Genomic DNA, 98,707 nt, shown 5'->3' on the forward strand with positions numbered 1-98,707 from the left:
TTTCCAATAAATGGGGGAGTTCACGATTATGAAAAAATTCATTACAGGGGTGCTGGTCGGAGCCTGTCTGACACTGGGCACTACGGCACTCGCGGCCACGGTAAAGCAATACATCCTGACAGAGCCTTCTTATCCGCTCTTCGTCAATGGAATCGAGTATAGAGATTCCGATAATCCCATCCTGAACTATGAAGGCAGCACCTATATTCCTCTGGCTAAAATCGGCGATCTGACCGGTGTCGATTATCACTGGAACAATGAATTAAGCCGGGTGGAAATTAACACGGACGGCCAAGGGAGAATCGAGGGAGATAACGCTGCTTCGTCCGGGCCATCCAACGCTTCCAGTCCCGGGAACCGTGAACTTGCCGAGAGAGAAGCGATTGAGAATTTAAATATAAATAACCAGGTGAAGTACGGACCGCCTAAAGGTTTGGTGGAGCAAGGCGGAATGGTTTTTTTCTATGCGTATGATGCTGATGGAAATTTCAAAGGGCAGTTTACCGATGAAGATGATATCGTGCTTGTCATGTCCAGGTTAGAGAAAAGAAGCGAGCTTCCGCCCACTTTATCCGAAGGCTGGATTTCATCTGGCTTGCTTGCCAAAATCTACGATAGCCAAGTTGAATTCAAAAACGATGTGATGGTATTTAAAACAAATCCTTTCGTGCTAAACGAGAAGGAATACTTCCGCTTCGTTCTTGCGCCGGATTGGAAGACGAAAGAGATTAGCAAAACAAGCAATGACATTCGGGTGAAAACCTTCAGCTATGAACAAGGGATCACGGACGAATGGGTGAGGGAAGAGACTCTGGAGAAATATACGAATGTCGAAATCTTGGGCGGGGTCGGGCCTGAAGTCAGTCCCGGAATCTATAAAGCGGTCAGTTATTTTTATACAAAGGATGAAAAGGGAGACCGGAAGCTGCTGTATGAAATCACTTGGCCCAGAAGAGAGACGAAAGATGACGAAGAAATACAGAATGTGGACGGAATAAGGGTGAAATATAGCGGCTCTCGCGTTTATTATAATACCGACGATTTGAAGAAGCTGGGCATTCTTCAATCCGAGCGAGGCTACAGCCCCTACTACAACATAGAAGATTTGCAGAAGGCGGGCATTCTGCAATAAACATCTCTCAGTGCACTTATAAATGCAAACAGGCCCGGTCCTCTCAAAGAGGCCGGGCTTATCATGTCCAACTCTCTATTCTTACTCTGGGATGAGCTTCAGAGCGTTTTGATAATAAATCTTGTCGAGCACCGGTTTAGGCAAGTCCAGCGAGTTCAGCAGCGGCTGGTGCACATTATCGAAATAATCTCGTCCGTACATAATCCGATCCTGGAACTCGATCAAAAATTGCTTGGCAAATTCTCTGTCTCTTGCCAGCGCGTTGCAGCCCGAGCCTGCGGAAATATCGCAATACAGGTTCGGATATTTGCGCAGCATCTCGGACACCCGGCCTCCCGGCAGGACAGGGCCTGTCGGATAGGCGGTCTTATTATACTGATCATCGCCCGAAATATGTGCCCAGAAACCAGGGGCATGCCCGATAAAGATCGTTTCCGGACAAGCCTCGACCGCGCGCTCAAAGGCACCGATTCCGCCGCCGTACCACCAATTGGGACGAGGATAAGTGGAGCCCGTATCCAGCTCGTAGTCGATATGGACGAGGATGGGCAGCCCCTTCTCACCACAAAAACGATACAGCCGAATGGCATCCGGATTGTCGTACATCATCCGCAGCTTAAGCTCGCCATACAGCTTGACGTCATAGAGCTGAATCGCATGATTGAGCTTATCGATGGCATTGGGAAGACGCGGATCGGGTGCGTACCCGAGCACGAACTTGTCCGGGGCTTGTTCCTTGTAGGCGACGCATCGCTCGAATGGAATCGGCCCGTTAGGCTTATCCGGGTCGGGAATGACCTTAATATAATCCGGATTGTATTCACTCTCCGGGCATTCCCAACTGAGCAGCCAGGTTTTATCAATATTGTATTGCTTCATGTTATCCAGAAATCGTTCCAGATTGTAGCCATACCAGTCCGGGTGATTATGTATGTCAATAATCACAATGAATCGCCCCTATCTCCTGCAATAATTAAAAACAAGTATAATACATGTCTTTATTGTAGACTGGATAGCGAGCGCTGGCAATACGTTTATTTATTAATTTGAACGTAATAGTCCACAGCAGCTTTTTCAGCTTGCTCCGCAGATGGCTGAGGAAACGATAAAAATATGAGTTCCTCGTTTGCTTCTGCCGGTTGTTCTGCACCCTCGGAGAGACTCTGCCCCTGTCGCTTTATTATTTTGCCGATATAGCTGTTATTTTCGTTCTCCTGATCCACAAGGAGCAAGTATTGAGGATTGTTGAGTGTTCGGGTCACTAGGTTCGTAGTCATAATCCTGATCGTCCTTTCGTAAATTACTGCGTATGTCATCATTGTATCATAAATAACGGTTGAAAAAAGACACGCCGCTATGCAAGCGAACGTGCCCTTAATCGGTAATTTTTCGATTAGAAGAATCCCGGACCGCCGAAGCCACCGAATGGGCCAAAGCCGCCAAATGGGCCGAATCCGCCGAATGGACCGAATCCTCCGAAGGCGAAAGGAGAGGTTCCGATAGCCAACAAATCAAACAGAACGAGAGGAATGACCGCTTTTGTCTGAACGGATTTTCCTTTGGGCTGTTCAAAGATTAGCTGGTTGCCTCTCACTGCCGCTAGCTTTCCGCTAACTTGAGAGCCGTCTTTTTTGACTGCATAAACATATTTGCCAACAAGCTTTTGCACTTCTTGTCTGGAAATCGTCTGGTTCACGCTTACACCCCCTTTATGGCACGGAAATCATGGACTTTGGGGACAAGCCTAGTCTATGCCGTCTAAACAAATCTGGAAGACACGAGACACCCCATGTCGTAATCTTATTCTATGACGGAATAGGGGAGGGGGTTTGGATGGATGCCGAGGGCATGTACCCGATGTCAGTCAGGAAACGTCCGGTGAAAAAGGAGAGAGCGAGAGAAAGTTTGCCGAAAGGTAGTTTTTATACATAATAGAATTTATAAGTTCGGGGCTCCCCGCAAAGTATCCGGAATAGACTTCGAAGGCATACGTCACTTTGTGGAGTTATTTTATCCCGGACTTCGTGGCAAACCTTCCGGTATAAAGTATAATAGATGGAGAATGGAGTGAGGAACTGACCCCATAGGCATGACTCTGAAACTATATGGAGGGTAGGCAACAGATGGAACAGGTTATTATCATCGGAGCGGGACCTTGCGGTTTATCCGCCGCCTCCGAATTAAAGGAGCAGGGTCTCGATCCTCTTATTATTGAAAAAGGGTCGATTGTCGACTCGATCTATCGTTATCCGACGTTTTTGCAATTTCACAGCACGCCTGAATTATTGGAAATCGGCGGGATTCCATTTATTACGCCGAATGAGAAGCCGACCCGCCTGGAAGGGCTGACCTATTATAGAACGGTTGCTGAGCGCAATCAATTGCGAATCCGACTATATGAGAAGGTGTTGTCCATTCATTCCGCAGAGGAAGGATTTGAATTGGAAACAGAGGATCGGCTCGGCCACGTTCATTCCTATAGAGCGAAGCATGTGATCGTCGCCACCGGTTATTTTGACCAGCCTAACAGGCTGGGTGTACCCGGAGAGGACCTGCCTCATGTTTCCCATTATTATCGCGAGGCGCATCCATATGCCGCTATGAAAGTGGCCATCGTTGGCGGGAACAATTCAGCGGTGGACGCTGCTTTGGAGCTGGTGCGGGTGGGCGCCGAAGTAACGGTTATTTATCGGGGAGCGGAGCTGTCCCCGTATGTGAAGGCATGGGTGCGGCCGCTCTTCGAGAGCATGGTGAACAAAGGAAAGATCCGGATGCTGTTCTCTTCCCGGATTACGGAAATCGCGACAAGGTATGTAACCGTCGAGACAGAAGGGACAACCTCGCGGCTCGACAATGATTTTGTACTGGCGTTGACCGGGTTCCGACCCGACCGCCAGCTTCTTCAGGCATCTGGAGTAGAGGTGGATGAAGAGACCGGGGCTCCGCAGCATAACCCGGAGACGATGGAGACGAATGTGCCTAACTTATACATCGCCGGAGTCATTGCGGCCGGAAGCCGGGCGAATGAAATTTTTATTGAGAATGGACGTTTTCATGGCAAAAGCATCGCGCGATCGATTGTGGAGCGCGCAGGTATTGCATTCGATTCTCAGCGATAGCTTCTGCGCGTATGATTACGAAGATCCATCCGCGAAGGACGCCGATAGGCGTTTTTTTCGAGACCTATTTAGAAAGTAACCGTTTTTTCAGGGGAGGCAAAGGGCCATCCCCTTTTTGTTTTTATGAAGGCCCCTCCCTTAACGACCGGGGAGGGACGTTTATCTGCCCATCTGTAAAGGTACCGAATCAGAGCTGCAGCAAAGAGTCATGAAAGTGCTGTAAAAAGTAATGAGCTTCCCCTATTTTCATGTAAACGCTGTCAAATATAATGAAGAAGGACCGGTCCATATTATGTAATAGTCATGGGAGGTGCAATAATGTTAAAAAAGCTGAATCTGCTGCTTCTTTGCTGTCTTGTCCTTTCTCTATGGTCCGCATCGGGAATAGGGCAGGCCGCACAGACGGAAGCCGGCCTTTCGGCTAACGGCCTGGCGGCTGGGCTCTCCGCGGCCTTGGAGCTTTCGAATGAGAGTGATCTTTCCTTCTTAAATGCATCGGGGCCTAACCTGTTGGATCCAAAGCTGCCGGATGATGAGGATGTTTTCACTGATGGAGATACGGTAACCGAATCGGTCTATTCCCCTGATATCCGTGCAGGTATGGCCGAAGAGGGAGACTACATAGAGGTGGAGGCAGCCCCGGAGGATATTACGGTTATTGTCGAGGGACCACGCAAGCAAATCAATTATATTGATGAGCCTTTGGACGGAATTACCGATTATATTGCTCTCTATACGAATGATTTCGGAGAGCAAATTACCGTTCCGCGGACCGCTGTAGCTGTGCAAACGGACAGTAATAACCAGGTGCTGCAGGTGATTAACCGATCTTTTAACGGAGAGGCTCCGAATTGGACGGGTCCGACCGATCTGGCGATTCCGCCGGGCGGATATGTGCTGTTGGCGAATGATGACAGCTGGGCTAACAAGACATACAAGCAGTATTTGGCGAAAAATTTCAAGCCCGGCGATATCATCAAGCTGCGCAAGAACGGAGAAGTGGTGCCGGTAACGGAGCTGATGACGGGTCAGGGACCAAGAGCAAGGCTCACGCTCGACAATGCCCAGATCTATACGGTTACCGGGCCGCAAACGGAAATTGGCGGGTTGGTCACCAATCGAAGTGATGACGCGAGTTATACGCTGACTGTTAACGGTCAAACGGTAGCGATAGCAGCGGACGGTACGTTCCGCCATGTCTATTCGCTGGTTAGCGGGGTTAATTATATAGACATCGCGCTTAGCAAGAACGGCATTCTGCAGGATGAACAATCACTCATTGTTTATTATCATCCGCCGCAAAGTCTTCCGAAGAAAGTGTTCCTGTGGGTGGATCAAGGATCGAATGCGGTCAGCTTCCAGACGAGCCAAAGTGTGCGCGATATGCTGGATAAAGCCAAGGACGCTGGCGTTACCGACGTTCTCCTTGATGTTAAAGGAGTCGAAGGCTTCGCTTCGTACCAGCGGAATGATTTAACCGGACGTCCCTATGTCAGTGAAATGACCGCTCCGACCAGAGCTGGAGCCAATCCCGATCTTGATTTGCTGGAGGAATTCATCCGTCATGGGCATGAGCTTGGCCTGAAGGTCCATGCCGCGTTTAATGTATTCGCAGAAGGATCGTTCGCCCATAACGAATTTGCGGTGCTCAATGATCATTTGGATTGGGAGGAGTACATTTATCGTCCGGAGGACAACGGAGAAATCAAGAGACTCCGCGAGAGCGCATACGGTAAGAAAGACGCTCTGGTCGCCTTCGTCAATCCGGCTAATGATGATGTTCGGCATTATCAACTGCTGGGCTTCGAGGAAGTCATGAAGAACTATGATGTGGACGGAATCCTATTGGATCGCGGCAGATACGATAATTTCTTCGCCGACTTCGGGGAGGTTTCGCGAGCCAAGTTCGAGGCGTTTCTCGCTGAGAGAGGAAAGAGCGTCAATCAGTGGCCGCATGATGTGTTCCACTACGCTCCGGACGGATCCCGTGTCAACGGTCCGCTCATTGCGGATTGGTGGGAATTCCGGTCCGCGACCATCCAATCTTTTACCGAAGAAGTCAAGGAGCTTGCCGAACGTTATGAAGCGCTGACGGGAAGAGAGATTCAAACGTCCGCATATGTCGGTTCGTGGTATGAGTCTTATTATCTGAACGGGGTGAACTGGGCGAGCCCGCAATTCCGCTACGATTCGCGGCTTGGTTTTCCCGAAGATTACCTATATACGGACACTTACTACAACACCGGATATACGGATAATCTGGATTTTCTAATTATCGGAACGTATCAGACGACGGCTAGACAAATAGAGAAGTATATTACGCTCGGCAATATTTTGACTAACGGAGATTTGCCGCTTTATGCCGGTATGGCGCTTTCCAACCTTCAGGACCCCGCCCTGCAGCGGGAGGTGTTCCAGGCTGGACTGACGAAGACGAACGGCTTGATGCTGTTCGATTACTCACAAGTAAACTGGCCGATCATTAAAGCGTCCATCGAAGACCGGGAGTATGTGAAGGATTACCAACTCGGCGTCAGCATTCCCGGGGAGCCGAATCAATTTATCGAGGCCGACTTCTACAATGTGAACCGGAATGAGAACGATCTGAATGTGTATACGAGCCAATTCGGTCTATCGACCGGGACGAATACGTGGGGAGTGGAGGCCATTGTCGATGCGCAGGGCCAAGTGACCCGCGTCGTGAACAAGACTCAGGCGATGACTTGGAACTGGACGAACAAGGAACCGAATAACAGTCTCATTCCTGACGGCGGTTTCGTCATCTCCGCTCTCGATGCTTCCGGGCTGCGGACAAAAAGACAGCTGGTCGCCAACACTTATTCGGCAGGAGACCACGTCAGATCCGCGATATTGAGCGGAGTCCAGCAATATGATAATACAGTCGTTAACGGGCCGCTCGCGGTCATGGAAGGAAGTGTGGAAGTGCTTGGTCCCGGAACGCCACTCGTTCAATTGAATGGGATTCCCGCGGTAGTGAAGCCCAACGGAGATTTTAGCGCCAGCCTACCTCTGGAGCCTGGTGAGAATCAGGTTGTCATTACCGTCTCCGTGGATGGGATGAAGACGAATGAGGCACATATTCGGGTGACTCGGGAAGAGCCTGCGCTGCCGATCATCCGGCTGGAGCTCGATTCCTACAGATATAATCTTGTAGTCGGAGAAACTCACGACACCGAAGTGACGGCGGTTTATTCGGATGGAAGCCGGGAACGAATTACCGGGGCCACTTTCAAATCATCGCACACCAAAGTGGCCGAAGTGTCCGATAGCGGCCAAGTGACCGCGCTCAAACCAGGAAACGCGTTCATCACCGTCGAATATGAAGGACAAAAAGCCCAAGCTCAGGTAAAGGTATTCCATCATGACGTTCCCGGTCGGGGGAAAGGCAAGGGGAACTAACCGCTAAAAAGTGATATCCAAGGAGGAATTATGAAAAAACGATTATTGTTTTTACTAACCGCCTTCGTGATGTTGTTTAATGTTCCCATGCTGGCCTCTGCTTACTTCGTGGGAGAGGAGGTTCCGATTACCTACCAGAAACGTTTTCTACCCTTCGATACGCCTTACGTCAACTATATTGCCGAAGGCGGTCAGGTGTTTGTCTCCAACGCTCCCGAGTCCATTTATAGCGATGGAGCGGAGCGTGCGGATGGCAGTCTTATTGCCGGGCAAGTCAACGCTACCTTGTACAGGGATACTGTAGGCGGATCTTTCCGATTCTGGGGATCTCATTATAATAGAAGCTCTACCGCTCTTAAGTTCTGGATCCACATCACAAATACCGAAAATGAGCCGGTTCGCCTCTACAGATCATTGGAAGGATTTGCGGTTGGAGAAGTCACTGCAGCGGCAAGCAAGGCAACGCTTGAATTTATGAATAGTGAATCTCAGCCAACTTTGCTTCATACGATCCCCGCCGGTAGCTCTTATTATTTTGAATACACAGCGGATCAGCCCGTTGATCTGTCAAGCGCGGTCGTTTATTTCGCAGAGTTTCGTGCGGAGAAAGAGAACGGAGGGGAAGAGGCTTCCATCCTGCTCTCTCATGTCGTCACGGATGATTCTGTAACCGACCCGACCTCTTATGCGGAAACCCCGACCATTGCCCGAACGAATGCGACAGCAACCCGCTCGGACGATTACCGCGGCTTGTTGGAGCATTGGGGGAGGAAAGGGACGATTGAACTGGAATTAGACGACCAGGCTCTGTCGGCAGGAGTTAAAATAGCTGATTTGGGATATTCCGGAGAGCAGGAAAAGCTGATGACCCGCTGGAATACGATGGGGGAGCCAATCGAGCAGAGCGAAGTCCGGTTTGTGGTTCCACCTAATATTGACAAGATAAGGCTCGCTTATTGGTATACGGATTATGTGCTGGATGTCCGTCTTGTCAATAACACTTCCTATTCTAAAATCCATACGATGCATGGCAGCGCAGGCTTTAACCCGGGCTTTATTAATTATCAGCTTAACGATTCCACTGCATACAACTTTCATTTTAGCCGCGAAACGGCCGTACCGGTTACAACGGATATGAATTACAGGCTGCGCTTGATGGTTATGCCTTCCGCTTATTTGCCCTTTGGGATTTACTTTGTGGCAGGGGATGAAGAAATACCCCTTGATCTGGCGGTAGTCCAAGCCGAGAATACATTCGATGAGAATGATTGGACCGAGGCTCAAACGATTGTTAATGCTATGCCCGATGGAGAAATAAAAACCGCACTGCTTATTCGCCTGCAACAATTGGAGCAGAAGAGAAAAGCTGCTCTGCAAGCAGTGGCTCAAGCCGAGAGTGAAGTTGCCGGAATCGAGCAAGAACTGTCCCAGCTTAATGATAAGCTGCAGAATACCGACTTTGCAGTGGATAAAAAGGAACGGGAGCGCCTGATTCAGCTATTGGAAGCGGAGCGCAGCGAGCTTCAAGAATGGGCTAAGAATACAGGCCAAGCGATTCAATTGATTCCAGATAAGGATAAGCCGGGCCTGTCCGGGATAATCGTGCGACTGACCGAAAGAATGGATCGGACATTAGGATGGTTGGATTCGATTTCGATTATTTTGGAGGAAGCAAAGGATAATGACCGCAAAGGAAACGGAAATACAGAATTTCGTCTCTCCATCTCCCGGGGCGACACAGTCAATCTATTCGATCCATTAGAGGATCGGCTGATTCAGCTTCTGGGATCTGTCGATGAGTTGCAATGGTTGTCCATGAATCCATTCAAAGTGACGGTGGATGGATTGGGCCATGTGACCGCTAATGAGAATGGAGTCTATAAAGTTATCGTTTATAATGATAAAGGGAAAGCGGACATATTTCTGGTGGTGAATAGCAAGTCGCATTAATTATAGTTAAACGGAAAACAGAGAAATCAACAGACTGATAATCTGCAGATAGAGAAGGCTATGCCAGAGCTGGCAGAAGACAGAGACCATCCTTCTCCTGAGAATTCCGAAATAGAGAACTGGTCGCGGGGAAACCCGCGGCCTCTATTGCGCTAGAGACCATGTAATTACGAAGCTTCGATGCATTAGGATAGGAGGCGCAAGAAGATGAATCTGATGATCGTCGAGGATGAAGCCCGTCTACGCAACAGCCTGGCCAACAATATTCCATGGGAAGAGCATGGCATCGACGTAGTCGGCTTGGCGGCTAATGGCAAAGAAGCCTTGGAACTGATTGACCGCAAAAAACCGGATATTCTGCTCGTAGATATCCAAATGCCGGAAATGGATGGACTGACCTTGGCCAGGCTTGTTCATGACAAGGATCCCTACACTCAGTTTGTAATTTTGAGCGGTCATGACAATTTTGCTTTTGCCCAGTCCGCTTTGGAGCTCGGGGTCTGCAAATATTTACTCAAGCCTGCAGGGGATACCGAAATATTGGAGGCGATTCTTGAAGCGGCAGAGAAGGTTCGGAGAGAAATGGAAAAGCGCCACAATCAGCAGCAGCTTCAATTGAAATGGAGTCAACACCTTCCATACGCCAGAGAGATGTTCCTTCAATACTGGCTGACCGGGAAATATGTGGAATGGGAAATTAAGGAAAAGGGTCGCGATCTGCTGCCCGGCTTGCAGATGAATCAGCAATATATCGTTGCGGTAGTGGACATGGATCCGCTGCCCGAAGAAGAGAAGCGCTTCAAGGATAGCGATAGCCAACTGCTGGATTTTTCGGTCAAAAGTGTCGCGTTGGAATTTTTGGAACGGACCCCATGCTGGATTTGCTCAGACTCCGCAGGGGCTACGGCCATTATTTTTACCTCCTCTCCAGCAGAGGACGGGTCAGATTTTCTGTTGAATGTCAATACGCTGGTCGTCAAGCTGCTGTTTGTTATTAAAGAATGTCTCAAGCTTACGGCGAGCGCGGGAATCAGTAAGCCGACGCTGGATAAGGAGTCCGTCAGCAAGCTGTACGAACAAGCGCGCAAAGCGCTGCAGGAAAGGATTGTCTACGGCAACGATCTTGCTGTGCCTTATCGCGGGGAGAGCTTGAAGGAGCCTGTTTTGCCGGCAGAGCCGAATATCGAGAAGGAACTGGAGATCGCCTTGGAGATTTCGGACTCTAATAAGGCAATGATGGCGCTGGATCTTATTTGGCAGCAAGGGATGTTTAAGGCCGGCTCCGTGGAGGAGATGCAGGAGAATGTCCTCTATTTGAGCAGCCTGTTTATCCGCTTCGTCCACAAGCAAGGCTGGTTGCTGCAGGAGGTCGTGGGCAATGATTTTGCCTATTATCGCAATACCCAGGGGCTGACCTCCAAGGATCAGATTTACGAATGGATGCGCCGATTTGTTAAAAGCTTTATTTCTTATCAGCAGACCCAAAGAAAAACAACGAGCCATAAAATGGTGAGGGAAATCTTAACGATTGTCGAGAATGAAATGGATCAGGAGCTGACTCTGCATACCGTCGCTGACCGGCTGTTTGTCAATTCCTCTTACTTGAGCAGGCTGTTCAAGCAGGAGACGGGGAAATCTTTCTCCGCTCATGTGCTGGAACGCAAAATGGAGTCCGCCAAAGGCTATTTGCTGGAAGGGGCCAAGGTATACGATGCGGCCCGCATGGTGGGCTACCGCGATGTCAGCTATTTCACGCGGGTATTCCGCAAGTACTGGGGCGTCACGCCGGGAGAAGTCAAAGGAGGCTGATCTTGGGAGAGGCTCGCCCTTTTCGTAGAGTCTTACCCGTTCGGAAAGTATACTTAGGCTTCCTCGGCAGCGGTAAATTAAGGTGCATTTCTGCTCTTTAAATTAGCCGTTACCGATTATTGTCTTTATAGAGCGCAAAACTAATTGCAATGATTTGGATCGGCAGCCGGCCGAAACTGCAGCAGAGGCAAGGGAATCCTTTTCCTTTGCCTCTTTGCGATGCTTATTCAGTAAGATGTTGGACAAGGTGGGCAGAAATAGGATTAAAACAACAGAGACAGCAGCGATTCATTGTCCAGATTTCCAATATATTTGCTGGCATCCGCTTCATTCAGCGCCTCCTGCACGGTCGCTTTGTCATAGCGCAGCCCGACCAGCCGGTTCTCCAATTCCGATACGTCCTGGAGACCGAAGAAATCGCCGTAGATTTTCGCCGTCTGGATCTTGCCCTTGTCAATATCTAGTCGGACGTCGACCGTTCCTACGTTGTCAAAGCGTCGGGACTGACGGAAATTCGACTTGGGAGATTTGCCGTAGTTCCAGTCCCAGGAACGATAACGAGAATCGGCCAACGCCTCAATTCGCTTCCAGTCTTCCTCCGTCCATTTATATTCAGGGATGTCCGTACTTCCGAAGATCGAATGCAGCACAGACTGTCTGAATTGCTCAATCGTCATTTTTTGCGGCAGAAATTCCGAGATATTCGCCACACGGCTGCGGATTGACTTGATCCCTTTGGATTGGATTTTGGCGCTGTTTACTTTAAGGGCCGACACGACGTTCTCCATCTCGGAGTCGAACAGCAGCGTTCCGTGGCTGAACATTCTCCCTTTGGTGGCGTACTGGGCATTGCCGGATATTTTTCGCTCGCCGACCTGGATGTCGTTGCGCCCGGTCAGCTCAGCCTCCACTCCCAGCTTCCGTAGAGCTTGAACGACCGGCTCGGTAAATTTGCGGAAATTGTGAAACGAGCGGCCGTCGTCGTTCATAATAAAGCTGAAATTCAAATTGCCCAAATCGTGATAAACCGCTCCTCCTCCAGACAGTCTGCGGACGACGTGGATGGAATGAGCATTGACGTAATCGGCGTTGATTTCTTCCGATGTATTTTGATTCTTGCCGATAATGATCGATGGTTCATTAATGTAAAAAAGCAAGTAGTCTTCGTCACGAGGCAGTTCTTTAAGAGCATATTCCTCTATAGCCAAATTGAGGCGCGGGTCGGTAATCCCCCGGTTATCTATAAACAGCATCTCTATCTCCTCCGGAATCCATCAGCATTGTCCTTCTACAAGAGGACAACCTCATTGTAGCCTAAAAAAGACCTGGAGACAAAAAAATTAGCTCTCCGGCGAGAGCTAATTTGTCGTATGGCACCAGAGGCCATCTATATTATTATAAAATCTGCATAAATCCAAAGGCTACACGTAATTCAACCCCGCATCATAAGGGAACGGGATCGGGAACAGGGAAGCGAGCCGTCCTTTGAGCGGTTCGGGAGCGTCGATCTCCGGGTCCGGATCGAAGAAGAGGGAGATCGTTTCCTGAACGGATAACGTTGCGGCTGAACCATCCAAAGAGACATGGGTCCCGCCATTCTCCAGCCTCTTGATTTGCAGCGCCGCTGCCGTCTTGGCATCGACAGACATGAGGTAGGGGCGGAGTTCATCCAGCAGTCTTTCCGGATCGGTAATACAGATCGTTCCATTGGCTTTGCCGGTCTTCCGGGGAAGTCCCTCGAGTGCGGCGACCAACTGCTCTTCATGCCAAGGAACCGGGATCGTTAATTGCTTCATTCCGTAAGCCTGAGCCGCGTAATTCAGCAGCGCAGGTATGGCATCGGCTGCGCCTCCCCATTCAAACAGGTGCGGTCCGCGTTTCGGATTATCCAGATACGGAATTCCGACTACCGCAAAGGCAAGCAGATCGCCGTCAGCCTTCTGAGCGACGACGACTTTATGAGTAAGCTTGAAGCAGCTGCTTAGCGCATTCGCATGAATCAGTCCGGCTAAATCCCAGAGGCTCTGTTCATAACGGCTGAAGCGGCCTCTGGCCAGCTTGTGCAACCGGAACCAGTCGGTCGGGGCAAGCTCACGTACGATGGCCCCTTCCGGAAGTGAACTGGAGGGGAAAGGCTGTCCTTCCTCCCATTGGTAATGATGGACTTGACCGAAAGTATGGCAGCCTGCACGGGTGTATAGCGATCGCCCTCCCGAGACAAGAAGGAGCGGGGCGCCTGCCTTGTTCATATGATCGAAGATGAGCGCCAATATTTCACTGGCCGTTCCTCTTCCCCGGTAATCCGGGTGGGTGCATACGGAACCGAGAGAATAGGCGGGCAGTTTTGCCTCGCCGATGCGCAGCACAACGGGAACGAGACCCATGAACGATACGAGCTTGCCATCGTCAAAAGCGCCGTACGATTGTCCGAGCGGCTCCGAGAATACGTGGGAAAAAGCGGTTTGCATCGAACCTTGCTCGGAATCGCGAAAGATGGAATCGGAAAGCTTCGCCGCTTCATCTAATTCCTTCTGGGTTAATAAACAACGAATTTCCATAAATACGCCTCCTAAATGACTATTGCCGCAAACGCTTTCGTCTCCCCAAGATGCAGCTTCCGGCCCTGCCCGCGAATTGGTAACCGTCTCGTTTTGCCCGTTAACGTGTAAGGCCAGGATAAGACTAGAAATTAACGAGGACGATGAAGATTAACGAAGGATCAACAGTACCTCGTAGGCTAAGCGTCCTATTGCGGTGAGGCACAATAACGTCAAATACAAAAACAAAACGCTGGAATGAGGGCCGTCCGTGGAAAGATTGGAATATCACGACCGATTTGACGATTTGCGGAGTCTCATTCCAGATTGTAACATATTTATGGCCTGTCATGGATCAATACAGGCTTAATATTTCTTCGGTCAGCTAGCTGTGTCACCGAACTGTACGCATGGACGCCTATACAGCCCGGATCGTTGGCCAAGCCAGTTCGATTCCCTCTGCCGTCAGCAGCCGTTGATAATCCTCGAGCAGTGCGGAGTCGCTGCGGACCTGGCGCGGGCGGACCTGGCGGTCCAGGCTGAATGCCGCCAAATAACCGGCAGCTTCCCCGATATTCCATTCGACCGGATGCAGTCGGTAGCAGCCGTTCGTAATATGGGTCACCCCCAGATTCTTGCAGGCGGGCAGCAAGTTGTTGACCCGGATCGGCAGGAGACTGCCGAGTGGAATCTGGAACGGCAGGCTGGAAATGTCGATATAGTGCCGCAGCGCCGTACTCGGATGGAGATCGATCCGATAGCATCCGATTCCGACGGAATCGGCGAATTCGGCTGCCCGGCCGTTGTCGCTGCAAGCGGCGCTGACGTGCTGTTCGAGCACGGTAAACTCCGCTTTAATTCGCCGTGATTCACGAATGTAAGGATATAAGGCGAGACCGTCCTCGCTGTTAGTTACGTCTCCGCGAAGCCTCAGCCCGGGATAGCCCTGCTTGCCATCTGGACGGGGAGCTTCTGTCTGCAGCCAGTACAGCAAAGACAGACTGAGCTGTTTCGCGGCTTCCAAATGCTTTTGCTTCTCCTCCGGGCTGACATCGATGATCGGTCCGAGCCAATAATCGTTGGCCGGCCAGTTAACCAACGAGATATCCCCGGGGAAGGTTCCCGGTACGAAATGGTTCTTGTCAATAATTCTCCGGTAAACCCAAAGCGGGAATTTGTTGCCGTCCCCAGGAAACAGAGCGTAGGTGACCGGCTCGAGAGTATGGGGTCGGACTCCGGCAAAGCTGAGCTGCTTATCCGGCCAGAAGTCGGCTTTATATTGATTCCAGAAATCATAATCTCGGGGCTTTTCTATCGTATGATCTTCCCCTTCCACATAATCCATCGCAAAGCAGTGCGTGAACGACTGCATATCCATAGGATCCGCCGGTCCGTCCAGGGCGTGAGGCTCGCCGGTGTCCTGCTTCGATTCCGAGCCGGTCACATACTCGACTCCGGCCAAGGGCAGGACATCTCCACATTCCGTTGCGTCGAGAAAATATTGGGCCGTCAGTTCCATTCGCGATCCCGTATCGAGATGGCGGACAGTCACAGAGACTACCTCATCGCCATCGGTCCGGGCGCTTTCCGGCTGCATCCGGGTCAGCACCTTCAACCGGCCGCTGTGAATATAGGGAGCCAGCATCTGCTCGATAACGGCCCAGGCGGCCCGGGGTTCATGGCTGATCCGGCTGACGTTGGCGCTGCCCGGATTCCAATGACGGATGGCTCGAGCCTCGGCCGTAAGCGGAAAATGGTCGCGATAATATTGACGGACCCCGTCGCGGAACCGGCGGTAGCTTCTCGTACAGCCGAAGCTTTCGATCCACGGATGCTCATCGGGCGGTACAGCCTGGCTCGTTAATTGCCCGCCAATCCAAATCGTTTCCTCCGTCATAATGACGTTCTTTCCCATCCTCGCAGCGGCCAAAGCTGCGGCGCATCCACCTGTGCTTCCGCCGATAATGACAATGTCTGCATTCATTTCCTTATTCAAATCGGCACCCTCCCTTAGTTTAAATACGATTTACTCTATTGTAATGATAAAGCGAACAAGCTGAAAGTGAGGTTCATGACTTTTTGTGGTACTCTGATAGCTTAGTGCGTTCCCGGCAGATGCCGGGGCCTGTGCTTTTCACGGTATTGCCCCGGCGTCATTCCGGTATGCTTCTTAAAAACACGTACAAAGTAAGGGGACTTGTTCTACAGCATGCTTCATCCACAAATCGCAGCCTCCTGAAATCATCTGGATAAAAGGGGCAATGACCCGGTGAAATCTGTATCCATAGTGACATTATCTCAGAAAAGTTATGGGATGACCTTATCACAGCCCAGCCCAATAACATCACTTTAAAAAGAACTATTGACACTGCTATAGGGATATACTAAAATCTTAAACATCATGATGTTATTATCTTTTGATGAGAAAAATAGCTTTAGTCTTTTTTGGAGAAAAGAAGGATGAGATGAAGAGGCATTTGAAATTTATCCTTATAGGCAAACAATGTCCGTCTGGATAAAAGAAAAAATCTCTGTAAGCGGTTTGAAAAAAGTGGAGCAGGGGGTAGCAAGCATGGGTTTTCAGGTTCGCGATCATGAGGGACGGCTGACGGTGGAACTGGATGGTCGGGAAATCATCCGGCATTCCCGGACAGAGCCTTGGATTTATGCAGGGCATGGAGAAGGTCAGTACGATATGTACCGGGGGAACTTCAGCATTAGCGACCGGCTTGGGGAAAAGCTGGCTTTGATCGACTACATTGTAGAGTCATCCGGGAGCGAGGGAGCGCGCGTTACATTTTCCAGATCCGGGCTAAATTCTCTCACTGTTCTCTTTGGGCAGGAAAACGGCCGGGCTGTTATTCGTTTTACAGGGAATACGGATAGAATGAATCGCCTTTGGCTGAGGCTCGCGGCGGAGGAAAGAGAGCATGTCTATGGCTGCGGAGAGCAGTTCTCCCATTTTGACTTGCGCGGCAAAAATTTTCCGCTATGGACGTCGGAGCAAGGAGTCGGCCGGAATAAAGATACGTACGTCACCTTTCTGGCCGATAAGGAAGACCGGGCGGGCGGCGATTATTACTGGACTTTTTTTCCACAGCCGACCTTCGTGTCCAGCCGCAAATATTATTGTCATGTCGATGATAGCGCCTACATGGACTTTGATTTCCGGAATGCAAATTATCACGAGCTGCATATCTGGAATATTCCCGAGAAGCTTGTGCTGGAGACGGCGGATACCTATGTCGGCCTTCTCCGGAAGCTGACGGCATATTTCGGGCGCCAGCCCGAGCTGCCCGATTGGGTCTATGAAGGGGTATGGATTGGCGTGCAGGGCGGCACGGAGGTCGTGCTGAGCAAGCTGGACCACGCCCTGTCCAAAGGTTTGAAGGTAAGCGGAATATGGGCACAGGATTGGCAAGGAGTCCGCTATACTTCGTTCGGCAAACGGCTGATGTGGAATTGGATCTGGAATCGCGAGCTTTATCCCGGTCTGGATGAAGAGATTGTCAAGCTTCGTGAGAAGGGCATCAAGTTTCTTGGCTATATTAACCCTTACGTCGCTGTGGAAGGGCATTTATTCAAGGAAGCGAGCGAGGGAGGATTTCTGGCGAAAGATACTCAGGGAGAAGATTATTTGGTCGATTTCGGCGAATTCTATGCCGGCATCGTCGACTTCACAAACCCGAAGGCGTGTGAATGGTATAAAAAGGTCATTAAAGAAAACATGATCCAGTTTGGCTTGTCCGGCTGGATGGCTGATTTCGGGGAATATTTGCCTACCGATGTCGTGCTTCATAATGGGGCTCCGGCGGAATGGATGCATAATGCCTGGCCCGCCATTTGGGCCGGATTGAATCGCGAGGCCATTGAGGAAGCCGGCAAGCTGGACGAAGTGACTTTCTTCATGAGGGCCGGATATACGGGCAGCCAGAAATATTGCACGATGATGTGGGCTGGAGACCAGAATGTCGACTGGAGTCTCGACGATGGCCTCGCTTCCGTCATCCCGGCGGCATTGTCGCTCGCCATGACCGGCTGCGGACTGCATCACAGCGATATCGGCGGATACACGACCTTGTTCGGCATGAAGCGGACGAAGGAGCTGTTCATGCGTTGGGCCGAACATAGCGCTTTCACTCCGCTGATGCGCACGCATGAGGGCAACCGCCCCGACGATAATTGGCAGTTCGATTCGGATGACGAGACTCTTTTGCATTTTGCGCGGATGAGCCGAGTCTATGTCGCTTTGCGATCGTACCTGAAGGCGGCGGTGAAAGAAAACGCCGAATCCGGAGTGCCCGTCATGCGTCCATTGTTCCTTCATTATGAAGCGGACGAGCGCGTCTATTCGATCCAATATCAATATTTGCTGGGGCGGGATTTGCTCGTCGCTCCGGTCATTGAGGAAGAAAAGTCGGCCTGGGCCGTATATTTGCCCGAGGATCATTGGATCCATCTGTGGACCGGCAAATCTTATTGGGGCGGCGATGTCGAAGTGGAAGCTCCGGTCGGACAACCCCCGGTATTTTACCGCGCGGACTCCAGCTATGCAGCGCTGTTTGAAGCTTTGCGCTCGTTGGAATAAGCCCGGGATGCGTCGAGCTTCTGAGATAGGGTGCATAACTGCGCTTTATTGGTGGGAGGGCAAATGGACGGAATTATGCGCTCTCCCGGTACGCCGGCGCGCGTTGCGGACTGACGGTATGCGCAATGGTCAGTCAGGCGAGCCTCAGAGCTTCATTGGCTCAAAAGGGCTAAAGGATGCAATAGTGCTTTCTCCCGGTGCGCGTTGCAGCACTGGCGCCATGGGAATGGTCAGCCGGGTAAACATCTGTGCTGCATTGACCCAAAAGGGCGAAAGAATGAAATTAGGGTTACGCACTCCATTGGCTTATTAGGGTGAAGGGATGGAATAAGGTGCAAAAATGCACTCCGTTTTCGGCGATTATTAGTTTAGATCGGATGGGGTGCAAAAATGCTCTTTAATCTTGTATTTTTTGCAAAAATGCGAATTTCTTCAGAATTAAGGTGCACAAACGCGCTCTATTGGCTCAAAAGCGAAAAAGGACGAAATTAGGGTGTACAAATGCACTCTAATGATCTGAAGGGAAAGATGAATTAAAAGTCCATTGTACTCTATTGGCCGGATCAGGTGATGTGAAATCTGGCAAGAGATATTAGAAGATGCGAGCTCAGATGACGAGATGCAACCTGATGATAGACCAAGTAATCATAGCCAAGTAATGCCAGGCCAGCGATGCCAGGCCAGTGATGCCAGGCCAGTGATGATAAGCCAAGTGATGAGGCCACGTGATGAAAGCCAGCACTTATGCTAGACGATAACGCTACGCCCGCAGACGAGATGGGGGAAAACTTCTTATGATGAACCAACAATATAATGACGAATTCAGCGAACGAGTAGCCGCTCTGCGCTCGGCAATGGAGGAAGAAGGCGTCGAGGCGGTCCAGATAGCATTGCAAAAAAACGTATCCTGGCTTACCGGAGGGAGAAGCCACGTCAATACGGCATCAGAGGCCGCCTGCAGCCTGCTGCTCGTCACAAGCCGGACGTGTCATCTGCTCGTCAATAACATCGAGGCCAGGAGATTGCTTGATGAGGAAACTGCCGCCCCGGACTTCGAGCAGAAGGTGGAGCTGCAGATTTGGCCCTGGAGCTCGCCGCAACAGCGAGGAAGCCTCGTGAAAGAGCTGACGGAAGGGATGACGTGCGTCCGTACCGATGCCGAGCTGGAGGCTATTTTCCTCCGGTTGAGAACAGCGGTTCGACCGGAGGAGCTGAAGGCGTGGCGGACGCTGGGCCGCCTTACGGGGGAAGCCATCGAGCAGGCCGCGCAGAAGCTCAGGAGAGGGCAATCGGAGTTCGCCATCGCCGGTTTGCTTGCCAGCGAATGCTGGGAGCGCGGCCTGGAGCCGATTGTGAATCTGATCGCGGTGGACGAGCGCATCTTCACGCGAAGGCACCCGCTGCCGACGGCCAAGACACTGGACGCTTACGCGATGCTGGTCGTCTGCGCCCGGCAGAACGGGCGAATCGCCTCGGCTACCCGGCTGGTCCACTTCGGGGAGCCCTCCGCCAGGCTGAAGCGCAAGCATAACGCCGTAGTCGAAATCGATGCGCGTATCATCGATGCGACCCGGGGCGGCCGTACTCTGGGAGAGCTGTACGGCGAATTGGAGGGCTATTATCGCGAGGCCGGTTTTGCCGAGGAAATCGCCTTTCATCATCAGGGCGGCTTGACGGGTTACGCCAGCCGGGAACGGATCGCGACTCCGGGGGATGCCTATCCGGTAGCATCGTCCTCGATTTACGCCTGGAATCCGTCTATTGCCGGAGTCAAGTCGGAGGATACGATCTTCGTAGGTGAGGATGGAAATGAAATATTGACAGGAACGGGGCTCTTTCCGCAAATGGAAGTGGTCGTCGGAGGCCGTGTCTGGAGCCGTCCGGGTATCCTTATCCGATGAAAGTGAGTGCATTGGCGGCGACCAACCGGCTGTTGGAGCGCTGGATTATTGTCATCCTGCCAGTCGTGTTATTCGCCGGATTTCAAGCCTCCGGCGCTTTAGAGCGCTACGTCCCGGCAGTGCCGTTCCTGTTCATGTACCTGACGTTCGTTTCGTCGATCAACGTGACCAAAGAGCAGTTCGCCGAGCTGCGCAGCAAGCCTTGGACCATTGTGATTCTGCTTGCTTTAGTGCATGCGGCTACGCCCTGGCTCAGCTATGGCGTGCTGAGTGTGCTGTACGGCCGCGATAATGAACTGATGCTGGGCGCACTGCTCGCTATGATCCTGCCGATCGGTGTCACCGCGATCGTCTGGGTAACGATGAGCCGGGGCAGCACGGGGATTGCGATAGGAATGGTGACCCTGGATACTCTGCTCAGTCCTTTGCTGCTTCCGCTCACGCTGTGGCTGCTGCTCGGCACTTCCGTCTCGATAGATGCGGCAGGGCTGATTTGGGGAGTTGTCAAGCTGGTCGTCCTGCCATGTTTGGCGGGGATGCTCGTCGGCATATGGCTGCGCCGGAAGGACAGGCAGACTCTGCGCCTTAGCCTGGGCTTGTCCTCGAAGTTGACGCTTTATGTCATCGTCTTGCTCAATGCGGCGGCGATGGCGGCATCCATAACACAATTGGCCGGCGAAGTGGTGAAGCTGGTCCTGACCGTTGGCGGCCTCATGGTGATGGGCTACGCGCTTAGCTGGGCCGCGATGCGGGCGATGAAGCTTGGCAGCGGGGCGGAAATCGCGCTGACCTATTCGGGCGGGGTCCGCAATTATACGGCGGGGATCGTTATTGCCCAACTGTATTTCACTCCGCAAGCCGCTATTCCGGTCATGATTGCGATGCTGCTTCAGCATCCGCTCGCCCTCTTTGTGCACTTTTTGTTCTCACGCTTGAAGCAGGCGGGAACACGCTCCGCGTCGTCGGCCTCCTCGACAGCCTGACAGAAGCCGGCATCTCTACTGAAACGTGCGCCTTTCCGAAGGCGCGCCTTGACGGGCACGCGTTTAAGATCCGGGCAAAGGAAGAGGCCGGGCCCTCCATTTAAAATTAATTTGCAAAAATGCATTGACAACAATCGGGTAACGTCTCTATACTGTAAGCGTAAACATCATGATGTTATTATGAATGTCAAAATGGCTAAAAGCAGCTTGATGGCTTTGCGGCCGGTTTTTAACCGCATTCCTGGCATCGGATGGTTGTTATAAAGATCATAGGGAGGGTTTCAGAATGACAAGAAACAGAAAATCAGCATTCGCCTTAACGTTGGCAGGCGTCATGCTTCTGGGCACCGCTTGCGGCAGCGGCGGCGGAAGCGGAACAGATGGCGGCTCCAAGGACGGCTCGAAGGGCGGCTCGAAGGGCGGGCAGAAGGATGTATCGATCAGCTTCATCCACTGGCGTGGAGAGGACGCGAAAGTATTCGCCACGCTGATCGAGAAGTTCGAGAGTGAAAATCCGGGAATTAAAGTGAAGATGGATATTTATCCATCCGAGCAATACCAGTCTACAGCGCAAGCCAAGCTGCTGGACGGAACGACGGGAGATGTGTTTGCCGCTTTCCCAGGCGCTCAGTTCGAAGCGATTGCCAAAGCGGGGCTGTTCACGGATTTGACCAACGAGCCATTCGTCAGCAACTATAACGAGAACCTGATTCAAGTCGGGGTCAAAGATGGCAAGCAGCTGGCTATTCCGCTGCAGCTCGTCTACAACATGCCTATCTATAACGTCGGTATTTTCGAAAAATACAATCTCGAGCCGCCTAAAGATTGGGAAGGTTTTCTGGAGGTTAGTGAAAAGCTGAAAGAAAACGGAATCACTCCGATTGCGTTCCCTGGATCGGATATCGGGCCGGGTCAGTTTATGAATCCGATGATGATGAATAATGCGCCGGACGAAGACATTTTCCAGAAGCTGGAGGCCGGGGAGGCCAAGCTGACAGAGGATTGGTGGCTCAAGACTCTGGAGCAATTCAAGGAATTGAATGATAGAGGCTATTTCCAGAAAGACTCGCTAGGTACGAAGAAAGACGCTGCCGGCGCTTTGTTTGCCCAAGAGAAAGCCGCCATGCTGGCAACCGGTTCGTACATGCTGGCTACCAACAAGGAGCAGAATCCGAATCTGAAACAGCAATTGCTCGCGCCGATCACGGTACCCGCAGATGAGGCTCAGTACGAAGGAATTCACACCACGACGTTCATGCTGGCTTTGAACAGCAAATCCAAGCATGCGGAGGAAGCCAAGAAATTCATTGAATTTTTGAGCCGCAAAGACATTGCCGGGGAGTACGCCAACGAAACCGGGCAGCACGTGACGGTTGAGGGCGTCGAATACACATCGCAGGAATTGCAGGATACTGCGGTATGGATGGATAAGAAAACGCGTTTCCAGCCCCGTTATTTTATAATGAACGGCGAAATTCAGAAAGCCGTCACCAACTCGATCCAGGCGGTGCTCGCCGGAATTGATCCGGAAAAAGCCGCCCAGGAAGCCCAGGCTGTCGTCGATCAGCAGTTGAAACTGGCCAATAAGTAACTGGCAGCACCCGACTTGGAAGGGGGCGGTTTCCGGCATTCGCCGGACCGCTGTCCTTCTGTCGCGGACGATTTATCGCTTCGTATGCACCCGGAAGTGATAAAAAAGGGGGGAGCTGCAAACCCGCAGGAGGTCACCGATGAAAACTAGCAAAGCGATTTATTTGTTTCTTTTACCAGGCATGCTGCTGTATTTGATTTTCTTTGTTTATCCGACGCTTAGCGGCTTGTACTATTCTTTTACCGATTGGGACGGTCTGTCCCCGGAGTACAGCTTTGTCGGGATCGATAATTATACGAATATGATTTCTAATGATCTAGTTTTTACGAAAGCGCTGGGCAACAATCTGAAGTTTATGTTTAGCGTAGTTATCGTTCAAACCGCTTTATCGCTCCTCTTGGCCGTTTTGCTGGTGAAGAACTCCAAAGGCAGCGTGTTTTTGCGGGCACTGTATTTCTTCCCTACGATTATCGCGTCGATTTCCGTCGCTTTTATCTGGTCGTTTATGTACGATCCGAACATGGGACTGATCAACCGCACGCTCAGCGCCATCGGTCTGGATGCCCTGGCCATGAACTGGATTGGCAACATGGACATTGCCATTTACTCCATCGCCTTCGTGCAGGTATGGGCGCATACCGGGCAAATGATGGTCGTCTTTATCGCCGGACTTCAAGCCATACCGGAGGATCTGTACGAAGTAGCCCGGATTGAAGGGGCTACCCGCCTGCAAACCTTCAAGAGAATCACCTGGCCGCTGATCGCGCCTTCTGCGACGATCGTTGTCGCTTATACGACCATCCAATCTTTCAAGGCGTTCGATCTTATCTTTGCCATGACCGGCGGCGGTCCCGCTTATTCTACGGAAATATTGTCGACGTTCCTATATCATACGGCGTTCCAAAATTATAAATTTGGCTATGCCTCGGCCGGTTCCGTCATTTTCATGTTTATTATTGCCCTCATTACGCTGCTGCAGTTCCGTATTTTGAGAGGCAGCAAGGTTTCTTACTAGGAGGGGTGTCTGATGGTGCTTAAATGGGGAAAACGATTGATCCTGCTACTATTTGCTGTCCTGATTATTATACCGGTATCTCTGGTATTCATCACATCGTTTAAGCAATCGACGGAATTTTATTCCAATCCGGTCGGCTTGCCCAAGCAGTTCACATGGGACAGCTATCTGGAAATGTTTCAACAGCAATCGATGGGCCTGTATTTTATGAACAGTGTGGTGGTGACGGTCTCCACTGTGTTCTTCATTCTGTTCTTCTCCACCATGATCGCTTATGCCATCATGCGAATCGGAGGCAAAAAAGGCTTTATCGTTTACGGTTTGTTCGCCTTGGGCATGATGGTTCCGTCCCAGGTCAACATGATTCCGCTCTATGCGCTCGTCTACAAGCTGAAGATGACCAATAGCCTGACCGGACTCATTATCGTCTCTATTGCGGTCTATCTTCCTGTCGCCGTCTTCATCATTTCCGGCTTTATGAGCTCCATGTCGAAGGAATTGCTGGAAGCGAGCAATCTGGACGGGGCCAACGAGTGGGTCATGTACCGCAAGGTGGTTTTACCCATATCGATGCCATCTGTAGCAGCGACCGCTATATTCTTGTTCGTGATGGTCTGGAACGACCTGCTGTACCCACTGCTGTTCATTACAGAAAAAACGAAAAAGACGATTCCGCTGGCATTATTGCAATTTCAGGGGGAATATGTAACCAACTTCCCCGCCATTTTCGCCGGTGTCGTCATCGCTTCCGGGCCGATGGTTCTGGCTTATGTGCTCTTGCAGCGCTATTTTGTAGCCGGAATGACTGCCGGAGCGGTCAAAGGATAACCGTTTGCCGCAGGGCAAGGTCACACAGAAGGAGGACAATAACGATGCTGACAATGAATTTGGCTTTTCTCCCCTTGGCTAGGCCAACATTTGATATAGAAACGGCCAATACTTATTTTGCTCAATCGTGCGAGCTGCTTAAGCAGCAGGTGGATGGCTGTCGTTTGCCGGAGGGATTGCTGATGTCTCCGGAGGAGGCAGGCGCCTTCCTGCGTCAAGCAGCAGCTGAGACAGAGCTGGATGCGGTCCTTGTTCAGGCCACTACATTCATCGACGCCAGATTCATTCTGGAGATTATGGATGCGACAGAGGCGCCGATCTTGCTGTGGGGCGTTCGCGAGCCTCGCGTTAACGGTACCCGTCTATCGTTGAACTCGATGACAGGAATTAATAATTTGGCGAATTCATTAGTGGCCAAGGGCCGCAAATTCGCGCTGCTGTTCGGCAATCCGGCAGAGGAAGCACTGGCTCGCGAGCTCGGCAGCCAACTGAAGGTGCTTTCGCTCGTCCGTCAGCTGAGCCGTTTAAAAATCGGCGTGATCGGCGACCAGCCGGATGGCTTCCTGTTCTCAGGCGCTGATGCGGGCATGCTGGCCAAGCTGGGGCCGCAAATAGTGGAGCTGGATCTTCGGCAGGCGTTCGATCGCGCTAATGAATTAAGCGAAGCGGAGGCGCAGGCGGCGGTTGAAGCCGTCTCCGGTCAAGTTAAGGGACTGGAGCTGATACCGCCGGAAGGCGTAATGAAATTCGCGCGCTTCCAAACCGCGCTGCAGCAGCAAATTCAGGAGCTGGGCATTGCGATGGTCGCTGTCCGTTGCTGGCCGGAATTTTTCACAGATTATGGGGCAGCCGCCTGCTCGACCGTTTCCAGTCTAATCGATCAAGGGGTGATGGCCTCTTGTGAAGCGGATATTCATGGAGCGATTACGATGCACATCCAGCGGCAGCTCTGCGGAAGCGCCCCGTATTTGGGCGACCTCGTTCATATCGATGAGACGAAGGATTCGGGCGTGTTCTGGCATTGCGGAGCGGGAGCCTTCTCGCTGGCACGGCCGGATACGGGAGCGGTGGCCGGCTTGCATCCGAACCGCAAGCTGGGCTTTACTCTTGAATTTGGCCTGAAGCCGGGGGAGGTATCCATTCATCGTCTGGGGCCGGATCCGAGCCGCCCCGGGGAGTATCGGATGTTGATGATGAAGGGCGACGCGCTCGACGAGCCGCAGAAATTCTGGGGAACGAGCGTGGAGGTCGGCTTCCGCCAGCCGGTTGTGCCCTTGATGAAAGAACTGATGAGGCAAGGTTTTGAGCCGCACTACTCGTTAGTGTACGCCGATATCAACGAAGAAATGAACATACTGTGCGATTGGCTGGACATTCGTCCGGTCGTGCTTGGAGAGGCGTGACTATTAGGATGATGGAGAAACCTACTGGCATTAGGCAACGTAACCGCCTGCGGGTCGCCATCGCTCAAGTGGGCGGTCCGACGGCTGTTATCAATTGCAGCTTGCTCGGCTTTGTGAACGAGCTTCGCGAGCAATTTCAAGGCGAGGAAAATCGGCTGGAGCTGTTCGGTGTCGTCGATGGCATGTCTGGCTTATGCGAAGGCCGATTCTTCAAGCTGGATACGCGGCACTCGTTCGAATGGCTGAAGGATCAGCCCGGAGCGGCGCTTGGGGCCGGACGCAAGGCTTTGTCGCAGGAAGACCTGCTGTCCTGTCTGGAGTCCCTCCGGCGTCATGACATTCGCGCGTTGGCTCTGGCCGGAGGCAACGGGACGATGTGGGCTTGCCGCAGCATCGAGCAAGCGGCTAAGGAGCTGGGTTATGAGCTGCAGGTGATCGGAATCCCCAAGACGGTAGATAATGATATTCGGGTCACCGATCATACTCCGGGCTTCCCCAGCGCCGCGAAGTTCGTGGCTCATGCGATCCGGGATATTTGGGCCGATCTTCAATCGATGAGAAATTTCGAGCAGGTGCGCGTCATCGAGACGATGGGCCGCAATGTAGGTTGGTTAAGCGCCGCATCCGGCTACTTTAAAGAAAAAGAAGAAGATGCGCCGCATTTGATCTACATTCCGGAGAAGCCCTTTGATTTTGAGCGAATGGTGAAAGAGGTTAAAGATGTTTACGAGGAGTTGGGCTGCTGTCTGGTCGTGGCCAGCGAAGGATTGAAGGATGCCGATGGGCAGCCGATTCGGGCGCAGGGGATTGCCAATGGGAAAAAAAACGGTCAAGGTTTGCAGGCGCTGGGAGGAATCGGGTCCACAATTGCAGAAACGATTAGTAAAGAGCTGGGATTAGCCTGCCGCTATGAAAATTTGGGCATCTTGCAGCGCTGCGCGTCATTCGCTGTCTCGCAGCAGGACCAGATCGAGGCCGAGGCGGTCGGACGAAGAGCAGCAAGCCTGCTGCTGGAAGGAGCCAGCGGATGTATGGTGACGATCGTCCGCTTGAGCGATCAACCTTACAGATGGGATGTCGATTCGGCGCCGTTCGATGAGGTAGCCGGGATCGAACGCAACTTTGATCCACTCGATCTGTCCGCCGGCGGACGAATCAGTGAGCGGCATAAAGCGTGGCTCAAGCCTTTTATCGGGCAGAAGGCGCCTTATAGACGATTGAATCTCAGCTCGGTATGAATCGTATAGACACGCTCTGGAGAGGGGTTTAATGATGGAACCGATGTTGAATCCGAAGCTGCCGATACCGTTGTATCATCAGCTGAAGGAAATTTTTGACGCTAAAATAGAAAACGGAGAATGGCAGCCGGGTCAGCTTATCCCGACGGAGAATGAGTTGATCGCACTCTATCAAGTAAGCCGGACTACCGTCCGCGAGGCAGTGACGGCGCTGGTCAACGAAGGGAAGCTGGAAAAGAAGCAGGGGCGAGGCACGTTGGTGTGTAAGCCAAAGCTCGTCGAGCGCCTGGGGAGATTGACAGGCTTTACCGAGGAGATGATGGCCAAAGGCTTTGCGCCCAGCGCCAAAGTGCTGGAAATCGGGGAGGTTGATCCTCCGGCGATCGTGAAAGACCGTTTGCTCGGCGGCAAGGAAGAGAAAGTGCTTCATATTCGCCGGATTCGGCTGGCGAACGGGGAGCCGATTGCGATTGAAAGAACGTATTGGCCGCTTGAGATCGGGCGCTGGTTCTTGCAGGAGGATTTGGAGAATATCGCTTTTTATACGGTGCTGGAGCAAAAGGGAATTCAGCTGCGGGACGCCGATGAAGGAATCAGCTCGACAGCCGCCAGTAAAAAGGACGCCCAATTGCTCAACATCAAAGAGCGTGATCCTCTGCTGCGAATGGAACGGGTGACGTATGCCCTGAACGGGATGCCGATCGAGTATACCTTTACCGATTACCGCTCCGATCGCTATACTTACCGGGTTCACCTGCACCGGTAAGCCGGTACGCGGTTTGGAGCATAAGAATGGACGAGGCAGCTTTAGACGATTTATGAAGAAACGGGGTTGGACAGATGAAGTTGGTATCAGGGAAGGAATGGTTGGAGGACGCCAGAAAGCGTCAATATGCCATTGGGGCGTTCAGTGCCCATAATGCGGATATGATTCAGGGCATACTCGAAGCCGCTGAGGAAGAAAAAGCTCCGGTATTGATTCAAATTGGCCAGCGGGCGATCCGTTACTGCGGGTTTGCGCCGCTTGTGGAAGCAATCCGCTTCTACGGACAACGGACAGATGTCCCGGTCATCATTCACCTGGATCATGGCAAAAGCTACGAGCAGGCCATCCAGGCCATTCAGGCGGGCTGCACTTCGGTCATGTATGACGGATCTCACTTGCCTCTTGCCGAGAATGCGGCTGTAACCAGACAAGTGGTGGCCGCGGCCCATGCCGTTAACGTCTCGGTAGAAGCCGAGCTGGGGAAAATCGCCGGCGTCGAGGACGATCTGTCCGTGGATGAGAAGGATGCGTTCCACACGGACCCGGCTGAAGCGCTGGAGTTCTATCAGGCGACCGGAATTGATTCGCTGGCCGCAGCCATTGGTTCGGCTCACGGGTTGTACAAAACCGAGCCCAAGCTGGACATCCCCCGATTGCGGACCATTGCGGATAAGCTGGGCATACCACTTGTACTGCATGGCGGCTCGGGGATTCCCGACGATCAAATCAGGCTCGCCATTGCTAACGGGATTAGCAAAATTAATGTGGATACCGAGCTGCGAGCGGCTTATACGGACGGGGTGCGTGAAGCGTTGGAAGTGCATGGTCCCCAGCATGATGTCTATCCGCTGGGACGGATGGGGGCAGAGCGGGTAAAAGCGCTGGTTAAGCAAAAAATCCGCTTGTTCGGCAGCGCGGGCAAAGCATAACGGCACGAACCGCAGAAGCAGTCAAAGGAAGAAATAGTGGACGGAAGCCGGAAGCATCCAATGATGATTCAAACAACAAAGAAACGAAGGAGTGGGGAACTGACTATGCTGAAGCATTATCCGCTTTTAATTAACGGGCAATGGTTGGAAACCGGGGAGACTCTGGAAGTGCTCAATAAATTTACAGGAGAAGCAATGGGAGCTGTATCCGTAGCCGGCAAAGAGCAGGTCGATCAGGCGGTGTTTGCGGCTTTGAAGGCTTTTCAGACGAACCCTCTGCCTCCCTATAGGCGTTATGAAATTTTGAAAAGGGCGAGCGAATTGCTGCTTGCGCAAAAAGAAGACTTTGCGCATACGATTGCCGGAGAAGTCGGCAAGACGTGGAAGGAAGCTTTGGTGGAGGTAGAACGAACTGCCCAAACCTTGGAAGTATCGGCTGAGGAGGCCAAGCGGATTCAAGGAGAAGGGGTTCCCGTCGAAGCGTCTCCCGGCGCGGAGAATAGAATCGCCTTTACGATCCGCGTTCCGGTCGGAGTCGTCTGCGCGATTGCGCCCTTCAACGTTCCGTTAAATTTGGTGGCACATAAGATCGGGCCGGCATTGGCCGCAGGGAATACGGTTGTGCTCAAGCCTGCCAGCGTAACGCCGATAGTGGCGCTTAAACTTGCCGGGCTGCTAGTCGAAGCCGGTCTTCCGCAAGGCTACTTGAACGTCGTCGTCGGCTCCGGCTCTACGGTCGGCGATTGGCTGGCCAAGGACGAACGGATCAGCTTATATACGTTCACCGGCAGCCCTTCCGTCGGCAGGCAGCTGAAGGCGGCGACCGGCTTGCGCAAGGTGCTGCTGGAGCTGGGCAGCAACTCGGCAGTGATTGTCCATCAGGACGCCGATTTGGACCTTGCGATCAACATGTGCGTCGGCAAAAGCTTTGGCAACGCCGGGCAAGTATGCATCTCGGTGCAGCGCATTTATGTGCACCGCGAGGTTCATGATGAATTTGTCCGCCGTTTTGTCGAAGCGACGAAGCAATTGCGTGTCGGTGACCCTTATGACAGTCAGACGGACATCGGTCCGATGATCAGTGAGAAGGAAGCGCAGCGGGCGGAAGCATGGGTAACGGAAGCGGTGGAACAAGGAGCGCTTCTGGGATGCGGAGGGACACGTGACGGAGCGCTTTTCCAGCCAACGGTATTGACCGGAGTACACGATGAAATGAAAGTTTCTTGTGAAGAATTGTTCGCTCCTGTAGTGGGCATTGCCGTCTACGACGATTTGGACGATTGCATTAGAAGGATTAACCTGTCGCGCTACGGTCTGCAGGCGGGAATTTTCACGACGAATATCAACACGGCGTTCAAGGCGGCCCGTGAGATTCATGTCGGGGGAGTTATGATTAACGACGCTTCCCAGTTCCGTGCGGATCTGATGCCTTATGGAGGCGTCAAGGAAAGCGGATGGGGCAAAGAAGGACCAAAGTACGCGATTCAGGAAATGACGGAGGAGCGAATTATCGTCATGAATTTGTAATCAAGCTTGCGCTATGAACAGTGCTAAATGCCGCGGAATGGTTTGTAATGCTCAGATGTAACTACGAATGGACCCTAAAAGGGTCCATTTGTTGATGGAAGGTTATTTAGCGAGGTATGGGAGATTCCACTATAATTTCCATCTATGAATTTTAATTTCTCAAGAGAAAATAACAGCATCACTATTTCTAAAGGGGAATTGGGTCATGTGGATAAGATGGATTGCCGTGTCCATTTGGAATTTTATGGATCCCTTATATTATGCTTGCACCCGATTAAGGTATGTAGGGCAAGGCGGGCGAAATTGCAGCATCTTCCGGGTGCGGCTCACATCGTATAGAGGCCGGAATATAACTTTATCCGATGGGACGCCCATTAATAAGGGGGATACCTTGCTGAAGATTCATCTCCATAATGTCAATCTTATAAAGAGCATGTTCTCCATACAAAATGAAGTAGCCAGGGCCAGACATCTTTATCGGATCATCGAGAAATCGTTACCCGATCTCGCCATGTATGTCATCAACCACCCCGAATACGATAAGGTTAAAGGGGTTATCGGTATAACGACATTAAACAGAGGCTGTGGCGGGTTAGGTTTTGAAACGGTGCAAATTACAAGTTCCTGTTATAAATGGATCAAATTTTTAACGATGCTGCCCATTTACTTCTTGTCCGCCAATCAGCCGTTAAAAAATCTAAGAAAACAAGTTCCTGCCTATTTATTTTTGTCTAAAAACACCCTGATTTCCAAATACGCAAATTATTTCACCTGAAGCCTTCCGAGGCTTCAGGTCATTTTAAATCGCCGCCTGGGTTTTTTCACGGGAGGATATGGACAGGTCTGGCACTGGAAGTGGCAGTCGATGAATGGTGATCTCCGGCCGGCTTCCCAGCCGAATATTTAGACCGGTTTGTCCTAAGCCCTCACTGATATAGAAGGGCTTATCGTCATAAACATGAAGTCCTTTAATCATATTCATCTTAACTAGCTTGCCCATCTTAACCAAGTGGTAGGGCTTGGGCCAGTGAATTTGTCCCCCGTGAAAATGACCGGAAAGCAAATAATCATAATGGAAATTTTTCATGTGAAGAACGATGTTCGGATCATGGGTAAGAACAAGGCGGTAGCCCCTGTTAACTCCTTTGTAGGATTTACCTACCTGGCTCCGTTCTGTGCTAAAGTCATCTATTCCGATAATATTAACGGTTGTTCCGTTAATCCAAATCGTATCGCATTCATTTTGCAACGTTCTGCAACCATAATGTTCCAACAATTTCTTAAGGGAATGGAAATCTTGCCTCTTTAACACATAATCGTGATTGCCGAATACAGCGTAGATTCCATATTTGGCCTTCAGGCGGTTAAGAACCTGGAGATAGGGAATTAATTTGGGAATGCTCCGTTTGCGATCGAGAAAATCCCCGGTAAGGGCAATGAGATCGATTTGCTCATCCTTAAGCTTATCGTACAATTGCTTAGGTGAAATCGATATATTTTCCAGATGCATGTCGGAGAGCTGCAAAACATTGATCTCTTTTCCAGCCTCAAACTGATCTTCATAGGATGGCCCGATATCCACGTTGATCCTGTTGATCATCACTTGCCGGGTATTTGTATAAGCTTTGTATAGAAGAGCTGTTAGTGCGACTGCAACAACCCCTATAGATAGGAATAATAGCATAGTAAAAATAACCCCTTTCTATATTACCAGTATAGAATGAGGGGGAATGAATTGTTAGCGGTAATTCATGGAGCCGGCTCCCTTTCGTTGAACAGTTCCATAACAAACTGTTTTAAATCGATCAGCCGCGGGGGTTCTTTGACCGGATGCTGTGTACCGGCAATGATAAGGGGGATTAATGAATCGTATTTATGCAAAGAACCATGGCTGCCTCCGTTCAAATGAGTGGGGTAATAGCGGCTTTTGAATTCATACCGGGGGCGAGCTGTAATGACGATCATGGGGATGTCTTGGGAGTACAATGCTCCATATAGCCTGGACAGAACATCCGGGTAATCCCGATAATGGAACAGGTCCCCATCTTTTTGCAAATCTAATACTTCCCATTCTCCGACAATAGTCCAAGCGGAATGGTAAACATCTCTCTGAGACCCTCCCTTGGCGAAATAAACCTCCCGTCCGGATCCTCCTTCCTTGACTCGGACACCCTTATCTTCTTTCCAAGCAATAAGATCACATCGGGCTTCCGTAACGAGCGTCTCTATAATTTCATGCTGAATCGCCGGTCTTAATGGATAAATATAGGCCATTCGCTCATTGTTGCATACGATAAGATCCTGATTGGACACACGTTCACCCAATTGAAAGACGTGAAATGATTTCAGCAATTCGTCAAGATCAATGTTGAATTCTTTGCTTTTACCAATACGCGTCTGGCCATGATCGCTAATGACGATAATAATGTTCTGGTCCAGGGTCTGATCCCACGAGTCGAACGTATTTAGAAGGTCCTGAATATGTCCATCGACACGAATCAACGAGCTTTCCGCATGGGCGGGATTATTCTTATGAACCTCATGATCGTTGTCCGGCAGATAGACGAGCATAAAATCTGGCTGATGGCCCGATTTAATAAGGTGCTTAACTACACTTACCGCATATTCATCGTTTATTCCATATAATCGGGCCCCTCCTCTTAGACGGCTGGGAATATGCTGCTTCACCTTCGTATCCGCCATAGCACCCAACGTAAGGAAATCCGGACCGGATAGTTCCTGCTGAAGCTTAAATCCAGTGGCCAGCTTCACCAGAAAAGGCAGTTGAACGGGATGCTTCTTGCTGCTGCGATGCACCATGGCGTTAATTGAAGCAGAAGTGACTCCCATTTTATCCAGTTCCTCGAATACAGTAGATACTTGTTTGCTCAGATGCTTTTCATTCAAATTGTATAGAACATTTTGGGCACAGTAGGCGATCCCCAGCTTGCGGATGCATTTCCATCCATTAATGTAATTGATAATGGTTTTTTCTTCCGGGTTGTACCAGATCAGTCCGGGTACCCGATGAATATCCGGATACACTCCTGTAAGCAGGGAGCTGTCGACGGATGCGGTCATGGTTGGAAACGCGGTAACACAATGGGGCCAGTATCTTCCCCGCGTGATTAAAAATTGTAGTGCCGGAACCGTTTTATGACGAATACAATCCTCCAGCGTATCTGGCATCAAAGAATCAACCAATAGAACGATGACTTTTTTCAACGGTATCCGCCCTTCATTTTACTTGGTTAGCATTAATGTACAAAATGCTGATTCTGCCATAACTGTATGTACCAAAGGATAACTTTAGTGATCCGGATTATACTTCCTGTATTATTACCAGATATCCCGTATATATTATAGAAAATCGGGCGCAGGGTTCGGCAACGGGGGCTGTTTATGGTTAAGAAAATTTTGTTACTTCCTTTTTTAAAAATATCGTCCGGTCATCATCAAGCGGCGGATGCCATAATCGAGCACATTAAGCAGGTTGACTCGTCTATTGATTGCGAGAAAGTCGATATTTTACATTATAGCTATGGAAAAATGGAAACATTAGTATCTTCTATATATTTGAAATGGATTCATTCCGCACCGTACTTTTATAGCTGGATTTATCGAAAAAATTGTGTGAATCCGAATAAGATAAAAAGATATTTTATATACGAACAGTTATTCTTAAAATTCATGCAAAAGTTAGTTCAGGAAAAGAAGCCTGATTTTATTATTTGCACTCATTCCCTACCTTCTTATTTATTGAGTCAATTGAAGCAGAGGGGATATCTTTCGATTCCGGTAGCTAATGTTTATACGGATTTTTTTGTTAATAATATTTGGGGCAAAGAAGAAATCGATTACCATTTTGTACCTGATTTGTATACGAAAGAATGGTTGGAGGAGAGAGGCGTTCAAACTAAGCGAATTATCGTAACGGGCATTCCTGTTCATCCCCAACTGATGAGCCTTCCGAAGGAGAGTTATTCCAAATCTCCATCCCCTATATCCGTATTGATCACCGGTGGAAATCTTGGCGCTGGGGCGGGGGCGATTAAGTCAATCATTAATACTATTGGAGAGACCGGGAAAGTGAACTATACCGTTCTTTGCGGCAAGAATGAGGCATTGTATCAATATATTCGGAATATCAAACATCCTCAAATCATAGCGATGCCGTATATTCAATCGAGACAGGAAATGAACTCTTTGTATGGTCAAATCGATGCAATATTAACCAAGCCAGGCGGGGTGACGATTAGCGAATGCTTGTACAAAAAAATCCCGATCTTTGTCTATCATTCATTACCGGGACAGGAAGAATTCAACTTGCAGCATCTGCTGCGGCAGCAATTAGTTTTTTACTTGGACGATAGTAGTGAGGGGGTTGAGAATCAAATACTCACCCAATGGAACAATGAACATGAATTGTCACGCCTTAAAGACAGAGTCGACGAATACCATAAGCAGATCACAGATCCGGTGTCGGCTCTTCGCGAAGCTTTCTATGCATTGGAATACAAGCCCTCGCCGATCCAATGACCGCATCGCCTGTTGAGTTGGTTGACTTCAATGAAACCATAGCCGTTCCACTCTCTTGCAAGAACAGTTCATACCACTCAAAAGGGATATCTAATTGGAGTAAAATTTTGCGGATATCGATCGTCTTCAATTTTCCCACCTCCAATATTTTTTCTGATCTCATATATCTCATTCCATTATAGAGAGGGCAAATCCGCTCTTATATTGCTTGCACTCGCTATTATAAACTACATGCAGATAAAAAAACCTCCCCCAAATAGGGGAGGAAGGGGGTGAATTTAACAAAAATTTCCGTTTTATTACATGGAAAGTCGTCTGTTTTAATGTCGGTGCTGCTGTGTTATTTAAATTTTATAGTTGCCTGGACAGGCAGATGATCTGAGGCGACAGGCATCAGATGGACGACTTCTGCTGAGGTCACGTGCAGATGATCGCTGATAAAGATGTAGTCTAGTTGTACTTTGGGCCGGAACGAAGGGAAAGTCAGGCAAGGAGTCGTACAAGCCGTATGGCAAACATCTGTAAGCCTCGCTGTTAAACTTCTCCATACCTTGGATTGAGGTCTTGTATTGAAATCCCCTAATAAGATCAGAGGCTGTTCTACATTCGCTAGTTGATTGAAAATGAAGCTTACCTGCTTCATTTGGATATAAGGAGTCAGGCTGAGATGAGTAACGTACAGATTCAGTGGTTGTCCTTCAATAAGCAGACCTACCTCCAGCAAAGCCCGATCCTCCAAATTAATGGGCGATACGGCAAAAACGTAGTTTCTATGCTCTGTAATAGGGAAGCGGGAAAGAACGGCGTTCCCGTATTGCCGGGGGATGAAGTTAGTTCTTCTTGAAGGTTTTCTGGTTATTCCCGAACCAAAAACCCGGTTCATCCCCAATCGCTCCGATAACCAGCTTACCTGATCTATATAGCCGCTTCTGCCTGCAAAATGCTTGTCTACTTCATTAAGCGCAATGACATCCGCATTGCATGCCTCAATGACCTGGGCAATCCGTTCCAAATTCACTTTCCCGTCCGTTCCTCGGCCATGATGAATATTAAACGTGAGTACTTTTATTTCCATAGTGTTCTCCGTATTATTCTGCAATTTACTCTTCGTATTATTTCCAAATAATTGGAATTTATGATCGGAACGGCTAGTATTTTATTCGGACGGTAGAAATTTTACTTAAAGATCTACTTCCTAAGCTAGTTTAGCATAACCGGCTATCTATATCCCATAATCATTCAACCTCAGCCAGCTTCAATATTGAAGTTCTCGAAAGCCCTTGTCAGAAAATCCATATGACCCAATAAGCAAGAACGACCAAAGTGAACACCACTGTAATCGGGATGACGGCATAAGTGACCTTCAAGTAATCTCCCCAGCTTATTTTTACTTTATTTCTCTTAAGAATGTGCATCCACATCAGCGTAGCAAGCGTTCCGATAGGCAGGAGCAGGGAGCCCATGTCGCTGCCAATGACGCTGGCCAAGTATGAAATTTTAAGCGTAAGAGGATCCAGGTCCATATTGGTCAAGGCAAGCGTTCCGACCATTAAAGCCGGATGGTTGTTGAACAGATTGGACAGAACTGACAGCAGGCCTCCCATAAGGACACTGGCATGCAGCAGGCTTCCGGAGACGATCGGCTGCAGGAACTGGATAAGCATGTCGGTCAAGCCAATATTATTCAGACCGTATATAATTACATACATACTGAAGGCGAAGACGAGGATGTTCCAAGGTGTTTTTTTGATCATATCCTCGGGTGTAATCTTGAGATAATACCAGCGCCAGCCAAGCAATAAGGCCGAACCAATGACAGCCGCTAACGGAACGGGGAAATGAAAGTATGAAGCTACAAATAAACTAATTCTAACTGCAAAGACAAAGATTAAAATATTACGCATGAATCGGGTCCGATTTTCACTGGAAATGAGCGGCTGCTTGTCTTTTAATGGGTGGTTGCCTGAGGCATGGGAGAAATTCCAGTATCCCGGCGTCGGTCCGGGAAGCTCACGCGGCAAGACGCGATAGAAGGTGAGAAAAAGCAGAGTCGTTAGCAGGAGAAGCCCGAGTGTTGCCGGGACGAACATCATCGCTGTATGCATGTACAGGTCCATGTCTACTATTTTTAAAGCTATCAGGTTAACGATATTGCTTACTCCTATAGGGGCGCTCGAGGCTGTGGCAATTAATGCTCCAGAGATTAGATAAGGTATTTTTTGCTGGTTTTTCAGCCCCAGGTAGTGGAGTAACAAGAGTAGGATCGGTGTTGTAATCAAGATACTCCCATCGTTGTTGACGAATAAGGTCATAAGAAAGCATAACAGATTCGTGTACCAGAACAGGCGGATCCCGGATCCTTTAGCTTTGATGGCTAAATTTTCCGCAGCCCAATGGAAAAATCCGAAGCTTTCCAGAACAATGGCCATGACGATTGTCGCCATAATAGTGACGGCGGCCCCGCCTATCGTTTCTGTAATTATTCCCAGGTCTGCCAAAGTCACGCTGCCGCTAAGCAAAACAATGATCGCACCAACGGTTGCCGGGATCGCCTCATTCACATGGGGACGCCAGAAAATAAAGGCTATCGTGAATAAAAAGGAAATGATCGTAAGGGGCACCATTAAATCATTCATCTGTTTAACCTCATTTCTGCTTGATATATTCAGAGGCTCCCTTTTTTGTCACCATCTAGTTTCTTCATTTCCTATGAATAAGAGTACGAATCTACCCTAGTATTTTCCCTCCTCTATACTTGTCTGTAATAAGCATTTGCTGTATTTATACGCGTGCGGCGGACCGTTCGAACTAAACGCTTTTCTCAATTTCTATTATTTTCAACTAGTAGCTTTCCCCGGTATTTGTCTCTCCCGGATAGCTATCATTTATCGAAATCTATCAATAAGCATGACAATTAATCTACGAGATTTTAGCTGAGGCGGTTAATGGAATGAACCTGTCCCCTCTCAGGCTCGCCTATAGTAGGAAGGTCGACGGTTGTTGACTTTTTCAAGCCGAATATCTATTTCGGCACTGTGGCGGCAAAATGAAGGTTAGAGAGGACTTCTTCCGTGATTTTTTCATCCTACAGCTTTATTTTTGTTTTTCTTCCCGTAACTTTGTTTGTTTACCGGCTGCTGGTCATTTGGAGAAGGTATTCCTCCGCCAAGTTATGGCTGGTGGCAGCGTCCCTGTACTTTTATGCCCAGGGCAGCTCCGAGTTCGTGCTATGGTTTGTGGCGGCCATTCTGTTCAACTATGCACTGGGTGGCAGGATTCGAAGGCTGGACGGATCGGACAAGAAGTCGCGTCGGTCCAAGCGGATTCTGTTGGCTGTCGGGCTGGCTCAAAATCTTGCGTTATTGGGCTATTATAAATACACCAACTTTTTTATAGAAAACCTTAACGCGCTCACCGGCCAATCGCTCACCTTGAAGTCCATAGTTCTGCCGTTGGGAATTTCCTTCTTCACGTTTCAACTGATTGCTTATCTGGTGGACTGTTATAGGGGCAGAGTGGAGGAGCATTCGGTCATCGATTATTTGGTATTTATTACTTTCTTCCCGCAATTGATCGTCGGGCCTATCGTTCATCACGGAGATATTATTCCCCAACTGAATCAGCACAGGCAGGCGTTCTTTAACAAAGCCGACGTTATGCTGGGCCTGTATCTGTTCTCTATCGGCTGCGCCAAGAAGCTGGTGCTGGCCGATCCGCTAACCGCCTATGCGGAAGCCTTCCTGGCCGATCTGCCGGGAGCGGATCCGCTGACGGGGTGGACGGCGGTTGTCAGCTATACTCTGTCGTATTATTTCGATTTATCGGGCTACGCGGATATGGCTATCGGCTTGGGCTGGTTATTCGGAATCCGGCTGCCGCACAACTTTGACTCGCCCTATAAAGCGAGAAATTTCCGGGAGTATTGGCAGAAATGGCATATGACGCTTTCCAGGTTTCTTGGCGACTACATCTTCCGCAGCATCTACCGGAAAGGGGCCGGAAGCGGAAGATTCTATTCGGCCGTGCTTGTGACTTTCCTGGTTTCGGGGATATGGCATGGAGCCGGCTGGCACTTTGTCCTTTGGGGACTCATCAACGGCATCTTCGTTTGCGCGGCCCATTATATGACCCGGAATAAGCTGCGCCTTCCTTTTCTGCTGGCATGGGCCATGACCTTCGCGGGGATTGTGGGGACGAGAATTTTGTTCGTTTCGTCAGGAGCTGCACAGAGCGTGGAGGTGTTCCGCAAGCTGTTTAATATTCAGGAAGTCTTGGATGCTGCGGATTGGGGAATGCGTCTGGCTTCTTTTATCGCCTTTAACTTGTATCCTATCCTTCTGCTGATTATATCTCTGGGCATCGCATTGTTTGTCAAAAATACGAGAGAAATGACGGAAAACTTCGTCCCGAGCCGTAAGCATGCGATTTGGGCGGCTTTTCTGCTTGTGCTCGCTTTGTTCCATATGACAGAAGTATCCGATTTTCTATATTTTCAATTTTGAGGTGGGTATCATGACATTCCGCAAGTGGGCAGTTATCTTCGGCGGCGCCATGCTGGCGACCGCCGTCTTGCTCGGTCTCTTCAATTATGTTGTGGACCCGTTCGGCGTGTTCGGAGACAAGCTGCTGAAATGGCATTCCTATAATATGGTCAATAATCCCCGCCTCGCTAAGATTGCTTACCTGGATCAGTATCATGAGCGTTATGATTCTTATGTCATCGGGGGCTCGAAGTCCAGCTCGCTGGACCCGGCACTGCTGAATCAATATTACGGCGATGCGAAATTTTACAGCATGCTGATGTACGGAGGGGATTTCCATGACTATGAGAAAACTCTCTATTATCTCGCGGAGCATTATGAAGTCAAGAATATCGTTCTTCATATGAGCTTGCAGGAGATCAACCACTATAACGTCAATTCCGAGACCTTTGATCCGAAGAAGAACTTGCATGCCAAAGTATCCGGACAATCGCCCGCCGGTTTTTATTTCCGTTATTTAACGCTTCACCCGAAATACAGCTTTTCCAAGCTGGAGGGCTTGGCCAGAAGGGCGGTAGATCCGGACGAGTTTACTCAGATCAAGCCTGAGGACGGAGTTTATAACAAAGTGAAGCGGGATGCGGAAGAGCTGGGGAGCATCGAAGACTTCCTGGCCAATCATCCCGATTATGCCGTTCCTGTAGGGAGGCTTGACGCCTCCGCCATGCATCAGAACGTGGAGACGTTAAGACGGATGAAGGAATACTGCGAGGCAAAAGGGATCAGCTTCACCTTCGTGGCCGGTGCCACATCCAATATGGAGTTGGAAAGCTATTCTTTGAAGGATTTAAAAAAGTACTGGGCCGAACTCGCTGAAGTAACGGACTTCTGGGATTTTTCGGGCTATACGCCGATCAGCTCCGACCCCAGAAATTTCTATGACTCCATGCATTACAGAAACAGCGTCGGCCGGATGATGTTGGCTTATATGTTCCAAGACGATACGATCTATGTTCCGGCGCAGTTTGGACATTACACGACGAAGGAAAATGTGAAGGAGCACAGCGAGAGGATTTTTACGAAGCCGTGATGGGTTTTCATATGAGCAGGGGAGCGGGATGCGCCTAATTCCAACTAGAGCTTTGAACCGGAAGAGGATGCTGTTCGCCTATAGGTTATCCAAAATACAGTCAGAGACCTATAGGGGGACAGTATGCGAAGAATAATTATCCTGATATTGACTTTAGTCTTACTATCGGTGACAGCCTGTGCGAGCAGGCCGGAGACCATGCAGCAAGCCGGCCCGATTTGGTATGAAAACAAGGCCATCGTCTTGCTGTACCATGATGTTGTCGATTCCAGAGAGGGGGGAGCGGCAGACGAAGTCTCAACGATTAGTTCGGATCAGTTTGAGGCTCATTTGCTGGCCTTGAAAGACAACGGGTATCGGATTATTCCAATGGAGGATTACATCCAATTCGTCCTGCATCAGAAACCGATCCCCGCCAATTCTGTCGTCATTACTTTCGACGATGGGTACGAGAACTTCTATACTCAGGCCTATCCCATTCTGAAAAAACACGGTGTGACGGCGAGCAATTTTATTATCGGAATTTATTCGGACACTTATTATCCGGATGCGGAGCCTCATCTGACCTGGGAGCAGATGAAGGAGCTGAAACAGAACACAATGGGGATTTATAGCCATACCTATAACCTGCATCGTATGGCAAATAGGGGAAAAGACCAGACGGGACCGGCGTTAACCCATAAACTGTTCCTGGAACAGAAACAGAGATTGGAAACGGAAGAAGAGCTCAAGCGGAGGGTCAAGAGTGATCTGGAGTTTATGAACCGGCGGATAGCCGATGAGCTTGGGGAACAGACTCCGCTGTTAGCTTTTCCCTATGGCGAATATACCGATTTGACGGTAGAATTAGCCGAGGAGGCCGGGATTCCAATCTTTTTTACGACCCGGGAGGGGATTAATTCCTCCACGGATAAGCTCGTGTACCGAATTAATGCGGGGGAGCCTTTTATAACCGCCGAAGCTTTAATTCAAATTTTAAAAAAATATAGTAAACCATGAAAAATGAATGAACCGATCTTTCGTTTGGTTCGCCTATATAGAGCAGGTCTAATTGGAAGGTGAAGCAAATGGATAATATAGAGAGCTTGGTAAGGCAATGCCGCGATGGAGATAAAGAAGCCTTCTTCAAGCTGGTAGAGCCGCTGCTGGGGCGTGCCTACCGGACGGCGTCCGCTATTTTGCGATCCAGCCATTTGGCGGAGGACGCGATGCAAAATGCCCTTATGGAAGCTTATCAGGCCATCATGAATGAGAAGAAGATAAGAAATTTTACAAGCTGGTTCAATCATTTGGCGGCATGCCGTTCTCTGGATCTGGCCAGACAAAGGTCCAGGCTGGCTAACCGCTCAGGAGATATCGATGAGGTCCAGATTCCCGATGAGCAGGCTTCTCCTATAGAAGAGGTCCTGCAAAAGGAGTTGGGGTCCGAGCTGTGGGATTCTATCATGTCATTGGATATTCATCACCGCTCGGTCATTGTTTTGTACTATTACCAGGAGCTGTCCATAGACGAAATAGCGGATGCCCTGGGCATAAAAAAAGGGACTGTCAAATCACGGCTGCATAACGCCAGACTGAAGCTGAGCCGCCTGGCCACACCATTAAATCCCAAGCAGGTGATCGGATGTTAGACAGGAAGGAAGAACAGCGATTTAAGCAAAATTTGCAGAATTCATTAGATGAAGTTCCGGTTCCTGACTCTCTCCTACAATTTGCCAAAGATGTTCCCATGAAGTACGAGCAGAGCAGCAAGGAATGGGCTCCGCGGGCACATCGGGTCAGAAGAAGAAGGGCGCTTCCCAAAGTAGCCGCCGTCTGTGCGGTATTGGCAATTACCTCATTGGGAGCCATGCACGCTTCGCCGACCTTTGCCGAATGGATCAAAGACATCCCCGGATTTTCCATTGCAGCGAAATGGCTGGACCTCATCCCCGGAGAGGATGGAGTCCGGAATGCGAAAGCCCATCATTACAGCCCGTTTGAACCGGTCGTGAAGCAGTTCGACGATATGACCGTCAGTATTAGCGACGTGTACTTAAGCAATGACAAGCTTACCTATAAAGTGTTTATCAAGTCGGATAATCTTAAGGAACACTCGTTCGCCAGAGAGGACGGCACTTTTGCTGCGGATATCAATGCATTTTCTTATATCGTCAGCGCACCCGATCTTTCTGACCAGAGCAGAGGAGGCGGCGTGGTAATTCCGTCCGACGATGAGGCGAAGGAGCCGACGCAGATTATTTTCAATACGATAGATTTGAAGCCGGAGGACGTTAAGAAGTTTCTGGACCGGAAGCCGGAGGAGCTTGCTTTTCACATCGGTATTTTTAAAACAGATCCGGTCGACTATTCTTCCAATTTGATTGATACATTGGAGGTGAAGGTTCCTTTTAGACACACGGACTGGCTGGAGGACGAGATCATTCCGCTGAATCGACCGGTCGCTGTGAACGGCGATCCGGATATAAAGGAGCTTATGCTGGAACGGATCAAGATTACGCCCACCGATATGTATCTCGATGTGAAGATTCCGGACTACTCGAATTATTACTTGACATTTGGCCGGGCCGAACCGTATCTGACCGATGATCAAGGAGGCATTTATCCGCTGAACTATGCCAGCCCGCACGATATTCCAAGATATAGGCGGGGAGGGGACGGGAACCTGCTCGTCTTCACATCCTCACCGTATTTCGACGAGTCGGTCACGAGCCTTACCCTTCATTTGAATGGACTCCTGCTGACCGAAAGGGAGCCAGGCGGCAAGTTTACGATTTCTCCGAACGATTCCTTCCCGAAGGAGGTCTCTTTTAAGGGTAAAACATTGACCATAACGGATGCCTATTATGAAGACGTCTATTTGCATTTGAAAATTAAGAAGGAGCAGTCCGGCAGCAATGAGTTAGGCATTCAGTTTAGCGCATCAGGAGAAGCAAAATGGGATGATCCCGAATTAAAAAAATGGCGGGCCAGCGGCAACCCGACCGATGCGGGATATGCTAGAGAGCTGGATGACGACTTCTTCGAAGCGCTCGTCTTTGCTCCCAAGCAAGACGTCTATGAAATTGAAATGATCCGGTCCGGTGATTATATTCCGCTAAACCTGGAGCTTCCGATCGATTTGTCCAGATAAAGATAAGGGAAGATATGAAAAATACATTAAAAAAGCAGGCTTTCGCTTATTGGCGGAAGCCTGCTTTTTTTTTCACCACATAAGACTTCCATGTCGCGAATGCAGCACACTTTCTACCATTCGCTTGAATTTTTCTGCATAAAATACAGCTATATTAGTTGAACTAATGATTGAATAGGTCATGAAGTGGAGAAAGAAAGATGCTTCCAGGGCGAGTTTTGGCTTTGTATTCCTACCATCCGAAGGCCCATCCATATAGAAGGAATACAAAACAAGATGTTTGAAGCTTCGGAGGCACTTTCCTTCGGAACGGAATGACAGCTATTCTTTAGTTCAACATATATAGATCGTCGGTAATAGAAATCACGTGGATGGTACGGGTATGGCACGAGCGAGAGGGCGGCTAGCCCAGTTAGTCCAGTTAGCCGAAGCCTCCTTAGTCTACAAATGCGGTGAATGCCACTAACAGCAGCAAAAATCCGCTGATGAGGGTTCCGAACTGCCCAATCGTAAACCGGCCGATGCGAACGTGAGTCAGCCTAACGCCAAAAGCGACTCCGGCCCAAACCGTCACGAAGCTGCCCACCGCGGCCAGTATCGATATTAGAAGCGGAGAGAAGCCGAGCAGGCCTGCGCCGACTCCATTGGTCAAGGCATTGGCGGAAAGGGCAACACCGAGCACTATGGATTCAATAAAGCCGATGCTTTGGGAAGGGGCGCTAGCGGCACGGCCTTCCGCCTCCGCTTTGTTCTTGGACGCTTGATCCTTACGCGGGACGGCCAATAGCATGATCCGGATTCCAATAATGACTAATATGAAGGAACCGAGGACAACGGGAAGAATCCCGGGCAGGATTTGAGAAATCCACAGACCGAAATAAATACCGCATACGCTAAAGAGAAAACAAATGACCGCAATCAGCAGGTTAGAAAGCAGGCTGATCCGGATATTGCGTATGCCGTAAGACAGACCGACTCCCAAATTATCAATGCTTGACGAAAAAGTTAAGGCCGCGATGATAAGCCATGATGTCATTTTCAAAACTCCTTTAGATTTATTTATTATCATCTTATGAGAATGTGCTCAAAAATCATCTTGTCTCAACAAAATTGTTGCGATTTTTATCGAATTTGTTGATTTTGCCTCAACACTTACCTCAGATCCAGCTTGCATAGCCCATTCGCCGATCAGTTGGAAGCCGACTTTCTCACGAAAGCTCATACGACCGCCTGCTCCTATTCCCCCTAATTCGATCCCGCTGTAGCTCTACTCCGCACACTACTACCGCGTTCTTTTGACCTCTATCCCATTAGATCAGGAAGATTAATTGGCTGAACACTTTCTGATTCAAAGGGATAACTATAGAAAGGCGATGGGAAGGGAACGACAAGGAACTCATACAAGTCGATGTAATTTGCAAGTGAAATCCGGTGAAAGCTGACGCGGATCATCATCCATTCCCTTCCATTCCTTATTTTACGGATCATGTTGAGATTTAAGCAACACTTTGTTGCCAAATCATGCACACTTTGTCAACAGTTGAATACACTGGAGCAACCGAACACTTAGGGGGAGGTGTAATAGCCTTTATTTTGCTATGCAGCTGCTGATGAATCCACATAACGGTCTTATTGATTCTCCATCAACCGCTTCAGCTTATATTCGGTAGGAGATTCCGGAGCCGGAGTATAGATGCTGCAGCGCAAATCGGCGCTGCCCTGGACCTGCAAGGATGTGAGGTGGAACAGCATTTTTCCCGCTTTGGCATGGCGAAATTCGAGCACGACCTCCGGAGCGGAGCTCACCTCGCTTTGTCTCCATAAACCGTCGAAATCGGGATGGGCTTCCCTCATTTCCTCCAGAAATTGATCGTACCATTCATCCTCCACGTACTGACCGTAGTAGGCGCGGAATATAGCCAGAAATCCTCTGACAAAATGCTCCCAATTGACAGCCAGTCTCCTGAACTCTTTCCTGGCGAACAATAAACGAATCATGTTGCGCTCTTCGGGCGGGATTTGCTCAAAATCCAGAAAGACATGAGAGGCAGCCGGATTCCAACCGACAATTTGGCAGCGGCGGTCTGAAATGATCGTTGGACAGCATCGCAGCTCCTGCAAAATTCGAGCTAAAGACGCACTGATCTGAGGCGGCTCGTCCTTCAAGAGAATGGAGGCTCTTGGCCCGGCATCCAGAGCCAGTGCATACAAATATTTGCGTTCATCTACCGTCATTTGCAAGGCGGCGGCTACGCAATCCAGAACCGATGTCGATACTTTAATGTCGCGCCCCTGCTCCAGCCAGGTATACCAGGTTGTACTCACTCCGGCCAGCTGAGCGACCTCCTCTCTTCTTAACCCGGGGGTTCTTCGCCGGCTCCCTGCCGGAAATCCTACGGTTTCCGGTAAAATTTTTGCACGTTGGTTTTTTAAAAAAGCGGAGAGTGCTTGAAGTCTCGTTGGTTGATTCATCCTCCGGCCTCCCTTCTTGTCTAATTATAGTAGTTATTATACTAGGATAACCTATAACTTGTAATAGGATAACGGCTATGGAAAAATATTAGTAAACCAACGATAGAGGAGGAGTTCGATGGAAAGAGTCGTCATTACCGGAATGGGGATCATTTCGCCGCTTGGCAATGATGTGGATACGTTTTGGTCTCGTCTTGTTCGGGGAGAATCGGGGATTAGCGTTATTGATACTTTTGATACAACAGGGCACAAAGTTAAAATTGCCGGGTTAGTCAAAGATTTTGATGCGGATGCGCGGTTTGGCCGCAGGGAAGCGCGCCGGCTGGATCGCTTCTGCCAATATGCGCTGGCTGCTGCCGAGCAGGCTTGGGACGATGCCGCGCTTTCCCTGGAGCAGCTGGATCCGGAGCGGCTGGGGGTATATGTCGGTTCGGGAATTGGCGGCCTCCAGACCTTGGTGGAGCAGGAAGCGCTATTGCTGGCCCGGGGCCCTGAACGGATAAGTCCAACGCTGGTACCTATGATGATATCCAACATGGCGGCGGCGCAGATCAGCATCAAGTATGGGGCATTGGGACCGGCTTTATCTCCCGTAACCGCTTGTTCCATTGGCAATACAGCGATCGGTGAAGCCTTTCGGCTGATCCGCAGCGGAGGAGCGGATGTCATCATCGCCGGGGGCATAGAGGCCGCGGTCACGGAAATCTCATTAGCGAGCTTTGCCAATGCGACGGCCTTGTCCCGGCGGAATGACGAACCGGCCCGGGCCAGCCGTCCGTTCGATGCCGGGCGCGACGGATTTGTGATCGCCGAAGGGGCGGGGGTGCTCGTCCTCGAATCTCTGGAGCATGCTTTACGCCGGGAGGCCCGCATCTATGCCGAGGTTATCGGGTATGGAGCCAGCTCGGACGCCTACCATATCGTAGCCCCCGATCCGACGGGCGGCGGCGCATATCGTGCCATGAAATGGGCCATTCAGGATGCTGGTGTACAGCCGGAGGAAGTAGATGTGATCAGTGCACACGCCACCAGTACGGAAGTGGGGGACAAAGCGGAAACTTTGGCTATCAAAAAACTGCTGGACGAGCACGCCTCCCATGTTCCGGTGACGGCTAATAAATCGATGCTGGGTCATATGCTGGGAGCGGCTGGCGGCGCGGCGGCGGTAGCCCTTGTGAAGAGTCTGCAGGAGGGAATCATTCCGCCTACCATTAACCAGGAGTCGAGAGACCCTGATTGCGATCTGGATTATGTCCCCAACAAGGCCCGCCAGGCCGATCTGACCATCGGATTATCCAATTCCTTCGGATTCGGCGGGCATAATGCGGTCATCGTGCTGAAAGCTTATAAGGAGTTGTATAAATAGATTTCGATTTAGCCCATGGGATAGTAATGGGATATCCCGCTGTTGGCGGTGTTCATACAGGCAAATCACCGGACTTCTAACCTGGAAGTCCGGTGATTTATTGAACGCTGCAATTCAGAAAGTATCGCCTTGATTTGGCAAATAACGTGTCAAAGTATCAATAATCGTTGATTTGTCATATTTCTTTGAAAGCGTTTCGAATGTAATATGAAGTAAGCGATAGAAGATAAAGGAAGAAAGCTATTAATTATGCTTATCCTGCTGCGGCATTATGATAGAAAGGAGGTCTCATTTATGGTGAAAGGATCTGCCGGACTGGAGACGAAATCACGATTGAATCTCGGGCATAAAAGCAGGCTTAGGCGGTTTTTCATGCAGATGGATATTCAGCTCATGGTACTGCCCGCGCTTGTCTTTATCTTTATTTTTTCCTATATCCCCATGTATGGCGTTCTGATCGCCTTTCAGGATTACAAGTTAGGTTCTAACTTATTGAACAATAATTGGGTCGGGCTGAAGCATTTTATCCAATTTTTTAATGCTCCGGAATTTTATATCGTCATGCGAAACACGATTGTGATCAGTTTTCTGAAGTTTTTTTTCGGATTTCCGGCTCCGATTATTTTAGCTTTGATGCTGAATGAAGTCCGCAAGATGGTGTTCAAGCGGGTTGTACAGACCGTAACTTACCTGCCTCACTTTCTGTCCTGGGTCGTCATCGGGTCCATGGTGACCTCCATGCTTTCCGTGGATAATGGCAGTATCAATATGCTGCTGGAGAAATTAAGGCTGATCGATGAACCTATTAATTTCCTGTCTATGACGGAATATTTCTGGACCATTCTCGTCACGACCAATGTGTGGAAGGAGATCGGATTCAATTCGATCGTATTCTTGGCGGCCATTGCCGGAATCGATCCTCACTTATATGAGGCAGCTTCTATCGACGGCGCAAACCGGTTCAAGCAGATCGGTTTAATTACTCTTCCGTGCATCATGCCTGTTGTCATCATCTTTATGATCTTGGCAATCGGGAACCTCCTGAATGCCGGCTTCGAAGATATTCTCATTCTCGCCTCCAACCCGGCTTTGCGAGAAGTATCGGATTCCCTGGAAGTACATGTTGTTCGAGTCGGGATTGATAACTACAGGTACTCCTATGCAACGGCCATCGGTCTGTTCAAAGCCGTAGTCAGCGTAACGCTGCTTACCTTGGCGAACTTCCTGGCCAGAAGGACAGGCAACAGCTTGTGGTAATGATCATTCCACAGATAGGAGGACCTAGCGATGATTCGAGATAGTATGGGAGACCGCGTCTTAACCTCACTTATATATGTCTTTTTGACTGTGCTGGCGTTTTCGACCTTTTATCCGTTCTGGAATTCACTGGTGATATCATTTAACGAAGGGATAGATACTTCGAAGGGCGGAATTACGTTCTGGCCGCGAGAATTCACTTTGGATAACTACAAAATTGTATTTGAAGATTCGCGATTAATGAATGGATTCATTATTGCCGCCTTGCGTACGGTCATAGGCACCGTATCCGCGATACTGGCGACGTCCATATTTGCCTTTGGAATGTCGAAGAAAGAGCTGATTGGCCGTAAATATTATATGATCATGTGTATTATTACGATGTATTTCCACGGCGGACTCATTCCAACCTATATGCTCATCAGAGGGCTCGGCTTGTTCAATTCTTTCTGGGTGTTCATTATTCCTGGACTGATCAGCGTATGGAACATGATTATCTTCCGCACGTTCTTCCACGGACTTCCACAGGGCCTGGAGGAATCCGCCAAGATCGATGGCTGCGGCAATTGGGGAACGTTCTTCCGGATTGTCCTTCCGCTCTCGGGACCTGTAGTGGCAACACTATCGCTGTTCACGGCCGTCGCCCACTGGAATGAATGGTTCGTGGCCAGCATTTATATCACGAATGAGAATTTGCTGCCGATTCAGACGGTCCTGCGGCAAATTCTATTCTCCAATATTGCGTCGGAACAAATGTCTAACATCGATGTCAGTTCGATTGCTCATCTGAACGCCGCCAAAAAAATTACATCGAAGTCGTTAACGATGGCCACGATCATGGTCGCAACCATTCCCATCGTATGCGTATACCCATTCCTTCAGAAGTATTTCGTTAAAGGCGTCTTGATCGGATCCATGAAAGAGTGATGGATGAACACCGCGAGATGAAGCGCCGCATGAGTTTAGAGCCTGAGTGCTTTAAACATAGATTAATAAGTGGAAAGGGGAAGAATCCAGTGAAGAACAAGAGAAATTTTCTTCTCAATGTGCTCTTTGTCTTTATGGTAACCATTCTTTTGCTGGCAGGCTGCAGCAGCGATAACACAAGTGCACCGCCCGCGAATGAACCCGAGAAGCAGGGGGATTCCGGGCCTAAGGCTGAGAGTGAGACTCCAGAGAGCGATCTGTACGAGTTAGGCAAGGAAGAGCTTGAAGTATCGTTCTACGGCAACTATGGCTGGTATCAAATGCCGAAATGGGGCAAAGATCCCGCTTCGAAATGGATTGAGGATAATTTGAAGGTGCACGTCACGGCGATCAGCTCGGGCGGGAACAATGCGCAGAAGCTGCAAACGATGATTGCCGGGGATGAACTGTCTGATATTGTGTGGACAGAGAGGGGAGCGGACGTTGAGCGGCTTCGTGAAGCCGGCATGCTCGTGCCGCTGGACGAGTTCATCGAGAAATATCCTAATTTCAAGAAACATCTGTCCGAGCAGCATCTGGCCATGCTTCGTTCTCCGGACGGCAAGATCTATCAGCTTCCCAACTATTACACCCAGCAGCCTAACGGCAACGCCGGATACGCGATTAATAAAAAAATCTATAAAGAGCTCGGTTCTCCGAAGCTGGAGACCACCGACGACTTATATGAATATTTGAAGGCGGTCAAGGAAAAGTTCCCGGACGTGACTCCTTTTGAGACGGGATTGGCCAAAGAAGGTCACGGGATTGACCAGATTTTCTCTTCCTTCAAGGAAGGCAACTTGTCCTTTACCCGCTTCTTCGGGGTGCCGGACGGCGACAAAATCGTTTCCATCTATAAAGACCCCGGATTCCGCGAATCGGTAGTTTTCGTTGCGAGGCTGATGCGCGAGAAACTGATGACGCTGGACGCCAATACGCAGACGGAGGATCAGGTCAAGGAAAAGGCGATGAATGGCAAGTTTGCCGTCATAGCTACCTTTGACCCGATGAAGATGCTGGCGGCTGCCGATGCGGAGCTGAAGAAGAATGACCCAGAGGATGGATATATGTTTATCCAGCCGATCGTCAAGGACGGCCTGGATCGCAGTAAAATCTATCCGGGTACATACAATCAGTTGGGCTGGAACGTCGCTTTGATTACCAAGAAGGCGAAAAATCCGGAAGCGGTGTTCGCTCTCCTGGACTGGATGACCGGGCCGGAGGGAAGCATGATTCTGAACTGGGGACCTCCCGGACCGGATGGATACTGGAACGGATTTGAGGCGGACGGAGTGACTCCGAAGTTCAATAATGAGAAGTACTTGAGCGATCCCGATACATTGGCGGAAATTAACGGAAAAGCCGGCGATCTGGTATGGGTGGGCAATACGATGTTTCTGGATAATACGAAGAAGCAGATGCTGTCGAACGTGCCGGCCGATCAAATCGACTTTAGCAATCGCTGGCAGATGGAAATTACTTGGGCGACGCAAGGTGACTTTACCGAGTTCTTGAATTGGGAGCCGGCCCCGGATAGTGAAGAGGGCATCATAAGGCAAAGCATCAGAGATATATGGCTGACAGCCAGAGCGAAGTCGATGTATGCCAAAACAGATGAAGAAGCGCTGCAAATTTTGGATAAGGCCCATGACGATTCGATGAAGGTTGGCTATGAGAAGTTTCTTGATCATGTAGCCAAAGTATGGGCCGAGAATAAAAAAGCATTAAAGAAATAAGGCTGTTTGAGGGCCCGCTATACGGCGGGCCTTTGTTTCATTGGCAGATGGGGTGGTAGAGAATCCTCTCCCTGTTCAAAAGGGACGGTAATGATATACTTAGAACAGGAAATTATTGGGTGTCCGTTAACGGCTGACCTCATGTGTTGAAGGGAGCATCACTTATGTATAACGTATTATTAGTAGACGACGAGATGCTTGATCTCGAAGGAATGAAGCAGTTTATTCCATGGGAAGATCTCGGCATGAAAGTGGCAGCAGCGGTAAATAACGCCTTTGAAGCATGCGATATTATAGAGAGACTTCCAATAGATATCCTGGTTAGCGATGTAAATATGCCGAATATGTCGGGGTTGGAACTGGCACGAAGAGCAATAGAGAAAGGGGCAGATATCCGCATTATATTTGTAAGCGGTTTCCAAGAATTTAGTTATGTAAAGCAGGCATTGTCATTAAAGGCTTATAGTTATGTACTGAAGCCGATGGATGATAATGAACTGATCGCAGCGCTTATGAAGGCGAAGCAGGACTTGGAAAATGAACGGAAGCGCCGTGATGTGGAAGAGGCGTACCAGCGAATGATTCCAATGGCCAAGAACGACCTGCTTATAAGATTGCTTGAGGGCGAGTACGACCGTGATTACCTGCAAGAAATGATAACGCTGGTTCGGTCGTACGAATTGGATAAGCTGGAATGGCCTGTTCGCGCCGCCGTTATGGAGCTTGATGAGTTGAGCTGGACGCATGAGGATACCCGTCTGTCCCAGCAGGTGATGTCGAGGAAATTCCTCTATGAGGTGAATAATATTGGACAAAAACATGGTATGCCGCATTGCTGCAAGCAGTCACCCCACCGGATCGTATTGTTGGTTCATGATCGGCGGATGAAAGAGCTGGTGGATGAATTGTATGACGTTGTTCATGCGAATTTTCCCGTTACGATGACGATTGGTGTAGGGGAGCCGGTGTATACGCTTGAACAGCTTCACATCTCTTTTAAGCAGGCTATGGAGGCAGTGGACGGAAAAATGTTCATAGGTAAAGGCAAGCTTATTATGTATGAAGAAGCAAGTCGGGAACCGGAAATGATTGATGCCCGAACATTGGATAATCGCATGGAAGCTTTATTTAACGCCCTGACGGAATACGAGTTGGTCCTTATTTATGACGAGATTGAGAAATTACTCGAATCTGTAAGCATGCTAAGATCCAAATTTACGGTACATAATCTTGCGATGTTTATCATATGGAAGCTGGATCAGCAGTTGAAGGCTAGGGAGGAGAACTTATTTGATATTTTAGGAATGGAGCTTCATAACCTAAATATTTTGCTTCAGTTCGAAACGATTAACGATATTCGCTCTTGGCTTGTCCGAAAGACGTTTGAAATATCGGAGTACCTGCGAAGCAAATCAAGCTCCAAGAATAACAAGCTCATTCGGGAAATGATGCAAATGATGAAAGATAGAATGCACGACAATATTACGCTCAAAGATGTTGCTCAACAGTTTTCTTTTTCTCCCAACTATCTGGGATATATGTTTAAGGAGGAAACAGGCAAATCGTTCAGTGAAGTGCTGATTCAACTGCGCATGGAGCGAGCGCGCGATTTGTTAAAAGAGCCTTCTATGAAAATATATGAAATTGCCAATCAAGTCGGCTATCGCTATCTCCCTTATTTCAGCAGACAATTCAAGGAGGCGTACGGGATGACGCCGATGGAGTATCGCAAACGAGAATTATAATAGGGAGGGTGCTATGAACGAGCAGCGGTCGAAACACCGGTATTTGCCCATCGGCTATAAATTAATGCTTACCTATATGCTGTTCATTCTTATTCCGGTATCTGTTATCGGCTATGTCTCCCATTCCATTTATGACGAATCGATACGGAAGCATATGAAGATGAATGTTCGGGGAACCTTGCTGCAGATCCGCGATAACATTGAATATAAGATGCGGGATATGGTCCGCATTTCTTCTCTTTTATATAGCGATTATGATTTGTACCGGTATTTACGAAGCTATGAGGAGGGGTGGGATAACTATGACCGGATGACCAAAGAAGTGCTGCCCAAAATAGAGGTGGCCACTAAATCCACCGGTATGAAGCTGTGGACTTCGGTGTTTTTCCGCAATGAATCGATTCATGAAATATACAAGAATGTGATTGGAGATGAAAATCCGGAAGACGGCAGTTGGTCGTACGATATCTATCATCTTAACCGCATAGAAGAGAAGGAATGGTATCATCAATTCCCTCACGAGAAATACGGGTTTACGATGAAATGGAGCCAAATTGAGAAAGATGAAGAGCTTCATCGCATTTCTTTGCTCCGTAGGCTTGTAGACACGTACAATCCGCTTCAATTGGAGGAAGCCGGGTTCCTTCGCATTAATGTGACCATTCAGGAATTGTTCGACAGTCTCGATTATTCCAAGATTGGCAGCGGCAGCGTACTTTATATCCAGGATGAATCCGGCCGAATTATGCATCAGTCGGGAGAGCTTCCGGCCGCCTATTCGGACGGCCAAGACGAATTGGACAGGAGCTATTTAATGATTCAAGAGACGGTCGGACAGCCATCGTGGAAGCTGGTTGCCCTTGTCCCTCTCACGATCATCCAGCAGGATGCGCTGAAGGTCCGCCTGTTGATCATCTTTATTTGTTTGATTTGCTTTATTGTCTTCTCTTTTGCAGGAGGGTTTATCTCCCGGTATTTTGCCAAACGGATAAACAAGTTTGTATCGGTGCTTAACGCCTTTCGTGAAGGAGATCTGCATAAGCGTATCTCCTACCGGGGCAAGGATGAGTTCTTCCAAATTGCAACGGCGCTCAACAATATGGGGGAAAATATCGAGACCTTGATCAAGGAAGTGTATTGGAACCAGCTCCAGAAGAAGGAAGCCGAACTGGAAATGCTGCAGGCGCAAATTAATCCGCATTTTCTCTACAACACATTGTCTTCCATCAGCCGTCTCGCCAAGTTCGGACAGAATGACAGGCTGCAGCAAATGGTATTAGGCTTGGCCAAATTCTACCGTTTGTCCCTGAACAGCGGCAAGCTCATGATTCCGGTTCCGAAAGAGCTGGAACAGGCGCAAGCGTATGTGGATATTCAGAAGATCAAGTATGGGGAGCGGCTTCTTGTGCAGTTCGACATAGATATGGAGATATGGCCTTACAGCACCGTAAAATTGATATTGCAGCCGTTTATTGAGAACGTTCTGGAGCATGCCTGGTGCGGAGACCGGATCCATATTCGCATCGTGGCGGCTAGGGAAGGGGATAACCTGCTGTTTCGCGTCATTGATGATGGAGTCGGCATGTCACCGCAGCGAGTGGGAGACATCTTTGACGGTCGGGATCATGTGAACGCAGGCTATGGCATCCGCAATGTCGATCAACGCATCAAGCTGCATTACGGGCCGGAGTATGGCGTAACTATCGACAGCCGGCTGGGAATCGGGACATCCGTTTCGATCCGGATTCCGGCGAGACATGACTGATGGGCACGAATCGGACAGGGGGAAGTATGACGGCTGGGATAACCGCAACATATTAGCGATTAGATACGTTCTATAAGTGAGGTGATATTGGATGGGAAAACCATTTTTGTTACAATTTATTATAATTATGTTTGTGTTGACCAGCTGTGCTTCTTCAACCCTGGATGGAGAAAACGGGGCAGATCTGACGTATGAGCCATTGAACAGGCAAAGGGCCGAGGTAACAGAAGGGGATTTCGTCTATCGTCTTGTTACGGAAAAACCGGAATACCGAGAGGGTGAACCGGTCATTCTGTATGCGGAGCTGGAATATGTAGGCGATAAGGAAGAGGTTACGATTTACCATGCGGCATCGCCATTCTATTTTCCCATGACGGAGAAAACCCGGGGCTACAGCATTGAATACAATATGCCGCAACCGCTTATAAGCACAACACTCAAGCGGGGGGAGCCGATCAGGGAGGATTACTCGAAGAGCGGCGGATACAGCCAGGAGGACGATCCCCAATATATCGCTTTCATCAAAAAGCTGTGGGACAGCGGTTTTCCTGCCGGGTACTATGTAGTTGGCGGCGTGGCCGAATTCTGGATAGAATTGGACAAGGTTGGTCAGGAAAATGAAGAATACCGGATAAAAGCTGAAATTGATTTCAGAGTCGTTGAATGAAGGAAGGTGCCGGGCGAATGACTAATTTCCGCATAGATATGGACGGGAGGAACAGCGGTCCCTGGATGGGCCACTGCCTTTCGGAAATGGGGTGCATTTGGCTGGCGGACACACCGCAGGGTGTGCTGCCTCATGAACGTGAGCATGCCGCCATTGTGAAGCAGACGGTCGAAGCCTACCATGCCTTTACAAAGAGTCTTTAGCGCTTTCAGTTTCATCCGTCGGACTGGCCCTTAGAAAGCTCCCGGGGGGGAATAGGATGCGTTAGTCGGGGCATTGATCCCCGACACGCGTTGCGGCAGTACATGGTGGATGGTCAGACCTATGGGCCTCGGTTTGCACGGAAGAGAGCAAAAGGAGATGAGGAAGATGCCACACCTGCTGCATACGTTTGAAAGCATGCCTATTGATTTACGGCACTATCTATCGGGTGATTCAAGGGTGTCCGTTATCAAGGAGAAGACAAGAGCCTCCGTATATCTTATCGAACAAGAGAATGCGATTTATTTGAAAATAACACCTAAGGGTGAACTACATCATGAGGCTGAGATGACGAGATATTTAAGCGGCTGCGGCGTATGTGCGAAGGTGCTGCTCTATGTTCAAGATGACCAACACGATTATCTGGTTACCGAACAGGTTAAAGGGAAGAATGCCGCAGAAGAGGAATATCTCGAACAGCCGGAACGATTATGCGAAGCTTTTGCCGAAAGCCTCGTCCGATTACATACGATTGGGGCGGAAGATTGCCCCCGAGACAACCGTCTGCAGATCATGGTCGAGCGTGCCATAGGAAACTTCCGGGACGGGAAAGCAGACCGAAGCCTCCTTCGCTATGTGGGCTATGAAAGCAGGGACGAGGCCTACAAGGAGCTGCTTCTGCTCGAAGAGCATGCTGAAAGTGACGACAGGGTTATCATTCATGGCGATTATTGCCTGCCTAATTTGATATTGAATGAATTTGAATTCAGCGGATATGTGGATGTAGGCTACGGGGGGAGCGGAGACCGGCACTATGATCTTTTCTGGGCGCTCTGGTCTTTGCAATTTAATTTGAAAAGCAGCCGATATTCAGAACGCTTTATCGACGCCTACGGCAGAGATAAGGTGGATGAGGATCTGCTTCGTCTATGCGGAATTGTATCGGTCTTTAACGGCTTCCGGGGACAGGACTATTATGATTAATAAGAGGGATCCTATGAAAATTGAAGTCAAGCTGACGAATAAAGAAGAAGCCTATATTATTAAAAATTTGTACCCGCTATATCTACACGATCTATCCGGCCATTATGGACTGGTTCCGGGTCACCTTCCCAATATCCATGGGATTTTTGAAGATAGCAATGACTATGTGACTTTGCAGGATCAATATGATGTTCAAAATATTTGGTGGGATAAACCGGGCACTCTCTATCCGTTTTTAGTTACTGTGGATAACATCCCAGCCGGTTTTGAACTCATTGCAACTCCTCCGCATTGTGCGCAAGGGGTTGACTACTTCGTGAATGATTTTTTTCTGCTGCAGCCATTCAGAGGGAATGGAATTGCGGAATACGCCGCCGGTCAAGTGTTTGAAAAGTTCAAAGGGAGCTGGCAGCTATTTACGAATCCATCCGAAAAAAATATCGCCGGACAAAAGTTTTGGCGTAAGACGGTATCCAACTATACCAAGGGCCAATATGAGGAAAAGGTAGGAACGACTTTTGACGGGTACAAGATGATTTTCAGCTTTCATAACGTCTAAATTCAATCCTTTTGATAAAATTTGGTCGTTTGCGGATACTTCTCAATAAATAATTCATTTGCCACCTGGAGGTTCTTCTTAGAACAGATATTTCCTTCAATAAGGATAAATCCTTATCACTATAATTTCTATATCCGTTTCCTCCAACTTCCGGATGCACAAGTCCTTGCTTTTCATAATACTCGATTGCCTTTTTTGTTAGAGAACATTTCTTACATACTTCGTGGATTAACATTCTTATCACCTCAAACTAATAATAAAGTGATCCCCAAGGTGATAGTCAATATGATTTTTGAAGATTATCTGTCGCGCGGATTCCAAATACCACAACAGACAGATAAAAACACTAGCCCGGCATTCAAACCGGACTAGTGTTTTTGGCAATTATTAAGGGAACAGCTGTTGTTTAAGATAAAGTATCCACCGGTCATGAAATTCCGATTCTGAGCAATGAAAGATTTCCCGGAAGCCGTTCGGATTCCTTATTAATTGATTTAACTCTGGCAAGCCATATTCCTTTGCAATGAATTCTATGAATCTATAGGAAAATTGAAATCCCTTCATCGATTCAAAATCCCAGGAGTCATTATTCAATTCCTCAAAGGAGGGAACGTTTCCCTGTTGAATGGAATCATAAATGGAATTATTAATAAAAGCCGTCGTCATTTGATCCGCCTCGTATCCGCCAATCCCTTGTCTAATCCACTTAGGAACCTTCGGATTGATATCGCTCATTAACCACATGGCAAATAAATGGATGGTAGATTTCAGGATGGATCGATAAGTGTGCTCCGGTCCCGGATTCAAGGGAGAGACGATCTTGAGCTTGTTGCCTTCTATCGTACCCATGAACCAATCCGGAGCATCAGCTTCTCCAACCGCTTGATGGAACGTTGGAAGATCCGGATAGATTTCAATGACGATTTTCCGGGATGGCTTATGGTTGAATTTGGCTGCCATCCGGTCGACATTTGCCTGCAATTCATTGAACAAGTCCTCATAGACCTTGATTTGACGATCCTTATTTTGGTCATCCGGTTCTTGTTTGTTTACGATGGATATCCAGCTTTGAACAGTCATTAGATTAAAACCTCCCCAATCTTTTAATTCATTTCTTAATTTGCTTAGGGACCGATATAAACGATTCTTCACGGCACTTTCGCGCATTTCCACAATTTCGGCAATCTCGGACAGGGTACAGTCGACAAAGAAGCGCAAGGAGAGAATCTGCTGGTCCCGCATACTTAATTTTTTCAACGCCTGACTAACATCTATCCGAATTTCCAAATGGCTTGCAAAGTCAAAGGCAATGAACTGTGAGCCTAAATCTGAAAGATCGTAAGGGGATTCTTTGGATCGGGATTTTGCACGGTACTCGTTTTTTAACGTGTTTTGGGCAATTTTGAAAAGCCAGGTAAATAAGCTGGATTCCTTTCGGAAAGAGGGCAATTTCTCCATAGCCTTCAAAAAAACCTGCTGCGTTAAATCGTCCGCCATTTCGGAATCAACCTTCATATAGAGATATTTACGAATTTTAGAATAAAACTGGTTGTAGATAAGTTCAATCGTTTCTTGCTTCCCCTGATTATCCGGATAAACAGGGGGCCTTCTGTCCTGAGCTCCTGACATGATTAACCTCCTTCGACCTTACACTTAATTAGACACCGCAGAGGAGGAAAAGGCCACAATAAAATAAAAAGTAACCGAGTCTAATATCCAGTCAGTGATCAGCCGGTCAGGGGCAATTGTCCTTCTTGAAGTCTTATTGCCTGCAAAATTCCATATAGATAGGAATAAATAGGGCAGTGTTGAAGGAGGGCGTCAGCGGATAATGAAGCAGAGGGTAACGATTGAGCAGCTTAATCAATTGAGTGCGGTGCAAAAGGGGAAGGTACAACATCAATGGAAGCCGGATAACGGAGATCGGGTTCTGTACCGGTCCAGGGAAGGAGTTATTACGGGCATAGACAGCCTGCAGTCAGGAGGCACCTTTTTTGTAGAGACGATAGACAAGAAATGGCGGGCTCTGTTAGTAGAGAAAAAGGAATGCTTGCCGCTTCTCTCGATCGGGCAGATGGTGGAATTAATGGCTGCTTTACGCGAAGACGGGGGCGTAAGCCTTAACGCTCTATTCCCAAGCATGGGTGAATGGACAGCAGATGAGCTTTCTGACCGGCTTTTTGAAGCTATCCGATCCCATCTTTAGGCGGACATCCTTGATGTCCGTTTTTTAGTGGATGAAATTAACAGCTTTTCGTATACAAAAAGCCCCTAACGTACCCAGTGCAAGAATGAACAGCAAAATAAGCAGCCGAGCCCCAGAGATCGGGATGCCGTAAATGATCATTCCGACAGCCAAGACGAGGCCGCTAATGGTTAAGCCTAGTACAGTGCGAGCCAACGTTAACGTCAGCACGAACGACAGGGTCGGAAAAGGGGTGACCTTCAGCAGCTTGTAGACACCCCGGCCGCGCTGCTGGTGAACCTGAAAAGCGGTTCCCTGGACGCTCCAGAAGAGTGTGCTTAGCAAGACCGTCCCTGTTAATAGAGTAAAGCGGTATTCCGGCGAGTTGAAATAAATGCCGAGTCCGATCAAGAGCGCGATAGGGAATAAGATTGAATAAAAGAGCGAGATGCGATCTCTTAACGCGGTGGTGATCATGGAGCGAAAAACGGTCATGTACATGCGACGGTAGCCTCCTCCATTGTTAATTTCAAATATAATTCATTGAGATGGCCGACCCCATGCTGCTCACACAGCTGTTCGGGTACACCGCCTGCGATGTGGGAACCGTTATGGATCATTGCGACCCGGTGGGCTAGCTTCTGAACCTCCTCCATATCGTGCGAGGTAAACACGACCGCGGTTCCGGCATCGGCTAAGCTGCGGATGAGCGTATGGATTTCCAATCGGCTGCGGGGATCCAGTGCCGAAGTCGGCTCATCGAGGAACACCAGCTCCGGCTCGTGAACAGTTGCGATGGCAATAGCCAAACGCTTCTGCTGCCCCCCGGACAAACGGGAAGCTTCCGCCTGTGCCACTTCCTCCAGACCGCAAAAACGAAGCAGTTTTTTTCCTTTTTCAGCATCGAGTTTTTTCTTGTAAAATGCTGCAAACAGACGTAAATTTTCGATGCAGCTTAAGCCGGGGAAGAAGGGGGTGGTTTGCAACTGGACGCCGATATGTGCCAAGTAATCTTTGCGCCAATAGGCGACGTTCCCCTGATCGGGCCGGCGGAGACCAAGCAGCATATCGATCGTTGTAGATTTGCCTGCACCGTTCGGCCCGATAACGGCCAATATTTCTCCCGCAAAAACTTGCAGTTCAACTTGATTGACCACTGTGCGCGAGCCGTAGCTTTTCGTCAGCTGTACGGCTTGAAGCAGCATTTCACTTTTACTTATAATCATGGAGCCGCACTCCTTTCTGAAAATAAATCGGGATGTCCCCGGATAATCTCTTCCAATCGGGATAGAAACTTTAATTGAATTTCATAATGATCGTACATATTTTGAAAGGATAGCTGGACAATTTCAGTAAAATCCTTATACGTCACCTTCTTCTTTTCACCAGCTTTCATAAGGGCATACTGCTCTTCAATCGTTCTGCGCTGCTCAGCCAATGCCTCCAAAATAGTTTCTCTCGGCAAGGCGTTCAGAAAAGTAACGGCTGTATAGGTTGTGGTCGGAAAGGTAACAGAGGACTGCCGCAAAGCCTCCTCCAGCATACGGATAAATTCCTCCCGTCCGCGATCGGTAATGCGATAAACCGCCTTGGTTCGGTGACCGGTCTGCTGCACGGCTTCGATTTCGACCAAGCCCTCTTTTTCCATTGTTTTGAACGCATGATAGATTGATCCCGGCAGGATGCCCGTCCACGTGTCGGTTTGGGATTGCTGCAAAATCTGCTGCATCTCATAGCCCGACATCGAATTTTTCGTTAATAAACCTAACACCATGAGCCGTGTCATGCTTTCACCTCCGTTTTAATTCAAGATTGTATAGTCAACGTTGAGTATCGAATCTATTTTAGAATATCATGGCTGGATCTAAGTTGTAAAGACATTATTCCCAAATTATGAGAAATGTTTTTTCCTATACAGGAAGTTGATTTAGGCTCGACCTTGAAATCAGTGCTTGCCTTCCTATACAGCTAAACTAACTGGATTTTATGTCTGTAAATAATCCAGATCAGACGATTTTTGCAATTTAACTGGAAATCTTACAGCTAATTCGAGCCAAATCTAGCCAATCCATCTGTATCCTCAATTCTAACGGTAGGTTTTCCATTTAGTCTGGCTATTTAGCGAACAAAGTACGAACTAACTGTAGAAATTACATTAAACAAGGACCATCTGCCAAAGATACCCGTCAAAGGTATGGACTGTTATGATTTTGAGACTTTATTTAATTTTAATTTGCACAAATTATTTCTTTATAGAGTAAAATGCATTACTGTATAAAGTAATGATGTGAAGTGAGAGGGGAGTTTGGACAATGAAATGGATTATTGAGCCTGAAACAGCGCTGGTGGATCAAAAAGTCGATATTAGATTAACGGGAGTAGAACCTGGCCGGCATGTCACGATTCGTGCCAGAATGAACGAAATGCCCGGAGCGGTCTATGAAGCAGAATCCTATGCCACATTCATAGCAGGGAGCAGCGGTGAAATTAGATTGGATCAAGAAGCGCCGATAGAAGGAACGTACAGCGGTATCGCCCCGATGGGGTTATTCTGGTCTATGGAGGCTTCCAAGGTTCGTTATAATACAACCCGGAAACTGGATCAATTATTGTTTGAGCCCGCCTCGTCAGAAATTATATTAACGGCGGAGATAGACAAGAAGATAGTGATGGAATCCAGGCTGCGGAGACAGTACGTCTGTCCGAATGTGCAGCTTGAAGAAGTTAGAGATAACGGCATCATAGGCAAATACTTTTTCCAACCTGATCAGGCTCAGTCTCCGGGGATTATCGTTCTTGGAGGAGGGGAAGGCGGATTGGGTCCTGCCATGAATTATGCCGCGTTATTCGCTTCTTATGGTCTCCCTGCTCTGGCGCTGGCTTATTTCCGGTTCGAGCATCTTCCGGAGCGGCTCCAGGAAATCCCTCTCGAATATTTTTATTCAGCGATTCAGTGGCTGCGGCAAAGAGAAGAAATTCATCCGGATAAAATAGGTGTGTTTGGGCGTTCCAAAGGAGCGGAACTTTCCCTAATCTTGGGGGCGACTTATCCGGAGATCCGGGCAGTAGCGGCGTCCAGTCCAAGCTCAACCATGTGCATTGGCCATTTTGAACCGGCTGGTCATAATGAATTTAATAAATATTCCTCCTGGTCCTATCAAGGATCGGCTCTGCCGTATGTAACATGGACTAATCAGCAATGCGAGGAAGCCCGAGGCTGTTTCAAGACGGCCACACGCATCGATTGTATTCACAGGGCTGCCTTGGAGCAATGTGACCGATTAGATGAAGTATCCATTCCAGTAGAAAATATAGCGGGTTCTCTCTTGATTATCACTTCCTCGGATGACCACTGGTGGCCAACTGAACTTTATGGCAATAGAATCGCGGATAGATTAAAGGATAAGGGATTCACCCATGCCTTCGAGCACCTTCATTATGAGGGTGCCGGCCATATGATACGTTACCCGTATATTCCGAGCACTCAGCTTACAATGAATGGGGGAACGGCATCTGCCAACGCCCAGGCCTCGGCTGACTCCTGGCAGCGGATCAAACAATTTTTTAAGGCTAGCCTGCAATAAAATATTATACGATTAGAGGGATGTAATCTATGGATGATCTTCAGCTTAATGTTCCGCTTCTCCGTCGTCGGGTCCCCAACTTAACGGTAGCTGCTCGAGCGGCCGGCTTGCGCCCGGCGACGGTTTCCAACCTTTGTACGGGCAAAACCCCTGTCGGACGCGCAGAGGTACGGACTCTGGCCACACTGGCTTCTCTTGCGGGATGTACATTGGACGAATTAATCATTCGAGAGACCAATCGGGGAATGATCGAAACAGGTGTCAAGGTGCTGGACCTGCTGTCCCCCATAGTAAGAGGAGGAACGATCGGTCTGGTAGCCAGACCGGGAACCGGTCAGCTGGTGCTGCTGGCAGAGCTTTTCAACCGAGTGGGTAAACGGGATTATACAACGGTGTTCTGGATGCCTGGGGAGAAAAGCCCGGGGATTGATGAAGTGGCCGCTGAATCGGATGCCGTATGCTCTTCGCTTGACGAAGTGCTGAATAAGATTAGGCGATACAGGGAAGATCGCGACGTAGTGCTCGGGGCGGATCGATCCATCGTCTTGTCCGGCGAGCTATTCCACTTACAGGATCAACTAAAGGAGGCGGGTGCCAGACCCGTGACGATTCTATTAGTGGATCACCGGGGGGAGGCCGTGGATGCAGAGGCGCCTTACGGGCCCTTGGACACTTTGATCAGATTCGATATGGAGCTGCCGACGAGAAAGCTCTACCCGGCGATTGATCCCATCGTTTCCACATCTGTCATATTGGAAGGAGCTCAGCTGGAATCCTCCCATCTGACCATTCAGCAGCGATCGAGAAAGCTGCTCCGCCGTTATCGTGAACTAAGGCCTTTGCTGTCATCCGGGAGTGCCGGGAAAGTTTCCGAGGCAGATCAGGCATTATACGATCGCGGTGAAAGACTGGAAGCTTATCTTTCCCAGCCTTTTTATACTGCAGAGCCGTTCACGCAAAAGCAAGGCCAATGGTGCTCCCTTCAGGAAACACTGGAAGATGTAAGAGTTATTCTTGATGGAGGGGCCGACCATTTAAAGGTAGAAGAGCTTTACTTCATCGGTCGATTGCCTATATAAGAAGAAATGGAATGATAAGTGGCCTAATAAACATCTAAAGGTTTCGACTGAACAGTTGCAAGAACGTGCGATAGTGCAGGTCTTTGAGGGAAGTCTAGTTGAAATCGGCTAATGAAATGCAAATCTGCAGGTGAATTTAGCTATTTGGCTAATATTTCGATTTGGTGGCGATTGACATGCACTTTTGCATGTCTTCTCTTACATTTGCCGGATTCACGCGAATTGACGTGCACTTTTGCACGTCTTCTTTGATTAGTCGATATCGCTAATTACATGCTATAGCGTGCTTTGATGCGACGCCGCACGCGCTTTGAGGCTGATCGCGGTGTTTTTAAGAGACTCTCCCACAATCGTAGAGGCGAAGATGAATATTTATAGGTGCACTTCGCCGTTTTTTCAACACGCTCCTAAAGTTTCGCTGAAATCGGCAAAATCTGATATGATGAATGGGATAGCCTGGACTCCAGTATTCTAGGCAGGGATTAGCGAGTTTTTCTTATAGCACCGCTAACAGACGGTATGTGTCTAATGTTTGTTCCGTATGGGAAGCTATAGCTCATACTCTTATTCATACTTATTACCTTCACTGAAAGGATGTCCTATATGCAGTTTAGACCTTGTATTGATCTTCACGATGGAAAGGTGAAACAAATCGTTGGTTCCAGTCTGAATGATGGAAGCAGTGAATCGTTGGTAACTAATTTTGAAGCTGAAATGTCCGCGGCCGACTATGCCCGATTGTATGCCAAGGATGGTCTGGTTGGAGGCCATGTCATTAAGCTGGGCCCAGGCAATGAGGAGGCGGCCTTGTCCGCACTGCAAGCTTATCCTGGCGGATTGCAAATAGGCGGCGGAATCAACGCGGATAACGCGAAACAATATATCGAAGCAGGCGCTAGTCATGTCATTGTCACCTCTTATGTCTTTCAGAACGGGCAAATCGATTTTGAGCGATTGACCCAGCTTGTGAGCATAGTGGGTAAAGAAAGACTGGTTCTGGATTTAAGCTGCCGCAAACGGGAGGATACTTATTTTGTAGTAACGGATCGCTGGCAGAAATTTACGTCTTATGAAATTACTAAGGAAAATTTGGACGAACTGTCCGCCTACTGCGCTGAATTTTTGATTCATGCCGTCGATGTAGAGGGGCTGTGTCGAGGAATCGAAACGGACTTGGTGAAGAAGCTCGGTGCTTGGGTGACTATTCCAACGACTTATGCGGGCGGGGTCTCGCAGTTTGCGGACTTGGATTTGGTTAAGGAGCTCGGCCAGGGAAGGATTGATTTGACGATCGGCAGCGCGCTTGACATCTTTGGCGGCACGATTCCTTATCGGGACGTCGTACAATGGAAGGGTTAGCCTGTTAGATAGACTCATCGAGGTCGGGCAAGCACGGATTATAATGAAAGCTCTCAAGAAAGCTTAACGTTGGAGCAGATTGCCCATCGCTTAAGCTTTGCTCGTTTATGGATATCAAGAGCGCGTGGTATCCGCGCCAGGGATGACTTATGAAGGGAATGGATCAGGATGGCCCATCCGGGAGAAACCAGGCAATTTTTCATCCTTAAAATGTTTAATTTTTTTATTTACGCGACGATTGCCATCTTATTTACCTTCCTTCCTCTTTACTTCAAGGAAATGGGCTTGGAGACGATACAAATAGGGATGATCATGGCCGGCGGGCCGTTCATATCCATTATTGCGAACCCGTTCTGGGGCTACTGGAGCGATCGATTGCAAAATATACGGCGAATTCTGGTGATCATGCTGCTCGGCAACCTGATCGTTATCCAGGCTGTCTTTCATTGGAGCGGATCTGGCATTCTTGTGCCTGCGATGATTGTCTTCTTTTTCTTTCAGAGCCCTCTATTTTCTCAGAGCAACTCTCTCATACTGAATGCTATCGAAGGAACGAGCTACCGGTTTGGCGCTTTTCGGTTATGGGGCTCTTTGGGCTGGGCGGTATCCGCGGTTGCCGCCGGGTGGCTGCTTCAGGGCATTGGCCTCGATAGGCTGGGGCCGGTATACAGCCTTCTGCTTATCTGTTCTCTGGCCTTTACGTTCGGACTGCCCCGAGGGAATGCGACCGCCATCGGGCAGATTCCTAATAAAGGCTACAGAGCCCTCTTTGCAAATAAATATTTTATCGCCTTTTTGTTGTTAGGAGTGCTTATTTCGATTCCTAACTCAATCAATTCCACCTTTGTTTCGCTCTATATTGCAGAGCTGGGCGGGACGGAATCGATGATCGGCTGGTCGGCGTTTTTATCTGCCGCATTTGAAGCGCCCGTCTTTTTACTGTTGGACAGATATTTGAAAAGAAATCCGGTAACGATGATCGCCTGCTTGGTCCTGGTCTGCCTGTTGTTTGCGATCCGCTGGTTTCTAATGTCTGCCGTAACCGGGGCAGGTCAAATCGTGTTGACTCAAATTCTCCACTGCGTTTCCTTCGGCAGCTATTATTACATCGGAACTCAATTGACGGCGCAGATGGTTCCGAGAGAACTCAGAGCGACCGGACAAGCAGCCTATGCTCTTACCTGGGCAGGAGTTTCCGGGATTGTGGCAGGAGTGGTCGGCGGGTGGCTGTTCTCGGCGGTCGGGCCAAGAACGATGTACGGTATCGGAGCAGGGATATCTCTATTAGGAATGATCGGCTTCGCTATCCTCTGGCGCCAGATGAGCAAAGGAGCGGGAAAGAATGTACACAAGCCGTTGTCGGCTTAGGGGGCAGGCTGCGTCCGATGGTACGATTGTAGCCAATATTATTCAAGAGAGATTTATCACCCGTGATGGAGAAAGAAAGAAGTCTCTGCCAATTTCCTTAAGCGAATCATTCGTCTCCTCCTCTTGATTTTACCGTCTACAAGTTAATCCCAAATTCCCTCGCAGACCCTGTGTTGGCCCACCAATACAGGGTTATATGCTTTTTCGGCCGGGCCTTTCCCATATTCCTTAACTATATTTTAATAATGGATTGACACCGTTCCCAACTATATATATTATCTATATGTACCTGTAAATTATTTGTCTATATCTAATTGTAAAGCGCTTTAATTTGTTGTGTTGTGAAGAGGATCGACAGGGGAAGGGGTCACAGCTTTTCAGACGGCGGAAGCGGTCTGACATCTGGAAAATTAGCACAGGCCCTCAGCAAGACATCCATAGAAAATGGAGCAGGCACAGCAAGATGCCTAAACATCCATACAAAATGGAGCAGGTCCGCGAGGAAGATGTCAGCATTGGTTTGGATCGGAAGAAAGCAAGCGCGTGATGGAATTATCTCGGATACGCGGAGGTGAATCATTGACAGTCAGGCCATTTCCGTGACGCCGACCGAATCCAAAATGTAAATGATTAAGGGGAGACTGTTTGTATGAAGGATACAGCCGTTCAAACTCAAAGAGCCGGACAACTTAAAACAGGACGGTGGAAAGGTTTAAAACGAAGGATGTGGCGGGAAAGATATATTTATTTTTTGCTGCTTCCGGGTGTTCTGTATTTCATTATTTACAAGTACGTGCCGATGGCGGGGCTGATTATCGCCTTTCAGGATTTCAATCCTTTTACAAGCATCTGGTCTAATGATTGGATCGGCTTCAAAAACTTTATCCGGATCTTTGAAGATAAGGAAGTCGTTAATGTCGTATGGAACACGATTAACATTTCTTTATTGCAGATCCTGATGGCTTTTCCCATCTCGATTGTTTTGGCGCTGATGCTGAATGAATTGCGCAATGAAACCTATAAGCGGATCGTTCAGTCCATGGTTTATTTGCCTCACTTTTTGTCCTGGGTTGTAGTGGTCGGTATTTTTGTAGTGTTCTTGCGCGGAGAAGGGTTGATCAATAAATTTCTTGTCGACACCTTGAATTGGAAGCAAATTCCTTTCTTGACGGACCCGGCATTATTCAAGCCCGTAATCATTGCCCAGATTATCTGGAAGGAATCGGGCTGGAGCACGATTATATTTCTGGCGGCCTTGGCGGGAGTCAATCCACAGCTCTATGAAGCGGCTGTAATGGACGGAGCGAGCCGTTGGAGACAAATTTGGCACGTTACCTTGCCGGCTATTCGCAGCGTCATCGTCATCCTGTTTATTTTGCGGTTGGGCAGCGTGATGGACACGGGCTTTGAGCAGATCTTCTTAATGTTGAACCCGTTCAATATGGAAACAGGCAATGTTCTCGACACCTATGTTTACTTCAAAGGGATTCAGCAAGGGGATGTAAGCTTCGCTACTGCAGTCGGCATGTTTAAAGGGCTGGTTGGATTAGTGCTGGTTATGGCGGCGAACCGGATCGCCAAGCGTTTCGGAGAAGACGGATTATATTAAGACATTAGGATAATTAAAAGGTGGCTTCAAGAGATGATCAAACGTACCTTTTCCGATAAGCTCGTTGACGGCATCAATATCATTCTGCTGGCTGTCATCGGATTATCGATGCTATTTCCTTTCCTGCATATCTTTTCAGTTTCGTTCTCATCGCTCAAAGACGTGCTCGAAAGAGATTTCATACTGTGGCCAAGAGAATGGGTCAGCGATGCTTATCAGACCATTATTGCGTCCAACAATTTTATTCGTTCCCTGGGAGTAACCGCTTACGTCACCATAGTCGGGACGATCGTCAACCTGTTTTTTACCGCAACGATGGGTTATGCGCTTACCCGCAATGTTCTTGGGCAGCGTGTCATTCTAATGATGGTCGTATTTACGATTTTATTCTCGGCAGGCATGATCCCCACTTATTTGGTCGTTAAAGCGACAGGTTTAATTAATTCGTTGTGGGCGCTAATTATTCCAACAGCGATAAGCTCTTTTAATCTGATTGTTTTTAGACAATTCTTTCTGAGCATACCGAATGAATTGAATGAGGCGGCTCTTATCGACGGCGCTAATGAGCTGCGGGTGTTTTTCTCCATTATCCTGCCTCTGTCCAAACCATCCTTGGCCGCATTTGGACTGTTCTATGCCGTCACCCATTGGAATACGTATTTCACCGGTATTCTGTACCTGAATGATTCTGCCAAATGGCCGATTCAGGTCATTCTGCGTCAAATTGTTATTGTGAATGAGCCGACGGCCGCGCTTGGGGCGGAAGCGATGATGCTGATGGAGAATCCCCCGCCGCCCGTTACTATTCAGATGGCTGCGATTCTGCTTGCCACACTGCCGATTCTCGTCGTTTATCCGTTTCTGCAAAAGCATTTTGCGAAGGGAGTGATGCTCGGATCGGTCAAAGGATAGAAGCATCATCGTAATCGGAATAGTAAGGAATTATATTTAAGTGTGGATGCATGATGATGAGGAGGGGTTCTAAACAATGAAGCGCAATAAACAATTTCTGTTAGCCTTGGCCTTGATGATGACGGTTACGGCGTGCAGCTCCGGTTCAGGATCAGGGTCAGGTTCCGAAGCGGGGAAGGAAGAAGGCAAGGAACCGGCAACCCAGGTTGACAAGAAACATAAAATTACCGGAATTACTTATATCTTTGGCAACCCGCCGCCAGCTAGCGGGGAAGGTCAGAAGAAGCTCAATGAACGCTTCAACGTCGATTATAAGGTGGATAAAGTTCCCCAGGAGAACTTTGTGGAGAAATTGACCGCTATCGTATCCGGCGGCGATATTCCGGATATGATCGGTTTCCGCCCCAATGATCTGGCCTTGTTCCAGAAATGGGCCGGGCAAAAGGCCTTCCTCCCGCTGGACGAATATATCGACAAGTACGAATCGTTCAAAGCGGTTCCGAAGGAAGTCTGGGATCAGTTCAGAATCGATGGCAAAATATACGGGATTCCGTCCTGGGCTCCGCTGGAAGGCAATTCCTTCATGATCCGCAAAGATTGGTTGGACAATCTGGGACTGGAAATGCCGACCAGCTATGAAGAGCTGAAAGAGGTTGCGATCGCATTCGCCAAGAACGATCCGGATCAAAATGGCAAGGATGACACTTACGGATTGGCCATCGGGCAAAACATCAATCCCGACTTCGCTATGGGACCTTACTGGCAATACAACACCTGGTATCATCAGGACGCGGATGGAAACTACATCCCCGGAATTATGTCGGAGGGACGCAAGGAAATCGTTCAATTCCTGCATGACCTGCATCAAGAAAAAGCGATCACGTCCGATTTTGCGGTACTGAATTGGGCCGACACGAATGATGTGTTCTATAAAGGAAAAGCCGGAGTCTTCCTGGTTGCCCCTCGCGGAATGTCCCAGGCGTACATGGAAGGTTTGCTGCAGCTTTATCCGGATGCCGAATTCGCTGTCATTCCGCCATTTGAAGCTCCGGACGGAAGCCAAGGCTTTACGGCGGGAACAGGCTTCGCGCGCTTCAATGCTTTTAGCGCCCAGCTAGCCAAAGATCCGGATAAACTGGCCAAAATTTTCGAGATGCATGATTTCTCCAGAACGTTCTATCCTTCTTCCGAGCAGAATGCCTCTAATGCGGATTTTGACTGGTTCTATGGGGGAGAGAACGTAGGGTATAACATTGAAAACGGCAAACGTGTCATGCTTAAACCGGAGGAAGGAATAGATCCGGCCGCTTATTTCCAGGACAACACCAACTGGATTCCAAGCAATGTCGATCCCGAGTTTGATAAAGCATATACCGAGCCGAAGCTGGTTCAAGTCACTAAAGATTTGATGGCGATTAATGGCGAAATGAAACGCTACTTCCCGCCGAACTATGGAATTATTTCCGAAACAGAGAACCTGAAAGGAGCCGAGCTGCTCACCTTCATGATGAACGAGCAGACGAAGATGATCGCCGGGCAGCGTCCGATTTCCGATTGGGATGCTCTGGTGGAGGAGTATTTAAAACGCGGCGGAGCCGATATCATTAAAGAAATCAATGACGGAATCAAGGAACGCGGTTATAGTGAAAGGATATGGAAATAACTTGCGGTTTTCTTCCGCCACCATATAGTCTTAATGAAAACAGAAGAGGGGCAGCTTATGCCTCTCTTCCTGTTAATGTCCATAGTCGGCAATAAAAGATTTATATATAAATTGAACTAAAGAATTCATAGATCATGGAGTGGAGAAAGAAAGATGCTTCCAGGGCGAGTTTTGGCTTTGTATTCCAACCATCCGAAGGCCCATCTATATTGAAGGAATCTGTTGGTTTCGGGGTCCCCGAAAAGTACCTGGAATTGCTTCGAAGCTCATCTTCACTTTTTGGGGAAGGAGTATGATGTTTGAAGCTTCGGAGGCACTTTCCTTCGGAACGGAATGATCGCTTTCTTTAGTGCCACTTATTATAGAATGAAGGACAGCTGCATGAAGCAAAGGCAAAGGGGGAAGGATTGTGGGGGCATTCCATTATTTGGGGACGCCGGTTCGTGCGGATGAAACCCGTTCGGCGGCCGTCTGTCGAAATGCAGAGGGAAAGGAACGAGTCGTCATCGCTGCTCGCGGTTATGTGCTGATTGTAGATCCGGTCTCCGGGGAGTGCAAGCAGCTGCCATTTCCGGAGGGGCAGATCGACTATCCATTTGCTTCGATGAGCGACAGCTCCGGCTTGTTATACACAGGGGCAGGCCGAATGCTGATGGTGCTCGATCCGTTTGGCGCCGAGTTCGTTTGGTGGTTCAATGGCGAGCAGATTCCGGAGGAAGAGATTCTTGGATTCGCGTTCGTGGAGACCGAGGATAACATCGTCTACGCGACCACCTATCCGGGCTGCAAGCTGCTGAAGGTAGATCCGGCAGCGGGTGAGTGCACTTTAGCAACTCGGCTGGATCCGGAGCAAAAATACGCGATGACCCTGGCTGCCGATTGCCAAGGCTGGATTTATGCGGGGATCGGCACGAAGGAAGCACTCCTCTGTGCTTATCATCCCGCTTCGGGTACACGGATTCATCCGGCAGCCGATGAGCTTGGGGCAGCGGGCGGCTCTGCGGTATCCGGCAGCGGCCAGGTTCACCGAGGAAGCGATGGCGAAGTCTATGCCAGCTTGCCGGCCGTGCATGCTGAAGCGAAGGACGGACAGGAGGCAGCGCCTCGCTGGTTCCGGCTGCATGGGGGTCAGGCCCTTCCGGTGGCGGCCGAGGAAGTGGCTCCGTCTGTGTATGCCGGAAGCGGGTATCAGAAGCTGCACCGGAATTTGTCCGGAGGCCGGCGCATCGTTGCCTGGCAGTTGGCCGAAGGTGAGCTCGTCATCGAGGAAGCGGATGGGCGGATGACGGTGCTGCCATTGCAATACGACGGGTCAGGGACAGCGCTCTCCCCTATCATTGGCGGACCGGACGGCCGCTTGTACGGCACTTCCAATCATCCTCTGCATCTTTACCGTTATGACCCGAAGAATAAAGAGCTGACCAACTTTGGGGCCAAGGTTGTGGAGGGGGGCGGAGGCGGCAATATTTGTGCTTATGCAGCGCAAGGTCCGATACTGCTGGGAGCGGCTTATGCCGGTGGCAAGGTCTATCTTCTGGATACGCGTAAAGATCCGAGTCCGCAGAGAGGAACACCGGGCAACCCAAGGCTGATCTACGCCGACGACTCGATTCATCGGCCGCGTTGTGCCGCTGCTCATTCGGATGGGGAGCATATTCTTTATGGCGGCTTTCCCGGGTATGGGGCCGTTGGCGGAGGACTGGGAGTAGTTCATGTCGCGAGCGAGACGGTGACCATCTACCCTCACGATCAAATAGTGCCGTTCCAGAGCACTCTGGGCCTGGCTGTCTTAAGTACAGGAGGCGTGATCGGCGGCACCAGCATCGAAACGCCCGGCGGGGCGGAGCCGATCGCCCGGGAAGCGGTGCTGTATCGCTTGAATTGGCAGAGCCGCCGGGTCGAACGCCGCTGGACACCGGTACCGGGAGCCAAGGAAATTTCACTGATCGCCTGTGATTCCCAGGATCGTATTCATGGGCTGACGTCCGACTCGATTTATTTCGTCTTTGATCCGCATCGGGAGTGCTTGCTTGCCAGCCGAGATTTGTCGGACTGGGGACGGATCGTCAGGCAAGGACTTATCCCTGTCCAGCAGGGTGGCCAATGGAGCTTATACGGTTTGTTAAGCGGTGCGCTGTTTCGGATCGATCCGGACCTATGCGAGCCCGTTCTGCTGTCGGCTACTCCGAAGGAAGCCACTAGCGGGTTGGTATATATAGCGGGAAGCCTATTTTTTGGCTGCGGCAGCGAGCTTTGGCAGTATGAGGAGACGACCGAATAGAGCGGCAGAGGCAGCATCAGATCCGAATTATCACGATTAGAGGAGTATGTCCAGTTGGTCCGCCATTTCACCACATTTTTAAGGCAGATAACATCTATTTCTCACTATCTATAATAATTAAGCATAAATGGTAACGGCAACCAAGCCGTGTTATACTGATAGATAGATTAAGATATGTATAGGAGCGGTATACAATGCTGCGCAGAAGAAACAATTTTCAAGAAAGATATAATCGGTTTCTTCAAGAGTTGAGAGATGAGATTGTGAGCGGGGAACTGGCTCCAGGGGAGTATATATTACCGGAAGGCGCACTGGGCGAAAAATACGGGATGAGCCGCATGTCGATCCGCAAAGCGCTGTCTGAACTGGTCGAGGATGGAATGATCGAGAAGATCCCTGGCAAAGGAAACCGCATTACGACTCCCGCCGGCGAACAACCCCCCATCCTATTGAAGCTCGCATGGTTCTCCAATTCTTATGAAATCGGTATCGTCCGGCGTATTTTGACCGCTTTCGAGGCCAAATATCCGAACGTAAAGGTCGAGCTAATCTTGCTCCCGGAGGACGAATATACGGATTCGGTCATTCGTATGATCGAGCAGGAGCAGAGTCCGGACGTTTTTATGCTGTCAGATCAGCATGTCCGGGAGTGGATAGATTCCGGCAAGACCGATTACGTGACGGGTTATGTTCCTGAGCATTTGGATCCACAGGAAACCAGCTATCCACAGATTTTCGAGATTTTTATGAACGGGGAGCGGATGCTGGCCGCACCTTTCATTTTTTCCCCGGTAGTCATCGTTTATAATCGATCGATTTTCAAGCAGAATGGAATTAATGAGGAGCCGCAGCTCAAGGACTGGAGCGATTTGTTGGATTTTGCCAAACGATGTACCCGTGACATCAACGAAGACGGTGTAGTAGAACAGTACGGCTTCTGCTTCTCCTCCTCCATGAACCGTTGGCCGGTCTTTTTGCTCCAGAACGGCGGGGAATTGATGGCTAACGGGCGGAGTACTCTATCCAGGCAAGAAAACATAGAAGCTCTCGGCTTCTGCACCTCGCTTATGTATGAACACAAAGTATCGCCGATTTATTCTCACGGCAGCAGTCATTTAGCGGAAAGCCTGTTCGTGAAGGAACGGGTGGCGATGATTATGACGACCTATTATTTTATGAATGAATTTCGCGACCAGTCCATTGAATGGGACGTGCTCCCGGTGCCAAAGCAGCAGGAGCAGGCTACTCTGTTATTAGGGGGAGGCCTGGCAATTAACTCCGTATCCGAGCATATGAAGCTAAGCCAGAGACTGGTTGAGTTCATGACGGGAACCGAAGCCCAGACCCTGATTAAACGTTACGGCTGCACCATACCGGTTCTAAGATCGGTGGCGGAGAACGATGACCTGCTTGACCCGGCCATTCATCCGGCGCATTACGGCCGTTTTCTCGACGTGCTTCCTTATTCACGCTCGCTAAAGAGCCTGCAGTTAAGTCAAAGTGAGACCACCAGGCTGTTCGATGAACTGAACCTGTTGTGGGCGGGGATGGAGAAGCCCGAGGAGGCCTGTTTGCGGATTGAAAAGAAATTAAATGAGCTTAGGAAGAAAAAGCAGCCGCTTGCATAAAAGGAGGCGGCTGTTTTTTTTTATTTTTAGAAAAAAAGTGGGGGATTCCTTCTTGACGGATGTCGTTGGATCGTTCAAAGTGAAAGTCATGAGAGTACCATATTAAGTAACTGCAGACATCTATTTTTTGGAAACGCATACAGGTACAATGACTATACATCTTACTTCTGGTATTCTCGTTAAACAATACAGCAAGGAGTAAGGATATGAATAATCGCCATTCCAGTACGATCGTTCTCCGATTACTGGTATTTTCTGTTGCCGGATGGCTGCTGGCCTCCTGTTCCTGGCTGACCTCAGGCGGGGATGACGGCAAGAGCGAACGGAAGCATGGAATTCTGCCTCATCAAAAAATTCGCATTGTCATCAATAGTCTGGGCTACACCTTTCCTGAAGGGATGAATGAGAATAACAATCCGTACCTCGATTATATCAAGGAGGGCACTAATCTGGACATTGACGTCGTTTTGCCTCCGATCGATGCTTACCATGAAATGCTTAATGTCATTATGACGTCAGGAGACTTGCCGGATATGATCAATACAAGCAATTCCGGCTTTCTGTCCAATTATGTGAAGCGGGATGCTATTATGCCGCTAGATGAATATATCGATTTGTACGGCCCCGATTTGAAAAGGCTTATTCCGCAGGAAGCATGGGAGCAGGTCACCTTTGATGGGAAAATATATGCCATCCCCAGCTTGAATGAAGTGATGGGGACGGAAATTATGTATGTCCGCAAGGATTGGCTAGACAATCTGGGGCTGGAGCCTCCGGAGACGCTGGAAGAATACGTGGAAGTGATGAAGAGATTTGCCGAGAGCGATCCGGATGGCAATGACAGCCTGGACACGATAGGTTTATCCATTACGGAGAATCTTGGCCGAACCGCTCCATTCTTCGGCGCCTTCGGGACGCAGAAGAGTGCATGGTATGAGCGTGACGGAGAATTAGTTTACTCCGGCATTCTTCCAGAAACGAAGGAAGCGCTCGCTTTTTTGTCCGGACTGTACAGGGATCAACTGCTGGATCCGGAATTTCCGCTTAACAAGACCAAGACATTGGAGGAAAAAATAATTTCCGGCAAGGTAGGCCTTTTCTCGGCAGCTTGGTTCGACACAAGGGGACCGATCGAAGAGAGCCGGAAGAGCGATCCGAAGGCCGAGTGGATTCCGCTCGAATATCCGGTAGGCAAAGACGGGCACCGAGGAACCTATAGCACTTCGCTGGTTCGTTCCTACAACGTCATTCCGGCAACGAGCTCCAACCCGGAAGGAGTGGTCACTTTCCTGAACTTTATCGCGGGGGAAGGGCATAAAACGTTAAAGCTCGGGTTCGAGAACGAAGTCTGGATCAAGAGGGACGGCAAAATGATCAGCAACTTCGCGGAGCATGACAGACAGAAATACCGGGGAATCTATGGCGCGCTTTGTGACACGGTGGAGCTGGATGTGAGCAAGGACAGGCTGGATTCGTTGGGAGAGCATTTTCACCTGTGGGACAATATTGAGAAGGTTCACGCCAATTTGATTAAAAACCAATTCGAATCGGCCCCGACTCCGGCCATGGGCAAATATAACACCAAGCTGCAGCAGCTTCAGGATGAAACGTTCACCAAAATCGTTGTCGGAACCCTTCCGTTGGACGAATTCGACAGCTTCGTAGAAAGGTGGAAGCGGGAAGGCGGGAACGAAATAACAGAAGAAGTGAACGAGTGGTACAAGAATAAATAGGAGGAGCACGCATCTATGAGAAGGCTGCTGAGAGGGATCTATCATTACTTTACCGGACGTATTCAGGTGAGGCTGACTTGTTATTTTTTATTGATTCTCCTCCCCCTCGTCATCATCAGCCTATTTGCCAACAACCAATCGCAGAAAATATTAGAGGAGGAGACCGGGGAAAGAACGCGCGGTGCGCTTCAGGCCGCGGTGGAGTATATTGATTTGACGCTTCAAAATGTAGATGAATTATCGACTCTGCTCGCAACGGACCGCAATTGGATTCAACTGCTCGAACAGGCGGATTCGAAGCTGACCCCGCAATCGATTGTCGATTTCTCGATCCTGATGCGGGAAATAACGAATGTGATGTCCATTAATCACATCTTGTCCAAAATTTCGATCCTCCATCTCCCTTCGGAAATGATGGTGACGACGGATTCTGGCGGAAAGCGAATCCCGGGTGCAGAGAGGCACCCCGTCATCGCCAAGGCGATTGAGGCCAATGGGGCCAGGATGCTGTACATCCCGGAAGCTGACGGCAACGAGGATTTGCTTAACGGCACGTTTGAAACCGATCAAATTTATTTGTTGCGGACGATGGATTTATACAATCATGACCGGCAGCCGAACATTCTGATTCTTGCTATCAAAAGGGATACGCTGCTTAAGCTGACTTCTTCCATTCAACCGTCCGAGAATGCCCATATCTACTTATTCTCCAATGATAACAAGCTCGTCGCCGGCACAGGGCAAAGCAGGTTCTTCCCTTATTGGGATTCGGAGAGAGAAGAAATGGTTATGAAAAGCATGGCTAAGCACGAAGAGAATATGTTCATTATTCGTGCCAAATCCCGCTATTCAAATTGGTCGCTGCAGCTTATGCAGCCGGAGATTGAACTGAACGGGAAAACCCGGCAGCTGCAAAACTTCACTTATTTGATCATCGGGCTGAGTGTCATTCTGGCCCTCTGGATTTCTTGGCTTGTGTTCAGCGGGATTTCTTCCCCTCTGTCTAATCTGGCCTACGGGCTCAGGCAGCTGAGATTCGGCAATCTGGACGTCAGGTTAAGCGACCAAAACCGCAAGGATGAGTTCGGATATGTGACCAACGCATTCAACAAAATGATCGCCGATCAAAAGCACTTGATCGAGAACCACTACGAGCAGCAGCTGCGCTTGTCGCAAACGGAGCTTAAATTTTTGCAATCGCAAATCAATCCGCACTTTTTGTACAATACATTGGACACGATTTATTGGACAGCGAAAAATTACGATGCGAGCGAAATTAGCGAGATGGTGCTGAACCTGTCCCGTTTTTTCCGGCTTAGTCTGAATAAAGGACAGGATACGTTCACGGTTGAGGAAACGATCGGGCATCTGTATTATTACATCCGGGTGCAGCAGCTTCGCTTTCTCGATCAGTTCGCAGTAGAGTATCGAATATCGGAGGACAGCAAGCGTCTATACATTCTCAAGCTTCTGCTGCAGCCCTTGGTGGAGAATGCGATCTTGCACGGGTTGGAGAAGAAACCATGCGGAGGCCATCTTCTGATCGCAAGCCATCTGGAGGACAACATGCTGCATCTGGTCGTACAGGATAACGGGGTCGGTTTAAGCGAGGAGAAGCTGCAGTATATCCGGAACGAGCTGGCTGCTGCGGATTCTGTTTCGTCCAAGGCTCCTTCCGGGGATCCGGTCAACGATTTGTTTGGCTTGAGAAATGTTGTATCCCGTATCAAGCTGTATTATGGCAACGATGCAAAGCTGTCGATCGACAGCCGGGCGGAGGAAGGAACGAAGGTCCGAATTTCGCTTCCCGCGAATGATTTGCTGCAGCATGGCATCGACACTCGTTCGGATTAACCGATAGCCGTGGAACCCTCTTCTTCGTTTCTCCATACATTGAAACAGGGCCTATAGACTTTTGCCTCATCCGGAACCTGATTTCTTATGGACTAAACGATTAACGGTATAAGGAGGAAGCCATGAATTGGTTGGAAGAAGTTAAACGAGTGACTGAAGGAATGACGACGATCAATGAAGTGGAGCTTGGAAAAGCGCTTCGCAGGCTGAATTGTACAGCGAAACAGGTAAGCTCTTATGTGACCGAGCCGAGGGAGCTTCCTTATGGCCGCCGGGTTATTCATCGGACCGAGGAGGTGGAAGCGATCGTCGTTCATTTGCCGGCCGGCCGCTCCACCTTTATTCACGATCATGGCGAGTCGGTGGGGTGCGGCTATGTCGTTCAGGGAACGATGATCAACACCATTTACACCCCTAATGAACGGGGAAGAGCCGAATATGTTTCGGAGGCCATTGTCAGGGAGGGAGACTGCTTTTATGCTGAGCCTGGACAGGTTCACGCCATGCGCAACCCGGCGAAGGAGCCGCTCATTACCTTTCATCTCTATGCTCCTCCGCTGGAGAAGGCTAATCGTTATGAAACCGAGTGGGTTTTGGACTATGTTATTTGATGTTAACTAGATCGGAGGAGCTAACATTAAGGACGGATAAGGTCTGCTCCTTCATCCTCATCATCTTGTCCCGCTCCTCTGCCTCGGTTACCACCCCGGGCTGCTCAATCGCAGCTTCGATCGGCACGACTTGGTAAGTTCCGCTTTCTGTCTTGTCCGGAGAGCGGATCCAGGTCGGCACGGCGCTTACGTTGGAGAAGCGTATCTTGCCATTCGTTTCTTTAACGATTTCGAATTGCATAATGACCCCCGCCAGAGTGGCGGGATTTTTTTTCAATCGGGTGCTCACAAGGCTCCCCATGGAATAGACCGCCCCTTGCTCCGGGGACGGCAGCCATACCGGCTGGACGACATGAGGATGAGAACCGAGTACAAGGCGCGCTCCATGCTTGAACAGGATTCGGACCAGTCTCTGCTGCTCCTTGGTCGGTGTATGGCTGTATTCAGGCCCTGTATGAATACAGACGATCGGCAGATCGGTGAGGCGAACGAGCTTTTTAAGATCGCGCAAAAGATTGGCCAGACGAAGACGATTGACCATCCACGGATGAGGAACGGATAAGCCATTTGTGCCTCTTGTATAGGAGAGGATTCCAATGCGGATTCCGTTTCGATCTAGAAGGAGCGGCTTGCCCGCCTCGGCTTTGGAGGCATAGGTTCCGGTATGTTCAATCCGATGCTTGTTCAACACTCGCAGAGTCCGGGCCAGGCCGGCCGCTCCCCGATCCATACAATGATTGTTGGCGGTCGTCAACACGTCGATTCCGGCGTTAGCCAGAGCGGCTGCCAATTCGTCGGGACAATTGAACTCGGGATACCTCGTCCGCGGATTTCTCCTCAAATAGTTCACTTCTCTTCCCGCCAACGTCACCTCCAGGTTGCCAATCGTCAAATCGGCCTGCCGCAGAATGGGCGCCACGGGCTCCAGGATCGGATCGAAGGAATAGCGGTCCTGTCCGGGAAGCTTGGCGGACTCGATGATCGGTCCCCGAACAAGCAGGTCGCCAAAAGCCGCTATCTGAATTTGCTTCGTCATTTTGCGTCTCCTCCCTTTTGTAAATAGTGTATAAACCGCGGGTAAACTCCAGCCCTTTCTGTGTACATCCTATTCAGGGATCGTCGAAACGTTAGTGAAGTCTAAGGAGTAAAATGAAGGCTCAGAAGTGAAAACCTGACTGTACGGGAGATATTGAAACAAAGCTTCCCCAAATCCACCTTAAGGAAGAACTAATGTATGCATTGTGCGAGGAAGCTTAGTGTATAGCAAGGTCAGGTTTTTCTATTAAAAAGAGTGTCCGAATTGTCAAGGTCTGCTATATTAGAAATGAGCTTACCGGTTACATACCTTGTACTATTATTTTAAAATAATGGATGCACACAAAGGACGGTGGGAAGGGTATGAATATCTATATATTGACGGATATGGAAGGGATCAGCCTTGTGACCGAATGGGATCAGGTAAAGCAGGGGAGCCCTAGATATGAACAGTACCGGACGATCTTGACCGAAGAGGTTAACGCAGCCGTGGAAGGGGCGATGGCCGCGGGAGCGACACGGATTGTCATCAATGACGGGCATGGAAGCCCGGACTACAATCTATTGTGGGAGCGCATGCATCCGTCTGTTGAGATCGAGAGGCCGGATTCGGCGGCGAATGTCCTGCCTTCGCTGGATGAATCCTTTCACTCGATGCTTCTCATAGGTTATCACGCGATGGAAGGTACACCCTATGCGGTTATGCCGCATACTCAAAGCCACTTGCGGGTGTCTTACTATGAAATTAATGATCGCCGAATCGGTGAGATCGGACAGATGGCGCTTATTGCGGGAGCCAGCGGTGTGCCCGTCGCTTATATTAGCGGAGATCGGGCGGCTGTCGACGAAGCCCGGCAATTTTGCGGTGAAAACCTGCCGGGGACGGTGGTCAAATGGGGGCACTCCCATGGCAGGGCGAGGAGTCTGCACCCTGGAGAAGCGACACGGAGAATCCGGCAGGAGGTGGAGGAAGCACTGAAGCAGCCGCGCAGGGAACCTTTGCTTATGGAGTCCCCCTATACGGTCACTATTGGCTTGAAAGCGGAGGAATATGCCGAGCAGCAGGCTTCTTTGCCCGGGATAAAGCGGGTCGATGCGTTTACCGTATCCCGGACGGTCACTTCGGCCAAGCGTATTTTAGGATGAGCTTTATCGATCGATTCCGGGTCGTGGTATCTGCGGCTCAGACAATCCAGCTCATCTATAGTTTTGCCATTTCTTAAGCAGAGAAAGAATATCAAGCAGCCTAATCCATGTGGAGGGAGGAAGTAAGGAACTGGACTAATCGTAATAAGGAGATCAATATTGCCGGGAATAAAGCTTAACAGTATTTATTGTCGCATTCTTAGGTGGAATTCCTTCGATGATTCCAGTCACGAAAATCCTTACGCAGATCATGAAAATAGTTGTATTGGACGGATATACATTAAATCCCGGTGATATGAGCTGGGAACCATTGGAGCGTCTGGGGCAGGTGACGATCTATGATCGAACCGCTCCGGAGCAAATTGTGGACCGGGCTCAGGAGGCCGACTTGGTATTGACGAACAAAACTCCGCTTCGCTCCGCCACATTGGCTGTCCTCCCGAAGCTGAAATATATCGGAGTGCTGGCCACCGGTTATGACGTCATTGATGTAGAAGCAGCATCGGAGCGGGGGGTTGTCGTAACGAACGTGCCGGATTACAGCAGCCGTTCCGTAGCTCAGCTTACCTTGGCTTTGCTGCTGGAGCTTTGTCATCATGCGGGCCGGCACAGCGATACGGTCAAGTCAGGCAAATGGGCGGCGAGCCAAGATTTCTGCTATTGGGAAACTCCATTAATCGAGCTGGCAGGCAAGACGATGGGCATTGTCGGGCTTGGACGGATTGGAGAGCAAACCGCAGAGTTGGCGCGCGCATTCGGCATGGACGTCATAGCGACCAAGCGCAGTTTGCCTCCGGGCTCGATTCATAATGGAGTTCGGATTGTTGATCAGGAGGAGCTTCTTCGCTTGTCGGATGTGGTCAGCCTGCATTGTCCGCTGACTCCTGAGACAGAGGGGCTGATCCGACAGCAGACGCTTGCCCGGATGAAGAAGGGAGCTTTCCTGATCAATACATCCCGGGGCAAGCTTGTGCGCGAGCAGGATTTGGCCGATGCTTTGAAGGAAGGCCGAATAGCCGGAGCGGCGGTCGACGTTCTGTCGCAGGAACCCCCGGATGCGAATCACCCGCTGGTTAACGCGGAGAACTGCATCCTGACGCCGCATATCGCTTGGGCGACTCGGGAGGCCAGACTGCGGCTGTTGTCTCAAGCTGCAGCCAACGTCTCCGCATTTCTTGCGGGGAAACCGATTAACACCGTATAGCAGCCGTCGTAAAGATTAAGGAGGCGGGGGAAGGAAGATGAATCACTTGGACGAAGTGCGCCAGCTTCTTGAACAGAGCGGCCGGATGGTCTTTTTTGGCGGGGCCGGCACCTCCACGGAGAGCGGCATTCCCGATTTCCGCTCGGAAACCGGGTTGTACCGGATATCCGGAGGGGAGGAGGTGTCTCCCGAAACGATTCTTAGCCGCAGTTTTTTTATTCGCCAGACCGAAGATTTTTACCGTTTCTATAAGGATAAAATGATTTATGCCGATGCTAAGCCTAATGCGGCTCATTTGGCATTGGCCAGGCTGGAACAGGAAGGGCGTCTCACCTCAGTCATCACCCAAAATATTGATGGTCTGCATCAGGCGGCAGGCAGCCGCAGCGTGTGGGAGCTTCATGGATCGATTCACCGGAATCATTGCATGAACTGCCATGAAAGCTACGATTTGGACTATGTTCTGAAGAATGAAGAGATTATCCCGAAATGCGCCGTGTGCCGGGGGAAGCTTAAGCCGGATGTTGTCCTCTATGAAGAAGCGTTAGATGAGAGAGTGCTGATGGGAGCGATGGACGCCATAGCCGGAGCCGATCTATTGATCGTCGGCGGAACATCGCTGTCCGTCTATCCTGCCGCCGGACTGATCCGCTATTTTGCCGGAGACCGGCTCGTTATCATCAATCGAACGCCTACACCCTTTGACGACTCAGCCGATTATGTAATTCATGATTCCATTGGCCGTGTTTTTGCCGAGCTGAAATAATAACCTTTATTGGGTGCGATTTTCCTCTCTATGCCGCATTCTAGATGTGAGGGAGGGGGGAGATGGACAAGATGGGTATCACTGTAGCTATGGGGAATTTTACGGAGAGAGACCGGGCAATGCTTGAGGAAAGTACCCGTTAAAGTTGGTCAACGGGGCCTGTCTTGGCTCCAAAGAAGCAATCCATTCGGGACCGTATTATCGGACAAGCATATCTGTACCTCTTAAAACTACCCCCTTTAGAAATATAGTCATCAAAACTGTGACCAGTAAAACTAAACTACCTTCGTGGATAGTAAAGATATGACCAGTATGACTACACTATCTCCATGGATGGTAAAAATATGACCAGTATGACTACACTACCATAGTGGATGGTAATGATCTGTAAAAAATGACCTGCAAATCTACATGTCTTTTGGACGTTTTGAGTAGAAATCAGCTAAAGACCAACAAATATGCAGGTCGATGTATACATTTGGCCTATTTTTCGGTTTTTATTGGAAAAGACGTGTATGTTTGCACGTCCTCTTCGATATTGTGGGGATTCTGGGGCAATAGACGTGCACTTCCGCATGTCTTTTGGTCACTGGTCGTTCCTGTTCACCTATTGACCATCCGTCTTGGTTACCCCCACACACCTATTGGTCGGACTCCCCACCCCACACGTCAACAGGCTGTGCGGTTTGGCTGCCCCTGCATGTCCGTTTTCGCTTTTCAGCGACTGTATAGTTTGCAGAACAGAATCTGTGCAGACTGTGCAGACTGCTAGACTGCCAACCGCCGATGGTGTTTTAGAATAACGGTCCGCAATAAGGCACAAATGCGCCTGGAAAAATATTCAAAATGATCAGCATACGACGTTTGGATCGTGACGAAACTCCATAACGTTAATTCGCTATTTTCGCCCTGTTTCAAAATTTAACGAAACTGTGTATTGCTATCTGCGTTTTTCTTCCTCTTTTTATCGATTTTTCTGCCAATAGCGTTACCCCGTTTCGTTAAAATCTCGATGGGCCTGTTTTTGCGCAAATAAGGTTGCCCAGTTTCGTTAGAATGCTTGAGGCTATCGTTCGGGACCATCCCCGACTCAGCGCGAGATACTATTGTACCCCTAGCTGAAAGACTATCCATGGGTGTGTTCTTATATGGTGCTCCGATGTTCTCCATGTTTGGCGATTCCATGTGGCTTACTCATGTACGGTCCCGCGAGTATTTCTCTAATGTTCCCCCGCCTAAGTGATTGCCCTATCCTCTCCAGTGCGCTCCCGCCTAAGTGATTGCCCTATCCTCTCCAGTGTGCTCCCACATACGTGATTGTCTCATCCTCTCCAGTGTTCCCCCGCCTAAGTGATTGTCCTATCCTCTCCAGTGTTCCCCCGCCTAAGTGATTGTCCTATCCTCTCCAGTGTTCCCCCGCCTAAGTGATTGCCCTATCCTCTCCAGTGTGCTCCCGCCTAAGTGATTGTCTCATCCGCTCTCGCTCCCAGTGTATTCCTCCCATGTGCTGCTCCCAGCACGAGCGCTATCTGCAGTTGCACTATCGTATGACGATCTGCAGTTGCACTATCGTATGACGATCTGCAGTGACTGGGCGGTCTGTCTCCGCATTTATTCCCGAATATCGTGTCACTTTCCCCTTTTTCGCAAAGTGCCCATTTCCATTTTTAACCGAAAAGAGACAGAGCCTAAATTTTTATACGAAAGCGCTTCAAAAAGTAGTTGACGGATTTATAAGGGGGGTGATATTATTTTATATAGACGTATATACAAGTTGGAAAGTAGGTGATGAAGGAGAAGATGTTAAGAAGATGCCTGACTTATGTTTTCAGCAACAGTCGGAAGGATGATCATCAAGTTTCGTCTATTACAACCAAGGTGAGGGGAGATAAGCTTGAAATTAGTCGGGTACGCATTGGAGATGTTTCGTTCAGAGTTGGAGGATGCCGTCGGATTTGAAAACGTTCTCTCAGTGGAGGACAAAAGAAAAGAGCTGTCGGTGGATCAGTATTGGTTGACCCATATGTGGAAGGAGAAAGGACAGGAGATTCCATTGCCGTACTTTATCGTCCGGCCTTATACAACGGAAGAAACGTCCAAAGTGATGAAAATTTGTAACAGCTATAAGGTTCCGGTCGTTCCTCGCGGAGGAGGTTCGGGAACCCAAGGTGGAGCGGCCACGATGTACGGGGGTATTTTGCTCGACTTGACGAGAATGGATCAAATTATAGGCATCGATGAGGAGTCACTCATTCTGACCGCTCAGCCCGGCATTAACGGAAGAGTGCTGGAAGATTATTTGAATACGAAAGGTTACATGCTGGCTCACTATCCGTCTTCTGTCGATATCGCCACTCTGGGCGGTTATTTGGCGGCTCGCGGTTCAGGAGTTATGTCAACGAAATATGGCAAAGCCGAGGATATGGTTCTTTCCATCGAGGTCGTGCTGCCAGACGGTAAAGTAATTAACACTCTCCCGCTTCCCAATCACGCTTGCGGCCCGGGAATGCTGCAGCTATTCGTCGGTTCGGAGGGGACTCTCGGAGTCATTACGAAGGTCAGCATCCGGCTGGATCCGATCCCGGAAGCCAGGTTGTTCCGAATGATCAAATTTTCAACCGTCAGAGAAGGACTCGAGGCGGGAAGACAAATTATGGTGAATCGGTTGAATCCAGCCGTCATGAGGTTGTATGATCCCGGCTCCACGAAGCGGTCTTTGCGAGACACGGGACAGGAGGTGGAGGGCGTCAACATGGTTCTTATGGTGGACGGCTTCCGTGAAATGGCTGAAATCCACATGAAGAAAGTGGTAGATATTTGTCTTGCCAACGGTGGCAAGGATCTTGGAGAAGGGCCGGGGGTCTACTGGTGGGAGCACCGCTATGATTTCTATAAACCGCCGCTTCAACCGGCTTACCCGCTGCTATACGGGACGGTTGAGACGATTACAACTTATGCTAATATCCAAAAGCTGTATGAAGCCAAGAAACAGACGATCGAGCAAAAATACAAGGAGTGGGACGCCAAGTATATGGCTCACTTCTCGCACTGGTATCCCTGGGGAACGATGATTTACGACCGCTTCTACATTGACAACCCGCCGGAGGATCCGCAGGAGGCCTTCCGCCTGCATAACGAAATTTGGGCGGAATGCTCTCGAATCAATATGGAAAATGGTGCTTTGTTGAATGAGCACCATGGAATCGGCTTCAAGCTGGGATGGCTGATGAGAGAGCAATACGGAGACGCCTATGACGTGCTGTTGGATATTAAGAAAATGATCGATCCTAAAGGCATCATGAATCCGGGCAAGCTCGGTTTTGGAATCTGGTAGGAGGTGTACTTGTGAAAACACTCGTATACGAAGGCAATCATACGTTGGTCTTGAAAGAAAACGAAGTACCGGAGGTTGCGGTTGGAGAGGTGTTGATCCGCGTAGCCTATACCGGAATTTGCGGGACGGACATGCATATTTGGCACGATGGGATGGCGCGGGTTAAGCCGCCGGTTATTCTCGGACACGAATTTTCCGGTGTGATAGAAAGGACAGGCAGTCCCGATTCGGCCTATAAACCCGGAGACAGGGTCGTCGTTGAGCCACTGATCACGCGTGGAACTTGCCCGGCTTGCGTTACCGGAAATTACAATGTGTGCACCACATTGAAATTGATAGGCGTCGATACCGATGGAGGAATGGCAAAGTTCGTCAAAGCTCCCGAACACAAGCTGTTTCGGCTCCCGAATTCCGTATCCTTAAGACATGCGGCCTTGGTTGAGCCGCTCTCGGTCGGGGTTCATATGGTGAGGACGGCTGCTATTCAGCAGGGCCAGAACGTGTTGATTACCGGAGGCGGTCCGATCGGGTTGATTGTGGCCAGCATAGCCAAGCTTCACGGGGCGAACGTCTACGTGTCGGAAATTAACCCCTATCGGATTGGCAAAGCCGAGGAACTCGGGTTTCAGGTTCTGAATCCTAAAGAAGGCAAGGTCGGAGACAGACTTCGTACATTAACGAATGGCAAAGGAGCAGATGCTTCGTTCGAAGCTACCGGGACCCAGTTCGGAATTACAGATTGCATTGATGCCACCGGGATCAAAGGAATGGTTGTGATTGCCGGTTTGCCGAAGAAGCCGCCGGAGATCGATACGAATGCGGTCGTTGTGAAAGAATTGAACATTCGCGGGTCCCGGGTCTACAAGTCGGAAGATTATCAATATGCGCTTGAACTGATGGAAAGCGGTCGATTTGATCCAGAGCCATTCGTCAGCCGGATTATCGGTCTGGATGAAGTGATTGAGGCTGGATTTAAATCCATCGATCGCGGAGACCCGGTCGTCAAAATACTGGTTCAATTGGAAAACGGGGCTGGATATGATGGCTAACCAATATGTTATCGGAATAGATCATGGGTCGGGTGGCTGCAAGGTAACTTGTCTTGACTCGAAGGGGAGTTTGGTGTCCGAAGCTTATGTTCCGTATCCGTCCTATTATCCGTTTCCCCGTTGGGTGGAGCAGGAGCCGGAGCAATGGATTGAGGCGGCGGTGGAGGGGGTTCACAAGACGCTGGCTTCGTTTACTGCGGAACAGCGGGCAGAAATCGCCGCCATCGGCTTTTCCGCTCCTCATCATGTAGCGGTTCTGCTGGACAAGAGGCGACGCGTGCTGCGAAGAGTCATCATGTGGAATGACCAGAGGAGCGGAGAGGAGGCTCGTTATTTGGCCGATCATTACGGGGATCTTATTTTTCGGATCACTAATAATAGGCCAAGCCCGACCTGGACGCTTAGTCACTTGCTTTGGCTCTCAAAGCACGAGCCCCGGCTATATGAGCAAATTGACCGGATTGTTTTTATGAAGGATTATGTAAGATACCGTTTCAGCGGAGAGCTGGCTACAGATTACATTGAAGCAGAGGGCACGTTGTTATACGACATTCATCAACACGAGTGGTCCCAGCAGTTGCTCTCGCTTTTGTCGCTGGACCGGACGATGCTCCCCGAGGTGAAGCGTCCGACCGATTCAGGTGGCCGGCTCCTTCAGGAAATGGCGAACCGTCTCCGCCTTCCTCCCGGAATTCCGATCATTATAGGAACGGCGGACACAGCTGCCGAAGTTTACGGCTGTGGGACGGTCGAAGAAGGAGATGGCGTAGTTAAGCTGGCGACCGCAGGCAACTTTACGATCGTCTCCAGCGAGCTTCCTACCAATACGAATATTATTATTTATGAGCATGTGGTGAAAGGACTCTATTATCAAAACAGCGCAACTAATTTTGCCGCATCCTCGTTTCGCTGGTTTAAAGAAGCCTTCTACAAAGAAGTCGAGGAGCAAGTATCCGCCAGACGAATTTATTCACTTATCGACGAGGAGATTGCCGGCATTTCTCCGGGGGCCGAAGGCTTGATCTTCCAGCCTTACCTTAACGGAGAGCGTTCCCCTCATTGGGACCCTTATTTGCGCGCATCCTTCTTTGGCTTGACGGCGAGGCACGGCCGCCCGCATTTTGCCCGGGCGGTGCTGGAGGGGGTTGGCTTTTCCATCCGGGATGCGGGCGCTGAGTATTCCGCCCGTCCGGACAAGCCGATCAAAATTATCGGCGGCGGAGGCAAGAGTCCGATTTGGACACAGATGATGGCGGATATTCTGAAGGCCGAGATGGAAGTGCCGCAAGTCAGTGACGCTTCCTTCGGAAATTGTCTCCTCGCTGCGACGGGCATCGGCTGGTTTTCCGATCTGAAAGAAGCTGTCCGCCAAGCGCAAAAAATCGTAGCTAAGGTAGCTCCGATTGAGGAGCATGTCAAAGTGTATGACGAGCTGTTCGACATTTATCGAGAGCTTCATACCAGTACGAAGCAGCTTTCGCACAGATTGACCGAGTGGATGGACTCTACCTCAGGCGAGCAACGGAACTAAAGTAAGCAAGTGATTCCATGACGGTAAGAATACGTCGGGAGAGTCCATTGGAAACGAATAAAACAGTAGCGATTGAATTGCCAGTGTCCTCAGATGCAGGCTAGGAATCCAAATCAGGAAGTCTGAGGATATATTGCCGCTGGAATTCAAGCAGGGAGAGTATTCATCTTGGATGTCCGGGCAAATAGCCGCAAGAAAGAAAATGACGACGCTTACTTAAGCGTTTCCATAATGGAAACAGAAATAGCAAAGGGGAGATTTCATTGAAGGCCAACAAAAGTACAATGGTAGCCGTAAGTTTAGCGTTGACCGCTTCTCTCGTTTCCGGATGTCTGGGTGGGGGGAGTAAGCCGGCGGAATCAGGCGGAGGAACAGACGCTTCAGGCCATAAAAACGTGACGATTCGTATCGCTTCTACTGAAACCGGCGCTGAATCGATGAAAGTTCTTCAGGATGCGGGCAAGGAATATGAAGAAAAAACCGGGGTGAAGGTAGTAGCCGAAGCGGTTCCTTTAGCCGACGTCTATACTAAAATTAACGCTACCTATGGGACATCTTCTCAGTACAGTGCTTTCCTGACGGGATATATTGGACATATCACTTTGCTGGAGAAGCAAGGAAGACTGACACCGGTGGATGACATCATAGAAACCTTGGGTGGAGCCGAGGATTTCTACGACGGGCATATTCTCTTTCCGATCAACGGGAAAGTATACTGGATTCCATATGATTACAATCTCGGATACGGATATGTTCGTAAAGACTGGCTCGCCGAAAAAGGATTGAGCACTCCGAAAACGTGGGACGAGCTCGTCAATGCAGCCAAACAGCTAACCGACAAAGACGCCAACCAGTATGGCTTGATTATGCCGCTCAAAGCGGACGATTCCAGCAACTGGCTTACAAGCGCGCTTCTTTGGGCTAACGATGTTCGAATTTTTGACGATCAATGGAACGTTATTCTCGATTCTCCAGAGATGAAGCCGAAGGTCGTGGAATCTCTTAATCTGTTGAAGGAATTATTCCAATACATGCCTACCAAGGCGGCCAACGCATCCTATTCGGATATGACAGAAGCTTTCGTGGGCGAGCAGGTGGGAATGAGCTTCTACTCGGGAAGACTTGTGGACATTGTGGATTCCAAAAATCCTAAACTGGCCGATCAATTCGAGGTGTTCGGCATCCCGAGAAAGGATGGCAATGGGGTAGCCGCCTCCCTTGGTTATGATTCGATGGCCGTACTTCAAACGAATCATACAGATGAGACTAAAAAGTTCGTGGAATGGTTCTATAAGGAAAAAATGATCGATTTCCTGAATTCCGTCCCTGTTCATTACTTCCCGGCACAAAAATCGATTTATGAGAGTGAAAAATGGAGGAACCTTCCGAACATTAAAAAATATTGGGAAACCGGCGTGGAGCCGCAGTACAAGCTGCTGACCGAAGCGACCTTGCACTCGATCGATACCGATGGTCCGACGACGGATGAACGTCCGGGCAAAGTGTTTCAGTCCCTGATTATACCGAAAATGTTCCAGCGCGTCACTATTAACAATGAGGACCCGGGCAAAGTCGTTGACGAAACGGCCAAGGAGATCCGTTCCCTGATCCAGCGCTGATCAGTAGAGCCTTCTTATCTCTGCTTAATTCTATGGAGAAATCTGAGACAATTCGTGAATCCATGCGGACGTTCCGGAATCTCCAGTGCGTCCGCAAGATCTGCCAATAAGGAAGTGGGGCGATGGCCATCGAACAGAATGTTAAAAAACGAGACCTTCCGTTAATTTTCTCTTTTTTGTTGCCAGGACTTATTATCTTTGCAGTCGTTATCGTCATTCCGACGGTTCTTGCGATTCAATACAGCTTCTATCAAGCAGACAGCTTCGTAAACGGCGCGACTTTTATCGGGATGGATAACTATGTTCATATTTTTGAAGATCAACGGTTTTGGAACGGATTGGGCCGAACCATCTTTTATGCCGGCGCCACCGTTGGCCTGCAGATGATAGTAGGCATTGCCATTGCGCTTGTTTTAAATCAGACGTTTAAAGGAAATAACATTTTACGGGGGATTTCGGTGGTTCCTTATATCATTCCTGTCGTCGTTGTAACGATAGGCTGGGAGTGGATGCTGGACGTTAACAATGGAATCGTGAATGAAATCATCGCGTCTCTGGGGCTCGAAAAAATTCAATTTTTGTCCGTCAATTTGGCGATGTTTACAAGCATTATGCTATCCACCTAAACGTGGACTCCCTTTGTCACTCTTGTCTTTCTTTCCGGTTTGCAGACGATCTCAGCAGATCTGTATGAAAGCGCCACTCTGGATGGAGCCAGCACGTGGAGGCAATTCTGGAGCATCACCCTTCCGATGCTGAAGGATCTGATTGTGACGATTGTCCTGCTGCGGGGGTTGTGGATGTTTAATAAATTTGACCTGATCTGGCTCTTGACTGGAGGCGGGCCATTAGAAAATACGGAAATATTGCCCGTCTACATTTATTTGAACACATTCAAAATGTTCAATGTCGGCTACGGATCGGCATTGGCCGTTATTTCCTTGGTTGTCATGGGCTTGGCTATGGCCGTATATTTAAAAATTTTTTCCGAAAAGAAAGCCAAAAGGAAATACAAAGCGGCAAGTTCCCGGTGAAAGGTGGCACTTCCCTATGCAAAAAAATTTACGCGCAAAAATTTTGCTATATATTATGGCGATCGCTATTCTAGTTTATTCGTTATTTCCGATCTATTGGATCGTGGTCTCTCCCCTTAGAGGGATAGAGCATTTTTTTACGGACAGCACAAAGCTGTGGCCCACCGCTTTTGACCTGCAATATTTTAAAAATATTATAAACCAAACCAACTTCCCTATTTATTACGTTAATAGCTTTGTTGTGGCGGGGTCGAGCACGTTCGTAACCATCGTTCTGTCAACCCTTATGGCTTATGTGCTTACCCGTTTCTCATTTATTGGCAGAAGCCTGCTGTTGAATACAATGCTGGTCGGGTATATGCTGCCGCCCATGCTGTTGGCTATTCCATTGCTCGGTTTGTTTATTACCTTGGGCATCGACGATACGATTCCGGCGTTAATTATATCCCATATCGCGATAACGCTTCCATTCGGAGTATGGATGCTGGTCAGCTTTTTCAAGACCATTCCGTTTGACTTGGAAGAAAGCTCCTGGGTAGACGGGGCGAGCCGATTGCAAAGCATTATTCGAGTCATTTTCCCGCTAATGCTTCCCGGAGTAATTAGTGTCGGAGTATTTTCTTTCATTGTCTCGTTTACCGACTATGTATTCGGGCTGATGATTGTATCCTCAGAAGGCAACAAGACGATTCCGGTTGGCTTGGCCACCATTAAAGAATCGACTTCTTTGCAGCGGGGGGAATTACTGGCCGGAGCCGCCTTAATCGCCGTTCCGATGGTTGTATTGTTTTCTTTCGTAACCCGTTATTTTATTAAAGGTTTGACAGCCGGAGCTGTTAAAGGCTGATGAGGAAACGGCTTTACACTTTCCCATTCAACTAATAATCGTAAATCTGGAGGAATGAAATGATGATTAAACCGGAGAAGGACACTTCTACTCAACAAGAGGGGTTAGCACGATCAGCGGGAGAATCTTTGCCATCATTGGAGACTTTACGATCCTCCCGATCATCTAATCTTAGTCGGATGACCTTCGATATGAGCGATCGGGTAGCGGTCGTCACAGGAGCGGGAAGCGGGATTGGACGAGCGGTAGCTCAAGCCCTGCTGGAAGCGGGCGCCCGGGTTGCCTGCTGGGATATTGCGGAAAACGAAGAAATCGGAAAAGGGGAGGAATTGTTCGGAGGCCGGGTCATGGCGTTGAAGGTCGATGTCTCGGAGGAAGCCTCGGTAAAGCTGGCGGTTGAACAGACACTGGAAAAATTCGGGCAAGCTGATCTCGTAGTCAACTGTGCAGGAATTATGTACAAAAGCCCGTTGGAAGACATCGACATCAAAGTCTGGGACAAGATGTATGCAGTCAATGTCAATGGGACGCTGCTCGTCAATAAGCATCTGGCCCCATTCCTCAAAAAAAGCCGATGCGGCCGAATTGTGAATATCTCTTCGATGACCGCGTTGATTGGTTTGGAGACGTATCTGCCCTATTCGACGGGTAAGGCGGCTGTTTCCAGCATGACCAAAATTATGGCGGCGGAACTGGCTCCTTACGGAATTACCGTCAACGCTCTATGTCCCGGCTGGGTGGATACGCCATGGCTTGATAAACTGATCTGGAAAATCGCTTCCCTGCACGACTGCGATTTCAGGACAGCCGAGCAAATGCTGCTGGAGCATATCCCGCAGCAACGATATATCCATCCGGATGAAATCGCGTTCAGCGTCTTGTTTTTGGCCCACCCGCTTGCACAGGGCATCAGTGGAACTGATTTTGTTATTGATAACGGACTAACCGCGACTTTTAAGCCAGGACTGCATCTTCCCTACCCCAACGTAACGAAAAGGGTGCTAGAATAAACTGGCCGAAGTTATTACTGTACGGAATTACCCGGCGACAGCCTTATTCCGTTCTCCCTTTATGAAAAAATTATAGCCTGTGCTTGCATCCGGTCTCTTTTCACCCCGATATTCAATAGGTATACTGGTATAGACAATAGTAGGGAAAGGAGGTCCGGTAGAGGCGATGCTTAAAAATAATCATGTTCCTTTTTACTTGCAAATTGCCCAAAATATACGAGACAAAATCATCAGTGGGGAGTATCCGGTCAACTTCAAGCTGCCTTCGGAAGACGAAATTGTGAAAATTTTCGGGGTCTCTCGAATGACCGCGAGACACGCCGTCACTCAATTAGTGAATGAAGGGCTTGTCTACCGCATGCACGGCAAAGGAGCCTTTGTCGCCAGAAGCAAGGTGGAAAGAAATTTAAACAAATTGAACGGCTTTTACGAGGATATGAAGGAATTGGGAATGAATCCTTCATCCAAAATTCTACAATTTACTAAGCGGTTGCCGGACCAAAGAGAGCAGCATTTACTGCAAATTCATAAAAATCAGGAAGTTTATTATGTCTATCGGAGTCGATATGTCGATGACAATCCGATTGGTTTGCAAAGTCTTGTCGTTCCCGTTCGGCTAGTGCCTGACCTGGACCAGGTTGATTTGGAGGTTACATCTTTTTATTCTTACCTGGATCAGATAGGCAGTCCGCTTGTCAAAGCGGACCAACGAATGGAAGCGATATTGGCTCCAAATGTCGCGAAAAAATTGGGAGTGTCCGAGAAACTGCCCTTTTTCTTCTTCGAACGAATATCTTATAACGAAGAAGATAACCCGGTCGAACTGCTGAATTCTTATTTTCGCGGCGACTTTTATTCGTATAATATCACTCTCTACCGTTAAACGAAGAAGGTGGATGTTCATGCTCGGTATTGGCATTCTTCTCGGATTTAACCTGCTTGGGCACCTGCTTCAGAGCGGCTTTTCGCTGCCGTTGCCGGGAAACGTGATGGGATTGCTGCTGTTTACCCTTTCTTTATTTCTGGGCTGGGTCAAGCTGGAGTGGGTAGAGCAGACCTCGCAATTTTTGCTCAAGCATATGATGCTTTTTTTTGCACCGATTATTGTGGGCAGCCAGGTGTTCTTTCCCCTGTTTCGTGAGCAGTGGGTGACCATCGGGATCAGTTGGCTTGGAAGTACGCTAATGGCCTTGCTGGTAACCGGATGGGTGGCGAAAGGCTTAAACAAGAAGGAGCATAACGATCGTGCAGAACTTACCTTATGAGCATCCGTTATTCGGCATCGCGATAACCGTCATGGCCTACCTGATCGCATTGAAGCTTCACCAGCGGTGGAAATGGCTGCATCCGCTGTTTGTGACAAGCGGAGGCCTGGTCGCGCTCCTGTTGTTGGCCCGGATTCCCTATGAAGCCTATAGCATTGGAGGGGAATGGATCGAATTTCTGCTGGGTCCGGCTACCGTCGCTCTGGGGGTACCGCTGTATAAGCAGGCTTCCCGGATCAAGGACCGGCTAGCTTCGATTCTGTGCGGCATCACCGCAGGCTCCCTTAGCGCCATGGCCAGTGCCGCGTTATTGGTCTGGTTGTTAGGCGGTACCAGGGAACTGATCGTGACGATGATTCCGAAGTCGGCGACAACCCCTATTTCGATGGAAATTATAAGGCAGCTTGGCGGAATGCCTGAATTGGGCGCGGTCCTGACTGTTCTGACCGGTCTTCTTGGCAGTATGATCGGTCCGGAGCTGCTTAAGCTTACTGGAGTTCGGGAAGACATTCCGGTTGGTGTAGCGATCGGAACTTCCTCGCACGGGATCGGCACCGCTAGAGTGCTGCGTGAATCGGAGCTTACGGGCAGCGTCAGCGGATTCGCCATGGCGATGACCGGGATCATCACATCTATTTGTGCCATACCGATATATTTATGGCTTTAGTTCCTCGCGGCAGGTTAAGTGTCTGCTCCTTGAGCATCTCTAGCTTGGTTCCGCTAGCCTTTACGATAAACCGCCGAAGGTGGTTTTTTGGTGCAACTTTCCTTCCTCTGTCGCGTTTTATACATGGGAGGAGATAGACAAGATGAAGAAATGCTGGATAGCGCTATTGGCGGGATTGCTGCTTATGAATGCAGCTGCGGGAAGCATCCATGCCTATGACGTCTCTTTGCGTCCTTTTAACGATTTACAAGAGGGGGATTGGTCAGAGACATCGGTTTATTTGCTGTCGTCCTTAGGGGTGATTGACGGTTATTCCGACGGAAGCTATCAACCGGAAGGCCATTTGACCCGAGAAGCGTTTATTAAGCTTTTGACGACGGCCCATAGGCTTAATATCGACCAGGAGCCGTCTGCTCCATTATACGATGTTGCCGGGGATCGCTGGTCTTATCCTTATATTCAAGCAGCTTATCGTCTGGGCTGGGTAGACTCACTGATCGATAACGGGCTGATCCACCCTGAGCAAGCCATTACTAGAGAAGAGGTTGCTGCTGCAGTGGGCAAATCCCTTATCGCTGATCTTAACGAGCAGCTAGGACAGTCCTGGCTGGAATCGGAATGGCAGAAGGAGCAGGAAACCCGCGGGTTTGCCGATCGCGATCAAATACGTCCGGATCTGGCTCCTTATGTCTACTACGCGGTTAATTACGGGGTGATGGAAGGGGACGATCTCGGGTTTCGTCCGTCAGATGTGTTAACGAGGAAGGAAGCGGCGGCGATCATCCACCGATTAGCGGATCGCCTGCAGGCAGATCATTCCTTAACACTCACCGGATTTTATGCTATTCGTTCTTATTCCAATATAAATAAGCTGGCGGGATTGGATCAAGCTGTATTCGGCTGGTCACACCTCGATTATTCAGCGGAAGGTACAGCCCGATTGAATACGGAATCGAGCGAATACCGGATTCCGGAAGGCTGGCAGGCCGCTATCGATACGGCGGATCAGAATCAGGTTGCCAAACAACTGATGGTGTTCTATAATAACGGTCCGCAATTGGCGCAATTTCTTCAGGATCAGCCCGCGATAAAGTCGTTCTATGATTCTGTGCTGGCGGTATTGAACGATCCACAATATGGATTTACCGGAATATCAATTGATTTTGAAGGGCTCTTGCAGGAAGAGAGCCGTGAGCCGTTCACTCGATTTTTGCAAGGGCTTGAACAGAGGCTGGGCAGCTACGCGCTGCAGGTAGCGGTTCCGCCGACCTATTACTATGCCGGATACGATTTGGATGAAATCGGTCGCATCGCCGATTCGGTGGTTTTAATGGCCTATGATTATACCGACCGGAACAGCCGTCTGCCCTCTGCACCCCTGCCTTTGGTGAGCGACACGGTACGGGAGGCGCTGCAATCGATTCCGGCCGAGAAGCTGATCCTGGGCATATCCAAGCAGGCCAATCAATGGGTTGTCGGTCCTTCGGGGACCGAGTATTATTCCCCCTCCATCGACAGAGTGGAGGAACGCATGCAGCAGCCGGATGTTCAAGCCAAGCTGTCCAAGCCTTATTTCTTGAAGCAATTGCTCTATTCCGACGAGAACGGGGATCATGAGCTTTGGTATGAAGATACCGACAGTATAGAAGCTAAGATATGGTTGGCTCAATATTATGGCTTGCAAGGAGTATCTTTGTGGCACATGGGGAATTTTACGGAGAGCGACTGGGAATTGTTCGATGGAATAGCTCGATAGCCTTCCGAGTCAGTAATTAGGAAAATTTCTTCAGAGCCATTTCTTACAGGTATAAAAAATCAATGAAAGCCCGACCTCTAAACAATGATCTGCCCCCTGTCAAGTAGACAGTATAAAAAACAAAAAGTTGTGGCACTGACCGTATCCTTATGGTTGGTGCCATTTTCTATGCTGCTGAATTTAGAAGGTATTGTCTATATTCCAACGGCGTCATACAATTAAGTCTTTTCTGGTAACGATGAGTATTGTAGTAATCGATGTATTCTATTACGGCTACTTCCAGTTCTTCATATGTACTGAACTTACGGAGATAATACATTTCGGATTTCATCATTCCCCAGAATGACTCCATTGGACCATTATCTATACATCTGGATACTCTGGACATGCTTTGTGTCATTCGTGCATCATCTAGTTTTTTCTTGAATGCTTTGCTTGTATATTGGAAACCCCGGTCACTGTGAAAGAGGGGTGTAGCGTCAGGATAAGTCTTATGGGCGATATCAAAAGTTTTAAATACAAGTTCATTGTTGTTGGAGTGCCCTATCACAAAAGAAACAATGCTTTTATCCGATAAATCGAGGATCGCACTAAGATAAGCCTTATTTTGGGAGCCGTACTTCATTTCAGTCACATCTGTGAGCCATTTCGTACCGAACTCAGAGGATTTAAAGTCTCTGTTCAAGATATTTTCCGCCGTAATTTCAGGCGTAGAATGGATGTAATTCTTTCGCTTCCTGCGGCATACCGATTTAGGCCTAGGATGCCCATGAGTCTGTATATTCGCTTATGATTGACATTTAAATGATGTTCTCGGTTTAGTTTAATGGTCATCTGGCGGTATCCGAGGATCCCATCCTTTTCCTCGTAGGCATCTTTAA

Annotated in this window: 80 protein-coding genes and 3 pseudogenes; 61 read left to right on the top strand and 22 right to left on the bottom strand. The window is 49.3% G+C overall.

What is annotated here, in order from left to right; genetic code table 11:
• Positions 1-28 precede the first annotated feature (28 nt).
• Positions 29-1,132: a hypothetical protein gene (locus tag KJS69_RS03775; protein WP_213581645.1), complete on the top strand. Its 1,104-nt coding sequence runs from the start codon at positions 29-31 to the stop codon at positions 1,130-1,132.
• 81 nt (positions 1,133-1,213) lie between these two features.
• Here KJS69_RS03775 and KJS69_RS03780 read toward each other — a convergent pair whose 3' ends face one another.
• From KJS69_RS03780 to KJS69_RS03790, 3 genes are all read right to left on the bottom strand, one after another.
• Positions 1,214-2,077 carry an amidohydrolase family protein gene (locus KJS69_RS03780; RefSeq protein WP_213581646.1) on the bottom strand — a complete coding sequence of 288 codons (864 nt, stop codon included), beginning with the start codon at positions 2,075-2,077 and terminating at the stop codon, positions 1,214-1,216.
• Positions 2,078-2,166: 89 nt separating this feature from the next.
• Entirely contained in the window at positions 2,167-2,409 is a 243-nt protein-coding gene (locus KJS69_RS03785; protein ID WP_213581647.1) for a hypothetical protein, read from the bottom strand.
• A gap of 116 nt (positions 2,410-2,525) precedes the next feature.
• Positions 2,526-2,828, bottom strand: coding sequence for a hypothetical protein (locus tag KJS69_RS03790; protein ID WP_213581648.1), 303 nt, complete (start codon positions 2,826-2,828; stop codon positions 2,526-2,528).
• A gap of 427 nt (positions 2,829-3,255) precedes the next feature.
• Between KJS69_RS03790 and KJS69_RS03795 the strand changes: the two genes are divergently transcribed.
• The 4 genes from KJS69_RS03795 (at position 3,256) to KJS69_RS03810 (ending at position 11,430) form a co-directional block, all read left to right on the top strand.
• On the top strand, positions 3,256-4,251 hold the full coding sequence (locus KJS69_RS03795; protein WP_213581649.1) for a YpdA family putative bacillithiol disulfide reductase: 996 nt from the start codon (positions 3,256-3,258) through the stop codon (positions 4,249-4,251).
• A 318-nt stretch (positions 4,252-4,569) separates the two neighbouring features.
• Positions 4,570-7,671 (top strand): family 10 glycosylhydrolase, encoded by a 3,102-nt coding sequence (locus KJS69_RS03800; protein ID WP_249730336.1) that lies wholly within the window; start codon positions 4,570-4,572, stop codon positions 7,669-7,671.
• A gap of 30 nt (positions 7,672-7,701) precedes the next feature.
• Positions 7,702-9,621, top strand: coding sequence for a coiled-coil domain-containing protein (locus tag KJS69_RS03805; protein WP_213581651.1), 1,920 nt, complete (start codon positions 7,702-7,704; stop codon positions 9,619-9,621).
• Between the two features lie 207 nt (positions 9,622-9,828).
• Complete coding sequence (locus KJS69_RS03810; RefSeq protein ID WP_213581652.1) at positions 9,829-11,430, top strand: response regulator; 1,602 nt, start codon at positions 9,829-9,831, stop codon at positions 11,428-11,430.
• Positions 11,431-11,693: 263 nt separating this feature from the next.
• Here the strand turns inward: KJS69_RS03810 and lplA are convergent, their stop codons facing one another.
• The 4 genes and pseudogenes from lplA to KJS69_RS30190 all read right to left on the bottom strand — a co-directional run.
• Complete coding sequence (gene lplA, locus KJS69_RS03815) at positions 11,694-12,683, bottom strand: lipoate--protein ligase (RefSeq protein ID WP_213581653.1); 990 nt, start codon at positions 12,681-12,683, stop codon at positions 11,694-11,696.
• Between the two features lie 168 nt (positions 12,684-12,851).
• Positions 12,852-13,988, bottom strand: a complete 1,137-nt coding sequence (locus KJS69_RS03820) for a GNAT family N-acetyltransferase (protein ID WP_213581654.1) — start codon at positions 13,986-13,988, stop codon at positions 12,852-12,854.
• A gap of 397 nt (positions 13,989-14,385) precedes the next feature.
• Entirely contained in the window at positions 14,386-15,963 is a 1,578-nt protein-coding gene (locus tag KJS69_RS03825) for an FAD-dependent oxidoreductase (protein WP_213581655.1), read from the bottom strand.
• A gap of 101 nt (positions 15,964-16,064) precedes the next feature.
• A pseudogene (locus tag KJS69_RS30190) lies at positions 16,065-16,160 on the bottom strand (AraC family transcriptional regulator); the annotation flags it as partial.
• A 379-nt stretch (positions 16,161-16,539) separates the two neighbouring features.
• Between KJS69_RS30190 and KJS69_RS03835 the strand changes: the two are divergent.
• From KJS69_RS03835 to KJS69_RS03890, 12 genes are all read left to right on the top strand, one after another.
• Positions 16,540-18,555, top strand: a complete 2,016-nt coding sequence (locus tag KJS69_RS03835; RefSeq protein ID WP_213581656.1) for an alpha-glucosidase — start codon at positions 16,540-16,542, stop codon at positions 18,553-18,555.
• 794 nt (positions 18,556-19,349) lie between these two features.
• Positions 19,350-20,456 carry a M24 family metallopeptidase gene (locus KJS69_RS03840; protein ID WP_213581657.1) on the top strand — a complete coding sequence of 369 codons (1,107 nt, stop codon included), beginning with the start codon at positions 19,350-19,352 and terminating at the stop codon, positions 20,454-20,456.
• Entirely contained in the window at positions 20,453-21,439 is a 987-nt protein-coding gene (locus KJS69_RS03845; RefSeq protein ID WP_213581658.1) for a bile acid:sodium symporter family protein, read from the top strand. The genes KJS69_RS03840 and KJS69_RS03845 overlap by 4 nt, the downstream gene beginning before the upstream one ends.
• Before the next feature lie 286 nt (positions 21,440-21,725).
• Positions 21,726-23,030 carry an ABC transporter substrate-binding protein gene (locus KJS69_RS03850; RefSeq protein WP_213581659.1) on the top strand — a complete coding sequence of 435 codons (1,305 nt, stop codon included), beginning with the start codon at positions 21,726-21,728 and terminating at the stop codon, positions 23,028-23,030.
• Positions 23,031-23,169: 139 nt separating this feature from the next.
• Complete coding sequence (locus tag KJS69_RS03855; protein ID WP_213581660.1) at positions 23,170-24,045, top strand: carbohydrate ABC transporter permease; 876 nt, start codon at positions 23,170-23,172, stop codon at positions 24,043-24,045.
• A 12-nt stretch (positions 24,046-24,057) separates the two neighbouring features.
• Positions 24,058-24,873, top strand: a complete 816-nt coding sequence (locus KJS69_RS03860) for a carbohydrate ABC transporter permease (protein ID WP_213581661.1) — start codon at positions 24,058-24,060, stop codon at positions 24,871-24,873.
• Positions 24,874-24,917: 44 nt separating this feature from the next.
• Positions 24,918-26,276: a hypothetical protein gene (locus KJS69_RS03865; RefSeq protein ID WP_213581662.1), complete on the top strand. Its 1,359-nt coding sequence runs from the start codon at positions 24,918-24,920 to the stop codon at positions 26,274-26,276.
• Between the two features lie 8 nt (positions 26,277-26,284).
• Positions 26,285-27,514, top strand: a complete 1,230-nt coding sequence (locus KJS69_RS03870; RefSeq protein ID WP_213581663.1) for a diphosphate--fructose-6-phosphate 1-phosphotransferase — start codon at positions 26,285-26,287, stop codon at positions 27,512-27,514.
• Positions 27,515-27,545: 31 nt separating this feature from the next.
• Complete coding sequence (locus tag KJS69_RS03875; RefSeq protein WP_249730337.1) at positions 27,546-28,280, top strand: GntR family transcriptional regulator; 735 nt, start codon at positions 27,546-27,548, stop codon at positions 28,278-28,280.
• 74 nt (positions 28,281-28,354) lie between these two features.
• A complete protein-coding gene (locus KJS69_RS03880; protein WP_213581664.1) occupies positions 28,355-29,209 on the top strand; it encodes a class II fructose-bisphosphate aldolase in 855 nt (284 codons plus the stop codon).
• Between the two features lie 105 nt (positions 29,210-29,314).
• Positions 29,315-30,736, top strand: a complete 1,422-nt coding sequence (locus KJS69_RS03885) for an aldehyde dehydrogenase family protein (protein ID WP_213581665.1) — start codon at positions 29,315-29,317, stop codon at positions 30,734-30,736.
• Positions 30,737-30,941: 205 nt separating this feature from the next.
• Positions 30,942-31,511, top strand: a complete 570-nt coding sequence (locus KJS69_RS03890; protein ID WP_249730338.1) for a YkoP family protein — start codon at positions 30,942-30,944, stop codon at positions 31,509-31,511.
• Positions 31,512-31,535: 24 nt separating this feature from the next.
• On the opposite strand, the gene KJS69_RS03895 is transcribed toward KJS69_RS03890, so the two are convergent.
• Both KJS69_RS03895 and KJS69_RS03900 read right to left on the bottom strand, forming a co-directional pair.
• The gene (locus KJS69_RS03895; protein ID WP_249730357.1) at positions 31,536-32,429 is read right to left on the bottom strand and encodes a metallophosphoesterase; all 894 of its coding nucleotides are present in this window, start codon (positions 32,427-32,429) and stop codon (positions 31,536-31,538) included.
• Positions 32,430-32,485: 56 nt separating this feature from the next.
• On the bottom strand, positions 32,486-33,961 hold the full coding sequence (locus KJS69_RS03900; protein WP_213581667.1) for an alkaline phosphatase family protein: 1,476 nt from the start codon (positions 33,959-33,961) through the stop codon (positions 32,486-32,488).
• A 177-nt stretch (positions 33,962-34,138) separates the two neighbouring features.
• Between KJS69_RS03900 and KJS69_RS03905 the strand changes: the two genes are divergently transcribed.
• Positions 34,139-35,275, top strand: coding sequence for an MGDG synthase family glycosyltransferase (locus KJS69_RS03905; RefSeq protein WP_213581668.1), 1,137 nt, complete (start codon positions 34,139-34,141; stop codon positions 35,273-35,275).
• A 340-nt stretch (positions 35,276-35,615) separates the two neighbouring features.
• Here the strand turns inward: KJS69_RS03905 and KJS69_RS03910 are convergent, their stop codons facing one another.
• Both KJS69_RS03910 and KJS69_RS03915 read right to left on the bottom strand, forming a co-directional pair.
• Complete coding sequence (locus KJS69_RS03910) at positions 35,616-36,350, bottom strand: endonuclease/exonuclease/phosphatase family protein (protein WP_213581669.1); 735 nt, start codon at positions 36,348-36,350, stop codon at positions 35,616-35,618.
• A 208-nt stretch (positions 36,351-36,558) separates the two neighbouring features.
• Complete coding sequence (locus tag KJS69_RS03915; RefSeq protein ID WP_213581670.1) at positions 36,559-37,911, bottom strand: ArsB/NhaD family transporter; 1,353 nt, start codon at positions 37,909-37,911, stop codon at positions 36,559-36,561.
• Positions 37,912-38,346: 435 nt separating this feature from the next.
• Between KJS69_RS03915 and KJS69_RS03920 the strand changes: the two genes are divergently transcribed.
• The 5 genes from KJS69_RS03920 (at position 38,347) to KJS69_RS03940 (ending at position 43,979) form a co-directional block, all read left to right on the top strand.
• On the top strand, positions 38,347-39,777 hold the full coding sequence (locus KJS69_RS03920; protein WP_213581671.1) for an MBOAT family O-acyltransferase: 1,431 nt from the start codon (positions 38,347-38,349) through the stop codon (positions 39,775-39,777).
• Between the two features lie 10 nt (positions 39,778-39,787).
• Positions 39,788-40,846 (top strand): hypothetical protein, encoded by a 1,059-nt coding sequence (locus KJS69_RS03925; RefSeq protein WP_213581672.1) that lies wholly within the window; start codon positions 39,788-39,790, stop codon positions 40,844-40,846.
• A gap of 123 nt (positions 40,847-40,969) precedes the next feature.
• Positions 40,970-41,845, top strand: a complete 876-nt coding sequence (locus KJS69_RS03930) for a polysaccharide deacetylase family protein (protein ID WP_213581673.1) — start codon at positions 40,970-40,972, stop codon at positions 41,843-41,845.
• A 68-nt stretch (positions 41,846-41,913) separates the two neighbouring features.
• On the top strand, positions 41,914-42,477 hold the full coding sequence (locus KJS69_RS03935; protein WP_213581674.1) for an RNA polymerase sigma factor: 564 nt from the start codon (positions 41,914-41,916) through the stop codon (positions 42,475-42,477).
• Complete coding sequence (locus tag KJS69_RS03940; protein WP_213581676.1) at positions 42,471-43,979, top strand: DUF4179 domain-containing protein; 1,509 nt, start codon at positions 42,471-42,473, stop codon at positions 43,977-43,979. Before KJS69_RS03935 ends, KJS69_RS03940 begins: the two co-directional genes overlap by 7 nt.
• Before the next feature lie 436 nt (positions 43,980-44,415).
• Here the strand turns inward: KJS69_RS03940 and ytaF are convergent, their stop codons facing one another.
• The 3 genes from ytaF to KJS69_RS03955 form a co-directional block, all read right to left on the bottom strand.
• Positions 44,416-45,015 carry a sporulation membrane protein YtaF gene (ytaF, locus tag KJS69_RS03945; protein WP_213581678.1) on the bottom strand — a complete coding sequence of 200 codons (600 nt, stop codon included), beginning with the start codon at positions 45,013-45,015 and terminating at the stop codon, positions 44,416-44,418.
• 48 nt (positions 45,016-45,063) lie between these two features.
• Positions 45,064-45,201: a hypothetical protein gene (locus KJS69_RS03950; RefSeq protein WP_213581686.1), complete on the bottom strand. Its 138-nt coding sequence runs from the start codon at positions 45,199-45,201 to the stop codon at positions 45,064-45,066.
• Positions 45,202-45,608: 407 nt separating this feature from the next.
• Positions 45,609-46,451 (bottom strand): helix-turn-helix transcriptional regulator, encoded by an 843-nt coding sequence (locus KJS69_RS03955; RefSeq protein ID WP_213581688.1) that lies wholly within the window; start codon positions 46,449-46,451, stop codon positions 45,609-45,611.
• 118 nt (positions 46,452-46,569) lie between these two features.
• Here KJS69_RS03955 and fabF point away from each other — a divergent pair, with 118 nt between their 5' ends.
• The 10 genes from fabF (at position 46,570) to KJS69_RS04005 (ending at position 57,697) form a co-directional block, all read left to right on the top strand.
• Positions 46,570-47,817 carry a beta-ketoacyl-ACP synthase II gene (fabF, locus tag KJS69_RS03960; protein ID WP_213581690.1) on the top strand — a complete coding sequence of 416 codons (1,248 nt, stop codon included), beginning with the start codon at positions 46,570-46,572 and terminating at the stop codon, positions 47,815-47,817.
• Between the two features lie 294 nt (positions 47,818-48,111).
• Positions 48,112-49,074 carry an ABC transporter permease gene (locus KJS69_RS03965; RefSeq protein ID WP_213581692.1) on the top strand — a complete coding sequence of 321 codons (963 nt, stop codon included), beginning with the start codon at positions 48,112-48,114 and terminating at the stop codon, positions 49,072-49,074.
• 30 nt (positions 49,075-49,104) lie between these two features.
• On the top strand, positions 49,105-50,001 hold the full coding sequence (locus KJS69_RS03970) for a carbohydrate ABC transporter permease (RefSeq protein ID WP_213581694.1): 897 nt from the start codon (positions 49,105-49,107) through the stop codon (positions 49,999-50,001).
• A gap of 89 nt (positions 50,002-50,090) precedes the next feature.
• Positions 50,091-51,776, top strand: a complete 1,686-nt coding sequence (locus tag KJS69_RS03975) for an extracellular solute-binding protein (RefSeq protein WP_213581696.1) — start codon at positions 50,091-50,093, stop codon at positions 51,774-51,776.
• A gap of 164 nt (positions 51,777-51,940) precedes the next feature.
• Complete coding sequence (locus KJS69_RS03980; RefSeq protein ID WP_213581698.1) at positions 51,941-53,521, top strand: response regulator transcription factor; 1,581 nt, start codon at positions 51,941-51,943, stop codon at positions 53,519-53,521.
• A gap of 13 nt (positions 53,522-53,534) precedes the next feature.
• A complete protein-coding gene (locus tag KJS69_RS03985; protein WP_213581700.1) occupies positions 53,535-55,286 on the top strand; it encodes a sensor histidine kinase in 1,752 nt (583 codons plus the stop codon).
• A gap of 91 nt (positions 55,287-55,377) precedes the next feature.
• Positions 55,378-55,953 carry a hypothetical protein gene (locus KJS69_RS03990; protein ID WP_213581702.1) on the top strand — a complete coding sequence of 192 codons (576 nt, stop codon included), beginning with the start codon at positions 55,378-55,380 and terminating at the stop codon, positions 55,951-55,953.
• Between the two features lie 17 nt (positions 55,954-55,970).
• Positions 55,971-56,156: a hypothetical protein gene (locus KJS69_RS03995; RefSeq protein ID WP_213581704.1), complete on the top strand. Its 186-nt coding sequence runs from the start codon at positions 55,971-55,973 to the stop codon at positions 56,154-56,156.
• A gap of 166 nt (positions 56,157-56,322) precedes the next feature.
• On the top strand, positions 56,323-57,138 hold the full coding sequence (locus tag KJS69_RS04000) for an aminoglycoside 3'-phosphotransferase (protein ID WP_213581706.1): 816 nt from the start codon (positions 56,323-56,325) through the stop codon (positions 57,136-57,138).
• A gap of 13 nt (positions 57,139-57,151) precedes the next feature.
• A complete protein-coding gene (locus KJS69_RS04005; protein WP_213581708.1) occupies positions 57,152-57,697 on the top strand; it encodes a hypothetical protein in 546 nt (181 codons plus the stop codon).
• On the opposite strand, the gene KJS69_RS04010 is transcribed toward KJS69_RS04005, so the two are convergent.
• Complete coding sequence (locus KJS69_RS04010; protein WP_213581710.1) at positions 57,678-57,932, bottom strand: MerR family transcriptional regulator; 255 nt, start codon at positions 57,930-57,932, stop codon at positions 57,678-57,680. The genes KJS69_RS04005 and KJS69_RS04010 overlap by 20 nt on opposite strands.
• A 152-nt stretch (positions 57,933-58,084) precedes the next feature.
• Positions 58,085-59,326, bottom strand: coding sequence for an RNA polymerase sigma factor (locus tag KJS69_RS04015; protein WP_213581712.1), 1,242 nt, complete (start codon positions 59,324-59,326; stop codon positions 58,085-58,087).
• Between the two features lie 202 nt (positions 59,327-59,528).
• Between KJS69_RS04015 and KJS69_RS04020 the strand changes: the two genes are divergently transcribed.
• The gene (locus tag KJS69_RS04020) at positions 59,529-59,903 is read left to right on the top strand and encodes a hypothetical protein (RefSeq protein WP_213581714.1); all 375 of its coding nucleotides are present in this window, start codon (positions 59,529-59,531) and stop codon (positions 59,901-59,903) included.
• A gap of 24 nt (positions 59,904-59,927) precedes the next feature.
• On the opposite strand, the gene KJS69_RS04025 is transcribed toward KJS69_RS04020, so the two are convergent.
• Genes KJS69_RS04025 through KJS69_RS04035 form a run of 3 tightly spaced genes read right to left on the bottom strand, consistent with a single transcriptional unit; the run spans position 59,928 to position 61,668 of the window.
• The gene (locus KJS69_RS04025; RefSeq protein ID WP_213581716.1) at positions 59,928-60,383 is read right to left on the bottom strand and encodes an ABC transporter permease; all 456 of its coding nucleotides are present in this window, start codon (positions 60,381-60,383) and stop codon (positions 59,928-59,930) included.
• Complete coding sequence (locus KJS69_RS04030; protein ID WP_213581718.1) at positions 60,374-61,108, bottom strand: ABC transporter ATP-binding protein; 735 nt, start codon at positions 61,106-61,108, stop codon at positions 60,374-60,376. Before KJS69_RS04030 ends, KJS69_RS04025 begins: the two co-directional genes overlap by 10 nt.
• Positions 61,105-61,668, bottom strand: a complete 564-nt coding sequence (locus KJS69_RS04035; RefSeq protein ID WP_213581720.1) for a helix-turn-helix transcriptional regulator — start codon at positions 61,666-61,668, stop codon at positions 61,105-61,107. The genes KJS69_RS04030 and KJS69_RS04035 overlap by 4 nt, the downstream gene beginning before the upstream one ends.
• 526 nt (positions 61,669-62,194) lie before the next feature.
• Between KJS69_RS04035 and KJS69_RS04040 the strand changes: the two genes are divergently transcribed.
• The 12 genes from KJS69_RS04040 to KJS69_RS04095 all read left to right on the top strand — a co-directional run bounded on the left by KJS69_RS04040 (position 62,195) and on the right by KJS69_RS04095 (position 79,563).
• Positions 62,195-63,466, top strand: a complete 1,272-nt coding sequence (locus tag KJS69_RS04040; RefSeq protein ID WP_213581722.1) for an acyl-CoA thioesterase/bile acid-CoA:amino acid N-acyltransferase family protein — start codon at positions 62,195-62,197, stop codon at positions 63,464-63,466.
• 29 nt (positions 63,467-63,495) lie between these two features.
• A complete protein-coding gene (locus tag KJS69_RS04045; RefSeq protein WP_213581724.1) occupies positions 63,496-64,545 on the top strand; it encodes a P-loop NTPase family protein in 1,050 nt (349 codons plus the stop codon).
• Between the two features lie 603 nt (positions 64,546-65,148).
• Positions 65,149-65,904 (top strand): phosphoribosylformimino-5-aminoimidazole carboxamide ribotide isomerase, encoded by a 756-nt coding sequence (hisA, locus tag KJS69_RS04050; RefSeq protein WP_213581726.1) that lies wholly within the window; start codon positions 65,149-65,151, stop codon positions 65,902-65,904.
• A gap of 168 nt (positions 65,905-66,072) precedes the next feature.
• Positions 66,073-67,272 (top strand): MFS transporter, encoded by a 1,200-nt coding sequence (locus KJS69_RS04055; protein ID WP_213581728.1) that lies wholly within the window; start codon positions 66,073-66,075, stop codon positions 67,270-67,272.
• A gap of 649 nt (positions 67,273-67,921) precedes the next feature.
• Complete coding sequence (locus tag KJS69_RS04060) at positions 67,922-68,881, top strand: ABC transporter permease (RefSeq protein ID WP_213581730.1); 960 nt, start codon at positions 67,922-67,924, stop codon at positions 68,879-68,881.
• A gap of 33 nt (positions 68,882-68,914) precedes the next feature.
• On the top strand, positions 68,915-69,793 hold the full coding sequence (locus KJS69_RS04065; protein ID WP_213581732.1) for a carbohydrate ABC transporter permease: 879 nt from the start codon (positions 68,915-68,917) through the stop codon (positions 69,791-69,793).
• 76 nt (positions 69,794-69,869) lie between these two features.
• Positions 69,870-71,456, top strand: coding sequence for an extracellular solute-binding protein (locus KJS69_RS04070; RefSeq protein WP_249730339.1), 1,587 nt, complete (start codon positions 69,870-69,872; stop codon positions 71,454-71,456).
• Between the two features lie 409 nt (positions 71,457-71,865).
• A complete protein-coding gene (locus KJS69_RS04075) occupies positions 71,866-73,737 on the top strand; it encodes a hypothetical protein (RefSeq protein WP_249730340.1) in 1,872 nt (623 codons plus the stop codon).
• Positions 73,738-73,931: 194 nt separating this feature from the next.
• Entirely contained in the window at positions 73,932-75,365 is a 1,434-nt protein-coding gene (locus KJS69_RS04080) for an extracellular solute-binding protein (protein ID WP_213581734.1), read from the top strand.
• 206 nt (positions 75,366-75,571) lie between these two features.
• On the top strand, positions 75,572-77,098 hold the full coding sequence (locus tag KJS69_RS04085) for an extracellular solute-binding protein (protein ID WP_213581736.1): 1,527 nt from the start codon (positions 75,572-75,574) through the stop codon (positions 77,096-77,098).
• Between the two features lie 15 nt (positions 77,099-77,113).
• Entirely contained in the window at positions 77,114-78,952 is a 1,839-nt protein-coding gene (locus KJS69_RS04090; protein ID WP_213581738.1) for a cache domain-containing sensor histidine kinase, read from the top strand.
• 122 nt (positions 78,953-79,074) lie between these two features.
• The gene (locus KJS69_RS04095; RefSeq protein WP_213581740.1) at positions 79,075-79,563 is read left to right on the top strand and encodes a cysteine dioxygenase; all 489 of its coding nucleotides are present in this window, start codon (positions 79,075-79,077) and stop codon (positions 79,561-79,563) included.
• Here KJS69_RS04095 and KJS69_RS04100 read toward each other — a convergent pair.
• Positions 79,556-80,599, bottom strand: coding sequence for a CapA family protein (locus KJS69_RS04100; protein ID WP_213581742.1), 1,044 nt, complete (start codon positions 80,597-80,599; stop codon positions 79,556-79,558). The genes KJS69_RS04095 and KJS69_RS04100 overlap by 8 nt on opposite strands.
• Positions 80,600-80,961: 362 nt before the next feature.
• Here KJS69_RS04100 and KJS69_RS04105 point away from each other — a divergent pair, with 362 nt between their 5' ends.
• From KJS69_RS04105 to KJS69_RS04175, 15 genes and pseudogenes are all read left to right on the top strand, one after another.
• Positions 80,962-81,744 carry a M55 family metallopeptidase gene (locus KJS69_RS04105; protein ID WP_213581744.1) on the top strand — a complete coding sequence of 261 codons (783 nt, stop codon included), beginning with the start codon at positions 80,962-80,964 and terminating at the stop codon, positions 81,742-81,744.
• Positions 81,745-81,994: 250 nt separating this feature from the next.
• Positions 81,995-82,948 (top strand): D-2-hydroxyacid dehydrogenase, encoded by a 954-nt coding sequence (locus tag KJS69_RS04110; protein WP_213581898.1) that lies wholly within the window; start codon positions 81,995-81,997, stop codon positions 82,946-82,948.
• A gap of 37 nt (positions 82,949-82,985) precedes the next feature.
• Positions 82,986-83,714 carry an NAD-dependent protein deacylase gene (locus KJS69_RS04115; protein WP_213581745.1) on the top strand — a complete coding sequence of 243 codons (729 nt, stop codon included), beginning with the start codon at positions 82,986-82,988 and terminating at the stop codon, positions 83,712-83,714.
• 1,894 nt (positions 83,715-85,608) lie between these two features.
• Positions 85,609-87,048: an FAD-binding oxidoreductase gene (locus KJS69_RS04120; RefSeq protein ID WP_213581747.1), complete on the top strand. Its 1,440-nt coding sequence runs from the start codon at positions 85,609-85,611 to the stop codon at positions 87,046-87,048.
• A gap of 11 nt (positions 87,049-87,059) precedes the next feature.
• Positions 87,060-88,097, top strand: a complete 1,038-nt coding sequence (locus KJS69_RS04125; protein WP_213581748.1) for a zinc-dependent alcohol dehydrogenase — start codon at positions 87,060-87,062, stop codon at positions 88,095-88,097.
• A complete protein-coding gene (locus KJS69_RS04130) occupies positions 88,087-89,628 on the top strand; it encodes a xylulokinase (protein WP_213581750.1) in 1,542 nt (513 codons plus the stop codon). The genes KJS69_RS04125 and KJS69_RS04130 overlap by 11 nt, the downstream gene beginning before the upstream one ends.
• 263 nt (positions 89,629-89,891) lie before the next feature.
• Positions 89,892-91,247, top strand: coding sequence for an ABC transporter substrate-binding protein (locus KJS69_RS04135; RefSeq protein WP_213581752.1), 1,356 nt, complete (start codon positions 89,892-89,894; stop codon positions 91,245-91,247).
• Between the two features lie 122 nt (positions 91,248-91,369).
• Positions 91,370-91,873 (top strand): carbohydrate ABC transporter permease, encoded by a 504-nt coding sequence (locus tag KJS69_RS04140; protein WP_213581754.1) that lies wholly within the window; start codon positions 91,370-91,372, stop codon positions 91,871-91,873.
• A gap of 12 nt (positions 91,874-91,885) precedes the next feature.
• Positions 91,886-92,281: pseudogene (locus KJS69_RS04145) on the top strand (carbohydrate ABC transporter permease); the annotation flags it as partial.
• Positions 92,282-92,297: 16 nt separating this feature from the next.
• Entirely contained in the window at positions 92,298-93,128 is an 831-nt protein-coding gene (locus KJS69_RS04150; protein WP_213581758.1) for a carbohydrate ABC transporter permease, read from the top strand.
• A gap of 59 nt (positions 93,129-93,187) precedes the next feature.
• Positions 93,188-94,138: an SDR family NAD(P)-dependent oxidoreductase gene (locus KJS69_RS04155; protein WP_213581759.1), complete on the top strand. Its 951-nt coding sequence runs from the start codon at positions 93,188-93,190 to the stop codon at positions 94,136-94,138.
• Positions 94,139-94,304: 166 nt separating this feature from the next.
• A complete protein-coding gene (locus KJS69_RS04160; protein WP_213581761.1) occupies positions 94,305-95,021 on the top strand; it encodes a GntR family transcriptional regulator in 717 nt (238 codons plus the stop codon).
• A 19-nt stretch (positions 95,022-95,040) separates the two neighbouring features.
• On the top strand, positions 95,041-95,403 hold the full coding sequence (locus tag KJS69_RS04165; protein WP_213581763.1) for a CidA/LrgA family protein: 363 nt from the start codon (positions 95,041-95,043) through the stop codon (positions 95,401-95,403).
• On the top strand, positions 95,384-96,070 hold the full coding sequence (locus KJS69_RS04170; RefSeq protein WP_306434389.1) for an LrgB family protein: 687 nt from the start codon (positions 95,384-95,386) through the stop codon (positions 96,068-96,070). Before KJS69_RS04165 ends, KJS69_RS04170 begins: the two co-directional genes overlap by 20 nt.
• Positions 96,071-96,212: 142 nt before the next feature.
• Positions 96,213-97,826 (top strand): S-layer homology domain-containing protein, encoded by a 1,614-nt coding sequence (locus tag KJS69_RS04175; RefSeq protein WP_213581764.1) that lies wholly within the window; start codon positions 96,213-96,215, stop codon positions 97,824-97,826.
• Positions 97,827-97,992: 166 nt separating this feature from the next.
• Here the strand turns inward: KJS69_RS04175 and KJS69_RS04180 are convergent, their stop codons facing one another.
• Positions 97,993-98,607: an IS3 family transposase gene (locus KJS69_RS04180; RefSeq protein WP_213581902.1), complete on the bottom strand. Its 615-nt coding sequence runs from the start codon at positions 98,605-98,607 to the stop codon at positions 97,993-97,995.
• Positions 98,592-98,707: pseudogene (locus KJS69_RS30195) on the bottom strand (IS3 family transposase); the annotation flags it as partial. The gene KJS69_RS04180 and the pseudogene KJS69_RS30195, both read right to left, overlap by 16 nt.

It is taken from the genome of Paenibacillus sp. J2TS4 (genome assembly GCF_018403245.1).
GTDB lineage: Bacteria > Bacillota > Bacilli > Paenibacillales > NBRC-103111 > Paenibacillus_L.

Coding starts and splice junctions, on each gene's coding strand:
- KJS69_RS03775 (WP_213581645.1), top strand. CDS start 29: ATGAAAAAATTCATTACAGGGGTGCTGGTCGGAGCCTGTCTGACACTG.
- KJS69_RS03785 (WP_213581647.1), bottom strand. CDS start 2,409: ATGACTACGAACCTAGTGACCCGAACACTCAACAATCCTCAATACTTG.
- KJS69_RS03795 (WP_213581649.1), top strand. CDS start 3,256: ATGGAACAGGTTATTATCATCGGAGCGGGACCTTGCGGTTTATCCGCC.
- KJS69_RS03800 (WP_249730336.1), top strand. CDS start 4,570: ATGTTAAAAAAGCTGAATCTGCTGCTTCTTTGCTGTCTTGTCCTTTCT.
- KJS69_RS03805 (WP_213581651.1), top strand. CDS start 7,702: ATGAAAAAACGATTATTGTTTTTACTAACCGCCTTCGTGATGTTGTTT.
- KJS69_RS03810 (WP_213581652.1), top strand. CDS start 9,829: ATGAATCTGATGATCGTCGAGGATGAAGCCCGTCTACGCAACAGCCTG.
- lplA (WP_213581653.1), bottom strand. CDS start 12,683: ATGCTGTTTATAGATAACCGGGGGATTACCGACCCGCGCCTCAATTTG.
- KJS69_RS03820 (WP_213581654.1), bottom strand. CDS start 13,988: ATGGAAATTCGTTGTTTATTAACCCAGAAGGAATTAGATGAAGCGGCG.
- KJS69_RS03835 (WP_213581656.1), top strand. CDS start 16,540: ATGGGTTTTCAGGTTCGCGATCATGAGGGACGGCTGACGGTGGAACTG.
- KJS69_RS03840 (WP_213581657.1), top strand. CDS start 19,350: ATGATGAACCAACAATATAATGACGAATTCAGCGAACGAGTAGCCGCT.
- KJS69_RS03845 (WP_213581658.1), top strand. CDS start 20,453: ATGAAAGTGAGTGCATTGGCGGCGACCAACCGGCTGTTGGAGCGCTGG.
- KJS69_RS03850 (WP_213581659.1), top strand. CDS start 21,726: ATGACAAGAAACAGAAAATCAGCATTCGCCTTAACGTTGGCAGGCGTC.
- KJS69_RS03855 (WP_213581660.1), top strand. CDS start 23,170: ATGAAAACTAGCAAAGCGATTTATTTGTTTCTTTTACCAGGCATGCTG.
- KJS69_RS03860 (WP_213581661.1), top strand. CDS start 24,058: ATGGTGCTTAAATGGGGAAAACGATTGATCCTGCTACTATTTGCTGTC.
- KJS69_RS03865 (WP_213581662.1), top strand. CDS start 24,918: ATGCTGACAATGAATTTGGCTTTTCTCCCCTTGGCTAGGCCAACATTT.
- KJS69_RS03870 (WP_213581663.1), top strand. CDS start 26,285: ATGATGGAGAAACCTACTGGCATTAGGCAACGTAACCGCCTGCGGGTC.
- KJS69_RS03875 (WP_249730337.1), top strand. CDS start 27,546: ATGATGGAACCGATGTTGAATCCGAAGCTGCCGATACCGTTGTATCAT.
- KJS69_RS03880 (WP_213581664.1), top strand. CDS start 28,355: ATGAAGTTGGTATCAGGGAAGGAATGGTTGGAGGACGCCAGAAAGCGT.
- KJS69_RS03885 (WP_213581665.1), top strand. CDS start 29,315: ATGCTGAAGCATTATCCGCTTTTAATTAACGGGCAATGGTTGGAAACC.
- KJS69_RS03890 (WP_249730338.1), top strand. CDS start 30,942: ATGTGGATAAGATGGATTGCCGTGTCCATTTGGAATTTTATGGATCCC.
- KJS69_RS03905 (WP_213581668.1), top strand. CDS start 34,139: ATGGTTAAGAAAATTTTGTTACTTCCTTTTTTAAAAATATCGTCCGGT.
- KJS69_RS03910 (WP_213581669.1), bottom strand. CDS start 36,350: ATGGAAATAAAAGTACTCACGTTTAATATTCATCATGGCCGAGGAACG.
- KJS69_RS03915 (WP_213581670.1), bottom strand. CDS start 37,911: ATGAATGATTTAATGGTGCCCCTTACGATCATTTCCTTTTTATTCACG.
- KJS69_RS03925 (WP_213581672.1), top strand. CDS start 39,788: ATGACATTCCGCAAGTGGGCAGTTATCTTCGGCGGCGCCATGCTGGCG.
- KJS69_RS03930 (WP_213581673.1), top strand. CDS start 40,970: ATGCGAAGAATAATTATCCTGATATTGACTTTAGTCTTACTATCGGTG.
- KJS69_RS03935 (WP_213581674.1), top strand. CDS start 41,914: ATGGATAATATAGAGAGCTTGGTAAGGCAATGCCGCGATGGAGATAAA.
- KJS69_RS03940 (WP_213581676.1), top strand. CDS start 42,471: ATGTTAGACAGGAAGGAAGAACAGCGATTTAAGCAAAATTTGCAGAAT.
- ytaF (WP_213581678.1), bottom strand. CDS start 45,015: ATGACATCATGGCTTATCATCGCGGCCTTAACTTTTTCGTCAAGCATT.
- KJS69_RS03950 (WP_213581686.1), bottom strand. CDS start 45,201: ATGAGCTTTCGTGAGAAAGTCGGCTTCCAACTGATCGGCGAATGGGCT.
- KJS69_RS03955 (WP_213581688.1), bottom strand. CDS start 46,451: ATGAATCAACCAACGAGACTTCAAGCACTCTCCGCTTTTTTAAAAAAC.
- fabF (WP_213581690.1), top strand. CDS start 46,570: ATGGAAAGAGTCGTCATTACCGGAATGGGGATCATTTCGCCGCTTGGC.
- KJS69_RS03965 (WP_213581692.1), top strand. CDS start 48,112: ATGGTGAAAGGATCTGCCGGACTGGAGACGAAATCACGATTGAATCTC.
- KJS69_RS03970 (WP_213581694.1), top strand. CDS start 49,105: ATGATTCGAGATAGTATGGGAGACCGCGTCTTAACCTCACTTATATAT.
- KJS69_RS03980 (WP_213581698.1), top strand. CDS start 51,941: ATGTATAACGTATTATTAGTAGACGACGAGATGCTTGATCTCGAAGGA.
- KJS69_RS03985 (WP_213581700.1), top strand. CDS start 53,535: ATGAACGAGCAGCGGTCGAAACACCGGTATTTGCCCATCGGCTATAAA.
- KJS69_RS03990 (WP_213581702.1), top strand. CDS start 55,378: ATGGGAAAACCATTTTTGTTACAATTTATTATAATTATGTTTGTGTTG.
- KJS69_RS03995 (WP_213581704.1), top strand. CDS start 55,971: ATGACTAATTTCCGCATAGATATGGACGGGAGGAACAGCGGTCCCTGG.
- KJS69_RS04000 (WP_213581706.1), top strand. CDS start 56,323: ATGCCACACCTGCTGCATACGTTTGAAAGCATGCCTATTGATTTACGG.
- KJS69_RS04005 (WP_213581708.1), top strand. CDS start 57,152: ATGAAAATTGAAGTCAAGCTGACGAATAAAGAAGAAGCCTATATTATT.
- KJS69_RS04010 (WP_213581710.1), bottom strand. CDS start 57,932: ATGTTAATCCACGAAGTATGTAAGAAATGTTCTCTAACAAAAAAGGCA.
- KJS69_RS04015 (WP_213581712.1), bottom strand. CDS start 59,326: ATGTCAGGAGCTCAGGACAGAAGGCCCCCTGTTTATCCGGATAATCAG.
- KJS69_RS04020 (WP_213581714.1), top strand. CDS start 59,529: ATGAAGCAGAGGGTAACGATTGAGCAGCTTAATCAATTGAGTGCGGTG.
- KJS69_RS04025 (WP_213581716.1), bottom strand. CDS start 60,383: ATGTACATGACCGTTTTTCGCTCCATGATCACCACCGCGTTAAGAGAT.
- KJS69_RS04030 (WP_213581718.1), bottom strand. CDS start 61,108: ATGATTATAAGTAAAAGTGAAATGCTGCTTCAAGCCGTACAGCTGACG.
- KJS69_RS04035 (WP_213581720.1), bottom strand. CDS start 61,668: ATGACACGGCTCATGGTGTTAGGTTTATTAACGAAAAATTCGATGTCG.
- KJS69_RS04040 (WP_213581722.1), top strand. CDS start 62,195: ATGAAATGGATTATTGAGCCTGAAACAGCGCTGGTGGATCAAAAAGTC.
- KJS69_RS04045 (WP_213581724.1), top strand. CDS start 63,496: ATGGATGATCTTCAGCTTAATGTTCCGCTTCTCCGTCGTCGGGTCCCC.
- hisA (WP_213581726.1), top strand. CDS start 65,149: ATGCAGTTTAGACCTTGTATTGATCTTCACGATGGAAAGGTGAAACAA.
- KJS69_RS04055 (WP_213581728.1), top strand. CDS start 66,073: ATGGCCCATCCGGGAGAAACCAGGCAATTTTTCATCCTTAAAATGTTT.
- KJS69_RS04060 (WP_213581730.1), top strand. CDS start 67,922: ATGAAGGATACAGCCGTTCAAACTCAAAGAGCCGGACAACTTAAAACA.
- KJS69_RS04065 (WP_213581732.1), top strand. CDS start 68,915: ATGATCAAACGTACCTTTTCCGATAAGCTCGTTGACGGCATCAATATC.
- KJS69_RS04070 (WP_249730339.1), top strand. CDS start 69,870: ATGAAGCGCAATAAACAATTTCTGTTAGCCTTGGCCTTGATGATGACG.
- KJS69_RS04080 (WP_213581734.1), top strand. CDS start 73,932: ATGCTGCGCAGAAGAAACAATTTTCAAGAAAGATATAATCGGTTTCTT.
- KJS69_RS04085 (WP_213581736.1), top strand. CDS start 75,572: ATGAATAATCGCCATTCCAGTACGATCGTTCTCCGATTACTGGTATTT.
- KJS69_RS04090 (WP_213581738.1), top strand. CDS start 77,114: ATGAGAAGGCTGCTGAGAGGGATCTATCATTACTTTACCGGACGTATT.
- KJS69_RS04095 (WP_213581740.1), top strand. CDS start 79,075: ATGAATTGGTTGGAAGAAGTTAAACGAGTGACTGAAGGAATGACGACG.
- KJS69_RS04100 (WP_213581742.1), bottom strand. CDS start 80,599: ATGACGAAGCAAATTCAGATAGCGGCTTTTGGCGACCTGCTTGTTCGG.
- KJS69_RS04105 (WP_213581744.1), top strand. CDS start 80,962: ATGAATATCTATATATTGACGGATATGGAAGGGATCAGCCTTGTGACC.
- KJS69_RS04110 (WP_213581898.1), top strand. CDS start 81,995: ATGAAAATAGTTGTATTGGACGGATATACATTAAATCCCGGTGATATG.
- KJS69_RS04115 (WP_213581745.1), top strand. CDS start 82,986: ATGAATCACTTGGACGAAGTGCGCCAGCTTCTTGAACAGAGCGGCCGG.
- KJS69_RS04130 (WP_213581750.1), top strand. CDS start 88,087: ATGATGGCTAACCAATATGTTATCGGAATAGATCATGGGTCGGGTGGC.
- KJS69_RS04140 (WP_213581754.1), top strand. CDS start 91,370: ATGGCCATCGAACAGAATGTTAAAAAACGAGACCTTCCGTTAATTTTC.
- KJS69_RS04150 (WP_213581758.1), top strand. CDS start 92,298: ATGCAAAAAAATTTACGCGCAAAAATTTTGCTATATATTATGGCGATC.
- KJS69_RS04155 (WP_213581759.1), top strand. CDS start 93,188: ATGATGATTAAACCGGAGAAGGACACTTCTACTCAACAAGAGGGGTTA.
- KJS69_RS04160 (WP_213581761.1), top strand. CDS start 94,305: ATGCTTAAAAATAATCATGTTCCTTTTTACTTGCAAATTGCCCAAAAT.
- KJS69_RS04165 (WP_213581763.1), top strand. CDS start 95,041: ATGCTCGGTATTGGCATTCTTCTCGGATTTAACCTGCTTGGGCACCTG.
- KJS69_RS04175 (WP_213581764.1), top strand. CDS start 96,213: ATGAAGAAATGCTGGATAGCGCTATTGGCGGGATTGCTGCTTATGAAT.